Source organism: uncultured Oscillibacter sp., assembly GCF_900544955.1.
Lineage (GTDB): Bacteria > Bacillota > Clostridia > Oscillospirales > Oscillospiraceae > Oscillibacter.
In genome coordinates this window covers 56043-151357 of the sequence record NZ_UQXD01000001.1, presented here as the reverse complement: position 1 = coordinate 151357, position 95315 = coordinate 56043, and the positions used below count along the sequence as shown (strand labels likewise).

The window sequence follows — 95315 nt, the reverse complement described above, 5'->3', positions numbered from 1 at the left end:
GGCGGGGGTGCTGGGGGCCCAGGGCCGCCGGAGCAAAAAACGCCGCCGGTGAGCATTTGTGAAAAGTCACGAAATTCTTCGGACCGTCCCTGTTTCTTCTCCAAAGATCCCCTGGGGCGGGGGAGGCGGGAGGCCGGGCAGATATGGGGCGGCGCTTCCGCCGGGGCCACCAGATATGGCCCTTTTGCCCCGTGCCGCCCGGCCCCTGCCCACCCAGGTTTTAGTAGTTTACATAACTATGTTTACATAACATTTGGGCATAACTGACAAAAAACGTGATTTTCCCGCAAATTCCTTGATAAATCTGGAAAATTGCACTATATTAAAACGTACAAGGTTTACGTTAACTGTTTCGTATAAAGCCGGCGCCTCTCTCATAGGGTAGAGCGAGGTGAGTCGGTTTTGAATTGGAAGAGACGTAGGGACGGGGGACCGCCCTCCCCGCTGCCCCGGCTGCTGGCGCTGGCGCTGTTCTTTTTTTTCGGCATTCTTTTGGGACAGGTCGTGCTCTCCCGGGTGCCGGACGCCACCGGCGCAGAGCTGGAGCGCTACTTATCGGATTTTGTACGGGTGGACGGCGGGGACCGGCAGGGGGCGGGCGCGGTGCTCTCGGCCCTGGTGCTGTATCTGCGGTATCCGCTGCTGGCCTTTCTGCTGGGGTTTTCCTCCATCGGCGTGGCGCTGCTGCCCTGCACGGCGCTGGCCTTCGGCTTCTTCCTGTCCTTTTCCGTCTGCTGCTTTACGGCGGCCTTCGGCAGCGGCGGCGTGCTGCTGGCGCTGGCGGTGTCCGGCATCCGGTGCCTGGTGACGCTGCCCTGTTTTTTTCTGCTGGCGGTCCCCTCGCTGGAGACCTCCGCCGCCCTGGCCAGGGCGTCCTTTGGGAGAGGGCGGCGGCCGGTGGCGGCGGCGTACGGGCGGAGCTGCTGGCTCCGGCTGGGCGGCGCGATACTGGTGCTGCTGGCGGGCATGTGTGTGGATATGGCGGCGTCGCCCCGGCTGCTGGGGCTGGTTTTGCCGCGGATTGTGATTTGAACGAGAGAGGGGGAGATGGCCACGGACGATATCGGACGCTACGGCGCGTATCTGGCGGGGGAGAAGCACGCCTCCCAAAACACCATCAGCTCCTATCTCCGGGACGTGACCCAGTTTGCCGAGTACCTCCACACCGTCCAGGACTGCGGGCCCCGGGAGGCGGACGCCGGCATGGTGGAGGGCTACATGAGCTTCATGCTGGGCCACGGCAAGTCCGCCGCCTCCGTCACCCGGTTTCTGGCCTCGGTGAAGTCGTTTTACAACTTCCTCCTGGCGGAGGGGTCCGTGGGGACCAACCCCGCCCGGGGGGTGGCCGCCGCCAAGGTGGAGCGGAAGTACCCGGAGATTCTCACCAGCAAGGAAGTGGAACTGTTTTTGGAGCAGCCCCAGTGCGTGGACGCCAAGGGCTTCCGGGACCACGCCATGCTGGAGCTGCTGTACGCCACGGGCATCCGGGTCAGTGAGCTGATCTCCCTGGATTTAACGGATTTGAACCTGGCCGCCGGATTCGTCCGCTGCGTGAACCGGGGGAAGGAGCGGATCATCCCGCTGTACCACACCGCCGTAAAGGCCCTGTCCGACTATGTGAAGAACATCCGCCCCCAGCTGATCGCCGACGGGGACGAGGCCGCGCTGTTTGTGAACATGAGCGGCGAGCGGATGAGCCGCCAGGGCTTTTGGAAGATCATCAAGTACTACCAGGAGCGGGCGGGCATCGAGAAGGACATCACCCCCCACACCCTGCGCCACTCCTTCGCCGTCCACCTGCTGGAAAACGGGGCGGATCTGCGGTCCATCCAGGAGATGCTGGGCCACGCGGACATCTCCTCCACCCAGATCTACACCCACGTGGTGAAAAAGCAGCTCAAGGACGTGTACCAGAAGGCCCATCCCCGGGCCTGAGCGGCCCCGCCGCCTCCCGCGGAGGGGCTTTGCGGCGGGCCGCGGGGACGCCTCTGCCCCTTCCCTGAAACGGGAAGGGGAATCTTTTTGCGCCGGGGCAAACAAAACGCGCCGCCGGGCACTCTAATGGGTGAAGGAAAGGAGGGGGAGCGCCGATGGAACCGAGAGAGCCGCGCGGAGCGGCGGTGAGCCAGGAGGAGTTCGCCCGCCGGGCGGAGGCCGTCCGGGGGCGGCTGTACCGCACCGCGTACCTGTATCTTGGCAGCGAGGCCGACGCCCTGGAGGCGGTGGACGAGGCGGTGTACCAGGCGCTGCGGGCGCTGCGGTCCCTGCGGGAGGCGGCGGTGCTGGAGACCTGGCTCACCCGCATCCTCCTCAACGAGTGCCACCGGGAGCTGCGCCGCAGGCGGCGCTTCGCCCCCGGCGGGGAGGAGGCTCTGCCGGACACCGCCGGGCCGGACGCCTACGACGGCCTGCCCCTGCGGGAGGCGGTCCGCCGCCTGCCGGAGGAACTGCGGATGGTGGTGATCCTGCGATTTTTCGCCGGGTACACCCAGGCGGAGACCGCCGACGCGCTGGAACTGCCCCAGGGCACCGTGGCCACCCGGCAGCGCCGGGCCCTGGCGCTCTTGCGGCTGGAGCTGGGAGAGGAGGCTTGCTCATGAACCGGAACGAGGAGTACAGAGCCCTGCTGGCGGAGCCCCTTCCGCCCGGGCTGGAGGGCACCGCCGGCCGGGCCCTGGCCCGGTACCGGGCACGGCGGCGGCTGCGGCTGTGGAGCGTCCCGGCGGGGAGCCTGGCGGCCTGCTTTGTGGGCTTCATGTTGCTGGTGAACCTGTTCCCGCCCTTCGCCCGGGCCTGCGGCGGCGTGCCGCTGCTGCGGGAGCTGGCCAAGGCGGTGGCCTGGTCCCCCAGCCTCAGCGCCGCTGTGGAGCACGACTACGTACAGCCCATCGGCCAGAGCCAGACGGAGAACGGCGTCACCGCCACGGTGGAATACGTCATCGTGGACCAGCGGCAGCTGAACATCTACTACACCCTGGACACCCGCAGCCAGGGCCCCCTGGAGGCGGACTGCACGCTGGAACTGGAGGAGTGCGGCGGCGTCTCCAGCAGTTCCGGCTCCTTCGGCACCCCCAACGGCGAGCTTCGTTCCTTCCGGGTGGACTTCATTGACCGGGATATGCCGGACACCCTGGAGCTGCGGATGCAGATCTACCGGGGACACTCTAGTGAGGAGCCCGCCGCGCCGGAGGCCTCCGTGGAGGATTCCCTGTTTCTGCCGCCGGACCCAGTCCCGGGCTATCTGGCGGACTTCCGCTTCCGCCTGGAGTTCTCCCCCTACTTCACCGCCCAAGGGGAGCGGATCCCCATCGGCGCCGCCGTGGTGTTGGACGGACAGACCGTCACCGTGACTGAGGCGGAGGTCTATCCCACCCACATGCGGCTGAACCTCGCCATGGACCCGGCCAATACCGCCTGGCTGACGGGGCTGGACTTCTACCTGGAGACGGAGACGGGGGACACCTTCGTGCCCAGCACCAACGGCCTCCTCTCCACCGGCCTGGCCGGGGGCAGCAGCCAGGGCTCCCTCTGGCTGGACAGCCCCTATTTCAGCGGGGGCGAGCACCTGACCCTCCACATCACCGGCGCCCGGTGGCAGGACAAGGAGAACGCCCGGGTGCGGCTCAATCTGGCGGAGGGTACCGCGGAGAACCTGCCGGAGAACGTCCGCTTCCTGGGCGCGGAGCGGTATCCGGACGGCTGGCTGGTGTCCTTCGCCCTCCCTCGGGAGGCGGACGGCGGCATGTACAACCTCTTCTCCGGCTCCTTCTGGGACGAGGCGGGGGAGCCCCACGACATCTGGCAGAACAGTAGCACCTTCGGCTGGGTGGACCCGGAGACCGGGGAGCGGCGGGACGAGGAGACCTGGTTCACCGAGGAGTTCCCCCTGGCGGGCCTCCAGGGGAACACGGCCTACCTGGAACCCCACTTCAACCGCGAGACGGCCTTCGCCGCGCCGGTGTCCGTCCCCGTCAAATAGAGCCATCCCCTCCGGGGCGCCTGCGGCAGCGGGCGCCCCGGTTTTTGCCGTGGCAGGGAGGCGCCCATGGAAAACGCCCCGTCGGTTTTACTTGGCCTTGTGAAAAACGGGCCGATGTGATAGGATATCGAAAAGCGCGGGCCGCCTTCGGCGGAAAGGCCCTTCCTGCAAGAGGGCGCTTGGCGCCTGCCGGACCGCTATGGGGGGAATTCGATATGGAGACGGATCAATACCTGATTGACCATTACAGCCATTACGACGAGGACAGCCGACTGCTGCCAAGACACGGCTCGGTTGAGTTCCTGACCACGATGCGCTATATCGAGAAATACGGAAAGCCGGGGGACCGGGTGCTGGAAATCGGCGCCGGAACGGGCCGGTATTCCCATGCGCTGGCGCGAAAGGGCTACGCCGTTGATGCGGTGGAACTGGTGGCGCACAACATCGAGGTGTTCCGGCGAAACACCCGGCCCCAGGAGCCCGTCACCATTGTGCAGGGCAATGCCCAGGATCTGTCTGCGTTTCCAGACAATGGGTACGACATCACGCTGCTGCTGGGCCCCATGTATCACCTGTACACCAAAGCGGACAAGGAACAGGCACTGCGGGAGGCCATTCGTGTGACAAAACCGGGCGGCGTGGTGTTTGCCGCCTATGTGATCTCCGACGGCTGCCTCCTCGACGAGGGCTTCCAGCGGGGGAATATCTGTGTTTCCCAGTATATCGAACAGGGCTTGATCGACGCCCGGACCTTCGCCGCCAGGTCCGAGCCGAAGGACCTGTTTGAACTGGTCCGCAAGGAGGACATTGACGCGCTCCTGTCCGCCTTTCCCGTCACCCGGTTGCACTACGTGGCCGCAGACGGATGCGCCCTGCTCCTGCGGGAGGCGATCGACGCCATGGACAGCGACACGTTTGCGCTGTTTTTGCGCTACCACTTCGCAACCTGTGAGCGCAGCGACCTGCTGGGCATCACCAGCCATGCAATTGACATCTTTCGGAAATAAACGGCTGCGCCGCTGCGCGTGGATGGAGAATCCCTGCACCGAAACCGTGCAGGGATTCTGTTTGCCTGTTTCGGCGAAAGCGGGCTGCCGGGCCCGCGCGCACCCCGCTCCCGCAGCAAAGACCACCGGTTTTTGCTGTTGCGCTCTCCCGGTAAATTTGCTATACTGATACGGAATGCAGACCGGGAAGGGGAGGGCCATGCGCATTTTGGGCATCGACCCCGGCATCGCCACCATCGGCTTCGGCCTGGTGGAGGCGGAGCGGGCACAAGTGCATATGGTGACCTACGGCGCCATCACCACCCCGGCGGGGCTGCCCCTCAGCCGGCGGCTGTACCAGATCAGCCGGGATATGGAGGAGCTGATCGGCCGCCTGAATCCGGACGTCATCTCCATTGAGGAGCTGTTTTTCAACAACAACATCACCACCGGCATCGCCGTGGCCCACGGCCGGGGCGTCATTCTCTGCGCCGCCGAGGCCTGCGGCGTCCCCCTCTTCGAGTACACCCCCTCCCAGGTGAAGCTGGCGGTCACCGGCTACGGCAAGGCGGAGAAGCGCCAGGTCATGGACATGACCCGGCGGCTGCTGAAGCTGCGGGCCGTCCCCCGGCCCGACGACGCTGCGGACGCCCTGGCCCTGGCCCTGTGCCACGCAAGGAGTTTTACTTCACGCCTCCCGCGGACAGGGGACGTGAAGGAGACCATTTAAGGAGAGAGCGCATGTTTTACTATTTGGACGGCACCGTGGCGGAGCTGCTGCCCGGTCTGGCCGTGATGGACTGCGGCGGTGTGGGCTACGCCTGCATGACCACAAACAACACCCTGGCCGCCCTGAAAAAGGGCCAGCGGGGCAAGCTGTACACCTTTTTGAACGTGGCGGAAAACGCCTTCGGCCTCTACGGCTTTGCAAGCCAGAAGGAGCTGACCAGCTTCAAGCTGCTCATCGGCGTGTCCGGCGTGGGGCCCCGGGCGGCGTTGGCCATTCTGTCCGCCGCCACGCCGGAGGCCCTGGCCATGGCCGTGGTCACCGGGGACGAAAAGACCCTGACGGCGGCGCCGGGCATCGGCAAGAAGATCGCCCAGCGGATCATCCTGGAGCTGAAGGACAAACTGGCCCGGGAGAGCGCCGCGGGGCTGGACTTCTCCGGCGGAAAGGGCGCCCCGGCGGCGCCGTTGTTCTCCAACAAGGCCGCGGAGGCCGCCCAGGCCCTGGCGGTGCTGGGCTATTCCAGCCAGGAGGTGGGCATCGCCCTGAAGGGCGTGGACGTGGAGCAGTTGCCCCTGGAGGAGATCATCCGCCAGGGCCTGAAGAAGATGGTGAAGTAGCCCGTCCCACATGGCGGGCAGGGAACGGAGGGCGGTTTTATGGCGAAATACGAGCGGAGCATCCACGGCGACTTCGACCGGGTTTTGTGCAGACTTCACGACGGTATGCTCTCGGGCAGCGCCTCCGCCAGCTATGAGGACGGCAGCGACTATGCCTCCGGGGACCTGCGGTGTGCCGTGCGGGTTTATGAGCGGTACAGCTTTTCGGGCGGCAACCGGGTGAGCCTGAATCTGACGCTGGTGGGGCGCGGCCAGGAGCTGTTTCTCTCCGCCATCGCCTCCGGCGGCAGCCAGGCGATGTTCTTCAAGATCAACACCTTTGGGGAAGAGGGATTTTTGGACTGCCTGCGGGAACTCGTGGAAACGCTTTGACAGGAGGACGGCATTTTGAGCAGCAAGAAAAACGCCCGGGAGAAGGCCCAGGCCCGGAGAGAGGCGGAGACCCGAGCCCGGCACAAGCGCACCCGCAACAACTGGATCGCCGTGGGGATGCTGCTGGTGGGCCTCTGGGCGGGATTGACGGTGCGGGCGGCCTTCGGCGCGGACACCTGCGGCCCCGCCGCCGGGGATGCGGCGGACTGGCTGGCCCAGTCCCGGGGCCAGGCGGTGACGGTTCTCAAAACCGCCCGGGAGGGCCGGGTGCAGGCGGTTTTATATGAGGAGGACTCCGGGGCGCGGAGTATCGCCGTGTTTGAGCGCCGCCTGCTGGGCCTGCGCTGGGCCTACGAGGGCATGAACGACCTGCCGGACCGGGGCCTGGCCCTCACGGGCCGCTGGAACGCCGGGGGCTTTCTCAGCGGTTCGAAGTGCGACATCCAGGTGTACGGCGACAACCGCGACGCTTCGGTGGATGCCTATGCCGTGACGGACGGCGGCGTGGGCCGGGAGCATCTGGAGGCGGACTATATCCTGGACATCTATGTGCTGGACGGCATCGGCGCCCTGCCGAAGGAGCTGGAGCAGTCCGGCCCCGGGACACCGGAGGAATAGGAAGGGAACGCATGAGCATCGACTTTGGAAACGACATCTACGAAGAGCCTATTGTGGCCAAGACCTTCCTCCAGGAGGACGCCCAGGAGGGGTCTCTGCGGCCCAAGACGCTCCAGGAGTACATCGGCCAGGAGAAGGCCAAGGACAACCTGGCCATTTTCATCGAGGCCGCCCGCCGCCGGGAGGAGGCGCTGGACCACGTGCTGCTCCACGGCCCTCCGGGCCTGGGCAAGACCACCCTGGCCGGCATCATCGCCCAGGAGATGGGCGTCAACATCCGCATTACCTCCGGCCCCGCCATTGAAAAGCCCGGGGACCTGGCGGCCCTTTTGACCAACCTCAGCGAGGGGGATATCCTCTTTGTGGACGAAATCCACCGGCTGAACCGTTCCGTGGAGGAGATTCTCTATCCCGCCATGGAGGACTACGCCCTGGACATCATCGTGGGGAAGGGGCCCAGCGCCAACTCCATCCGGCTGGACCTGCCCCAGTTCACCCTCATCGGCGCCACCACCCGGGCGGGCCAGCTGTCCGCCCCCCTGCGGGACCGGTTCGGCGTGACGCTGCGGCTGGAGCTGTACACCCCGGAGGAGCTGGCGCGGATCGTCACCCGGTCCGCGGGGATTCTGCGCGTGGACATCGTGCCGGAGGGGGCCTACGAGATCGCCCGCCGCAGCCGGGGCACGCCCCGGATTGCCAACCGGATGCTGCGCCGGGTCCGGGACTTCGCCCAGGTGAAGGCCGACGGGGTCATCACCAAGGATGCGGCGGACCAGGCCCTCTGCGCCCTGGAGATCGACCACCTGGGCCTGGACACGGTGGACCGGCGGATGCTGGGGGCCATCATCGACAACTACAACGGCGGCCCCGTGGGTCTGGAGACCCTGGCGGCCACCATCGGGGAGGAGTCCGTCACCCTGGAGGACGTGTATGAGCCCTACCTCATGCAGTTGGGCTTCCTCACCCGGACGCCCCGGGGGCGGTGCGTCACCCAGCGGGCTTACCAGCATCTCCACCGGGCGATTCCCGGCGGGACTGCGGCGGAGAATCCCATGGAGCAGCTGACGCTGTAAGGGTGTTGAGCGGTCCGCGAAGAAGAAATCCGCGCCCCGTCCCCGCGCCGGACGCGCAAAACCTCCCCCGCAGGGCACCCCTGTAGATTTCGATCAATTCACCAGAAGGGAATATCAGGATATGGGTAAATTATTTGGAACCGACGGCATCCGCGGCGTAGTGGGGGAGAACCTCACCGCCGACATGGCCTTCCGCGTGGGCCAGGCGGTGGCCGCCGTGCTGATGGAGGAGAAGGGCGGCCGCCCCACCGTGGTCATCGGCAAGGACACCCGCATCTCCTCCGATATGCTGGAATCCGCTCTCATGGCGGGCATCTGCTCCGTGGGCGGCGACGTGAAGCCCGTGGGCACCATTCCCACTCCCGCCGTGGCCTACCTCAGCCGTCGGGAGCAGGCCGACGCGGGCATCGTCCTCTCCGCCAGCCACAACCCCTATGAGCACAACGGCATCAAGGTGTTCAGCGGCCAGGGCTATAAGCTCTCCGACGAGGTGGAGGGCCGCATTGAGGAGAAGATTCTCTCCGACCAGCCCATCCGGCTCCGTACCCGGGGGGAGATCGGCCGCCGCCACCACGGCATGCGCCAGTTGAAGCGGGAGTATATCGACTTTGTGGCCTCCACGGTGGAATCGGACCTGGCGGGCCTGAAGATTCTGGTGGACTGCGCCAACGGCGCCGCCAGCGCCACCGCGCCGGAGCTCTTCGGCCGCTTCAAGGCCCACACCGACTTCATCCACCGGGACCCCGACGGCGTGAACATCAACAGCCGCTGCGGCTCCACCCATCTGGAGGATCTGGCCGCCGCCGTGGTGCAGGGCGGGTACGGCGTGGGCGTGGCCTTCGACGGCGATGCGGACCGCTGCCTGCTGGTGGATGAGCTGGGACACCCCATCGACGGCGACAAGGTGATGGCGGTGTGCGCCCTGGATATGAAGCGCCGGGGCGAGCTCACCGGCAACACCATTGTGGCCACCGTCATGAGCAACCTGGGCCTCCACGAATTCTGCCGGAAAAACGGCATCGACCTGGTGTGTACCGGGGTGGGGGACCGGAACGTGCTGGAGGAGATGCTCCGCCACGGCTACTGCCTGGGAGGCGAGCAGTCCGGCCACACCATCTTCACCGGCCTGGAGACCACCGGGGACGGCGAGGTGACGGCCCTCCAGTTCCTCCAGGTCCTGGCCCGGTCCGGGGAGCGGGCCAGCGCCCTTTCCGCCGTCTGCGCCACCTATCCCCAGGTCCTCCTGAACGTGACGGTGCCCCACAGCGGCGGCGTGAAGGAACGGATCATGGACTCCGATGCGCTCCGCGGCGCCGTGGAGCGGGAGGCGGCGGCTCTGGCGGGGGAGGGCCGGATTCTGGTCCGGGCCTCCGGCACGGAGGCGCTGATCCGAGTGATGGTGGAGGCCAAGACCGCCGAAATCGCCGGAGACACGGCCCAGCGCCTGGCGGATTTTATAAAATCACTAAATTTTTAAGGACCAGCCGTATATTTTTTGAACATTTGCTTGACATTTCCATGGCTGAACAGGTATAATACAATATGTGTAAATCTTATGAGCACCCCGAGACTTGGACCGAACTCCCGGATGAAACACTCTGCCGCATGGCCGCCCAGGGCAGCCGGGCAGCGGAGGAGGTCCTGGTGACCCGCTACAACCGGCTGGTCCGTACCTGCGCTCGTCCCTTTTTCCTGGTGGGAGGCGACAGTGAGGACCTGACCCAGGAGGGGATGGTGGGGCTCATCAAAGCGGTGCGGGAATACGACGCGGACAAAGAGGCGTCCTTCCGGACATTCGCAGAAATTTGCATTCGCAACCGGCTGTATTCCGTTCTCCGCGCCGCAGTGCGCGACAAGCATTTGCCGCTCAATCAGTCGGTTCCTTTGGATACGCCCTACTTTGACAGTAATTCCTACACCTCTGGTACCAGTCATTTGGCGCAGCGCAATCCCGAAGATTTCCTGATCGACAGGGAGCACACGGCAGCCCTCTTAACCGGTGTCCGGAAACAGTTGTCCGAATTTGAAGCGAAGATTTTGGGGTACTATTTAGACGGTCTTTCATGCAGGGAAATTGCCGAGACGGTAGGCAAACCCCCAAAGTCCGTGGACAACGCCGTGCAGCGCATCCGGCGCAAGGTAGCGCGGCAACTTCTTTCCGGCGATCTCAGCGGAAGCTGAACGCAATATATTTTTCTTTTCAAAGAGAGGGTAACATCATGTACGAAGACAAGACTTTAGTGTGCAAAGAGTGCGGCCAGGAGTTCGTGTTCACCGCCGGTGAGCAGGAGTTCTATGCGGAGCGCGGCTTCCAGAATGAGCCCCAGCGCTGCAAGAGCTGCCGTGATTCTCGCAAGAACGCCGCCCGCGGCCCCCGCGAGTACTTCACTGCTGTTTGCGCCTCCTGCGGCGGCGAGGCCAAGGTTCCCTTCGAGCCCAAGTCTGACCGTCCCGTGTACTGCAGCGAGTGCTTCGCTAAGATGCGCGATCAGCAGAGATAACAAGCCGTCTTCGGTTTTTATAGTTGCGATCCGAGAGGAGACGCCCAGTTCCGTGGGCGTCTCCTCTTTTTTCCCGGGCGCGGCGCCATTTTTCAACAAAAAACCGCCATTCCGTGATTTTCTATTGAATTCCCGCGGAGAATAGGGTATAATACCACCGTTGAATTTTAGATTGGAGGAACCTTCCCATGATCAACATTACGAAAGACACCATCATCGGTGATATCCTGGATCTTGCCCCCCAGACCGCGCCCATCTTCCTCTCCATCGGGATGCACTGCCTGGGCTGCCCCTCTTCCCGCGGGGAGACCGTGGAGGAGGCCTGCATGGTCCACGGCGTGGACTGCGAGAAGCTGCTGGCCCTGGTGAACGAGGAAGCCAACAAGGCCCAGTAAAAACGATGGGACGCATACGGGGCCATCCCGTATGCGTCCTTCCACGGAGGAGGACCTTCCTTGAAACACCTGGAACTCACCCCCCGGCTGCAACTGCTGGCCGACTGGGTGCCCCCCGGCGCAAAGCTCGCTGATGTTGGCACGGACCACGCCTATCTGCCCGTGTGGCTGACGCTCCACGGCCGCGTGGCCTCTGCCATTGCCAGCGACCTGCGCCGGGGGCCTCTGGCCCGGGCCAGGGCCACCGGCGCGGCCTACGGCGCCGGCGGCATCGACTTCCGCCTGTGTGACGGCCTCTCGGCCATCGCCCCGGAGGAGGCGGATACCATCGTCATCGCGGGAATGGGGGGCGAGCACATCGCCGCCATTCTGTCCGCCGCCCCCTGGACGGCGGCCGGCCGCCACACCCTGCTCCTCCAGCCCATGACCCACGCCGAGGACCTGCGGGCCTTCCTGGCGGGAAACGGCTACGCCATCACCCGGGAGGCCCTGGTCCGGGACCGGGGCACACTGTATCCGGTGATGGAGGCCGGGGCGGGGGAGATGACGCTGACCCTGGGCCAGCGCTGGGGCGGCGCCAGGCTCCTCCAGGACCCGCTGGGGGAGCGGTACATCATCGAGAAGATCATCCGTTTGCAGGGGGCCGTGGCGGGGCTGAACCGCTCCACGGACCCCGGGGACCGGGAGAGGGCGGACGCGCTGCGGGACGTCCTCACCGCCCTGTTGAAGCTGAGAGAGGAGTGGCGTCATGCCCAAAGCCGGTGAGATCGAAGAGCGGCTGTTCCAGTTGGCCCCTGGGGAGGGCACCATGGACTGGGACAATGTGGGTCTGCTGCTGGGGGACCCGGAGCGGAGCGTGGAGCGGGTGCTGGTGGCCCTGGACATCACGGAGGCGGTGGCGGACGAGGCCATCGCCCGGGACTGCCAGATGATTGTGGCCCATCACCCCATCATGAACTGCCGATGGCTGCCGGTGCAGAGCATCCGGGAGGACACCCCGCAGGGCCATCTCCTGCGCAAGCTCCTGCGCCGGGAGATCTGCGCCGTCTGCATGCACACCAATCTGGACGTGGCCTGGGGCGGGGTGAACGACGCCCTGGCGGAGGCGCTGCGGCTGGAGGACCCTGGGCCGCTGTGCGAAAACGGCCTGGGCCGGGTGGGGACGCTGCCCCAGCCCATGGCCTTGGCGGACTTTGCCCGGTTCGTCTCCCGGGCCCTGGGCTGCAACGGCCTGCGGTACGCCGACGCCGGACGGCCCGTCTGCCGGGTGGGCGTGGGCGGCGGCGCCTGCGGCGACTTTGCGGACGATGCCATCGCCGCCGGGTGCGACACCTATGTGACCGCGGATCTGAGCTACCACCAGTTTCTGGACGCCCCGGGGAAGGGCGTCAACCTCATCGACGCGGGCCACTTTCCAACGGAAAACCCGGTCTGCGCCAAGCTCATCTCGTTTTTGACGGAGCAGTTCCCCGCGCTGTCCGTTTTCAAATCCGCTTCCCACCGGGAAGTGATTCAGTACTACGTTGAAGGAGAGTCATAACTATGTCTGGACATTCGAAATGGCATAACATCCAAAAGACCAAGGGCGCGGCCGACGCCAAGCGCTCCGCCGCGTTCACCAAGATCGCCCGGGAGATCATCGTGGCGGTGAAGGAGGGCGGCTCCGGCGACCCCAACAACAACTCCCGTCTGGCCACCGTCATTGCCAAGGCCAAGGCCGTCAACATGCCCAACGACAACATCAAGCGCACCATCGACAAGGCCCTGGGCTCCGGGAACGCCGACAACTACGAGGCCGTTACTTACGAGGGCTACGGCCCCGGCGGCGTGGCCGTCATCGTGGAGGCCCTGACGGACAACCGCCAGCGCACCGCGCCGGAGGTCCGCCACGCCTTCGACAAGTGCAACGGCAACATGGGCGCCCCCGGCTGCGTCAGCTGGTCCTTCGACAAGAAGGGCGTCATCGTCATCGACAACTCCGACGGGGAGCTGGAGGAGGACACGGTGATGATGGACGCGCTGGAGGCCGGCGCCGCCGACTTTGAGGCCGACGGCGACGCCCTGGAGATCACCACCGACCCCGACGCCTTCAACGACGTGGTGAAGGCCCTGGAGGGGAAGGGGTACAGCTTCGTCAACGCCGACATCGAGATGGTCCCCCAGAACTACATCGCCCTCTCCGATGAGGGGGATGTGAAGAACATGGAGAAGCTCATCGACATGCTGGAGGACAACGACGACGTCCAGAACGTCTGGCACAACTGGGACAACAACTGACTTGCACACCGGAGGAACGGCCCAAGGCCGTTCCTCTTTTTTTCTCCAAAATTGAACAAAAGTTAAGTTTTGTTTGATCTTTGGGACGTCTGCGCCCCCGGGGTGGACGTCTATCCCCACCGGGAGGCGGCGGCCGCCCTGGCGGAGGACTGAGAAAAAGCCCCTTCCGCGGATCACGCGGAAGGGGCCGTATCCTAACTGCGAGAAAAACTGTAAGCCGGGTTCTGTATTTGACAGTCATCTATCTAGGCGCCCTGTTGCCAGAGCGCTCAAGCCACCTCTGGGAAGCGGCCGGGCCGGCCTGATGCTTCCAAACCACGGTGTTGCTCCGGATAGAGTTTACAGCGGCGGACACTCTCGAGCCGCCGGGTGCGCTCTTACCGCACCTTTCCACCCTTACCTCCCCCTGCCGAGAGCAGGGTCCCTGACGGGACAGGAGGCGGTATATCTCTGTTGCACTTTTCCTGAAGTCGCCTTCGGCGGGCGTTACCCGTTATCCTTGCCCTGTGGAGCCCGGACTTTCCTCATGGACGGCCTTTCGGCCTGCCCACGCGACTGTCTGTTTTTCTCGCGGTGTTTATTTTACAGGAAACTCGCCCCGTTGTCAACGAGAGAAAATTCCCCGTTGTGGGCCGCCCTCCCATATGATAAGATGAAACCTGCAAGTGAAACCGACAGGGGGGCGTTTTCCCCCATAGAGGGGAGAACCATGTCTGTGAGATGAACCGTTGGCCTGTTGGCAGTCGCGGTGGCGCTGCTGCCGGTTGACTGGCACTGTATCAACCGCATTCTCAAGAGCATCACGCAAAAAAATGGACGGCAGGTGCTGCGGGATTGCAGCGCGTTCCTTGCGCTTTCTGCCGTTATTTGCATCTGCTTTTTCGTCTGCACCTTTGCCCACGCATGCAAGGGAAAGCAGCTGGAGGCTGACCAAGCCGCCGCAGATTCCGATTGAATGGGCGCGGGGAGGCCGCTGCCGCCTCTTGCAGGCGGCCCTCCGGCGAGGTGGCAAAATTTCGGCGCCGCGTTGTAATCCCGGGAGGTTTGCGGTATAATAATTAAGTATGCAAAAACGGGCGGCCCGCCTGGGGCCGCTCACATAAGGAGCGATTTCCGTGAAATTTGAGGAGTATCTGGCGTCGCTGCGGCACAAGACCGTGGCCGTCATCGGCATCGGCGTGTCCAACCGGCCGCTGATCCGTCTGCTGCTGGAGCGGGGTGTGGCGGTGACTGCCTGCGACAAAAAGTGCCGGGAGGACCTGGGCCCCCTGGCGGAGGAGCTGGAGGCCCTGGGCGCCAGGCTGCGGCTGGGGGAGGACTACCTGGAGGGGCTGGAGGAGGACGTGATCTTCCGCACCCCCGGCATGCGGCCGGACCTGCCCCAGCTGGCGGCCGCCGTTGCCCGGGGCGCCGTCCTCACCAGCGAGATGGAGGTCTTTTTCCAGGTGTGCCCCTGCCCGCTGCTGGCCGTCACCGGCAGCGACGGGAAAACCACCACCACTACCATCATCACAGAACTGCTGCGGCGGAGCGGCCGTACCGTCCACCTGGGGGGCAACATCGGCCACCCCCTGCTGGCGGAGGCCGGGGAGATGGGACCGGAGGACCTGGCGGTGCTGGAGCTGAGCTCCTTCCAGCTGATGACCATGGACCGCAGCCCTCACATCGCCGTCATGACCAACCTCGCCCCCAACCACCTGGACGTCCACCGGGACTATGCGGAGTATTGCTCTGCAAAGGAAAATATTTTTACACATCAGTCCGCACAGGATATTGCCGTGTTCAACGCCGACAATCCGGACACCCTGGCCCTCTCCGGAAAGGCCCCGGGCCGGGTGCGCCTCTTCTCCCGGCAGCGGGAGGTTCCGGACGGCGTGTTCCTCCGGGGCACCGCCGTGGTGGCCCGCTGCGGGGAAGCGGAGCGGGTGGTGATGGACACCGGCGACATCATGCTCCCCGGGGTCCACAACGTGGAGAACTACCTGGCGGCCATCGCCGCCGTGGACGGCCTGGTGCCCGACGCGTACATCCGGAACTTCGCCCGGAGCTTCGGCGGGGTGGAGCACCGGATCGAGCTGGTGCGGACCCTCCGGGGCGTCCGGTGGTACAACGACTCCATCGCCTCCAGCCCCAGCCGCACCATCGCCGGGCTGAACGCCTTCCAGGAGAAGGTGGTCCTCCTTGCCGGTGGCAAGGACAAGGGCGTGCCCTACGACAGCCTGGGCCCCGTGGTGAACGACCATGTGAAGCTGCTGATTCTCTGCGGCGCCACCGCCGGGGTGATCCGCCGGGCAGTGGAGCAGGCCCCCAACTACCGGGGGCTGGAGATCGTGGAGGTCGCCAGCTACCCGGAGGCGGTGGACCTGGCCCGGCGCCGGACCGGAGAGGGGGACGTGGTGCTGCTGTCCCCCGCCAGCACCTCCTTCGACCGCTTTGCCAACTTCATGGAGCGAGGAAAGGTCTTCAAGGACCTGGTAAACGCCCTGGAGTGAGCCAGCAGAGGGGCCGCCGGGCGGACCAAAAACGCTTCCGGCCATGTTGTATCAACTGGTATCAAGGGAAATGCCTTGCGTAGCCTTGCCGCCGGTCTTCCGGCGGGAGTTCCGCGCTGCCGGACGCACCGCCCGCCGGATTCCCTGGGAACCGGGCATACTAGGGCCATGCCCCCGCCGCATAGGATAGCGGGAAGGGGGCGGGGCCATGAGAAACGGTTTTTTCTACTACCGGCGGCAGTGGGACCGCCGTGCGGTGCTGCGGGCGCTGGCGTTTTTGACCGCGGTGCTGGCGCTGTGGGCGGTGTTCTTCGCCACGGCCCAGCTGCGACCCCTGCTGGAGAGCCTGGCCACCACCCGGGTGTCCAACACGGTGAACCGCATTGTCTCCGAGGCGGTGGCGGAGGCCATCGAGGACGGGGCCATTCGGTACGAGAGCCTGATCTCCTTTGAAAAGGACACCGAGGGCCGCGTCACGGCGGTCCACAGCAACATGGCCGCCTTCAACCGGCTGCAATCGTCGATTCTGGACATCATTTTGACCCGGGTGGACCAGGTCTCCGCCCGGGAGCTGTCCATCCCTATCGGCACCCTCAGCGGCACGGCGCTGCTGGCGGGCCGGGGGCCCCGCATCTCCGTGCGGATGGAGTCCGTGGGGTCCTCCTCGGCCCGGTTTGAGAACACCTTCTCCTCCGCGGGAATCAACCAGACCAAGCACCAGATCGTGCTGAACATTGATGTCTACGTCAGCATCCTGCTGCCGGGCTTTGCCACCGCCACCAAGGTCTCCAACACCTTCACCGTGGCGGAGACCATTATCGTGGGCTCCGTGCCGGAGACGTACACCTATTTCTCCACCACGCCGGGCACCTACGAAGAGGATATGAAGGATTACATTCTGAACAGATAACGAACGGGAGGACCCCAATGGATTACCGCAAGAGAATCCAGGAGCTGCGGGACGTGCTGAACGAAAACGGCTACCGCTACTACGTGCTGGATGACCCCACCATGAGCGATTACGAATACGACATGCTGAACCGGGAGCTGGAGGAGCTGGAGGCGGCCCATCCGGAGGAGATCACCCCGGATTCCCCCACCCAGCGCATCGGCGGCAAGACCTTGCAAGGATTTTCGCCTTACACCCATGAGGTGCCGCTGGAGAGCTTGCAGGACGTGTTCAGCCAAGAGGAGACGGTGGAGTTCTGCCAGCGGATGGAGGAGGCCCTGGGAGCGGAGGCGGCGTATTCCGTGGAGCCCAAGGTGGACGGATTGTCCGTGGCGCTGGAATACCGGGACGGCGCCTTCGTCCGGGGCGCCACCCGGGGAGACGGCCGGGTGGGGGAGGACGTGACGGAGAATCTGAAGACCGTCCGCTCCATCCCCATGACCCTGCCGGAGAAGCTGTCCCGGCTGATCGTCCGGGGGGAGGTCTACATGGCCCGGTCCGTGTTCGAGGAGCTGAACGCCCAGCGGGAGGTACAGGGCAAGCCCCTGATGGCAAATCCCCGGAATGCCGCCGCAGGCAGCCTGCGGCAGCTGGACCCCAAAATCTGCGCGGAGCGGCGGCTGGACATCCAGATTTTTAACCTGCAGCTGGCGGAGGGCCGGGATTTTCGCACCCACGCCGAGACGCTGGAGTACCTGGCCGATCAGCGGTTCAAGGTCATCCCCTACAAGACCCTCTCCGGGGCGGAGGCGCTCTGGGAGGAGATTCGCCGGATCAACGACGAGCGGCTGGACTACCCCTTTGACATCGACGGCGCGGTTGTAAAGGTCAACTCCCTGTCAGACCGCACCGCCCTGGGCAGCACCGCCAAGTTCCCCAAGTGGGCGGTGGCCTTCAAGTACCCGCCGGAGAAGAAGCCCTCCCAGGTGCTGGACATCGTGGTACAGGTGGGCCGCACCGGCGTGCTGACCCCCAAGGCGGTGTTGACCCCCGTCCGCCTGGCGGGCACCACCGTCACCAGCGCCACCCTCCACAACCAGGACTTCATCACGGAAAAGGACATCCGGGTGGGGGACACCGTGATTGTGCAGAAGGCTGGGGAGATCATTCCGGAGGTGGTGGAGGTGGTCCGGGACCGGCGGCCGGAGGGCACGGCGCCTTACACCCTGCCGGAGGCCTGCCCGGTGTGCGGCGCCCCGGTGGTCCGGGACGAGGACGGCGCCGCCCTGCGGTGCACCGGGGCGGAGTGCCCCGCCCAGCTGCTGCGCAACCTCACCCACTTCGCCAGCCGGGACGCCATGGACATCGACGGCTGCGGTCCCGCCGTGGTGCAGCAGCTGGTGGAGAATGGCCTGGTCCGCAATGCCGCAGACCTTTACAGCCTCCGGGCTGAGGAGATTTCCAAGCTGGACCGGATGGGGGAGAAGTCGGCGGAGAACCTGATCCGGGCCATCGAGAAGTCCAAGGGCAACGACCTCTCCCGGCTGCTCTACGGCCTGGGTATCCGGCAGGTGGGGGAGAAGGCGGCCAAGGTCCTCTCCAGCCATTTCAAGACCCTGGACGCCCTGGACGCCGCCACGGTGGAGGAGCTGACGGAGATCAACGACGTGGGGGCCGTCACCGCCCAGTGCATTGTGGACTACCTGGCCCAGCCCCAGTCTCGGGACCTGATCGCCCGGCTCCGGGCCGCCGGGGTGAATCTGGAGAGCACCGCCCAGCTGGTGGACGACCGTTTTGCCGGAATGACCTTTGTCCTCACCGGAACCCTGACCCGCTTTGACCGGAAGGCCGCCCAGGCCCTCATCGAGGAGCGGGGGGGCAAGGCTGCCGGGTCCGTCTCCAAGCGCACCACCTACGTGGTGGCGGGGGAGGCCGCCGGCAGCAAGCTGAAAAAGGCCCAGGAGCTGGAAATCCCCATTCTCACGGAGGACGACTTTGCCCGGATGCTGGAATAACGGAAAGCGGACAGCGGTGAAAACCGCTGTCCGTTTTTGATAGCGCTTGCCGCCGCGGGGAAGGGAGCTTCCAGGGGATTGGGACGCGACAAACGCGCCTTTTGCCTGTGAGCGCGGCCATTACACGCCGCTGGCATCGTTCAGTTCAAACAGGTTTCCTTCCGGATCTCTGAAATAGGTACAGCGCATCCCCCACGCCTCAATATGTTGGGGCTCGCCCAAAAACAGGACGCCCGCGTCTTTCAGACGCCGGTAGTCGCCATCCAAATCAAGGGTGGGAACGACTGCAACAACCGTGTCGGGCTGGGTGCTGCCAAGGGGCTGTGTATACCCTTGAAACATGGAAACGGCATCCCCCATAAAAATAGCAAAGCAGGGCGGGGCATCACTGCTTACGGCAAAAGACGTGTAAGGGCCGTTTCGGCCGCCCCAAACTGCCACCAGTCCCAATTTCTCCGTATAAAAATCAAAGCATTCTCCATAGTTCTTCCGCACCAGAATGCGGATCGTTGTTTCATTAAACTTCATGCCGCCCACTGTCCTCTTTTCCTTCGTTTTTCCAAAATGGCAGTTGCCCTTTCAGATTTCCTTGATTGCAGGTCTTATTATACGCTAAAATTTTGCAATCTCACTGTAAAAATCGGACATATTGCGTCGATATTCCTGGGGCGTCATGCCGCAGACAGATTGAAAATCGTGGATAAAGTGGGATATATCGTAAAAAGCTGTTTCATGGGAGGTGTAAGTAATGCTGCACTGCGGATTTTGCATAAGCCGGATTGCCTTGTTGATGCGGACCATGCGGGAGAACGTTTTGGCATTCATGCCCACATGGTTTTCGAACATGCGGTTGAGGTGCCGCTGGCTATAGTAGACGGCGGCAGACAGCTCTTTACAGGAGATGTTTCCCGCGCGTTCAATCATCAATGCCGTGGCCATTTGGAGTTCAGAAGGGGACGAGACAGCCAAATCCGCCAACAATCGCTGGTCCAGAAGGGCAATCAATCCATCCAAAGAGGCGGCACGTTCCAGTGCCTCTAGAATGAATCGGTTCAAACGCGGATTGATCAGCTCGAACGGGATGATCTGGTTGGCCAAGCTCTTTTGGCTGATGCCTGTATATGCAGACAAACCCGCCGGCTGAAACTCGATAATCAAAAGCATTTGGCATTGATTTGCCATACCACCGACCATGCAGGGCTTTGTGATTGGGCCGAATAGATTGCCGCGCACCCCCTTTTCATCCTGAGAGTACACCAGAGTTGCGCTCCCATGTGGGATCACGGTATAGTTGTCCGATATGATCTCTTTGTTGGGAAACGTAACCGTATAATTGGAAATTTGCCTCCGCAGCACCGGATGCGGCAAGATATAGGCAAAATCGCTTTCACGAAGCAAAATACGATAGGCATCCCGGAATGTCCGTAAGTCTTTTTTCGCGATCATCAGGTACTCTCCACATTCGGTCCGCCTTCTCCGCCGGAGGCGCCCTTTTTTGCATCCATCCTATCACACGGGACCCAACCTCACAAGAGGCCCCGCCGAAATCCCATGGCATTTCGCAGAGCCGGCAGCGGCTTCAGGAAAAGGGGATTGACAAAAGCAGGAAAGTCTGGTAGTCTTTCAACGGCGGACACACGGTCCGCCGCATCCGCCGCAGGCGGCTCAATTGAATCATTTCAAAGACTGTGAAGGGAAATCCGGCACGCCGTCCCCGCGAAGAGAGCCGCCGTCTGGTGCAAGCGCGGAGGGGGAGACGTGCCTGCGCCGTCCCGGAGTCGCGCACCCAACGGGGTTTCCAACCCCCAGTAGGCTGCGCTGGTCCCCGCCCATGACCGCGGGAGGGTCCGCCTGGACCCGCAGAGGCCGTCCCCGTGAGGGGAGGGCGAACTAAGGTGGTACCGCGAAAGCAGATCTGCTCTCGTCCTTATGACGCACGCCGTCAGGGACGGGATTTTTTGTCCCCGGAGGCGCTACTTGAAAGGGGAACTGCAACGATGATCCAGACCATCACGGAAGTGAACAAAACCCTCAACGACCTGGTGTGGGGCGTGCCCGCCATGGCCCTCATTCTGGGCGTGGGGCTGTATCTGACCCTGGGCTCCGGCTTCCTCCAGCTGCGCAAGTTCGGCTACGCCATGCGCCAGACCGTGGGCCGCATCTTCTCCCACGGCGAGGCGGGAGAGGGGGCGGTGACGCCCTTCCAGGCGGTGTGCACCGCCCTGGCCGCCACCGTGGGCACCGGCAACATCGCCGGCGTGGCGGGGGCCATCGCCGTGGGAGGCCCCGGCGCCGTGTTCTGGATGTGGATCTCCGCCTTCTTCGGCATGTGCACCAAGTTCTCCGAGGTCACCCTGGCCGTCCACTTCCGGGAGCGGAACCCGGCGGGGGACTGGGTGGGCGGCCCTATGTACTCCATCAAAAACGGCCTGGGCCGCCGGTGGATGCCCCTGGCCTGGATTTTCTCCGCCCTGGGGGTGCTGGCGGTCTTCGGCACCGGCTGCGCCACCCAGGTCAACACCATCGTCACCGCCATCAATTCCGCCCTGTACAACTTCGGCGCCGCCCCCCAGGAGGGCTTCCCCATGGTGAACCTGGCCATCGGCGTGGTGCTGGCCGCCGCCATCGGCGTAGTGCTCCTGGGCGGCGTGAAGCGAATCGGCCGGGTGACGGAGCGCCTGGTGCCCTTCATGGCCCTTTTGTATGTGGTGCTGGCCCTAGGCGTGGTGCTCCTCAACCTGGGCCGGGTGCCCGGCGTCTTCCGCGCCATCGTCCAGGGGGCCTTCACCCCGTCGGCCTTCACCGGCGGCGTCATTGGCTCTATGTTCGTGGCCATGCAGCGGGGCGTCTCCCGGGGCATCTTCTCCAACGAGGCGGGCCTGGGCACCGCCTCCATCGCCCACGCCTCCTCCGATATCGACGACCCCGTGCACCAGGGTCTCTTCGGCATCTTTGAGGTTTTTGCAGACACCTTCGTGATCTGCACCCTCACCGCCCTGGTGATTCTGGCCAGCGGCGTTCCCGTTCCGTACGGAGACGCCGCCGGGGCGGAGCTGACCATCAGCGGCTTCACCGCCTCCTACGGCGGCTGGGTGTCCCTGCTGACGGCGGTAGCCATGTGCTGCTTTGCCTTCTCCACCATCCTGGGCTGGGGGCTGTACGGCACCCGCTGCCTGGAGTTTTTGTGCGGCAGCCGCAGCCAGAAGCCCTTTCTGGCGGTGTACGCCCTGGTGGCCATCCTGGGCGCCACGGCGGACCTGGGGCTGCTGTGGAACATCGCGGACACCTGCAACGGCCTGATGGCCATTCCCAACCTGCTCTCCCTGGCGCTGCTCTCGCCGGTGGTGTTCCGGCTGGTCCGGGGGTACTTTGGGGAAAAAGGGATCTAAAAGGGGAGGGGGCGCTGCCGATGCAGCGCCCCCTTTTTGATGCCCTCACTTGTCGAAGGAGGGGTTCACGAAATAGACGTTTTTCTCGTTCATCTTGTCCTTGGCCAGCCGCAGACCTTCGCCGAAGCGCTGGAAGTGCACCACTTCCCGGGCCCGCAGGAACTTGATGACGTCGTTGACGTCGGGATCGTCACTCAGCCGCAGGATGTTGTCGTAGGTGACCCGGGCCTTCTGCTCGGCCGCCAGGTCCTCGGTGAGATCGGCGATCAGATCGCCCTTCACCGCCATACTGGCGGCGCTCCAGGGGAAGCCGGAGGCGGAGGTGGGATACACGCCTGCAGTACGGTCCACGAAATAGGTGTCGAAGCCCGCGGTTTTGATCTGGTCCTCGGTGAGGTTCCGGGTGAGTTGGTGGACGATGGTCCCCACCATCTCCAGGTGTCCCAGTTCCTCAGTGCCTGTTGTGGAAGCTCCATGCACCCACGAACGTGAAAGTCTTGTGGGACAAGCGGTGCGGGGTTCTAAAAACCCTGATTTTGCGACAGTGCAAATGACGGGATGGCTGTGCGGATTGGATTTGGAGTACCGCGTCCATGGCTGGGACAGGCGGTATCATGTGAATGTGCTGGCGGCGCTCCCGATGGGAGGTGAGGGGCTGTGAACGAGTTTGTACAGTACCTGCCGCCCGGTGTGCTGACGCCCTTTGAACAGCATCCGTTTCAAGTGCGGGAGGATGGGGCGTTCAAGGAACTGACGGAGAGCGTCCGCTCCTACGGCGTATTGTCGCCCCTGCTGGCTCGCCCGAACGGGGAGGGTACGAGTTGGTTAGCGGCCACCGGCGGCGTCTGGCGGCGCTGAAACTGGGATTGGAGACCGTTCCCGTGCTGGTGCGGGAAATGACGGATGATGAGGCGGTGGTGCTGATGGTGGACAGCAATTTGCAGCGGGAGAATCTACTGCCCAGCGAGAAAGCATTTGCGTATAAGATGAAGCTGAAGGCGCTGAAGCATCAGGGGAGGGCGACTTCTACCCAACTCTGGCAGAAGCTATCTGTCGAATTGGTTGGTGAGCAAGCAAATGAAAGCAGGTCACAAATTCAACATTATATTCGCCTCACCAACCTCGTCAAACCCCTGCTACAGATGGTGGACGATGGCCGTATCGCTTTCTCTCCGGCTGTAGAGTTATCTTACTTGATACATGCGGAACAGGCAGAGCTTTAGAGCCTTATTCAACAAGAGGATGCCACACCGTCCCTGTCGCAGGCCATCCGCATGAAGCAGCTTTCCCGGATGGTCAAGCTAACACCGGAGGTGCAGTTTGCCATCCTGACTGAGGAGAAGCCAAACCAGAAAACACAGGTGCGGTTGCAGACGGAGCGCCTGCAAAAGTATTTCCCGAGGAATTACTCCCCGCAACAGATGGAGCAGGCGATCTTAAAGCTGTTGGAGGAGCGCTACCGCAAAAAGCAACGGGAGCAGGGACGGTAATTTCGTATACTGGTGCTATACAGTCACCACCCTTACAATAGAGCAAAAGGAGGGAAGGGCTATGAATTATCAATTCATCCGCGAATTATACTACGGCAACCTCACGCCCAATGACCAAAATGTGCCTCATGATTCTGACATTGGTAAGGCTTGCAAAGCTTTCTGTAAAGCTGAGGCAGCTCTATTTGCGGCATTGCAGAATGAGTCGGAAAAGGACACACTGGAAATGCTTCTGCGTACCCATGGAGAAATTGTCAGAATCTCGAAACGGGATGGATTTTGCAGTGGCTTTCGCTTGGGCGCACTGGCAATTTTGGATATCCTGTGTGGATCAGAATAAAGGAGAACGCATCATGGAATCTTCTTACGAGCAAAACGGTATTTGCTACATTCTAATCGGCGATTATTAGTACCCAGATTTGCTGCCGGACCCGGATGAGGAGACCGAGGCGATCAATCGATTGGTCAGGCAGATGGCGGAGCGTTTGGGTGTCAACGAGGAGCTGAAAGCGCGATATCCGATACAATGGGCGCTTTGTCTTTTATCGAATTCCCAAAGGCCTAATCACAGATAAACATTTTGAACACTTAAAGTGTGAGGCGAAATTACTTAACGGTTTAATGCTGGACAGGATGGAACTTTCCCTTCAAAACAATTGGCTGGATGGGCAGAATCGGGTCTTCATTTACTATACCATTGAGAGCATTATGGAGGATTTGCACTGTGGGCACGGCTCTCGGAGTTGGAAGCTTATGGTTTGCTCCAGCGCGAGCGATAGGGGCAAGGGAGGCCGGATCCAGAGGCGATGAAGGGGCTAGGGCGTGCTGCGTATTTGCGAATGCTTCTGTTGGAATCGTGGCATCGCGAGGCGCTGGATGAGTCCAAAAGGCTGAAATGGAATTGATTTTTGCTTCGGCCCGGTGGAGAATATTCGGCACGGCCGAATGTTCTTGCAAGCATAGCATTTTGTCACTAAAACGCGCTTTTTAGGGAGTTCCCTAAGACCCCAAACACGAAAGTACCGAGGGCTATGAAGTCAGGGAAGCCCCGACAAAGGAGTGGGTGGAGCTGATCCACCTGCTCTCAGGCATGGCGAATAATCTGAACCAAATTGCGAGGATGTCATATATAAAAGGCGAGGTTCATGACTGGGAGGCGATTAGGGAGATAAGCCATTTTATTTTAGAATTGTTCAAAAGCGTAAAGACAGATAGTTTTGTACAGATTAAAACGGCTACATCATGGAACGATAACATAAAAGTGTAGAAGTCTGAGGACTTTTGGTAGTTCTAATGTAAATCAACAATTCTTGACTTTTACAGACTTAGGAGAGTGTCCCGACAAGTATGTAAATGGAATAATGCTTCAATTTATTGACAATGCTAAATATACTTTTACCTGTATGCTGGATAAGGCAATGCGGAGTGCGACCTGAGCGGCACGCGGGGTTTTGTGGGGCGGCGGATTTTTTAGGAATCCGCCGATCTTTTTTTGCCGCTCCGGAAAATAAAGGCGATAAACTCCAGGGGTGCAGGGGTAGAGCCCCTGGAAATCGACGTTGTTTTTTCCGGATTATTTCCCAAGCGACCTTACCCTGCAAGACTCAGCCGCTCATCAAAAAACGTCATTAGTTGCCCTATTATCATGCCCTAATCCCGAATGGGTATGCTTCATTTTTGGAGATTTCCTGAATGGACAAAAACACCGATTTCCGCACCGCATCATCAGTGGGATAGATGGTTTTGGTCTTGGTATATTTGCGCAGCATTCGGTGGAAGCTCTCTACTGCATTGGTGGTGTAAATCAGCGTCTGAACCTCCTGTGGGTACTTAAAATAGGTGGACAGCTCCGTCCAGTTAGCATTCCAGGACTTGAGAATTTGGGGATATTTCTTACCCAAGGTCTCCCAAAATTCCTCCAAGGTCAGGGCGCCATAGACCAACTTCAGGTCAGCCATGACCTCCTTAATATCCTTATAGGGCACATATTTGGTGAATAATGCAAAGCTGTTGCTCTGTTTTGGGGAAAACTGTCTCGATTGTCGTAGAAAAACCTCTTAAATTATCTAAATTGTCACGGCAGGCAATCAAAATATCCTGTACACCACGGTTGCGCAGTTCGTTGCAGACCGTCGTCCAGAAGCTGACACTTTCATTTTCCGACATCCACAGCCCCAGAATTTCTTTCCGTCCATCCATGTTAATGCCCAAAACCGAGTACAGGCACTTGTTCGTGACCCGTGCATCTTTACGCACCTTGAACACAATGCCGTCTAGAAACACGATAGGGTGCACCACATCCAGAGGGCGGCTCTGCCACTCCGCTACCGCGGGGAGAATCTTATCAGTAATTCGGCTGATGAGACTGGCCTAGGCCTCTGCACCGTAGATGTCCCGCAGATGATCTTCAATATCCCGGTTACTCATGCCCTTGGCGTACATGGTCAAGATCCTGTGCTCCAGATCGTCGCTGCGCGTCTGACGCTTCTCCAGAACCTGTGGCTCAAAGCTGCCGTTGCGATCTCGAGGAACGCAGATTTCCGTCTCACCCAGCTCCGCTTTTACCGTCTTTTTTCCGTATCCATTGAGACTGTTTCCAGCATTTGCTCCCTACTGGCGGGTCAGACGGATTAGAGACTTCGTACTATTCGTCATTAAATACGATGTATTTAACTTCTCCTGACATCACATAGGAAAACGTAGTTTTTCCATTGTTGATGCTGAAATTGTAAGCAGCCCCACCCTCACAATCACCCGGAGAATTACCTTCTTCAAAAGTGTTATGCTCCAGAGAAAGGCCCATGACCCACGACTTAAAATCTCCAATTTTGTCTTGCTCAAGTTTCCACTCTGTTACTTCAGCTGCGTACGCATAACTAATATCAACCTGCTCAATACCATCTGTTCGCTAACAATGGAAGTATCATCCTGCAATAATAAAGATGAACATTATGGATAGGAATAATACAATCCATCGGCTATTTTTCATTTTATGTGCCATCCTAGTAATTTTTAGATGCATATTAATAATAGACGAAAAAGCCCAGTAAAGTTTCATATACTTCCCAAATATTATATATTTTTATTCTATCATCCAAAACAGTTGTTTTCAATAATTATAAAGCAACATATTTATTTCACTTTATTGCAATACCAAATTAAAAGAGGATGCTCAAAAATTTAGTCCAAAGCATCCTTTTTCTATTTGGGCTTATTGGGTCTGGCTTTTGGTGAAATCGGCAAAGTTTTTTCTATCAACACTTATCTAATCTAAAAAAGAGACTCTCAGACTTAGTTCTTGATGAAAATGCAAACAGGTGCTATAATAAATAAAAATTCAACTTTCTAAATCTTGCAAGGAAGTTATAGCCATTCTTCTTAGCGTTAATAGTTTCAATTTACAGGTTGGAAAAATGGCTGGATGCCTGTCTTCAGTTGAATAGGCCGTTCAGCAGCGCCTGGATATCCTCCGTGCTACTGCATTCTTCCGATGGTAAGCTTACCAATTCCTTTGCTCGTTCTGTGTTCATCTTCTAAATCTCCTTTTACTTGTCGTGGAGATTATTCCCAGTTTACACAGTTTCGTAGACAGTCTCAGACTTAGTTCTTGATGAAAATGCAAACAGGTGCTATAATAAATAAAATTTCAACTTTTTAAATCTTGCAAGGAGGTTATAGCCATTCTTCTTAGCGTTATAGTTTCAATTTACAGGGTAGAAAAATGGCTGGATGCCTGTCTTCAGTCTCTGCTCAACTGCAATTTACAGGATTGCGAAATTTTGCTTTCTTTAAAAAACAGCCAGGATCCTTGTTATCCGATTTGTTTTGGCTATCAAACGCAGTATGACTGCGTCAGCCTTCTGTTTCAAAACGGAACCGGCTTGTCCAACGCCAGAAACTGCGGACTGCAGCAGGCAAAGGGCGACTATCTGCTTTTCGTGGACGGTGACGATTTTGTGGACAGTGGGCAGTTCTCTGTGCTTTTGGAACAGCTGCGGGATGGGACGCTGGATGGAGACGTCGTTGTAACGGATTTTTTCCGCTTTGTGTGTTCGTCCAGTACCGCAGAGCCTGTCTTTCAAATTGGGGAGCAGACAAAGCCGCAAAGGGGAATGGAGTTTTTCCCCACGATGCTGCGTCGCAGGCAGGCATTTTGGAATGTATGGCGCTGCCTGTACAAAAGGACTTTTCTTGAGGAACACCAGCTGTACTTTAAAGAGAATCTTCTCTGCGAAGACATCGAATTCACAACGCGGGTGCTCTTGAGCAATCCTGCTGTCATGTTTATCCATTGTCCCTATTATTACTATCGGATCGGGCGTGAAAATTCTCTGATGGCTCGCCCGTCCTTTGCCAGATTGCAGAACACCATCTGGGCATTGGAGCAGAGCATTGCGCGAATGCGGCAATCGGAATTTCCCTATGCCAACGCGGTAATTGCCCAATACCAGTATGAGTATCTCCTGAATACTGCGATGATTTTTGAAGTGGAGCGTGACGCTCGACCGCGGGCAGCCGCTCTTTTTTCCCAATATCGCCTTGTCATGGCAGACAGTCAGGATCCTCTGATCAATGGGATGCGAAAGGCGATTTCGATACTGGGAATCCATTGCATCGGCATGGCATTGCACACGGTAAAACAAGGGCGGAGAAAGCTTCGATAACAAGGAGAAAGAGACATGATTATCACAAGAACCCCTTTTCGCATCAGCTTTGCAGGTGGTGGTAGCGACCTCCCCGCGTTTTATCAGCGGCACGAGGGATGCGTCCTATCCACCTCCATCAATCAATATATGCACATCGTTATCCACCCCACCTTTCACCGCAATGAAACAGTGGTGAAATACAACAAGACAGAAATCGTCACGGATGTCCGTCAGATTCACCACCCCATTGCCCGCCAGCTGCTCCTTGACCATGGAATCAGTGGAGTGGAAATTGTCAGCACGGCGGATATCCCCTCGGGGACGGGGCTTTCCACGTCCAGCGCCTACACCGTGGGGCTGATCCATGCCCTCTATGCGTTCCAAGGGAAGTTTTGCGCTCAAGAGCGGATAGCCAAGGAGGCTTGCGAACTGGAAATTGATAAGTTGGGTGAGCCGATCGGCAAGCAGGATCAATATGGAACAGCGGTCGGCGGCTTAAAATTCATTCGCTTTAAGCCAGACGGAAGCGTTGAGGTGGAGCCTTTGACCATCTCTACAGAGGTCTCTCACCAGCTGGATGAGAGTCTGTTGCTGTTTTATACGGGGCTGACCCATTCTGCCGGCGAGATCCTGAAAGAACAGAATGCAAATACCGTGAGCGATGATGCAAAATTTCTAAATTTAGTCAGAATGACAGAGCTTGCTTACGAGATGCGTCAATCGCTGGCAACAGCGGATCTGGACGGGTTTGGACAAATCCTGAATGAGAACTGGCTTTTGAAACGTCAGCTGGCCAGTGGTATTTCCAATCCCACTGTGGAGCACTATTATCAGCTGGCCATGGACAGCGGCGCCTTGGGTGGAAAGCTATTGGGTGCAGGCGGCGGCGGCTTTTTGCTGTTTTACTGCCCTAAGCAAAAACAGGCGCGGCTTCGTAGTGTACTTAGCGATTTGGTCGAGCTGCCGTTCCATATGGAGGGCAGCGGCACCAAGGTGATTTATGTAGGCGAAAAAAACTGGGATTGAGAGGATAGGACATGAACGTGTTGGTAGCCGGCGGAGCCGGATTTATTGGCAGTAATTTGGTGGACGCCCTGTTGGCCGAGGGGCATGATGTGGCGTGCATTGATAACTATTTCATTGGTACCAAAGATAATATCGCGCACCTAAAGGGAAATTCCCACTTTCATATGTACGAGGAGGATTTGACGAATTTCTCTGCCATAGACGAAATTTTTGCCAAGGAAAAGATTGATTTTGTCTTCCATATGGCAGCCAACTCGGACATTCAGGCCAGCGCCAAAAGTCCCAAAGTGGAATACGACAACACCTATACTACTACTTTCAATGTGCTGGAGTGTATGCGGCTACATGGCGTGAAGCAGCTCTTTTTCTGTTCTACCAGCGCTGTTTACGGGGATGCGCTGGGAGCAGAGGTGGATGAGAATTATTCTCCCATGCGTCCTATCTCCTATTACGGCGGTTGCAAGCTGGGCTGTGAGGGGCTGATCAGTGCCTTTACTTACATGAACAATTTCCATACGCTGATGTTCCGTTTCCCCAATGTCATCGGCCAGCGATTGACCCATGGCGTCATTTATGATTTTGTCAGGAAGTTAAAAAACAACCCCCACGAATTAGAAATTCTGGGGGATGGAACCCAGAGCAAGCCCTACCTTCATGTCAATGACCTGGTTTCCTGCATTATGCGATTCAAGGATGCGCTGCCCGAGGGAATTACCCTGTTCAACGTGGGGGATGAAACTGCCAGCAGCGTCACGCGGATTGCGGAAATTGTGGTGGAGAAAATGGGTCTGAAGCAGGTTAAATTCTGTTATACCGGTGGCCGTGGCGGCTGGAAGGGCGATGTCCCTGTGTTCCACTACAATTTGGACAAAATTCATGCAACAGGCTGGAAAGCAAGCATGACCAGCGATGAAGCTGTGGCAAAAACGGTCGAGGCGGTGCTGTAATGCAGGCCGTGATTATGGCAGGGGGCAAGGGAACCAGACTTCTTGCCCTCACAAAGGATGAAATTCCAAAGCCGATGGCTCCCGTCAACGGGAAGCCGATCTTGCATTGGCAAATTGAGCAACTGAAAGAGCATGGCATGGATTCCATCATTCTTGTGGTGGGGCACCTTGGTCATAAAATTAAGGAATATTTTCAAGATGGCGCCGCCTTTGGCGTGAAGATTTCCTATGTAGAGGAGCAGGAGCCTTTGGGCACGGCGGGGGCACTGTCTCTGTTGCCCCCCTTACTGACGGGCGAAGACTTCTTCTTGATTTTCGGCGACGTCCTGTTTCAGATGGATTTACAGCGAATGAAAGCCTTCCATCAAGAGCATCAGTCCATTGCCACATTGGCTGTGCACCCAAACGGACATCCCTATGATTCCGATCTGGTGGTCTGTGAACGAGATGGCCGCATTACAGCTTTTGACTCCAAGCACAATGTGCGAAACGATTGGTACCGCAACTGTGTCAATGCCGGGCTGTATCTCCTGAATCGGAGCCTGTGCGAAAGCATTCCACCTCACCAGAAAACGGACTTGGAAAAAGAGGTGTTGTCGCCCCTGATTGCACAGGGCGGTGCAGTCTATGGCTATCCGACCTCGGAGTATATCAAGGATGTTGGGACGCCGGAGCGAATTGCACGAGCAGAGGAGGAACTGAGCTGCGGTTTTGCCGCACAGCGCTGCTTGACAAAACCGCAAAAGGCCATTTTCCTCGATCGGGACGGGACGGTCAATCGAAAGAACGGACTTGTCTATCAGCCGGAGCAGTTTGAACTGGAAGACGGGGCGGTTGATGCCATCCGCGCCATCAATCAATCGGGTTATCTTGCAATTTTAATTACCAACCAGCCGGTTGTGGCCCGGGGACTTTGCAGTGTGGAGGACGTGGAAAAGATCCATCAAAAGCTGGAAACGCTGCTGGGGCAGGAAGGGGTTTATCTGGACGGCATTTTCTTCTGCCCGCATCATCCAGACAAGGGCTATCCCGAGGAAAATCCCGCCTATAAAATTTCATGCCACTGCCGAAAGCCTGATATTGGCATGATTGAACAGGCAAAAGCGCAATTCCACATTGACCTTTCCCAATCCTGGATGGTGGGCGACTCCACGGTGGATCTTCAGACCGGGAAAAATGCCGGCGTGCATACGGCACTGGTTTTGACCGGAGACGCAGGCAATGACGGAAAATACGAACGAAGTTCTACACTTTGCGCTTCGAATCTGAAAGAGGCTGTGGAGGCCATTCTTGCAAAAACAGAAAGAGGGGAAACGAGTGAATTATCAGTCTGAAATCCAACAGTATTTGGAATTAGAAGCAGAAACGCTGCGCAAGCTGGATGTCAATGCCATTAACGAGGCTTTAAATCTGTTGCATACCACCATGGAACAGGGGAACACCGTCTATTGCTTTGGAAACGGCGGAAGCTCTGCAACTGCCTCCCATTTTCAAAATGACTTCAACAAAGGCGTCTCCGAACATACGGAAAAAAAGTTCAACTTTTGCTGCTTGAACGATAATATTGCTACCCTGATGGCCGTGGCCAACGATATCGGCTTTGAAGAGGTCTTTCGTTTCCAGCTGCAAGGGCATCTCAAGCCCGGCGATGTAATTTTGGCAATTTCCGGAAGCGGCAACTCGGCCAATGTTCTGCGGGCGGTGGAGTATGCCAAGGCGCAGGGCAACCAAATCATTGGGTTGACCGGTTTTGGCGGCGGCAAACTGAGGGAGCTGTCGGATGTATCCCTCCATGTTCCTATCCAAAGCATGCAGATAACCGAGGATGTGCATATGGTTTTTGATCATTTGATGATGAGCATTTTCTACAAAAGTCTCTGCGGAATTGACCACCTAAAGAGATAAGAAAAGATGGGAGAAAGTATACAAGGGACACCACGGACTTCCCGAATTGAATACATTGATATTGCGCGGGGATTGGCAATTCTACTGGTCGTTATTGGTCATAATTTAGAAAATAGCATGTTAGGCTTTAAGGTAATATATAGTTTTCACGTGCCTGCTTTTTTTTTCTTGTCCGGCATTGTATTCAGACCTGAAAAATACAAATCGGGCATCGAAATTATTAAGGATAAAGCTAAACGCCTTCTTCATCCGTATTTCTTGTTTGGATTTATAACGATGATGGTCTATTGTACATTTAGAGAAAGTAGCATCAATGCATTAAAATGTCTGCTTTTTGCAAATCGATACCAGATGATGGAGGTCCCATTTAATGTTCCAATGTGGTTTATCCCATGTTTATTTTTAGTATTGATAGAATTTTATTGGATTCAAAAATATATTCCACAAAAATTGAGTTTCGTAATATTTTTAGGTTGTTCTCTTCTGGGCTATCGTACAATCACGCAGCCGATCTTGCCATGGACATTGGATTCATCCTTATATTATCTGCTGTTTTTTTCACTTGGTCACTTTTCAAAAAAATATATTGACCTATGCAAACATAAATATTGCATTTTACTTTCATTCATAGTTTTTCTGTCGCAGTTCATTTTATATACAAATGTGCAAATTCCTTATTTGCTAAAATATTTAATAGAGACTGTCTGTGCAATGAGTGGAACAGTTTTATTAGTTGCCTTTTCACAGTATATCTTGTTCTCTAAAATATTTGCTGCAATTTTAAAAAGGCCATTAGAGTATTTAGGTAACAATTCCTTGTTAATTCTAATACTGCATACTCCTATAAGAGACTGGATTGTTGGAATTCTTATTTGGGGAATTAGCGGGCAGTTTTATTGTGGGTACGGAATCAGGAGCATCAATGTGATCCTGAGTCTTTTAATCTGCATTCCATTTATAGAAGCAATAAACAAGTTCTTTCCCAGTATGTTGGGAAAACAGCAAGTTGAGCAAAGAATGGATAAGGAGATCAAATGAAAGGGATTATTTTAGCAGGGGGAGCGGGAACGCGGCTCTATCCGTTGACGATGGTAACCAGCAAGCAGCTGTTGCCGGTATATGATAAACCTATGATTTATTATCCGCTATCCACGCTGATGATGGCAGGCATTCAGGATATCCTGATCATCTCCACACCTCAGGATTTGCCTAATTTCCAGCGTTTACTGGGGGAGGGGGACCAGTACGGCATTCATCTGAGCTATCAGGTGCAGCCCTCGCCCGACGGACTGGCGCAGGCATTTGTTTTGGGCGAGGAGTTTATCGGCGATGATTGCGCCGCAATGATTTTAGGGGACAATATCTTTTATGGCAACGGACTAGGCAAAGCGCTGAACTCTGCCAAGGAACGTGCCGAGGCCGGGCGTGCCACTATTTTCGGCTATTACGTCAATGACCCACAGCGCTTTGGTATTGTAGAATTTGACAAAAACGGAAAGGTTCTCTCTGTGGAGGAGAAACCTGAACACCCGAAAAGCAATTACTGCATTACCGGTCTCTATTTCTACCCAAGGGGCATTAGCGCCGTGGCAAAGCAAGTCAAACCCTCCGCCCGCGGAGAACTGGAAATTACATCTGTAAATGATTTGTACTTAAAGCAGGAATTGTTGGATGTAACGCTTCTGGGAAGAGGCTATGCGTGGCTGGATACCGGCACCATGGACTCTCTGGTAGAGGCTTCTGACTTTGTCCGCACCATTGAGACAAGACAGAGCAGCCAAATTTCCGCGCTGGAGGAAATCGCATACACCAAAGGCTGGATCGACCGAGATACCCTGTTGCTTTCTGCACAGCGATATGGAAAGTCCCCTTACGGACAGCATCTGAAAAATGTAGCAGAAGGGAAGATCATTTACTGATATGACAGTTGGAAACTTTACATTTACCCAAACAGAGATTCAAGATCTCTGGATGATTGAGCCGAAATGTTTCGGCGATTCCCGGGGTTATTTTATGGAGACTTATCAGCAGGAGGCCTTTGAAAAAGCGGGCTTGCAGTACCAGTTCGTGCAGGACAATCAGTCCAGTTCTCGCAAGGGCGTTTTGCGGGGACTGCATTTTCAAAAAACATATCCGCAGGCAAAGCTGGTTCGCGTTCTCAGCGGAGAGGTTTTTGATGTGGCTGTGGACCTGCGAAAGGGCAGTAGCACCTATGGAAAATGGGTCGGTGCACTTCTCTCGGGAGAAAATAAAAAACAGCTGATGATTCCCCGTGGGTTTGCCCACGGATTTTTGGTAGTCAGCGACTATGCGGAATTTGCCTATAAATGTGATGCGTTCTATCATCCCGAGGATGAGAGCGGGATCTTCTATCGCGATGAAGAGATTGGAGTTTGCTGGCCTGAGGTAGGTGCGCTGATCTTGAGTGAAAAAGATCAGCGGAATCCCACCTTCAGCCAGGCAAAGATTTCATTTTAAGGAGAAAAGCAATGACAGTATTGGTAACAGGCGGCGCCGGCTTTATTGGCTCTAACTTCATTTTTTATATGCAGGCCGCGCACCCGGAGGACAGAGTGGTCTGCGTGGACAAACTCACCTACGCCGGAAACTTAAGCACTCTGGTGCCTGTCATGAAGCAAGACAATTTCCGCTTTGTGAAGATGGATATTTGCGATGAAGCCGGGATTGACGCGCTTTTTGCAGAGGAATCTCCTGATGTGGTCATCAATTTTGCCGCGGAAAGTCATGTGGATCGCTCCATTGAAGCGCCCACCGTCTTTCTGCAGACCAATATTATGGGCACTGCGAACCTGCTCAATGCCAGCCGCAAGCACCACGTTCAACGCTTTCATCAGGTTTCCACCGATGAAGTTTACGGGGATTTGCCCTTAGACCGTCCGGATTTGCTGTTTACAGAGGAAACCCCTATCCACACCAGCAGTCCGTACAGCAGTTCTAAGGCGTCTGCAGATTTACTGGTGCTTGCCTATCACCGCACCTACGGAATGCCTGTCAGCATTTCCCGCTGTTCCAATAACTATGGGCCCTATCATTTCCCCGAAAAACTGATCCCGCTGATGATTGCCAACGCGCTCAACGATAAGCCGCTTCCCGTATATGGAAACGGCCTGAATGTGCGGGACTGGCTCTATGTGGAGGATCATTGCCGCGCAATTGACCTAATCGTCCGCAAGGGCAGAGAGGGCGAAGTGTATAATGTGGGTGGGCACAATGAAATGAGTAACATTGAAATTGTCCGCCTGATCTGCCATGCCTTGGACAAACCGGAAAGCCTCATCACCTATGTGGGCGACCGCAAGGGACATGATCTGCGCTATGCCATTGACGCTTCCAAGCTCGAGAAAGAGCTGGGCTGGAAGCCGGAGACCATGTTCACACAGGGGATTGAAAAGACCATCCAATGGTATTTGACTCATCGGGAGTGGTGGGAAACCATTTTGTCCGGCGAATATCAGAATTATTACGAAAGAATGTACTCCAACCGCTGAGGAAGGAGGCGGAGAAGACCATGGGGAAAGCAAGACAGGTGGCAAAGAATAGTTATCTTCAGCTTAGAAAATATGCTCCCGGATTGATGGACGGACTATGCGCCGTTTGGAAGAAGATCGAAGGCCCCCGAGAGAGTCTGGGGGATATGGAGGATTTTGTTCGTCAAGTTAGAGCAAATCATGCCGCCATTCAAGTGGCAGAAAGTTATGCTTCTGTGATGAATCGAAAACCGAGCAGGGAAGCCGACCTTTGCCATTTAGACATTGCGTTTCTGGTTCCCGAGCCAATTCGGGGCAGCGGCGGACATCGGAACATCTACCGTGCAGTCAGCCAGCTTCGTGCCTTTGGTCATCACCTCACCGTTTATTATATGCAGACGCAGCGGCCTGCTGCAAAGGTGAAACAGCAGGTGAGTGCGTGGTTTTACGACATGGGTGACATCCCCTTCCTCTGCTACGAGGGAGAGCTGGGTTATCACGATGTGGTCGTGGCCACTTGGTGGGAAACCGTATACCTCATTGAGGAAAACCGGGAAAAGGTGCGGTATCCCTTCTATTTCACTCAGGACTTTGAAGCGTATTTCTACCCCATGTCCACCGACTATATTTTGGCGGAAAACACCTACCGAATGGGCTATCCCTGCATTTGCTCCGGTCCGTGGATGTCCACCCTCATTCGGGAGAAATACCACGGCAACGCCGCGCATTTTCAATTTCCTGTGGATCGTTCCATTTACCACACCAAGGTGCCACGCACGAAGAAAAACTCCAATGTGGTTTTTTTCGCAAAGCCGGATATGCCCAGACGGTGCTACGCGCTGGGCATTCAGGCGCTTAAGGAATTTCATACTCTTAGACCCGAGGTCGAAATCATTCTCTTTGGTTCCGAACGGATAGAGGGGAAGAACCTGCCTTTTCCTGCTACGGTGAAAAAACTGCTCCCTACCTTAGATGATTTGGCGGATTTATACCGAAATGCAGATCTGGGTATGGTTTTTTCCACCACCAACCCCAGTTTGGTGCCTTATGAGATGCTCTCCTGCGACTGTCCGGTGGTTGATTTAGATTTGGAGTTTGCCGAAGCAAAGTATGGCAATTCCAGAGAAAATGTATTTCTGCTCTCGCCCATTCCCGAGCAGATGGGAAAGCAAATGGCAGCGCTTTTTGACACGCCGCAAGAATTAAGGGACTGCGCTGCCCGGGGCAAAGCGTGGGTTGCAGATGAATTCCCCAGCGAAGAGGAGATGGCACGCCGAGTCGAGGAACTAATCCTCAGAAATATAAAGGGGCAGGCAAAACAATGAAGGCACAGGAGGCACTGAAGGCGCTTCTGCGAGGAGTAGATGTCTGCCTGCAGACCGTTCTCCCCGCGAAGTGGTTCAGCACTCTGTTTCCCTGCGGCGGAGTGTACAATACGGTAAAGAAAAAATTTGTCCGCAGGCAAAGCCGCATTCTGATTCGCAGCCCGCTGTATGATTGCCCCCAACAGGCGCCCCGGTATCAGGTGGCGTATTTTAACGGCTGCCCCGATGGCGGTCGGTCAGAACGCTATCGCGTGTATGACCAGGTGGATTTTCTCACAAGGCAGGGCATTTTGGCAGATATTTATTCCTATGGAACCTTGAAAGAATTGCTGGCTGCCCCGTTTTACGATTTGCTGGTGGTCTTTCGCGCCAATAATGGGGTGGAGCCACAAATGAAGGCGCTGCTGGCTTCTTATAAAGAAAGAGCGATTCCCATTATCTATGATGTAGACGATAATTTGCTGGAACGATGCACCGATGAAGAACGGAAAATGGTTGCTACAACCATACAATGGTGTGATGCAATGACGGTTTCCACGTCCTATTTGGCAGAAATGTACCGCAAGGCGTTTGGAAAAAAATGCGATGTCATTCCCATCACCATTAGTAACGTGCAATATGAGGCCGCGCAAAGTCTGAGGGAAAAAAGGAAACTGCCCCGCCACAGGGAGACGGTTTGTATTTCCTATCTCAGCGGAAGTAATTCCCACGACGCGGATTTTCGTGAGGTCTCTCCCGCTCTGGAGCGGATCCTCTCGCGGCATCCCGAAGTACGCTTGATTGTGGTGGGGCCGTTGACGCTGCCCAGAGAATTAGAGCCGTATTCCAAGCAAATTGTTCGCAAAGACTATATGCCGCCGCTGGACTTATTGGCGCTTACTGCTGAAATGGACATCAATTTAGCTCCCTTGACACTGGATTCCTTTAATCAGGGAAAAGGGGAGACAAAAATCACCGAAGCGGCGCTGGTGGAAGTGGTCACCGTTGCCTCTCCCATTCAGTCCTATCGGGAATTGATTCACCATGGGGTCAACGGGTTTATCGCCTCTACAAGCCAAGAGTGGGGAGAAATTTTGGAACAGCTTGTAGTTGACGGTGCTTTGCGCCAAAAAACAGGGCAAAAAGCCTACGAGGATTTTGTCCCAAGCCATTATCTGGAGACAGTGGGACAAAGGTTAATTGTGCTGCATCAGAAACTGCAGAGGAACGAATTACGGGAGGAGCGCTGAAACATGCGAATCGTCGTAACCGGAGCAAATGGATATGTAGGCCCTTGGGTGACCAAGGCGCTGTTAGCGCAGGGGCATGCCGTCATTGGGATTGGCAGACATACGCCGCCCGTCCTTCCAAACGGATTAGAATGGAAAACCATAGATCTTCTGCACAGCACTCCGGAAGAATTGGCCTCACTGGGAACGCCGGATGCCGTCATTCATCTTGCCTGGCAGGACGGCTTTCGCCACAACGAGTCCTCGCATCTGGACAATCTGCCTGTGCATTACCATCTCCTTGAGGAGTTTGCCAAAATGGGTTGTTCCAACATCACCGCCATGGGAACCATGCATGAGATTGGCTATTATGAGGGGTGTGTGGACGAGAACACCCCTTGCCATCCCCATTCTTTGTACGGCGTAGCCAAGAATGCGCTGCGCGAGGCGTTTTTTCTTCTGGAACACCAATATTACTTTCAGGCGAAGTGGTTGCGTGCCTATTATATTTTAGGGGATGACGAGAAAAATCAATCCATTTTCACAAAGATTATGCAGTGGGAAAAAGAGGGCAAAGCCACATTTCCCTTTACCTCCGGAACCAACCAATATGATTTTATCTCTGTGGAGCAGCTGGGAAAGCAAATTGCGCAGGCCGCGCTGCAGAATGAAGTTACCGGTATCATCAATGTATGCAGCGGAAAGCCTGTGGCATTGAAAGATCAGGTCGCCGCATTTTTGGAAGAGCATCACTATTCCATTCGTCCGGAATATGGGAAATTCCCGGATCGCGCCTATGATTCTCCGGTCATTTGGGGAGACGCCACCAAAATCCATAAAATTATGATGATGTAAAGGACAGAGATAGACGATGAAACGGCTGGCAATTTATTTTTTCTATGACGGCGAGGGGATTGTGGACGACTACGTTCCCTATTTTCTAAGAGGGCTGCAAGAAGTGCAGATCGAGACTCTTTTTGTGGTGAACGGCAAACTGACTGAGGCGGGGCGAGAGAAAGTAACCCCCTATGTAACAGAGATTCTGATTCGTGAAAATATTGGTTTTGACGTATGGGCGTATAAAGAGGGCATGGAGCATCTGGGATACGATGCCATTCGCACCTATGATGAGATTGTTTTGCTCAATCATACCAATTTTGGCCCGATATTTCCCCTGTCCGAACTGTTCGGGGAGATGGAACAACGGAATCTGGACTTCTGGGGAATTACCAAATCATTAGGAAACGGGCAGGACATCCCACCTCACATTCAATCCCATTTTATCGCGGTCAGAGGAAAGATGCTACAAAGCAAGGAATTTGAGGTATACTGGAACAACTGCCCTCAAATCCGCACCTTTGAAGACGCCTTGTATCAGCACGAGTTCGTTTTTACCAAGCACTTTGAAAAATTGGGTTACCGCTGGGACGTCTATACGGATATTAGGGAATTTGAAGGTAATATTGCCAACCCGCTTTTGGTCTATCCCCTTTATTGCGTAAAAAACAAACGCTGCCCCATTATAAAGCGGAAAAGTTTCTTTTTGGAGGATAATTGGCTGTACCAGTCCTACCTGTACGGGAAAATGCCGCAGCTGATGGAGTACCTGCAGCAGGAAACCAACTATGACGTGGGGCTGATCTGGCAGAATATGCTTCGCACGCAGAGTATGCGCACACTGATGAAAACCCTGAGCTTGTATGCTGTCAATGCAGGCGCCCCAGCTTCCCATCATCAGAAGGTCGCCTTGGTAGTGGATGTGGTGGAGACCGATAATCTGAGCGCACTGCGTCCCTATCTGATGCTGCCTCAGGTTGCGCTCTTTTTCCGCTGCGGACAGGAGCGAGACAGGAAAGAGGTCCTGCGTGTATTTGGGTCAGAGAATCCCACCTTACTCTCCAAGCAAACGTCCCTCCCTGCCATTTGGCAGCAGCACGAGGCGCTGACCGATTACGATATAGTGGGCTATGTTGAAACCAGTCATTTGCCCGGTGATTTGTCCGATGCCTTTCGCCTGTATCGCATAGAGGACTTTGACAATATGCTGGAAAATTCCGCATATGTGAATGGTGCTTTCCAGACGTTTTCAAAACAGCCGCAATTGGGGATGCTGGTTTGTGGTGTCCAGCGGACAGATATTCACTTGGTCTATGCCTGGCACTATTTTTTCACCCAATTTCAGGAATTTTGCCAGGACGAAGGGGTGCGCGGTCCATCTGATCATCTCGAACTTCCTGCCTATTACAACACTGATTTTTGTTGGATCAGAGGATGTATGCTCCCTCATTTGTGGGCGCATACGGCACATTTGGAATCGCAGGGCTTTGGCCCGGAACTGATAAAGCTTTTTGCCGTTGAGGTTTTGCGCACAGCAGGCTGTTTTACTGAGCACCAGATATCTCAGTGCCAGCTCACATCTACATGGAATATCGATGACCAGAGGGAGATACAACGATTGGATCAAATCTTTCATATGCAGGGGTGTGAAGCGTTGACAGAAGACAAAAAATCTTTTCCACGCCGCATTCTCAATCGCTTCCCACGGCTGAAAGCGTTTTTAAAGCCAATTTATCATCGTCTGCGTGGGATTCATCCCGAGGCGGAGATTGCGGCGCAGCCGGCGGAGCACATCGCCTCTGTCAAAGCAGCCACAAAAGAGGCAACGACTGTCCAACAGCAGTCTTCCCAATTGGTTGCACTGAATGAGCAGTGGAATTCCGAGGTCTTTTCTGCCCAGCGCAGTGAAACGGTGGATGCCAATCATTTACATATTGCGTTTTTGGTGCCGAAGCCCATTAAGGGCGGTGGCGGCCACCGCAATATCTATCGTGCCGTTCGATTTCTGGCGGAGTACGGCCATCAAGTGGACGTCTATCATGCGGATTGTCAGGATGAGTTGGGTCCAGTGACCAAGCAGCGTATCAGCGAGTGGTTCTATCCCATGCAGGAAAACATTCGGTTTCTTTCTTATGAAGGAGAAATTGGAAACTGTGATGTGTGTATTGCATGCTGGTGGGAGCTGGCCTATGAGCTGAAGAAAAACCTGAGCAAGGTTCTTTTCCCGTTCTATTTGGTGCAGGACTATGAAGCTGCCTTCTATCCCATGAGTTCCAGTGCATTGATGGCAGAAAACTCTTATAAAATGGGATTTTCCCATATTTGCTCCGGCCGGTGGTGCAAGGAGTTTTTAGAGGCAAAGTATCATGCCGAGGCGGCCTATTTTACCTTTCCTGTGGATCATAAAATCTACAACACCAGCAAGCCGCGAACCAAAACCAATCAAAATATTATTTTCTTTGCTAAACCTGAAATGCCCCGCCGCTGCTATGAGTTGGGTATTCGTGCGTTGGCCATCGTCAAGGAACGCCGCCCGGACATTGAAATTATCCTTTACGGCTCCAATCAGATTAGTTGGATCCCTTGCGATGTGACAATGAAAGGCGTGCTCCCCACCATTGAGGACTTGGCGGATCTGTATCGAAATGCGGATCTGGGCGTGGTCTTCTCCACGACCAACCCCAGCCTGGTACCCTATGAGATGATGCTCTGCGGCTGTCCTGTGGTCGATGTGGAGATGGAGCAGGCCATTATGAAATACGGTAATGATGAGGGCAATGTCTTTTTGTTTGATACCCAACCGGATGTTATGGCAGATCAAATTCTGGGTATTATAGATGACAGCGAGCTACTGAAAAAGAAAGCGCTGGCTGGCAAAGCATGGGTAACGGAAACTTTCCCCACAGAGGAAGAAATGGGACATATTGTGGAAGGCTTTATCAAGAATAAAGTTTCTACTGGGAATATGACACCTGATTTTCCGCAAATCTGATACCCTGTTTTTTTAAGGAGAACACGCTTATGCAGGACAACGAAAACCAAAAGTCAACATCAATTGCCAGAAGGATTCTGCACTATCCTTATCAGGTCTATCGATCAATTCTTCTTGCCCTCTTTCGGCCATTGGTCAAGGAAAACGAGAAACTGCTTGAAAAGGCTGTTGTGGAAAGAGAGCGGTTTCAGACGTTTTGGCAGGCAAGCTTTTCAGAAATGAGCACTGCTTTCCAAATGGAGCAGCAGGAACTGGGGGAGAGTCTGTCGCAGCTGCAGTCAGCCCTTTCGGCAATGCGAAGTCAGAGCGGGCAGGAACATCAGGAAATGACGGAGGTCCTGTCGCAGCTGCAGTCAGCTCTTTCGGCAATGCGAAGCCAGAGCGGGCAGGAACAGCAGGAACTGACGGAGAGCCTGTCGCAGCTGCAGTCAGCCCTTTCGGCAATGCGAAGTCAGAGCGGGCAGGAACATCAGGAAATGACGGAGGTCCTGTCGCAGCTGCAGTCAGCTCTTTCGGCAATGCGAAGTCAGAGCAGGCAGGAACTGACGGAGAGCCTGTCGCAGCTGCAAAATACGCTCTCCACAGTGCAGGGCCAGATTCTCAAGGAAGTCGGCTGGAATCGGGATGCGGTTTACGAAGTGCGGGATGAAAACCGAATTCACGCAACTACCTTGCAAAAACAGCAAGAGCAGGATATTGCGCTCAATGAAGGTTATCGCAATGAAATCCACCGCCACATCGATTTTACTTACCGAGATCTGATGACGCTCTTGCGGGGAAAAGACGGGGTCTGGTCCAAGGAGGTTTCTTTGGAAACAGACTATCCCATTGCCTATGAGAGCAACGATACCATCAGTCCTCATGGGACCATTCGGGATAATACGCGCTATCCCCGCTTTGTGTTCCGCTGTGAGCAGATATTTGCCCAAAAGGAGCACCTGAATTTCTTGGATTTAGGCTGTTCCGGTGGCGGCATGGTGCTGGAGGCATTGCTGCGAGGGCACTACGCACTGGGACTTGAGGGCTGTGACGAATCCTTGCGTCAACAAAGAGCGGAATGGCGTCTTATTCCGGAGCACCTAAAGACCTGTGATATCTCAAAGCCGTTTTTCGTGAAGGAGAAGAATACCAACACACCGGTGCTCTTTGATGTGGTCACCGCATGGGAGGTTTTGGAACATATTGCGGAAACAGACTTGCCGCAATTGATTAAGAACATCTATCATGCCATGGAAATGGGTGGTATCTTTGTGGCAACCGTAGCAGCCAAAACAGACATCGACCCTGTCACCGGGCGAGACTGGCACCAAACGATTAAACCGTTTGTCTGGTGGAAAGACCTCTTTGAAGCCAACGGCTTTACGCTGGAAAACGAACAGTTTACGATTTATGACTTGGCTCGAGGCGTGTATAATCCACCTCATTGCTATGAACAGCCTTATGACGTAAGCAAAGCGAATTTCGAGGAGGATTTCTATCTGGTGGCTCGCAAAATAGGAGAAAATCCGGCTAAAGAGGATGGAGAATAAGGCACTATGTTGCAAAAGCTAAAACAAAATCAATTTCTATTTTCAGAACTGGTCAAACGTGATTTCACAAAGAAATATAAACGAACCATTTTGGGTATGGCATGGAGCATTCTGTCACCGCTGATGAACCTTCTTATCATGTGGCTGGTGTTTAGTAAGATGTTTGGAAACAATGTGGATCACTATGTGGTTTACCTGTTTGCCGGCCAGCTGGTTTTTGCGTATTTTACAGACTCCACAAACCTGAGTATGGGTGCTTTGGTGAATAACTCCGCGATTTTCTCCAAAATCAACATTCCAAAGTATTTATTTCTCTTCTCGCAAAGCGTGTCATCCCTAATTAACTTCGGGCTGACGCTGATTATTTTCTTCGCCTTTGTTGCTATAGATGGCATTCCCTTTTCATGGGATTTCCTTCTGTTGCTGTTTCCAATTGCATGCATGACGCTGTTCAATTTGGGACTGGGGCTTATCTTATCAGCACTGTTTATTTTCTTCCGGGATATGCAGTATTTGTGGGGAATTCTAACACAGCTGATCATGTGGATGTCTGCAATTTTCTATACGATCGATAGCTTCAGCTATACCGCCCAGTGCATGTTTCTTCTCAACCCGATCTATTTATACATTCGCTATTTTCGGAAAATTGTGATTGACGGGGTTATTCCCACCCCGCAATTTCATCTTTTGGCGTTGGCTTATGCATTGATTGCTTTTGGATTGGGCTCCTATATGTATAAAAAATACAACCACGAATTTCTGTATTATGTTTGAGGTGTCCCATGAAAACAGTGCTAACCGTAAATAATGTAAGCATCAGCTATAAGCTGGGCGATTTTAAGGATATCGGCCTGAAGGAATGGACTGTGCGTCACTTGAAGCATGAATATCATGTGGAGACATTTATGGCAGTGGAGGATGTCAGTTTCGATTTAAATAAGGGGGATATGCTCGGGATTATCGGCGCTAACGGCGCCGGAAAATCCACGTTGCTGAAAGCGGTAACCGGCGTCATGGAGCCCCGCAGCGGCTACATCCAGCGAAACGGACAGATTTCCGCCTTACTGGAATTGGCATCCGGCTTTGACGGCGACCTGACGATTAAGGAAAACGCTTATTTAAGAGGGGCTATGCTGGGGTATACCAGAGCATTTATGGATGAAATTTATCCTCAGATTTTGGAGTTTTCCGAGCTGCAGGAATTTGAATTTCGTCCCTTCAAGCAGCTCTCCAGCGGAATGCAGTCCCGGCTCGCATTTTCCATTGCGTCCATGGTGCAGCCGGAGATCCTGATTTTGGATGAAGTGCTGTCCGTGGGAGACGGTGCGTTTCAGGAAAAAAGTGCAGAAAAAATGAAGGAAATCATCCATGGCGGCGCTGCCACGATTTTGGTTTCCCACTCGTTGCCTCAGGTGCGTGCCCTGAGCAATAAGATTTTATGGCTCCACAAGGGAAAGCAGGTCGCCTGCGGTACCAATGTGGAGGAGATTTGCGATGAATATCAAGATTTTTTGAATGGCAAAACCACGCAAATAGCTGAGAGAGAAGAAAGGAGGAAAGACGGGCAATTATGATAAAAAAACAGGAGAAGAAGCGTATATGTTATTATTCTCATTTGTCTTCATTGCCTGAGCTTGGGCGGATACGCAGCTGAAGGTCCCCACTCCCACGCCATTAAATGCGCAAAGCGCTGCCGAAATGAGAAAGGCACAATATGCAAAACTATTCTGCGCTGAACTGGATATGTATCCTGTCCCAGATGCGCCTATGTGAATAAAAACAGGTAAAAATTGTAGAAGCGGAAGTATGCCATGATCATATCCATATGCTCATGGAAATACCACCCCAAATTGCGGTTTCGAGCTTTGTGGGGTACTCAAAGGGAAAAAGTTCGCTGATGATTTATGAACAGTATCCAAATCTAAAGTTCAAGTATAGAAACCGTGAATTTTGGTGTTGAGGATACTATGTAGATACCGTGGGAAAGAACGCCAAAAAGATAGAGGAGTACATTAAGAATCAGCTCCAAGAAGATAAGATGGGAGAACAACTGACGATGGGAAAATACTGAACCCGCTCGCGGGCTGCCAGTAACAGACTCCATGCAAATGTCAGACCGTACCAAAGCCGCATGAGGCGTGGCTAGTAACATAGAGAGGCTACGCCCACATAAGCCCCCCCTCCGGCTTAGCCGGGGGGGGGCTTATTAACGTTGGTTGGAGTTGCGCCAGATCTTTTGTTCCTCGGCGGCAGCAATCAGTCCTTCCCGGAAGGTAGGCAGTGTCAAGATTTATGCGCAAATTGGTTTGCAGTCTCTGAGCGAGTGAAGTTAACCGGCAGCGGAGGAGTCCTCACAGACGGCCTCCAGATGCTTCATATTCATGTATTTCTTGTTGCCCCACTGGGTGCCGGCCACATGCCGCAGCCGTGCGCAGACTAGCATAAGCGCTGAGTTCCCTTCAGGGAAGCAGCCCACCACGCGGGTGCGGCGACGAATTTCCCGGCTGAGCCGCTCAATGACGTTATTTGTGCGGATGCGTGTCCAATGCTCCGATGGAAAATCTGCGTAAGTCAGCGTCTCTTCCACTCCAGCCTCAATTTTTTGGGCGGCCTCCTTCAGCTTCATGGATTGCAGCTCCTCTACGACCGTCCTGGCCTTCTCATGAGCCGTTTTCTTGCTCTCCCGAGCGTGGATCGCCTTGAGCATCTTGAATACCAAGTTTCACCTTGGACTTCGACATGACGGAAAACACATTGCGGTATCATAAGATAAGTAAAGGCTTCTTGCAGTACGCCAGGCATGGGCATCCCAAAATGTTGCAAATGGGAATCCATTTTTCTCGAAATTGCGCAGAAGCACCTTTCCAAATTGAACTTCTGTTGACGGTCCTGATATTCATGATGCCTTTACCGCCATCCGCATTCTCGTGGGAATCGAAACAGATATGTCCATCAGTGATAAGTAACGCCATGCAGACCATGACAGTAGAAGATAGAAAAATTGTTTAGGAGTCATAAGTCAATTTTAAAGGCAGATGACTTGCCTCAGTCCGCCCGGTCTTTACAATTGGTATTTCCAAAATCTGCGTCAGTCCTTTCAAAGAAAGCTCCTCGTCCATATACCGCCTGACAGCCGACTCGGCGGCTTGCTTCCACGCTTAATACTCCGATCCTTATAAACCCCCAGTGCGCGGCTGATGCGCATGGCATAGGCTTTATTTCGCCGCTGATAGAGGGACAGGCTCTCATCGGCGGCGATTTTCTTTCGTATTTTTCCTTGGCCGCCAGCTCCTTACAGGATTTTTCGGTTTCGCCCACCAGCCGGTCGCAGTAGACTGTCCGACTTGAAAACGGATGAAAATAGCGGCCACAGTAGGCACACTTTTTAAGCCGAACGTTTTGCTGTGCTATTTCCTCCAACTCTGTCAGCAACACTGCCTGTAAATCATCGGAGCCGACAAATAGGCGGCTGGTGATGTTCTCCGGCGGCTCGATTTCCTTAGCAGGGGAGAGGATTGGCTCAAACAGATGCCCATCAATGTAGGTGCGCCGCTCCACGCACATGAACTTACTGAGCCCCGCCAGCTTGGCAGCAAGCGATTTATCCCGACTCTGGTGCATACAAAGCCGCTGCAAAGGACTTTCCTTGCGCTCATCCATCAGAAAAACATCATCTACTAACGTGCTCAAGTCCGAGTGAAGTTTTTGCATCTCCAGAACATGGTATCGCAGTCCAAGCATCTTTTTCTCCTCAAAAAACATAGGACGCAAATTGCTCTCTAAAAAAGGATGCAAGGGGCGAATCTTGGCAGCGACGGCCTCTGCCAGTTTTTCCCGATTTACCGGTTGGTTTAAATCATCGGGATGCAGGGCCAATTCAGCGAAAAAAGCGTCACAATCTGTGGAAAGAAAGGTCAGCAGCGCAGTGCCAAATTGATCCTCCACAAGCCGCTGTCCATCGTCAATTCATTTTTTTCCGTTAAAACTCATGCAAAACAAGGCTTTTATTGCATTTCCTCCGTGGTAAAGTCAGTCTCAACAGATGTGGTATATCAAACGTTTGCTATGCTCATTGTGCCGAATGAATCTATTGTTGATTCATTTGGCACAACTTAATGACCGTTCGGGCAGAATACTACTCCGGGGAAGTACGCCGAGACCCGCTGCGCATGCCATAGCGGTAGCGCGCCAAGGGGCTGCACACGGCGTCTTAGCAGAAGGGGTTGGAAACCGTGTCCGAGAGGAACGGCAACTTTCATGGCAAGTTCAGCTGTTGTTTCGCATAAAGCTGGGAGGAGGGGGATATGCAGAATGATCAAAAAAGCGAAGTATTTGGAGTGCCAAGGAGACGCATTAGCAAATTCGGAATATCTACTGAAGTATCAGAGGGCCATTCTGTGCGCCCTCCAAAAAAGAGAGATCCTGACCAGTCAACAAATGGAAGATTGCATATTACAATTGGAAAAACAGCAGCATTAAAGCAAGTTTACATTACATCTATTTTGAGCTGGCACATTAGTTAACCGCTTGGTTTTATCGTATGATTTGCAGAAAGGAGGCGATATTATGATTCGAGTGGCGGCTTACTGCCGTGTGTCTACCGACAAGGACGACCAGGCAAATTCCTTTGAGAGCCAGCAGAGCTATTTCCGCTCCTGCATCGAACGAAACCCGGACTGGGAGCTGCAGGAGATTTACGCAGACGAAGGCCTGTCCGGAACCAGCACCAAAAAGCGCAAGCGGTTTAACCAGATGATTGCAGCGGCGCGGGAGGGGAAAATCGACCTCATTATCACAAAGGAAGTCAGCCGGTTTGCCCGTAACACCGTGGACACGCTGGAATACACCCGGGAGCTGCGAAAACGCGGGGTGGGGATCTTCTTCCTGCTGGACAACATCAACACCCTGGACACGGACGGCGAGCTGCGGCTCACCATCATGTCCTCCATGGCCCAGGACGAGAGCCGCAAGACCTCGGAGCGGGTCAAGTGGGGGCAGACACAGCGGATGGAGCAGGGGGTTGTCTTTGGGCGGGAGCTGCTGGGCTATGACGTGAAAGATGGCTGCATGACGGTGAATCCCGAGGGGGCCGCCGTTGTGCGCTATATTTTTCACAAATACCTGGTAGAGCACAAAGGCTGTCCCACCATTGCCAAGGAGCTGCGGGAGGAAGGCATTTTGTCCAGCCGGGGCAATCTGAAGTGGTCCAGCGCAACGGTGCATAAGATTCTGAAAAATGAGAAATACTGCGGTGACCTGATTCAGAAAAAGACCTACACGCCAGATTTCCTCAGCCATCAAAAAAAGTACAACAGGGGACAGGAGGCACTTGTTGTTCTCCGGGACCACCATGAGGCGATCATCGACCGGGAGACTTGGGACGCGGTACAGCGGGAGCTGGCACGCCGCAGCCGCCACAATACGGCCACCGACAATGGGCATGGCAATCGCTATCCGCTCTCCGGCAAAATCAAGTGCGGAAGTTGCGGCAGCAGCTTCTTGTCCCGAAAAAAGAAGACCGGCTCCGGAAAAACCAAGAAGGTCTGGCGCTGCGGCAAGGCCACCATCGAGGGCAAGCTCCACACCGATGCCCAAGGCAACCCGATGGGCTGTGAGATTGGGCGGCAGATTCGGGAGGAGGTGGCCCTGGACATCGTACGCCGCGCCATTGAATCGGTTCCAATGGACAAAGAGGCCGTCATAGAGAACCTCACCCGCACCGTGGAAACGGTGCTGAAAGACACGCAGGAGGATGACAACGCCGAGATCCGGCGCATGGAGCGGGAGCTAGAGGAAACGCGTCAGAAAAAGCAAAAGACCCTGGAGGGATTTTTGAACCAATTCATCTCCAGGGAAGACTATCAATTTATGAACCAGCGCTATGACGTTACAATCGCAGCGTTAACGGAGAATCTGGAGGCCATCGAGCTGCGTCGGAAGCTGGATGCCAGCGCCAAGGATGCCTGCCAGGACATAAAATCAGCCATCCGCAAGATTGTCACCGAAGAAAAGCCGGACGATTTCTGCGGACAGCTCTTGGAGCGCATGACGGTTTACGCCGACGGCAGGGTGGAGGTCGCTCTGAAAAACTTGCCCGCCCGGTGGTATTTCCTGCTGGACGGCTCTGTGGAATCCCGCGCCCAGAAGGGGGTGCAGGAAACCTCCGATGCACCGATATCCGTCAGCAAGGCCTTCAGCTCCGGGTAGGGCATGGTATAGCGCTGGCTCAGATACCGCAGGGAGGCACCCAGCTCTCCGTCGGGGCCGCCGTACTGGGAGATGATGACCGACGCCAGCTTGGGGTTGGTGTTCTTGATCTTCACTGGGTACTGGAGCTTTTTCTCATATACAAACATCAGTCGTTCCCTCCTTCATCCCAGGGCCAGGGGTCCTTCAGCCAGGCGTAGCCGTCTTCGGGGGTCAGGTCCGTCTGCATGAGGGGGCCGTACATCTTCTGATATTTCTCCCGGCCCTCCCGGGCCAGCTTGATATAGGACCAATACAGCTGGAGCACCTCCTGGTCCTGGGCGTGGGTCACCAGGTACAGTCCCAGCTCGTCAATGGCAAAGTCCAGGGCCATCAGCTCCACCAGGGCGGTGTTGGCCATCTTGGTCTTTTGCTGAATGGCGGCCTTGAAGGGCAGGTCCAGTCCGGGGAAGAGGGTGCCGGTCTGCAGGGCCTCCATCCGGCTGTACCGGACGGGGTTGGGCTCCTGCATGGGAACAAACGGAAACGCCAGCGAAGCGCAGCAGCCGGGCAGGGAGCCCTTGTCGGAGCCGCAGGACGTGGCGGATGGATTCTGGTTCTCCATTCTCAATGGATTCCTCCTTTTGAAAAGGTGGCGCACGGAATGCCATGCGCTCAATCCACTATATGCGCCCAGGGGACGGGAGGAGCCTGCCCTTGATTTCCGGCGCCGGAGGCGCTATAATCTGGCATATGGAACCGCTGGGGCACATACCCTCCCAAGGGGGTGTTGCCTGTGATCGTCTGTATTCGAAGGATTCATCTGCGCCTGGCGGCGCTGCTGCTGGCGGTATTCGTGGGGCTGGGGGCCGTGCTGTGGTATGGCCACGCGCCCGCGGCGCCAGTGTTCGCCGTCCGGGAGGGGGTGCCCATCACCGTGGTGGTGGACCCGGGCCACGGCGGGGAGGACGGCGGTGCCGTCTCCTCCGGTGGGGTGGAGGAGAGCCGGCTCAACCTGGAGGTGGCCCTGCGGGTGAACGACCTGCTGCGGTTTTCCGGCTGGCAGACCCGCATGACCCGGCAGGAGGACGTGTCCATCCACAGCGAGGGCGCCGATTCCGCCCGGGAGAAGAAGGTCTCGGACCTGAAAAACCGGGTAAACCTGGTCAACGGCACGGAGAACGCCGTTTTGCTCAGCGTCCACCAGAACAGCCTGCCGTCCTCCACCGTCACCCACGGCGCCCAGGTCTTCTGGAACGGCCAGCCGGGGGCGGATGATCTGGCCGAAGCGGTGCAGGAGGCGCTGAACGAGGCCATCAACACGGAGCGGGCCAAGGCCGCCAAGCCCATCGGCCCCAGCATCTATCTGATGAAGAACGCGCTGGTCCCGGGCATTCTGGTGGAGTGCGGATTCCTCTCCAACCCTGGGGAGACCGAGCTGCTCCAGCAGGCAGACCATCAACGAAAGCTGGCCGCCGCCATCACCGCAGGATTCCTGCGAGGCATGGCCGGAGAGGGAGAGTCATGAAGGCAAAAACCATGTTTTACTGTACGGAGTGCGGCAACGAGACGCCGAAGTGGGCGGGGAAGTGCCCCGCCTGCGGCGCCTGGAATACCATCGTGGAGCAGCCGGAGGCCCCCAAGGCCCTGGCCAAGAGCGGCAGCCGGACCGTCCGGGCCGCCCAGTCCGTCCGCCGGGCCTGCCCGGTGACGGACCTCCAGGCGGACGAGGAGATCCGCTTTCCCACCGGCATGGGGGAGCTGGACCGGGTGCTGGGCGGCGGCGCGGTGAAGGGCTCCCTGGTGCTGGTGGGTGGCGCCCCCGGCATCGGGAAGTCCACGCTGATGCTGCAGATTTGCAGCAAGCTGTGCGAGTTTTCCAAGGTCCTGTATGTATCTGGAGAGGAGTCCGAGCACCAGCTGAAGCTGCGGGCCAAGCGGCTGCGGGTGGACAGCCCCAGTCTGTTCGTCATCTCCGAGACCAGCCTGGGGGACCTGCTGGAATCCGTGGCGGCGGAGAAGCCGGACGTTTTGATCGTGGACTCCATCCAGACGCTGTACAACGCCGCGCTGGAGTCCCCGGCGGGCAGTGTCAGCCAGGTGAAGGACTGCACCATGGCCCTGATGCAGCTGGCCAAGGGCCAGGAGGTGACGGTGTTCGTCATCGGCCACGTGAATAAGGAGGGCTCTATCGCGGGGCCCAAGGTGCTGGAGCACATGGTGGACTGCGTGCTGTACTTCGAGGGGGACCAGCACACCTCCTACCGCATTCTCCGGGCGGCGAAAAACCGCTTCGGCGCCACCAACGAGATCGGCGTCTTTGAGATGCGGGACGCGGGGCTGACGGAGGTGGAGAACCCCTCGGAAATGCTGCTCTCCGGCCGTCCGGAGGACGCTCCGGGCACCTGCGTCACCTGCGTGATGGAGGGGGTGCGGCCAGTGCTGGCGGAGATTCAGGCCCTGGTGGTAGGCTCTGCCGGCGGCAATCCCCGCCGCACCAGCAACGGCTTTGACTACAACCGGGCCGCCATGCTGCTGGCGGTGCTGGAAAAGCGGGGCGGACTAAAGGTGTCCGCCTGCGACGCCTATCTGAACATCATCGGCGGCCTCTCCTTGGACGAGCCCGCCGCAGACCTGGCGGCGGTGATCGCCCTGGCCTCCAGCTATCTGGACCGGCCGGTGCCCAGCGACCTGGTGGCCATCGGGGAGGTGGGGCTGACTGGGGAGCTGCGGACCGTCAGCCAGCTGGCCCAGCGGATTTCGGAGGTCCAGCGGCTGGGGTTCCGGAAGTGCGTCATTCCGTCTCACCGGGCGGTGGAGGCGTTTCCCGGATTGCAGCTGCTTCCGGTGCGCAATATCGGTGAGGCAATCCGAGCCGCGCTGCGTCCGACGGAATAAAATGGACGCAGGCGCCGCCCAGGGACGGCACGCCGGCGGCGGCCGCGCTGTCCAGGGTGCACACGCCGTCGGCCTGGTAGATACACGCGCTGGTACAGGGGATCAGACTCATGAACCATCATCCGTTCCTTTTTGATGGGACTAGCTTGGCCCGAACCGGGCCGTTTTATGAATGAGACTTGACGGGAAGGAGGCAAAGGGAGGATTGTAGCGATTGAACAAAATAAAAATTTTGTTCAATCTAGGGGAGGGCAAACCGGGCTTCTCCGCAAAGACCCGGCGCCGGAGCGCCGCGGCCGCGGGGCTGCACTTTTCCGGTTCGCCGCCGGGACAATACTTCCAATTGTACTATGGCAGATTACCGCACCGAGGCGCCGCAGATTCTGCGGGACTTTCTATCCTACCATGAGACCATCAAGGCCCATTCCAGGCGCACCGTGGACGAATACTTCCTGGACCTGCGGAATTTCTTCCGCTATCTCAAGCAGCTCCGGGACCCGGCGCTGGCGGGCAAAGCTCTGGACGAGATCGACATTCTGGACGTGGATCTGGAATTCGTGGCCTCCGTCACGCTGACGGACATCTACGGCTACATGACCTATCTCAGCCGGGACCGGGTCCGCAACCTGAACAGCCCCCGTTCGGACTACGGCCTGAACGCCGCCTCTCGGGCCCGGAAAATCGCCACCATCCGGTCCTTTTACAACTACCTCACCAACAAGATGCACCTACTTCGTGAAAATCCTGTCAAAGATATCGACTCGCCCAAGCTCCGCAAAACCCTGCCCAAATATCTGACCCTGGATGAGAGCCTCCAGCTGCTGGGGTCAGTGGATGGGAAAAACCAGGAGCGGGACTACTGCATCTTGACGCTGTTCCTCAACTGCGGGCTGCGGATCAGCGAGCTGGTGGGCTTGAACCTCCGGGACATTCAGGACGACGCCCTGCGGGTTTTGGGCAAGGGCAACAAGGTCCGCATCATCTACCTCAACGACGCCTGCCAGGACGCCCTCCAGCGGTATCTGGCGGTGCGGCGGCCCATCACAGGCCGGGACCAGGACGCCCTGTTCCTCTCCGCACAGAACGAGCGGATCAGCCGTTCCACGGTCCACGCCATGGTGAAAAAGCGGCTGGGCGCCGCCGGGCTGGACAGCAGCCAGTACTCCTCCCACAAGCTGCGCCACACCGCCGCCACACTGATGCTGCAAAACGGCGTGGACGTCCGGGCGGTTCAGGAGGTGCTGGGCCACGACCACCTGAACACCACGGAGATCTACACCCATATCGACAACGAATCCCTTCGAGTGGCTGCAAAGGCAAACCCCTTGTCACATGTGAAGAAACCGAAGAAAGACTAAAGGAGCCGCCCACCCGGGCGGCTCCTGTTTCGTTTTCTGTGGGTACTTCGGGGCGCCCTCAGGCGGTGCGGAGCAGGCTCTGCCAGCTCCAGCCGTCGTACATGGGCAGCGTCCCCAATCGCCAGAGAGAGACGCCGGTGACGCCCAGCAGCTTGGCGGACCGCAGGTTCACCAGGGGGTCCTCCAGCCACAGGAAGTACCGCTTTCCGTCCCCGGCGGTGAAGACGGCGTAGGCGCCGTTTCTGCCGGCGGTACCCTGCTGGATGTACTGGTAGGCGGCGTCATTGGCCAGGTACACCGGCTTTGCGGAGACCAGGCGGCCCTCCCCGTCCACCTCCCAGGCCACATTTTTGCTGCTGACCCCCAGCAGCACCTTCTCCGGGTCCCGGACGCCGGTGCGGCTGTCGGTGATGGCCAGAAGGGACCAGAACACCTGCCCGGCAGGGGCATTTTTCGTGGCCTCCGCAAAGCCCTGGCTGGAAGCCACGGCGGTGCCCAGATAGATAGCCGCGTCCCGGGCCTCGTAGTCGTAGGCCATGAGAATCACCTTATCCGCCAGGTCCCCGATGGCCCGGTAGTCGTAGCCGTCGTAGTAGGCCCCGCCGGTGAGCGCCGGCGACACGCAGACGTAGAGAGACTTGTCCAACTTGTCCACCGCCGCCGAGAGCTCCGTGAGGAAGGCGGTGAAATCCGCCCGCTGGGCGCTGCGCAGGCCCTCAAAGTCGATGGTGACGCCGCTGTAGGGGTTTTGACCGATGCCCTGGTAGGTCACTGTCAGCTCGTTTACAATCTGTTCCACCGCCTGGCTTCGGCCGTCGGCGGAGGCCAGCAGCTCCCGCAGGCCGCCCCCCGCCTCCATAAAGACGCTCAGGTGGAAGTCCACCTGGTGGTCCGACATGTAATCGGTTACCTCCTGGTATCCCGTGGGGACATAGTACTCGTTGCTGTTGGCGCCGGTGGTGGACAGCAGGGCCGTGGTCCCGTCCCAGGTCATCCGGCTCCACCCGGCGCTGACGGCGTCCATCTGCCCGGCGAGGTCCAATTGGCTGTACGAGGACAGGGCGTAGAACCCATGGACGAAGCCCGCCGCCTGGTGGATCTTCTCATAGATGCGCACCAGCATGGCCGCCGCCTGGGCCCGGGTGGCGGTGGCGTCGGGGGCGTAGGTGGTGGCGGAGGTGCCTTTGGTCATGCCCACCGCATAGGCCACGGCGATGTACCCCTTTCTCTGGGCCACGTCGGAAAACGGCAGATCGGACTCCTTTTCCGCAATGGCCGCGGCGGGCTTCAGTCCCAGGGCCCGCACCAGAATCTCCGCCATCTCCCCCCGGGTGACGGCCTCGCCGGGGCGGAAGGCCCGGTCGGTGTCCACCACGTCGTATTTGGCGGCGGCGCTGATGGCGTTCCAGTAGGTGACGGAGATATCCTGGGGCACCTGCATGGCGGAGGTGATGTGGGCCTCCGCCGTCTGGGCCCCCTCAAACCACCCCAGCATCCGTCCCACCACCGTGACGAACTGGGCCCGGGTCATGGAGTCCGTATAGCCGAAGGTGTTGGGGGCGTAGCCGTTCATCAAGCCGTAGTCCACGGCCTTCCAGACCTCCTCCGACAAGGCGCCTCCGGCGGGGATGTCGCTGTACGCCCCGGCCATGGGGACCGCCAGGACCGCCGTCAAAGCCAGCGCCGTCAGACAGGACAGGAGTTTTTTCATGGGAATCTCCCCCTTTTCTCTAGATATCCCCATGATAGCGATTTGTGCCGCCGGAATTGTGAACAGTCGGTTAAATTTTTCAGGGCCGCATGGTGCCGGTAATGTGGAGGAAGCGGCTCTTCCGGTACTCGTAGGTGGACAGCGGCCGGTTGTCCGCGTCATAGCTGTGGGCGGCGATCAGCACGTTTTCCGGCGTGATGGGCCAGCCCACGGACACCACCACCGGCGAGTGCTGAAATTCCTCCCCCTTGAAGCTCAGTTGGATCAAATCCCCGGGCCGCAGGTCCTCCAGGCCGCAGGGCTCCCCCACGGGGCCGATGGAGGGCCCCTTCCGGGTGAGAAAGTTCCACAGGTAGGGCACTCCCGTCCAGGCGGGGGCCTTCTGGTCGGCGTCGATGTAGTACCAGCCGAAGGTGGGCGTGAAATTCATGACGCCGCAGCCGGCGAAGATGCACTGGGACGCGAAATTGGTGCAGTCACCCCCCAGGTGCTCATAGTCGTAGAATTTGGGATTCCGGCCGTAGGCCCACTCATGGGCGTACAGCACGGCGGCGGTCCGGTCGTAATCCTGTACAAAGCGCATGGTCTCCCCTCCCCTTTTTTGTATCCTATGCGCGTCGGGGCGGAAGGATACAAAAAACGGACCCGCCGGAAAGGCGGGTCCGTTTGGAGGTCGGAAACTCAGAGGAAGGCCTTGCCGTCGCAGCCCAGCACGTCGATGAGCTTGTGCTTGACCAACTCCTTGATGTTGGTCCGGGCGGGCTTCAGGTACTCCCGGGGGTCAAACTTCTCGGGGTGCTGGTTGAAGAACTGGCGGATGGTGCCGGTCATGGCCAGGCGCAGGTCGGAGTCGATGTTGATCTTGCACACGGACATGGAGGCGGCCTTCCGGAGCTGATCCTCCGGTACGCCGATGGCGCCGGGCATGTTGCCGCCGTTCTCGTTGATCATTTTCACATACTCCTGGGGCACGGAGGAGGAGCCGTGGAGCACGATGGGGAAGCCGGGCAGGCGGCGGGACACGTCCTCCAGAATGTCGAAGCGCAGCTGGGGCTTGGTGCCGGGCTTGAACTTGAAGGCGCCGTGGCTGGTGCCGATGGCGATGGCCAGGGAGTCGCAGCCGGTCTTGGTGACGAACTCCTCCACCTCCTCGGGACGGGTGTAGGAGGAGTCCTCGGCAGAGACCTTCACCTCGTCCTCAATGCCGGCCAGGGCGCCCAGCTCGGCCTCCACCACCACGCCGCGGTCGTGGGCGTACGCCACCACCTGCTTGGTGATCTCGATGTTCTCTGCAAAGGGCTTGGAGGAGGCGTCGATCATGACGGAGGTGAATCCGCCGTCGATGCAGCTCTTGCAGGTTTCAAAGCTGTCGCCGTGGTCCAGGTGCAGGCAGATGGGAAGGCCGGTCTCGATCTCGGCGGCCTCCACCAGCTTGATGAGGTAGGTATGGTTGGCGTAGGCGCGGGCGCCCTTGGACACCTGGAGGATCAGCGGGGCGCTGACCTCTTTGGCGGCCTCGGTGATTCCCTGGACGATCTCCATGTTGTTGACGTTGAAGGCGCCGATGGCGTAGCCGCCGTCATAGGCCTTCTTGAACATTTCAGTTGTGGTAACCAGTGGCATATTCATCATCTCCCGAAATTTTTACCGTCCCGCCCCGGCGCGCACCGCTTTGTCAGAATTTCACGATTCACGGAGGCGAAAACGATTTCCTTCTATGATAATATCACAATGAAATTAAATTGCAAGTATTTACAATTCATTTTTTCAATGCTATGATAAAAGCAGTGGGCAGCGGGCCCTCCGCCGCCTGCGAGAGGAAGAAAATTCTTGAGGAGGATTTCCCATGAGTGAGTTAAAAGGCGCATGCATCATCGGCCAGTCCGGCGGCCCCACCTCCGTCATCAACGCCAGCGCGTACGGCGTGATCGACACCGCGTTGAAAAGCACCGGCATCACCCGCGTTCTGGGTGCGGAGCACGGCATTAAGGGCGTTTTGAACGACCGCTTGTTCGATATGGGCCAGGAGGACCCCGCCGAGCTGGCGCTTTTGAAATACACCCCCTCCTCCGCCCTGGGCTCCTGCCGCTACAAGATGAAGGACCCGGACGTGGACGACACGAACTACAAGCGCATTCTGGAAATCTTCAAGAAATATGACGTCCGCTATTTCTTTTACAACGGCGGCAACGACTCTATGGACACCTGCAACAAAATCTCCAAGTACATGCAGAAGGTGGGCTACGAGTGCCGGGTGATGGGCGTACCCAAGACCATCGACAACGACCTCTTCGGCACGGATCACTGCCCCGGCTACGCCTCCGCCGCCAAGTACATCGCCACCTCCTGCATGGAGGTCTACCAGGACGCCCGGGTGTACGACACCGGCATGGTCTGCGTGGTGGAGATCATGGGGCGCCACGCCGGCTGGCTGGCCGCCGCCGCCGCCCTGGCCACCGCCCACGGCGCGGGCCCGGACCTGGTGTATCTGCCGGAGGTGGACTTTGACATGGACAAGTTCCTCGCCGATGTGGACCGCATCTACAAGGAGAAGGGCAATTGCATGGTAGCGGTCAGCGAGGGCATCCACTACGCCGACGGCTCCTTTGTCTCCGAGGCCAAGGCCTCCGCAACCGACGGCTTCGGCCACGCCCAGCTGGGCGGCCTGGCCGCCATTCTGGCCGAGGCGGCCAAGCAGAAGACCGGCGCCAAGGTCCGGGGCATCGAGCTGAGCCTGCTCCAGCGCTGCGGCGCCCACCTGGCCTCTGAGACCGACATCGAGGAGAGCTACATGGCGGGCAAGGCCGCCGTAGAGAATGCGGTGAACGGCATCACGGACAAGATGGTGGGCTTCGAGCGCAGCTACGAGGACGGAAAGTACGTCTGCCGCACCAAGCTGCTGAGCCTGACGGATGTGGCCAACACGGAGAAGAAGGTGCCCCTGGAGTGGATCAACGCCACCCACGACGGCGTGGAGAAGGCCTTCATCGACTACGCCCTGCCCCTGATCCAGGGGGAGCCGGACCTGCCCAAGGAGGACTCCCTGCCCCGCTTTGCCAAGTTGAAGAAGGTTTTGGCGAAGTGACGTCCCCTGCATCGGATTTCATCAAAAAGGCCGCCTTTCGGCGGCCTTTTTTCTGTAAGGTGAAATGGCTTGTCAGTTCCTGCAAAGCGGCGTCTGCACTCAGATATTCTTCTGATAGATGGCCCAGAGGCCGTTCATCAGCAGGTATTTGTCGTAGACGATGGGGTTGCGGCAGTATTTCACGATCACCGGGGCGTTGCCGCCGGTGGCCACCACGCTGACCGTCTTCCCGGCGTACAGCTCCCGGATGCGGTCGATGATGCCGTCCAGCATCCCGGCGGTGCCGTAGACGATGCCGGAGCGCATGCAGTCCTCCGTGGTCTTGCCGATGAGGGTCTTGGGGTGCTGTAAGGAGATGTCCGGAAGCTGGGCCGCCCGGCGGCTCAGCGCCTCCAGGGACACGTTCACCCCCGGCAGCAGCATGCCCCCCTCGTAGCTGCGCCCCTGGTCGATCACGCCCACGGTGGTGGCGGTGCCCATGTCGATGGTGATGATGGGGGGCTGAAACCGCTCCAGGGCGGACACCGCGTCCGCCACGATGTCGGCCCCTACCTGGGTCTGCACCGCCAGGCGGATATTCAGCCCCGTCTTCACCCCCGGGCCCACCACCATGGGGGGCTTGCCCAGCAGACGGGTCAGGGCCTTTTCCATCATGAAGTTCAGCGGCGGCACCACGCTGCACAAAATGGCGCCGGTGACGTCCGTGTGGCGGTAGTGATACAGGGTGAACAGATTCAGCAGATCAATGCTGATCTGGTCCGCCGTCTTGCGGCTGTCCGTGTCCAGGGACGCCAGAAACCGGAGCTTCTTCTCCCTGTCGAACAGCCCCACGGAGGTATTGGAGTTGCCAACGTCGATGGCCAGCAGCATGGGGGTCTCCCCTTTCCTTGTTTTCTCCTATGGTATCACGACTTCCGCCCGCTTGCAATCGTACATCTGTTTGTGTATAATGAAAGCGACCACACAACATGGAAAAGGAGCCGGTTCTTATGACGTACTGCACCCCCCTTCCCTCCCCCCTGGGTCCGCTGTATCTGGCCTCCGACGGCCATTCCCTCACCGGCCTTTGGATAGAGGGCCAGAAGTACTTTGCCGCCACCCTGGAGGGCGAACCCCGGCTGACGCAGCCGGATGTCCCGGTATTCCGCCAGACGGAGGCCTGGCTGGCGGCCTATTTCGCCAAGGAGGCCCTCCCCGCCCCGCCGTCCCTGGCGCCCAAGGGCAGCCCCTTCCGCCAGGCGGTGTGGAAGCTGCTGCTGGAAATTCCCTGCGGGCAGACCACCACCTACGGCGCCCTGGCCCAGCGGCTGCGGGCCCAGGGCCTCTCTGCCGCGGCCCAGGCGGTGGGCGGCGCCGTGGGGCACAATCCCATCTCCATCCTGATCCCCTGCCACCGGGTGCTGGGGGGGGACGGCGGGCTGACGGGCTACGCCGGCGGTGTGGAGAACAAGCGATTTTTGCTGGAGCTGGAGGGGGTGCGGCTGGGGGATTGACCCGCCGCCCGGGGCACCGGACAGGAACAGAGCGCGCAGGCAGCGGAGGCTGCCTGCGCGCTCTCTATTGCTTTTCGGGGCCGGAAAGGCTGCTTACTTCTTGTAGCCGCACTTGGGGCAGACGCCGTTCTCGTTCAGCGCGATGCCGCACAGCGGGCAGCGGTCCACCGTCTTTTCCGGCGTGTAGGTCTCGGAGGCGGCGTTGACGCCGCTGCTGAAGGTGATCTTCGCAATGTTCAGCTTGTCCTTCAGCAGATCGTACACGATCTTGATCATGCCCTCCACGGTCATGGTCTCCTTCGTAACCACCAGGCGGCACTCCGGGTACGCCTTTGCCAGGGCCGTCTCGAAGGCGGGGCCCTTCATCTGGTTGTTGGGCGCGCCGTTTCGGATACCCTGGGCCTCGTAGACGCCGAGGATGGCGGGCAGCAGCGGGTCGTCCTCCCGGAGGATCAGGGCGTGGTCAAAGTTTTTCAGAACGTTCCAGGCGGTCTTCTGGATCTCGTTGCAGGGGAACACCATGTTCACGCCGGGCTCCACCGAGTCCTCGACTTCAATGGTCAAAATGCCCGTATGGCCATGGAGATACTGGGCCTCGCCCTTGAATCCATAAAACCGGTGCGCGTACTGCAGGTCCAATTTGGTGATGCTTCTCATAATAACACTCCTCTTTCTTTCTATATCGTGGACGGGAGATTACGTTCCTCCCGTGCGCGTCTCTGATAGGGATTTTCCGGGGGCATCCCCGCAGGAGGGGCAGATGCCCCGGAACAGCAGCTCATAGCCGGTAAAGCGGAAGCCCTGGGGATTCCGCACCCCCTGTTCCAGCGCCCCCAGGTACGGCATGTCCACATCGAACACGCGGCCGCAGGCCTCGCACCGGATATGGTGGTGGTCGTCACACCGGTGGTCGAACCGGTCGGGGCCGCCCGGGATTTCAATTTTGCGGATTTGCCCCAGCTGGGCCAGCCGGTTCAGGTTCCGGTACACGGTGCCCCGGCTGATATGGGGATGCCCGGCAGCCACCTCCCTGTACACCTCGTCCGCGGTCGCATGGCATTGCAGCCGGTTCACCGCGTCGTACACCAGGGAGCACTGGATGGTGTTTCTCTGTATCATGAAATCATTCCTTAATAGGATTTAATCTTAATTAGGAGTTTACCACGGGACGCTCCGCTTGTCAAGCAAACCCACGCAAGTTTACTGGACTTTCTTGCAGCGCCGCAGAAAAGCCGGGAGGGCGCGGCCCTTGGACCGTGCCCTCCCGGCAAGATGGCGGGTTTTCGCAAGACGGCACAGAGCGGAGGCGCCGTCTTATAAAATGATGCAGATCAGCCCGCCGCTGCCCTCATTGATGATGCGGGTCAGCGTCTCCTGGAGCTTCTTCCGGGCGTCCTCCGGCATCCGCTTCAGTTTGGTCTGGAGGTCTTCGTTCACCAGTTCGTGGAAGCTGCGGCCGAAGATGTTGGACTGCCAGATCTTGCTGGTGTCCCCCTCAAACTCCTGGAGGAGGTAGTTCACCATGTCCTCGGACTGCTTCTCGTTGCCCACGATGGGGCTGACGGCGGTCTCGATGTCCGCCCGGATCATGTGGATACTGGGGGCGCTGGCCTTCAGCCGCACGCCGTACCGTCCCCCCTGCTTCATGATCTCCGGCTCCTCCAGCTTCAGCTCGTCGATACCGGGCACCACGATGCCGTACCCCGTCTCCCGGACGTCCCGCAGGGCGCCGGCCACCTTGTCGTACTCGCTCTTCACCGCCGCCAGGCGGGTCAGCAGGCTCATCAGGTCCCCGTCGTCCGCCACGGAGAAGCCGGACTGCTCCGAGAGGGTGCGGTAGAACAGCTCCCGGGGCAGGTGCAGCGCCGCGGCGGCCACGCCGGTGCCCAGGTCGATGGCGGTGATTTTGGCTTCGCTGATGTCCTCGCAGGCCCCCAGGGCGGCGATGACGCCCTCCACCTCCCGGATGTGGCGGAGCTGGGAGGTGCCCTGGCGCACCGCGTCGTACAATCCCGCCTTGATGGGGTGGTTGGCGGGCAGGGCGTCCACCCAGGGGGGCAGGAACAGGTCCAACTCCTGCATGGGGAACTCGTAGAGCACCGCCTTCAAAATGGCCGCCACGGCCTCCTCGTCCAGCTCCAGGCAGTTCACCGGCACGCAGTTCACCTCGTACCGGGAGGAGATATCCCGGGCGATGGCGGCGGCCCGTTCGCTGCCGGGGTCGGAGGAGTTCAGCAGCACGATGAAGGGCTTCCCCAGCTCCTGGAGCTCCCGGATCACCCGCTCCTCCGCCTCCAGATAGTCCTCCCGGGGGATGTCGGCGATGGTGCCGTCGGTGGTGATGACCACGCCGATGGTGGAGTGCTCCGCGATGACCTTCCGGGTGCCGATCTCCGCCGCCTCCGTCATGGGGATTTCGTGGTCGTACCAGGGGGTGGTGACCATCCGGGGGGCGTCGTCCTCGTACTGGCCGATGGCGCCACGGACCATGTAGCCCACGCAGTCGATGAGCCGTACGGAGAAGGCCGCGCCGCCCTCCAGCTGGATCTGGGCCGCCTCCTCCGGCACGAATTTGGGCTCCGCCGTCATGATGGTCCGGCCGGACCCGCTCTGGGGCAGTTCGTCTCTGGCCCGCTCCTTGCGGTAGACGTTCTCGATGTTGGGGATCACCTGGGTCTCCATAAACCGCTTGATAAAGGTGGATTTGCCGGTGCGGACCGGCCCCACCACGCCAATGTAGATATCCCCCGCGGTGCGGGTGGCGATATTCTGATAGATCGTGGTATTCATAGCATCCCGTCCTTTTTCCGCTCCATAGTCTTGTTCCACTCTATGTCCGCCGGGGCCAAAGTATGACGGCCCGTCTGTTTTTGTGGAAGATGCATAAAAACGGCCCGCGGTTTTTTCACCTCTTAGGTGGAATCCTGTATTTACACCTTTGATTTAGCATGGTAAACTACTAATGAATTAAATGAGCGGAACGCCGCTCCGATTTGGAGGATGAGACGATGAAACAGATGAAAAAGGTATGGGCCCTGCTGCTGGCCCTGGCCATGACGGCCTCCCTGGCCGCCTGCGGCGCCAAGGAGGAGACCCCCGCCGCCCCGCAGACCGGGGACGACAGCCAGACGGAGCAGAGCGACCTTGCCTACATCCAGGAAAAAGGCACGCTGGTGGTGGGCATCACCGAGTTTGAGCCCATGGACTATCAGGACGAGAGCGGCAACTGGATCGGCTTTGACGCCGACATGGCCAAGGCCTTTGCCGAGAGCCTGGGCGTGAAGGCGGAATTCCAGATCATCGACTGGGACAACAAGGTGTTCGAGCTGGACGGCAAGACCATCGACGTGGTGTGGAACGGCATGACCCTCACCGACGAGGTGACCTCCGCCATGGAGTGCTCCAACGCCTATTGCAACAACGCCCAAGTGGTGATCGTCCCCGCCGCCGTGGCTGACCAGTATCAGGACGTGGACAGCGTGAAGGACCTGGCCTTCGCCGTGGAGTCCGGCTCCGCCGGCAAGGCGGAGGTGGAGGCCCTGGGCGCCTCCTTCACCGAGGTGGCCGACCAGGCCACCGCCCTGCTGGAGGTCTCCTCCGGCACCGCCGGCGCCGCCGTGATCGACTCCCTGATGGCCGCCGCCATGGTGGGCGAGGGCACCAGCTACGCCGACCTCACCTACACCGTGGGGCTGAACAGCGAGGAGTACGGCGTGGGCTTCCGGAAGGGCTCCGACCTGGCCGCCGCGCTGAACGACTTCTTCCGCTCCAGCTATGCCGACGGCACCATGCTGGAGATTGCCGAGACTTACGGCGTACAGGCCGCCGTCATTGAGCAGTGAGCCTCCCCCTGGAGGCGTCACCAGAAAGCAGAGGGCTGCGGCCCTCTGCTTTCAGCCGGTTTATCAAAGAAAGATAGGTGGAATCACGGCCATGTTTCTGACTGTTCTCGGCGCTTTGAACGTGGGCTTCCTGCAGACGCTGAAGCTGTTTGCGGTGACGCTCATCGGCGCGGTCCCCCTGGGACTGCTGGTTGCCTTCGGCTCCATGAGCCGCTTCTCGCCCCTGCGCTACCTGACCAAGCTGGTGGTCTGGGTCATCCGCGGCACACCGCTGATGCTTCAGCTCATCATCATCTACTACATACCCGGCCGGGTCATGGGAGCCAGTCCCTGGGGCAGCGGCGAGGGCGGCCGGTTTTTGGCCTCCGCCATCGCCTTCATCATCAACTACTCCTGCTACTTCTCCGAGATCTACCGGGGCGGCATCCAGGGCGTGCCCGTGGGCCAGCAGGAGGCGGGCCAGGTACTGGGCATGACCAAGGACCAGATCTTCTTCAAGATCACGCTGTTACAGATGGTCAAGCGCATCGTGCCCCCCATGTCCAATGAGATCATTACCCTGGTGAAGGACACCTCCATCGCCCGCATCATCTCCATGCAGGAGCTGATCTGGGCGGGCTACGCCTTCCTGAAGGGGTCCCACGGCTACTCCGGGCTGATCTGGCCCCTGTTCTTCACCGGCGTTTACTACCTGCTGTTCAACGGCGTCCTCACCCTGTTCTTCGGCTGGGTGGAGCGCAAGCTGGACTTTTTCCGATAAAGGAGGCGCGGACATGTCCATTCTGGAAGTCAATCACATCGAAAAGCGATTCGGCGCCACCCAGGTCCTCACCGACATCAGCTTCTCCCTGGAGGAGGGACAGGCCCTGTCCATCATCGGCTCCTCCGGCAGCGGGAAGACCACGCTCCTGCGGTGCCTGAACTTTTTGGAAAAGCCCGACAGCGGCGTGATCTCCGTCCGGGGCGAGACGCTGTTTGACGCGGCGGAGCCCAAGACCCAGCTGGAGAATGAAATCCGCAAAAAGCGGCTTCACTTCGGCTTGGTGTTCCAAAACTTCAACCTCTTCCCCCAGTACACCGCCCTGCAAAACGTCACTCTGGCCCGGGAGCTCCAGGCCAAGGAGCGGGGCGGCGAGAGCCGGGCGGACATCGCCGCCGCCGGAAGGGAACTGCTGGCCCAGATGGGCCTGGCGGACCGGGCGGACCACTACCCCCATCAGCTCTCCGGCGGCCAGCAGCAGCGGGTGGCCATCGCCCGGGCCCTGGCCCTGCACCCGGACATCCTCTGCTTTGACGAGCCCACCTCCGCCCTGGACCCGGAGCTCACCGGGGAGGTGCTGCGGGTGATCCGCAACCTGGCGGAGCAAAAAACCACCATGATCATCGTCACCCATGAGATGGCCTTCGCCCGGGATGTGGCGGACCAGCTGATCTTCATGGACGGCGGCCTCATCGTGGAACAGGGCGACCCCCGCCAGGTCATCGACCACCCCCGGGAGGAGCGGACCCGGCAGTTCCTCTCCCGCTACGCGGAGAACTGAGGCGGCGCCTGCACATAAAGAGCATTTCCATCCAGGGAACGCCGCAGAGGTTTCTTCTGCGGCGTTCCCTTTTCCGGTTGCCGCGGGGCAGGGAATGTGATATCCTATCAATAGATGAAGATTTTTCACCGAATTACAGGTTACAGAGGGAACGACGTATGAAAAAACATCGCGGGTGGTTACTCCTTGCGTTTGTCGCCGCGTTCTGCGCGGGGGCGGTTTGGCTGACATGGCAGGTCACAGCGGAATATCCTTCCCTGGGGGAACCCGTCTCTTACGCAGTGAATCAGGTAGAGGGGTTCGATTTGACGATTGAGGAACCGACCTGGTCGCCTTTCAAGGGGTACACCGTTCGGTGGTGCGTTGAAATGGATTCGGGGGAGGTCTATCGCTTTGCAAAAGAGGCGGACGCCCCCGAGCCGGTCTATCTCGAACGCTGCGTAGATGGCCAGTGGTTTCGCCTGGGATATTCGCAAGACGCCTTTTCCTTCAACACCATTTCCTTTGCCTTGGGCGGAGAGGAAAGCCACCGCTTCGAGGGCAGTCTTGTCCAGAAGTATCAGGCGTATGGGACGCGCTTGGAATCCGGGCAATACCGGGTCGTATTGGAACTGAACGCAGCGGATGGAACCCCTTGCTACCTGGCGGCGGAGTTTCCGATTGCGTAAATCACCCGTCCGAAAGCGCCCGGTCCGGCTGTCCCGGGAAGCGGCCCACATCCCGCCGGAGACGGCGGCACCTTGTTCCGGGCCGGCACAGGCATGGCAAAGAGGCTCCATCCGGTTGTGGATGGAGCCTCTTTTGCGGCTCTGAACGGCACAGCCGCCCGTCTCTTTCTCTACGCCCGTTTCCGGGGGATCAGCAGCAGCTTTTCCCGGGGAATGTCGCCCTCCCCCTCCAGCTGGTTGGCGGCCAGGATGGAGCCGATGGTGGTGTTGTAGGTCTTGGCCAGGTCCCAGGCGGTCTCCTGCTTTCCCAGGCACCGCAGCACCAGGGAGGGCGTCCCCGTCAGGTCTTTGGGGGCCTCCGTATCCAGCCGGGCGGCGGAGATGCACACCTTCTTCACCCGGGAGGCCGCCTCCACCCGGAAGTCCACCGGGAAGCGCACTTCGATGCCCCGGTCCCCCAGGCTGGCCTGGACCTCCTCGGTGCAGGCGGCGCGGGCGGTGACCCGGCACCCCTCCGGCAGCTCCAACTGGCAGCCGGCTTCAATGCACCGCTCCGCCACCAGGGGCACGCCCCCCTCGTCCAGATACAACGCCCGGACGGTGACGCCGGTGCGGAGGGTCACGCTGTCCCCCTCCCTGCTCACCTGGACGCCGCCGCAGGACGCCTCCACCGTCAAAATGGAGTCCGCCACCACGCCGATCTCCAGCACCTCCCGGAGGGTCTGCCGCCGGGTCAGCTTCTCCCGGAAGCTGGTGAGGCTCACCGGCTGGGCGTCGTAGGTCATGTCGTAGGCCGTGGAGTAGAGGTCGCTCAAAAGGGTCAGCTCCTGCTCCTCCCGCAGCAGCGCCGTGGCGTGGAAGTACAGCGTCACCGCGATCTGCCGCCCCTCGGCGTCGTCGCCGTCGATTTGGAGGTCCGTTCCCGTCAGTTGCAGCTCCAAGTCCGCGGCGGCGTTCTCCGGCGCCCCCTCCACCTCCATGATCTGGGAGAAGGGCAGCTCCGCCGAGGCGGCGCAGCACTGCCCCTGGTGGGTGCGGTAGAGGAGGGTGACGGCGAACAGCCCCTTGAAGATCAGCTTGCTGCCCACGATCTTGGTCTCCGTCACCGTGCCGCAGACCCGGCTGCTCAGCAGCTCCGCCGCCCCCTCCCGGCCCGGGGAGAGATTCATCTCCTCGGAGAAGGTGAAGTCCTTCTCCGCGATATGGGTGAGTAAAATGGCATGCTGCTGCTCCTGGCGCTTCTCCACGCACAGAGCGGGCTCCGCCTCCGTGTCGGCGCAGAAGGCCATGGCGCAGCGCTGGTAGCCTGTGACAGTAGTGACCAGCTTGCAGTGAGTGAAGACCTTTCTGGGGTTGAGCATCCGGGTCTCCAGAAACTCCGTCTCCGTCTCTGCGGACAGGTACTGGCACCCCGGCAGGGCGCGGCTGTCGCTCTCCACGGTGAAGGGGACGGCGAATTCCAGGGTGCGGATGCCCCCCTCCCCGTCCGGGGTGTACAGCACCGTCACCCGCACCGTCCCGGAGATCTCCGCCTTCCCGTCCCGCAGCTCCCGGCTGTGGAGGAAGACCTTCCCCTCCGTCTCGATGATCCGCGCGATATCGGGGCAGTAGTCCGGCACGATGGTCTCCGCCGTCTCCTCCTGGGTCAAAGTCAGCTCACCGCCTGTCTCATAGGCGTCCAGGCTTGTTTTTTTCAATTCCAGTTCCATCACGAGGCCCTTCCTTTCCCGGCTGTATCGTCCATGCCATACTCTATGCCGGCGTCCGGGCCGTTATGACCGGGTTTCGGGTCAGACGGCGGGTTTGATGCCAAACAGCCGCCGCAAAATACCCCGCAGAGCCTTCGGTGATTTCCAGACCACGATGTTCATAAGAAATACTCCTTTCTAACGCCTACAGCAGGCGCAGCCGCACCCGATCAGCAAAAACGCCACCAGAAACAGCAGAGCGCCCACCGGAAAGATCGCCGCGATCAAGATGCCCGATCCCAGCGCCACGCCGCAGACACCCAGAATCCAGCAGCCTCCTCCGCCTCGAAACATGGGCCAACGCCTCCTTTCCTCTGCCTCAGTATATACGCCGCCGCCTGTCCCGGGTGCCAAAAAAAAGACCGCCGGGCGCAATGCGTCCGGCGGCGGTCTCATTTCTTGCCCTCCTGCCAGTCCCTGAGGGGCTTTAGCTCCTCGTGGAGCCGCAGGTAGCTCTCGTGGCGGCTCTTCTGGATGTCCCCCCGGCGGAGGGCCTCCAGCACGGCGCAGCCCTTCTCCCGGGTGTGGCTGCACCCCACGAAGCGGCAGTCCCCCAGGTAGGGGGCGAACTCCCGAAAGGTCTCCGGCAGGCGGTGCTTCAGCTCCAGATTCAGCTCCTCCGTCTCGAAGGAGGAAAAGCCCGGGGAGTCCATCACCTCCGCCCCGCAGGAGAGGCGGTAGAGCTCCACGTGGCGGGTGGTGTGCCGCCCCCGGCCCAGGGCGTCGCTGACCGTCCCCACCTGTAGGTGGAAGTCCGGGTCCAGGGCATTCAAAATGCTGGATTTCCCCACGCCCGAATTCCCTGTAAAGGCGGATAGCTTTCCAGAGATCAGGGGGATCAGGGCCTCCATTCCCTCCCCGGTCTCCGCGCTGATGCGGAGGGTGGGGAAGCCGGCGGCGCGGTAGATTGTATAGAGATCATCGGCGCTGTCCAGATCGCACTTGTTCAGCAGCACCACCACCTCGCACCCCTTCAGGGCCGCGATGGCCGCCACCCGGTCGATGAGGAAGGGGTCCGTCCGGGGCACGGCGGCGGAGGCGATGACCACCAATTGGTCGATGTTGGCCACGGCGGGCCGGAGGAAGGCGTTGCGCCGGGGGAGAATCCGCTCCACGAAGCCCTCTCCGTTCCCCAGCTCCCGGACCTCTACCCGGTCCCCCACCAGGGGGGAGATCCCCTCCTTCCGGAACCGGCCTCTGGCCCGGCAGGTGAGGACCTCCTCCCCGGTATTCACATAGTAAAAGCCGCTGAGGGCCTTTTGAATCCGTCCTTCCGCCATGGCTCCTCCCCTATTCAAACAGCGTCTCGCCGCCCTGGCCCTGGTCCAGCGCCCCGTCGAAGTACACCCGGATGTTCTTGGTGCCGCTTCCGGTGAGGGATACCCGCACCTGCCCGTCGGCGCTGCGCACCGTCTCGTCGTACTGGGGCTCCGTCTCGTTGCCCACGTACACCTGCACGTGGATGGTCTCCCGCCCGTCCTGGGGCAGGTCGAAGTACTGGACGATGTTCACGCTGGCCAGGCCGGAGCTGACCTGGAACTTGATGGTGTCGCCCTCCTGGTACATTTCGTTGACCGGAATACTCTGCCAGATGATCTGGCCGCCGGGCTTATCGCTGTCCGCCATGGTGACGTCGGTGGCGGCGTCGCATTTCAAGCCGATGCCCGCCAACTGGGAGAGGGCGGTCTCCAAGGTCATGCCCACAAACTGAGGCGCCGGGTACTCTTTGATCTCCGGCCCCTTACTCACCACCATGCGGATGGTGTCCCCCTTTTTCAGCGGCTCTCCCGCGGCGGGAGAGGTGGAGATGATGAAATTCGCAGTCACCTCGTCGCTGTAGACGTACTCCTCCTCCGTCGGCCTCTCGATACTCAGGTCATACTGCTCTTTGAGGGTACGAAGCGCCACTTCGGCCTGGGCCACCGTCTGATTGGTGACGTCGATCATCTCGCCCACGTCCTCTCCGGCGCTGATCCACACCTGGATCACGGTGTTCTCGCCCTTGCGGTACTCCCCGGCAGCAGGCTCCTGCCGGGCGATGGTGTTCTCCGGGTGGTCGCTGAACACAGTGCCCATCTCTTTGATCTCAAAGATGCCGGAGACCTCCGGCATGGCCAGGGCCTCCTCCACGGTCTTGTCCAGCACGCTGGGCACCACGTACTGCTCCTGCACGGGGCTGCCGAAGGAGCCCAGGATGCTGCGGAACAGTACCGCCACCAGCGCCAGCGCCAGCACCACCGCGGCGCCGATCAGCACGGTTCTGCCCCGGCCGCCCGGGCGGGCGGGCTCGTCATAACCGTCGTAGTCCCGCCGGTGCTCCCGGGGCGGGGCGGGCCGAGAGCCGCCCTGGCCGCCGGTGTGGGCCGCCGCGGTCCGCAGCAGCTGGGTGGGCTCGTCGGTCTCCTCCGGCCGCAGGTCGGAGAGCTCGAACTCCAGGTTCACGCCGGGGTTTTTCCGGAAGGCCTCCAGGTCGGCGATCATGGCGTCGGCGGAGGGATACCGCCGCTCCAGGTCCGGCGCCATAGCCTTCATGCAGATCAGCTCCAGCTGCTCCGGAATCTCCGAATTGATCTCCCGGGGCGCCAGAGGGATGGAGCTCAGGTGCTGGATGGCCACGGACACGGCGGAGTCCCCCTCGAAGGGCAGCCGCCCCGCCAGCATCTCGTAGAGCACCACGCCGGCGGAGTAGATGTCGCTGCGGGCGTCGGTGCGGTCCCCCCGGGCCTGCTCCGGCGAGATATAGTGGACGGAGCCCAGGGCCTCCTGGGTCAGGGTCTGGGAGGCGTTTTCCAGGCAGGCGATGCCGAAGTCGGCCACCTTCACGCTGCCGTCCCGCAGCACCATGATGTTCTGGGGCTTGATGTCCCGGTGGACGATGCCCCGGCTGTGGGCGTGGGACAGCCCCCGCATGATCTGGGTGATGAAGTGCAGGGACTCCCGCCAGTTCAGCTGGCCCCGCTTCTCCATGTACTGCTTCAGGGTGATGCCGTCGATCAGCTCCATGACGATATACTCCGTGTCGCCGCCCCGGGACACGTCGTACACCGACACGATGTTGGGGTGGGAGAGCTGGGCGACGGCCTGGGACTCCGCGTTGAAGCGGCGGCGGAAGTCCTCGTCCTGTGCCAAATCCGCCTTCAGGATTTTCACCGCCACCAGGCGGTTGAGACGATGGCACTTCGCCTTGTAGACCACCGCCATGCCGCCGGTGCCGATGCGCTCCAGAATCTCATAGCGGTTGTCCAGCATTTTTCCGATATAGTTGTCCATCCGTCTCCCCCCTTTACAGCTTCTTCAGCAGGACCGCCGTCACGTTGTCCGGTGCCCCGCGGCTTTTGGAAATGGCCAGCAGGCGGTTCAGGCAGGTCTCCGCCCCCTCGCCGTGGATGACTTCAAAGAGCATTTCCTGGTCCGTCACGGTGTCGATGAGGCCGTCCGTGCACAGCAGCAAAAACTCCCCCGCCGCCAGGTGGCACAAATAGCCGTCGCATTCCACCGCCTCGTCGGGGCCCAGGGCCCGGGTGATGAGGTTGCGGTTGGGGTGGCGGCGGGCCTCCTCGGCGGTGATGTCCCCCCGGTCCACCATACTCTCCACCAGGGAGTGGTCCTTGGTAATGCGGGTGATGCCCGCCTCCGTGATGTGATAGGCCCGGCTGTCTCCCACGTTGAGGACGGCGGCGCCGTCGCCGTAGGTGACGGCAGAGACCAGGGTGGTTCCCATGTTGGCATAGGCCTCCGACTCCATGGCAGCCTCCCGGATGGCGCTGTTGGCCAAGGATGCAGCGTAGGAGGAGGCCTGGCGGAGCTGCTCCGGGCTCATGTCCGGCGTCAGCACCTTTTCCATCTCCGAGAGGAAGGTATCCACCGCGATGCGGCTGGCCATCTTCCCCCCGGCGGGGCCGCCCATGCCGTCGCACACCACGCAGATGGTGTGCCCGGAGGCGGTGTGCTCCCGGACGGCGTAGGCGTCCTGATTCTCCTTCCGGCAAAGACCCACGTCGGTCATGCCCCATACTTGTATCATTGGGAATCCTCCCCTTTCTGTGCCTCTTCCATGGCCTTGCGCCGCAGCTGTCCGCAGGAGGCGTCGATGTCGCCGCCCAGGCTCCGGCGGACGGTAGCGGTGACGCCTCGGGACTCCAGCCGCCGCTGGAACGCCGCCACCCGGCGGGAGGGCTTGAAGGGGCTCTCCACCACGTCGTTCAGCGGAATCAAATTCACATGGCCCGGCATCCCCCGGAGCTTTGAAGCGATCAGGTCCGCCTGGGCGTCGCTGTCGTTCACGCCGTCGATCATGGCGTATTCAAAGGAGATGCGCCTTCCGGTTTTGCGGAAATAGTCGTGGCAGGCGGCGAACAGCGCCTCCACGTCGTAGGCCCGGTTCACCGGCATGAGCCGGGAGCGGGTCTCGCTGTCCGGCGCGTGGAGGGACACGGACAGCGTCAGCTGCAAGCCCAGCTCCGCCAGGCGGCGGATGCCGGGGACCAGCCCGCAGGTGGACAGGGAGATGTGGCGCATCCCGATGTGCATCCCGTCCGGGTGGTTCACCAGCTCCAAAAACCGCAGCACGTTGTCCAGATTGTCCAGCGGCTCACCGATGCCCATCAGCACGATGTTGGAGACCTCCAGCCCGGCGTCCAGCTGGGTGAACAGCACCTGATCCAGCATTTCAGCAGGTGTCAAGTCCCGCACCTTGCCAGCCACGGTGGAGGCGCAGAAGGCGCAGCCCATCCGGCAGCCCACCTGAGAGGAGATGCACACCGTGTTGCCGTGGTGGTAGCGCATCAGCACGGACTCGATGCAGTTGCCGTCCGCCAGCTCCCAGAGGTATTTGATGGTGCCGTCCTGACGGGAGACCTGCTTCCGGGCCACGGTGGGCACCGTCAGGACGCAGGTTGCGCGCAGCTTCTCCCGCAGGGGCTTGGAGAGGTTGCTCATCTCGTCGAAGCTCCGGGCCCCCTTGTGCAGCCAGGTGAACACCTGTTTGCCCCGGAAGGCCGGCTCCCCCAAATCCCCCATCCAGTCCGTCAGCTCCGAAAGGGTCATGGATTTCAAATCATACATACGGGTCCTCTCATGGATGCCGCACCATGCGGCAGATGTAAAAACCGTCGGTGGCGTGGCGCTGGGGCCACAGCGTCACCGCGCCGTCCGTCTTCCCCACCGGCTCCGGCAGGGTGAAGGGGTCCTTGGAAAAATCCGGGTGCTCCGCCAGAAAGGCCGCCGTCACCTGCTCGTTCTCCTCCGGCAGGATGGTGCAGGTGGAGTACACCAGCACGCCGCCGGGCCGCACGCAGGTGGCGGCGCTGTCCAGAATGGCCGTCTGCACCACCGGCAGCGCCAGCAGGTCGTCGGGCCGCTTGTAGCGGGCGTCCGGCTTCTTGCGGATGATGCCCAGCCCCGAGCAGGGGGCGTCCACCAGCACGGTGTCGAAGGCCTCCCGCCAGGCGGGGCGGGCCTCCCGGCCGTCCGCCGCCTCCGTTTGGACGGAGGTGAGGCCCAGCCGAGCCGCCCCCTCCCGGATACGCACCAGCTTGTTCTCGTGGAGGTCGCAGGCCAGCACCTCTCCCCGGTCCTCCACGGCGAAGGCGGCGGAGAAGGACTTGCCCCCCGGGGCAGCGCACACGTCCAGCACCCGCTGGCCCGGGCGGATGCCGGCGGCCAGGGACACCAGCCGGGCGGCGGGGTCCTGCACCAGGAACAGCCCCTCCCGGAAGGCGGGCAGCGCCGCCAGGTCCCCCGTGCCGGACAGCTCCAGGCACCCGGGCACCCAAGCGTGCGCCCGGACGCTCACGCCCTCCTCCGCCAGCCGGGCGGCCAGGGCCTCCGGCGTGGTTTTCAGAGGGTTCGCCTGGACCGTCAGGGGGGCCACCCCGTTGTCCAGAGCCAGGAAGGCCTCCGCCTCCTTCCGGCCCAGCAGGGCCAGCAGCCGCTTCACCAGCCACTTGGGATGGCTGTAGCGGATGGAGAGCGCCTTCTCCGCGTCCCCTTCCGGGACGGGGGGCAGCGTCTGCTTGTTCCGGGAGAGCTTGCGGAGCACGGCGTTGACCAGTCCCGCGGCCTGCCCCCGTTTGCACTGCTTGGCTAGCTCCACGGACTCGTTCACCGCGGCGCTGTCCGGCACCTTGTCCAAAAACAGAATCTGATAGGCTCCCAGGCGCAGAATGTCCAGCAGCGGCGGCTGCAAATGGTCCGGCCGCTGGGAGCAGTAGGCGCCGATGTAGTGGTCCAGCAGCATCCGGTTTTGCAGGACGCCGTAGACCATGCGGCTGCACAGCGCCGCGTCGGCGCCGGAGAGGCCGTCCCGGCCCAGCTGGGCCTTCAGGGCGGCATCCGCCCAGGCCCCGTGGGTCCGGCAGCTCACCAGCACCCGCAGGGCGGTCATCCGGGCAGGACTGCTCATTCCCGGCCACCTCCCCGGCGGCCGTTGCGGCCCAGGAAGATCAGCACGAAGCGCAGCAGCTGGAGGGCGGACATCAGCAGCGCCGCCACGTAGGTCATGGCCGCCGCCCGCAGCACCTTCCTGGCCCCGACGGTCTCCTCCTCGTCCAGCAGCCCTCCGCCCTGAATGGTCTCAATGGCCCGGGCCGAGGCGTTGAACTCCACCGGCAGCGTCACCAGCTGGAAGACCGTGGTGAGGGAGAACAGCACAATGCCCACCAGAAACAGCATCTGGCTGTAGAGCAGCATCCCGGCCAGCAGCAGGATAAAGGAGAACTTGGACCCGATCTGGGTGGCGGGGATGATGGCGCTGCGCAGGCGGACGGGGCCGTAGTTCTCGGCGTACTGCACGGCGTGGCCCGCCTCGTGGGCCGCCACGCCCACCGCCGCAATGGTGGGGGCGCCGTACACGTCCTCCGAGAGATAGATGGTGTTGTCCCGGGGGTCGTAGTGGTCCGACAGGTGCCCCCGGCAGGGGCGGATGGGCACATCGTACACCCCGTGGGCCCGCAGCACCGCCTCCGCCGCCTGGGCGCCGGTGAGGCGGCGGCGGTTCGTCACGCCGCTGTAGCGCCGGAAGTTGCCGCTGACCTGGGCCTGGGCCCAGAGGGAGAGCAGCAGCACCGGAATCAGCAGCAGCACGTAGAGATTGTTGGCCAGAAAGTCGCCGTAGCCATAGGCATAATAAGGCATGTGATCTCCTCGATTCAAACTGGAATGGGGTGGCCCAGCAGATAGGCGGCGGCGCTCATCCGCCGGCCCCCCTGGGCCTGGAGCTCCAGCACCCGCAGCACCTTGCCGTCGCCGCAGGCGATGTCGATTCCCGGCTTCCCCGCCGCCAGGATGGTCCCGGGCCGGGCGGCGGTGTCCGCTCCCGTCTCCCGGACGGCGTAGAGCTTGACGGTCTCGCCGCCGATGACGCCGGTGGTGGCGCAGGGCCAGGGGATCAGCCCCCGGACCTGGCAGGCCACGGCGTGGGCGCTCCGCGTCCAGTCCACGGGGGACATCTCCCGGGAGAGCATGGAGGCGTAGGTCGCCTGGGCCCCGTCCTGGGGGGTCCGGGCGGCGGTGCCCGCCGCCAGCGATGCCACCGTCTCCGACAGGGCCTCCGCCCCCAGGGCCGCCAGGCGCTCCGTCAGGGACTGGGCGTCCTCCTCCGGCCCGATGGGGGTGGTCTTCTGCAAAATCACGTCGCCGGCGTCCAGCTCCTTCGCCATATACATGATGGAGACGCCGGTCTCCGCCTCCCCCTCCAGGACGGCCCAGTTGATGGGGGCGGCCCCCCGGTACTTGGGCAGCAGCGAGGAGTGGACGTTAATGGAGCCGTAGGGCGGGGCGCTCAAAATGTCCTCCGGCAGAATCCGGCCGTAGGCCGCCACCACGATCAGCTCCGGCGCCAGCGTCTCCACGATGCCCAGGGCCTCCCCGTCCCGCACCTTCAGGGGTTGGTAAACCGGGATATTTTGTGACAACGCATATTCCTTTACAGGGGAGAAAGCAAGCTTGTGTCCCCGGTTTTTGGGCTTGTCCGGCTGGGTGAAGACGCCGCAGAGGGTGTGGCCGTCCTCCACCAGGCGGCGCAGGGACGCCACGGCGAAGTCCGGGGTCCCCATAAACAGGATGCGCATGGGCTTACTCCCCTTCCCCCTCTTCCTGCTCCAGGTACTCCCGCAGCTCCTCCTCGGAGAGGAAGTGGTCGATATGTTCCGTGTACAGGTGGCCGTCCAGATGTTCGATCTCGTGGCAGAAGGCCCGGGCCGTCAGGTCCTCCCCCTCCGCCTCAAACCAGTCGCCGTTGCGGTCCTGAGCCCGGACCCGGACATGGCTGGGCCGGGTGACGATGCCCCACTTGCCGGGGACGCTGAGGCAGCCCTCCAGCCCGGTCTGCTCGCCGCTCTGCTCCACGATCTTCGGGTTCACCAGCTCTATATAGGTTCCGGCGTCCTCGTCCAGCACCAGGCACACCCGGCGCAGCACCCCCACCTGGGGGGCCGCCAGACCGGCACCGTTGGCCTCCGAAAGCGTCTCCTGCATGTCGTCCAGCAGCTCATGGAGCCGCTTGTTAAAGTCCGTCACCGGGCGGCAGACCTTTGTCAGGCACTCGTCTCCCTGTTCCACGATTTTGCGCAATGCCATTGTTTGACCTCCTCCGCTGCCTCACTCCATGGTGTTGCAGTCCACAAAAATATTCAATCCGCGGTTGACGCGGTCGTTTGCAAATTCCTTCAGCAGCAGGCTCACCCGCTCCCGGGCGGACCGGTCGTTCCGCCCCACCAGCACGCAGCGGTAGCGGTAGCGGTTGTTCACCTTCACCACCGGCGCCGGAGCGGGACCCAGCACCTCCGGCGGGTCGGCGCCCTCCTCCGGAAAGAGCTGGCGCAGCCGCTGGCGCACTCCCGCCGCCCCCCGCAGCACGTGCCCCTCCTCCCCGCCGGAGACGGTGAAGGTGAAGAGGTCCGCGAAGGGGGGATACCGCCGCAGCTGCCGCAGGCGGATCTCACTGTCGTAAAAGCCCTGGTAGTCCTGCCGGGCGGCGCACTGGATGACGTCGCTGCCCGGGGTGTAGGTCTGGATGACGGCCCGGCCCGTCTTCTCTCCCCGTCCCGCCCGGCCCACCACCTGAGTCAGCAGACTGAAAGTCCGCTCGGCGGCCCGGTAGTTGTCCAGGTACAAGGAGAGATCGGCGGAGAGGACCCCCACCAACGTCACGTTTTCAAAATCCAGCCCCTTGGCCACCATCTGGGTGCCCAGGAGGATGGGGATGCGCTCCTGCTCAAACCGGGCGAGCAGGGCCTCGTGACCGCCGGAGGCGGTGTCCGCGTCCATCCGGAGGATGCCCGTCTCGGGAAACAGCTCCCGCAGCTCCTCCTCCACCCGCTGGGTGCCGGCGCCCACGTGCTTCATGATGCCGCCGCAAACCGGACACCGCTCCCAGGCCCGCTGGGAGTGGCCGCAGTAGTGGCACATCAGCCGCCCGTTGGCGGAGTGGTAGGTCAGCGCCACGCTGCACCGGGGGCACTCCGGCACATGGCCGCACTCGCCGCACAGCAGCATCCGGCTGCTGCCCCGGCGATTCAAAAACAGAATGCTCTGCTCCCCCCGCCGGAGGTTCTCCTCCAGCTCCTGGCGGAGGACGGCGCCCACCAGCCCCGGGTTTCCCGCCCGGATTTCCTGGCGCAGGTCCGCCACCAGCACCCGGGGCATGGCCTGGGCATTGTAGCGCCGCCGCAGCAGCGCCCGGTGGTAGATGCCCTGCTCCGCCGCCCAGGCGGTCTCCACCGCGGGGGTGGCGGAGCCCAGGACCAGCGTGGCCTTGTCCCGGGCGCAGAGGTACTTGGCGATGTCCCGGGTGTGGTAGCGGGGCGGGTTTTCCGACTGGTAGCTGCTCTCCTGCTCCTCGTCCAGAATCACCAGTCCAAGCCGATCCAGCGGGGCGAACACGGCGGAGCGGGTGCCCAGTACCACCTGGACCTCTCCCCGGCGGATGCGCTTCCACTGGTCGTAGCGCTCCGTCAGCCGCAGGCCGCTGTGAAGCATGGCCGCCCGGCTGCCGAAATAAGAGGAAAACAGCCGCATCATCTGCGGCGTCAGCACGATCTCCGGCACCAGGACCATGGCCTGCTTCCCCTGGTTCAGTATTTCCTGAACCAGCCGAAGATAGACCTGGGTCTTTCCACTGCCGGTGACTCCCTGGAGCAATACCGCCTCCGGCGTGGGCCGCCGGGTGAGGTCCAGGATCTGCCCAAAGGCCGCCTGCTGCTCCTCATTCAGGAGAATCGGCGGCCCCGGCTCCACCGGCTTGGGCGGAGGCAGCCGCAGCGCCTCCTCCTCAGAAAAGGACACGAGTCCCCGCTTCTCCATGGCCCGCAGGGTCTGCATGGAGGCCCCGGTGAAATAGCACACCTCCGCCGCGGAGAGCCGCCCGGCGGAGGAGAGCAGCCGCACCACCTCGTAGCGCTGGGGGGCGGAGCGGCGCTTCGCCTCCGTCAGGGCCAGGGCCTCCTCGGCGTCCATGGCCAGCTCCGCCATGCGGCGCTTCTTGTCCGTCAGTTTCCGCTTGGCGGCGGTGTCCTCCCGGACCAGGCCCGCCTGCCGCATGGCCTTCAAAACGCCCTCTGTCTCCGGTCCGCAGGCGGCGCGGAGGGCCTCCAGCCCGGCGGTGCCCCCCGCCGCCCGCAGCGCCTCCGCCACCGCCCCGGCGCCCCGGACGGCGGCAAGGCGGTCCTCGTCCGCATCCGGCGCCAGGGTCCAGAGGGTTTGGAAGCGGTACCACAGCCCCGCGGGCAGGATGGTCTTCACCGCCTCGAAGAGGGTGCAGAAATACCGCTGGCGCATCCACAGGGCCAGGGCGATGCCCCGGCCGTCCAGCACCGGCTCCTCGTCCAGCACGGCGCACAGGGGCTTGAGCCCCGGCAGCTGGTCGCCGTCCCCGGCGGCCAGGACCATGCCCTCCGAGAGCCGGTTGCCCCGGCCAAAGGGCACCGTCACCCGCACGCCGGGCACCGCCGCCGCACGCAGCGCCGGGGGCACCAGATAGTCGTAGGGCTTATCAATGGAATAGGGCGCGGCGCTGACCGCGACTTTTACAATCCAAGCGGTCTCCATGCCTCGCCCCTCCTTCAGCGGTCCTTACTCGTTGATCTCCTCGACGGTCAAATCCATGGTCCGGGCGTCCAGCTTGCCCTCCGCCACCTCGTGGATGGCCAGGGTCACGGGTTTTTCATCCAGGTGGAACTCCTCCATCTCGGCGGTCTCGGCGATCTGGCGGGCCCGGCGGGCCACCACGTTCACCAGCATATAACGGTTGGGGACATAGCTTGTCAGCTTGTTCATCGCGGGATACAGCATCATAATAATCAACTTCCTATCCGCCGTCTTCGGCTCAATCTTGATGGACCGGCGCTTCACCGGCCGCTGATGATCTCCATGCGCTCCTTGGGCTTGCAGTGCTCCGCCGTCATGATGGCGTCCAGCTCCCGCACCGCGTTCTCCACGGTGTCGTTGATGACGAAGTAATCGTAGGTGTGGGCGGTCTGAAATTCCACCTTGGCCCGGAGGAGGCGCTTTTGAATCTTCTCCTGGCTGTCGGTGCCCCGCTCCGTCAGCCGCCGCTCCAGCTCCGCCCAGCTGGGGGGGGCGATGAAGATGCGCACCACGTCGGGCCGCTTGCCGGTGACCTGAATGGCCCCCTGCACCTCGATGTCCAAAATCACGTCCTTGCCTTGGTTCATGGCGGTGTCCACATACTTTTTGGGGGTGCCGTAGAAGTTGCCCACATACTCCGCGTACTCCAGGAACTCGTCGTTGACGATCCACTTGCGGAAGGTGTCCACATCCAGGAAATGGTAGTGGACGCCGTTCTCCTCCCCGGGACGGGGATCCCGGGTGGTGGCGGAGACGGAGAAATAGACGTTGCCCCGCTTTTCCAGCAGGGCGCTGAGCACCGTGCTCTTTCCGACCCCGGAGGGGCCGGAGATGATGAAGGTCTTCCCTCTTCTCATGGCTGTTCGCTCTCCTCTGTACGTTCATGGGCCGCCCGCCCGCCGAACTTCTCCGGCGGCAGGGCCGACAGGATGACATGGTCGCTGTCCATGATGAAGATGGACGCGGTCTTGCGGCCATAGGTGGCGTCAATCAGCATGCCCCGCTCCCGGGTCTCCTGAATCATGCGCTTGATGGGGGCGGAATCCGGGCTGACGATGGCCACCAGCCGCTCCTGGCTGACCAGATTTCCAAAACCGATATTGATGAGATTCATGGCTCACTCCACATTCTGGACCTGCTCCCGCATCTTCTCCACCTCGGCCTTCAGCCCCACCACCACCTGGGCGATGGAGACGTCGCTGCACTTGGAGCCGATGGTGTTGGACTCCCGGTTGACCTCCTGGATGAGGAAGTCCATCTTCCGCCCCATGGGCGCGTCGGAGCGCAGCATGGCGCGCAGCTGGGAGACGTGGCTGCGCAGGCGGACGGTCTCCTCGTCCACGGCCACCTTGTCGGCGTAGACGGCGGCCTCCATCAGGATGCGCTGGGGGTCGATGGCGGTGCTCTGCAGCACCTCCTGCATCCGGGCCGTCAGCTTCTTGCGGTACTCCGCCACCGTCTCCGGGGACCGGGCCTCCACCTGAGCGGTGTAGTCCTCGATGGCGGTGAGGCGGCCTGCGATGTCCTCCGCCAGCTTCTCCCCCTCCACGGCCCGCATGGCGTTATAGGCCGCCAGGGCCTCGTCCAGCACAGCGCAGAGGTCCGCGGTGACGGTCTCCAAATCCTCCTCCGCCTTGGTGACGGTGAGGACGTCCGGGAAGCGGGCCAGGACCTCCGGCGTCAGCCGGTAGGCGGCGGGGCCGCAGAACTCCGCCAGCTCATTCAGGGCGGCGGCGTACTGGGCCGCCAGCTCCCGGTTGACGCGGACCTGCTCCACGTCGGCGGCGGTGGCGTCCACCGTGATATAGACGTCCACCTTTCCCCGGGAGATGGCCGCCTGGACCCGCTGCTTCACCGCATCCTCGGCGAAGACGTACATCCGGGGCATTTTCACGGTGCAGTCCAGGTAGCGGTTGTTGACGGAGCGGACCTCCACGGTGATGTCCCGCTGGCCCCGCAGCTCCCTCGCCCGGCCGTAGCCGGTCATGCTCTTAATCATGGCATTCCCTCTCCTTCCGTCCCCGCTCCGCCGGGAAATCCCGGCCCCGCAGGGACGTTTGACCTTCCAACTCTTTCAAAAAACGGCGGACGGTACCCCGCCGCCCCCTCAGCAGCAGAGGAAATACCCGCCGCCGTTGCACAGGGAGTACAGACAGCACAGCGTCAGGCAGGGGTTGCCCCCGCACAGATCCGTGCCGAAGGCCCCGCCGCCGGGGCGGTAGGCCGTCTGGGTGCCCCGCTCCATGAACTCCAGGGCCTGGCGGTACTCCCCGTTGCCCGGGTCCATCTGGCAGGCCGTCTGGTAGTAGCGCTTGGCCTCGTCTAGCCAGCCCCGGCGGTAGCACACCGCCCCCCGCAGGAAGTTCCACTCCGCGTTGTGGTCGCTGTAGTTGGCCAGCAGCGCCTCCGCCCGGCTGAGGTCGCCGGAGTTGATGGCGATGCGGACCTGCTGGAGCACGGAGGACCCGGAGGCGCCGCCGTAGGAGCGGTACTGGCCGTAGGGCCGGTACGCGCCGCCGCCCGGATAGGCGGAGCCGGAGGCGCCGCCCTGGCCGCCGCCGCTGCGGGCCTTGGTGATCTGCTCGTAGGCGGCGTTGATCTCCTTCATCTTCTCCTGGGCGAGGTCGGCCAGGGGGTTGTCATGGTAGTTGTCGGGATGGTACTTCCTGGCAAGCTCCCGGTAAGCCCGTTTCACTTCTTCGTCTGTTGCGGTCTCCGGTACGCCCAGGACCTGATAGGGATCGTTCATGCGGTTTCCTCACTCTTGTGTTTCTTTCTCTCCCCAGCCCGCTGGAGGGAATGGAAGGTCCCGTCCAGCACCGCCCTGCCCACGTGGAAGAGGCCGGTGTAGAAGGTCGCCTCCAGGATCGGCGTCCAGACGCCGAAGTCCCAGAGCTCGTAGGCGGTGGCCATCATGTGGATGGAGTGGTCCAGCGTGGCGGTGAAGGCCAGGCGGCTCTCCGCCGTCCACGCCCCATCCGTCAGGCCGAAGCGCAGCGCCACAGGGTTGTAAGCGCCGGAGACGGCGTCCTCCCGCAGATCGTCCGCCGCGTCCACCAGATACACCCACCGGCCCAGGTGGTAGAGAAGCTGCTCCAGCACCCGCCGCCGCACCGGGTCCCCGATCTCCCCGGCGGCGGCCCCCAGCAGCGACGCAAAGGCGTCCGCCGCCCGGTCCATGGACGGGCACCGCTCCGCCTCCAGCTCCGCCAGCAGCCGCAGCTGGCGCCGGGTGCCCTCGTCAAAGGCGGGCCGGGCCGCCGCGGCCTTCCGGTAGGCGGACTCCAGCACGGCGGAGAGGCCCCGGTATTTCAATCCGTGGAGCCAGTCGTGGTCCGCAACCCCGTCCCGCAGCTGCCAATAGGCCAAAATCACGCTCTCGTCCGCCGCCAGGGCCAGGGCCTCGTCCGTTTCCAGATAGTCTCGCCGCCGCAGGGGACTTGCAAAGCACCGCTCGCGCCGGAGGGCGCCCTCCTCCCTGCCGGTGAGGAGAATGGCCAGATACGTGAAATCGTAATTCAGGATGAACCGGGCCGCGGCGCCGTACCGCCGGCCCAGGGTGTGGCACAGCCCGCAGTACATCCGGCGGAACCGCTCCGTCTCCGCTTCCGCCAAAGCGCCCATGGGGGGCCGCACATACCCGTACATCCGCCCCTCAGAACAGCCGGACGATGGTGAAGGACAGCCCGCCCCGGGCCCGCAGCCGCCGGTCATAGGCCACCGCCGCGGCGATGCCGGCCGCAAAGCCGGCCACCGCCACGAAGTACTGTACCCCCACGCGGGCGGTGAGCAGGGCCGTCACCAGATAGCCCAGCAAAAACAGCACCACCGGCGTCAGATACACCAGCGCCACAATGCGCAGCATCTTCTTGGTATCGCTCTCCACCACCACCTTCTGACCCGGGCGGGCGTCGATGGGGTTGGCGGCCTTGGCGTGCACCGCCGCGCCGGTGACGCCGCAGCCGGCGCACTCCTCGCAGTCGTGGCCGCAGGCGGACTTCCGGGGGACGGAGATCTCCGCATACCGGGCGTCTAAAATTCGTTCAACCGTTGCAATCTGGGTCATGTTTTCTCTCCTGTGTCATTCCGCCGGAACGTCTCCCGGCTCTGCGGTCCCCGGGTCCGGGGGCTCCGGCTCCCCGGAGTCCCGAATGGTGACCTGAATCTCATACGTGCCGGAAATCCCCACGTCCCCGCCAAAGGTGCTCTCAATGACGGCGGGCACGGTGTAGGTGCCGAGGGCGGCGCCGTAGCCGCTCAAATCCGCCACCACGGTCAAGTCCGCGCCGGTGACGGCGGACACGTCCGCTGTGGTGCCGAAGAGGCTGACGGTCATCTCCGATGTGAGGATGTCCACCGCCCGGCCCTCCGGCAAATTCTCATACCGGAAGCGGTCCGTGACCACCTGTCCGGCGGCCATGTCCCGGAAGGAAATCTGCAGCGTGGCCCGGGTGACGCCGCTGAGGTTTTGGCAGCCCTCGGGGACGGTGATGGGATAGAAATAGGTGCCGGTGCCCTTCTTTTGCAGCGCCAGCAGGTCGAAGCTGTCCAGCGTGATGCTCTCCACGTCCCGGAGCTGCTTGGCGTCGCCGGAGACGGTGATGGTCTCGGGGCTGATGGTGTAGCTCACGTTCCGCTCCCGGGCGCCGGGGGCGTCGGCGAAGTCCATCCGCAGCCGCAGCTCCTTGGTGACGAACACCGGGAGGGTGGCCTGGATGGTGTCCGTCTCCGGACGGATGCCGGCGGAGGGCAGCTCGTTGTCCTGCTCGTCGTAGAACCGGATGGGCAGGTCCTGGACCACGGTCTCCTCGGCGTCGGTGCCGATGTCGAAGATGACCTTGGCGTAGCTCACGGGGTCGATGTCCTCCATCTGTCCCTCGATGTCCAGTTCGGTCCTGGACAATTGGACCTGACCGGCGGAGAAGCCCTCGGCCACGTTGCCCGAGAGCTCGCAGCGCACCTCCACGGTGCGGCTGTACAGCTCGCTGACGTTCACCGTGGCGCTGTAGATGCTGGCGTCCTTCCGGGTGATGGCGTCGTTCATAAATTTTCGGTCCAGATAGGTCACCTTGTAGCCCACGCTCTGGACCCCCGCGGCCTCCACGTTGTTCAAATCCACATAGACCCGGATATCGGACCGGTCCAGATTGGAGATCAGCCACCGGGTGCCCTCCAGGGTCAGGTCGATGGTGGCGTCGGTGCCCTCCTCCAGCAGCATCAGCCCCCGGTCCGTCAGGCTGCTCTCGCCGGTGTACTCAATGGGGATGTCCGTGATGGTGCGCTCCACCAGGCGGGGGGTGCCGTTGTTGCTGGTCATGTCCACAAAGAGCCAGATGGCGCAGGCCACCAGAACGGACAGCGCGATATAAAACGCCTTCCGCCGGCCCATCTTCTCACCGTTCATCGTCCGCACCTCCGCTCTTCTTGGTGCGCAGCAGATTCAGCAGCGGGAATCTCTGCTTGTCCTCCCCGTCCTCTTCCTGGGGCAGCAGCTCGTTGCGCAGCAGGTTCTCCAGGGTCTCCGGCTTCAAATGGCGCTTGAGCATGCCGCCGATGGCCACAGAGATGGAGCCGGTCTCCTCGGAGACGATGACCACCACCGCGTCGGAGTTCTCGCTCATGCCGATGCCCGCCCGGTGGCGCATCCCCAGGTCCCGGGAGAGGTTCACGTTCTTGCTCAAAGGCAGCATGCACCCGGCGCCCAGCACCCGCCCCCGGCGGATGATGACGGCGCCGTCGTGCATGGGGGCCTTCACAAAGAAGATGTTCTTCAAAAGCTCGCTGGAGACGGCGGCGTCCAGCACCGTGCCGCTGCGCACCATGTCGTCCAGCAGAATCTCCCGCTCGAAGACGATGAGGGCGCCGGTGCGGGTCTGGGACATCTCCGTGCAGGCCAGCACCGTCTGGCCGATGGTCTGCTCCAGCGGGTTGGCCGTCTCCGCGTGGGTGAAAAAGGCGATGAAGCGGCGGCTGCCCATCTGCTCCAGTACCCGCCGGATTTCCGGCTGGAACAGGATGATGAGGGCCAGCACGCCCCACTCCACCATTTTGCTCATAATATAGTTGATGCCGTTCAGGTGGAACGCGGAGGACAGCACCAGCGCCGCCAAAAAGACGAACAGGCCCTTGAGGAGGCTGGCGGCCTTTGTGCTCTGCACCAGGATGAACACCTTGTACATGACAAAGGCCAGAATGGCGATGTCCAACACGTCCGTCACCTGGATGGTCAGCAGATACCGGCCGAGGACGGCGGGCAGTTCCGCGATGACGGCGGTCAGCTCCGCAATGTTCAGTTTCATTTCGACGTCATCATCCCTTTCAGGCCATGAATAAATAGATTATATAAAATCTGCCAGTAGATTGCAAGGTTATCCGGGGGAAAATTCACGGACTGTTCAGAAACACAGGGATGATCAGCGGATCAGGTCCTCCACGGCGGCCAGAAGGCCCTGGACCTCCTCCGAGGTGTTGAAGTCGGAAAAGCTGAGGCGGACGGTGCCGGTGTCCAGGGTTCCGGCGCTGCGGTGGGCCAGGGGCGCGCAGTGGAGCCCCGCCCGCACGGCGATGTCCCGCTCCGCCAGGGCAGCGGCCACCGCCTCCACGTCCATGCCCTCTGCGGTGAAGGACACCACCCCCGCCTGGGACCGCAGCCCCGGCATGGCGTACACCCGCAGGCCCGGCATGCTCCGCAGGCCGTCCGCCGCCAGCAGGGCCAGCTCCCGCTCGCCCCGGCAGATGGCGGCCTCTCCCCGGCTGCGGACGTACCGCACCCCCGCCAGGAGTCCGGCGATGCCGGGCATGTTGTGGGTGCCCGCCTCCAGCCGGTCCGGCAGAAAGTCCGGCATCTCCTGGCGGATGGAGAGGCTGCCGGTGCCCCCCTCCAGCAGCGTTTTGGGCCGGACGCCCTCCCCGCACAGCAGCACGCCGGTGCCCTGGGGGCCGTAGAGCCCCTTGTGCCCCGGCATGGCAATATAGGCCGCCCCCAGGGCGGTCATGTTCAGCGGCAGCGTCCCCGCGGACTGGGAGGCGTCCACAATCAGGGGCACGCCCCGCTTCCGGCACAGCGCCGCGATCTCCTCCACCGGCTGGACGAAGCCGAAGACGTTGGACACGTGGCTGCAAATCACCGCGTCGGTGCCGGGGACGATGTGGCGGTCAAAGGCCGCAGCGGAGGCCTGGGGCTGAAACAGCGGCGCCTCCGCCACGACGGTCTCCGCCCCCAGGGCCGCCAGGGGCCGGGTGACGGCGTTGTGCTCATAGCCGGAGACCACCGCCCGTCCCCCCGGTGGCACCAGGGATTTGACAGCGATGTTCAGCGCGTGGGTGGCGTTGAGGGTGAACACCACCTGCTCCGGGTTACTCAGGCCGAACAGCTCCGCCAGCTCTCCCCGGCAGGCGAAGGCCGTGTCCGCCGCCCGCATGGCGGCATGGTGGCCGCCCCGGCCGGGGGAGCTCATGGTGGCCAGGGCCTCCGCCATGGCGGCCGCCACGGCGGGGGGCTTTTGGAAGGTGGTGGCGGCGCAGTCCAGGTAGATCATAGCCCCACCTCCCGATACGTCCCGCGTTGGTACAAAAATATCTGAACAGGGTCCAGGGCCGCCCTGTGAAGAGCCGTCAGCGCCGGCGTCAGGTCCGCCGCCGCCAGCCGCACGGCGTAGGCGCAGCCCAGGTCCGTCAGGTCCCGGGGCGCCCGAAAAATCTGGCAGCGGATGCCCGCCCGGTCCAGCGCTTTCTGCATCCGCTGGGCAAAGGTGACGGAGCGGGCAAGGATCAAATAGTGCTCCACAAACACTCCTCCTTTCTACCCATCCTATGGAGGCGTGCGGGAAAGGTGCGAAAAAACGAGACGCGCAGATGCGCGTCCCGTTCAGTGTTCCCGCTCCAGCAGCACCACCGCGTGGGCCGCCATGCCGGAGCCGTCCCCGGTGAAGCCCAAGCCCTCCTCCGTGGTGGCCTTCACATTCACCTGCTCCGCCCCGATGCCCAGGGCGGCGGCCAGGTTCTCCCCCATCCGCGTCCGGTAGGGCCCCACCTTGGGCGCCTGGGCCAGGAGCGTGGCGTCGATGTTCACCACGGTGAAGCCCCGCTCCCGGAGGAGCCGCCCCACCTCCTGCAAAAGGGTCAGGCTGGAGATGCCGGCGTAGCGGGGGTCCGTGTCCGGGAAGAGGGCCCCGATGTCCCCCAGCCGGGCCGCCCCGGCCAGGGCGTCCATCACGGCATGGGTCAGCACGTCGGCGTCGGAGTGGCCCAGAAGGCCCCGGTCCCAGGGGATGTCCACGCCCCCCAGAACCAGCCGCCGCCCCTCCGCCAGGCGGTGGACGTCGTAGCCGTGGCCGATGCGCAGCGCCGTCATGCCCGCACCTCCCGGCCCTGCAAAATTGCCTCCGCCGCCACCAGGTCCATGGGGGTGGTGATCTTCAGGTTCTCCTCGTCCCCCTCCACCAGAAACACCACCTTCCCCAGCCGCTCCACGGCGGAGCAGTCGTCGGTGACGGGCAGGTTCTTTTCCAGCGCGTCCTGGAGGGCGGCCTTCAGCAGACTGGCCTCAAAGACCTGGGGGGTCTGGACCGCCCGCAGGGCGGCCCGGTCCAGGGTCTCTGCCACGGCGCCGTCCTCCCGGACGGCCTTGATGGTGTCCTTCACCGGCACGGCGGGGGCCGCCGCGCCGCAGTTGGCGGCGGCGGAGATGGTGCGGTCGATGAGTTCCGGCGTCACCAGGGGGCGGGCGCCGTCCTGCACCGCCAACAGCTCCGTCTCCGGCGGCGCCTCCAGCGCCGCCAGCAGCACCGAGTGGACCCGGCTCTCCCCTCCCCGGACCACCTTCGTGCACTTGGTGATGCCGTACTCCTGGCACAGCCGGGAGATCTCCACCAGATCCTCCTCCCGGCAGGCCACGATGATCTCATCCACCAGCCGGGCCTCCTCCAGCGCCGTCAGCGTCCGCACCAGGACGGGCACCCCGTCCAAGAGCTCCATCAGCTTGTTCACGCCGCCCATGCGGCTGGAGCTGCCCGCGGCCGCCACCAGAGCGGCGCAGTAGGGCCGCTGGGACGAGCGCAGTTTCTTAAACCATGAAAACATCTCTCACTCTCCCTCACGATACGGGCAACTGCATCATGGCCCGATCCACCCGGGCCTCCACCTCGCCGTATTCCGCGTGTTCCGTCAATACAATCTCGGATATTAAAATCTGCTTGGCGTTGTGGAGCATCTTCCGCTCCCCGGTGGACAGCCCCCGGTGGTGCTCCCGGTGCATCAGGGCCTTGATGACCCGGGCCACCTCATAGAGGTTGCCGCTCTTCAGCCGCAGCATATTCTCCTGATACCGCTTGTTCCAATTGGTGTTGACTTCCACCGTCAGCTCCGGAATGGAGGAGAGCAGCGCCTCCGCCTCCTCCGGGGAGATGATGTCCCGCACGCCGATGGCGCTGCTGCTGGCCACCGGAATCTTCAAGAGCAGGCCTCCTGCGGGCACCTTAAAGACATAGTACTCCTGGGTGGCTCCCGCCACCCGCTCCTGAACGATGCTGTCAATGACGCCGGCGCCGTGCATGGGATGCACGACAAGATCGCCGATCCTGAACATGGCAAGCCCTTTTCCTTTCCGGTCCGTGCGGTGACTGGTCCCCGCCTCACACTGGTATCACACAAATACACATTTGTACAATTATCATTATAGGCGGTCATCCAGAGATTTACAAGCGGTTTTTCGGAAAATTTGGAACCTTTTTTCCTAAAATACCGGAAAAAATGGCGGACAGCACCCGCTGTCCGCCAAAATTGCGAGAGGTAAGACCTTATCTCTTGTTGGAACGGCGCCAAATGCCCATCTTCTCCGCCGCGGCGATCAGCTCCTCCCGGAACTGGGGATGGGCCAGGGAGATCAGGCCCTCCGCCCGCTCCCAGGAGGACTTGCCCTTGGCGTTGAACTTGCCGTACTCCGTCACCAGCCAGTGGAGGTTGGTGCGGGTGGCGGTGACCACACTGCCCTCCAGCAGGGTGGGGCGGATGCGGGAGTGGAGCTGGCCGGTCTTCTTGTCCTTCACCGTGGCGGAGCAGCAGATGAAGCTCTTGCCCCCCTTGGCCAGGTACGCACCCAGCACGAAGTCCTGCTGGCCGCCGGCGCCGGAGATGTGGTGGGTACCGGAGGACTCGGAGGACACCTGACCATAGAGGTCGATGTCCACCGCGCCGTTGATGGAGACGAAGTTCTCAATCTGGGACACCCGGGCGATGTCGTTGACATAGCTCACCGGCGCCGCCATGCAGGCCGGGTTGTTGTTCAGGAAGTCGTAGAGCTTCTGGGACCCCGCCGCGAAGGCGTAGGTCTGGCGGTAGCGGTCGAAGGGCTTGCAGGCGCCGGTGATCTTCCCGGCGGCGGACATGTCCACGAAGGCGTCCACGTACATCTCCGTGTGAACGCCCAGGTCCTTCAGATCGCTCTCGGCGATCATCTTGCCGATGGTGTTGGGCATGGAGCCGATACCCAGCTGCAAGCAGGCGCCGTTGGGAATCTCCGGCACCACCAGGTTGGCCACCGCCAAATCCACCTCGGAGGGCTCGCCGGAGCCGCCCAGGGTCTCCATGGGGGGATTCTCCCCCTCCACCACCATGGCCACGTCGCTGATGTGGACGCAGTTCTCAAAGCCGCCCAGGCACACGGGCATGTTCCGGTTGACCTCTACGATGACGGTCTTGGCGCACTCGCACACCGCCTTGAGGTGGGAACCGCCGGGGCCGAAGTTGAAATAGCCGTGCTCGTCCATGGGGGCCACCTGGAACATGGCCACGTCCAAGGTCTTGATGCAGTTGCGGTAGTAGCCGGGCAGCTCGGAGTAGCGCAGGGGGATGTAGTAGGCGATGCCCTCGCCGATGGCCTTGCGCTCAATGCCGCTCATATGCCAGGAGTTCCAGGTGAAGTGGTCCGCGGCGTTGGGAATGTCGAAAATAGCGGGCCGGCGGGTCAGGATGCCGCCCCGGATGTTCACGTCCGTCAGCTCTTCCCCCCGCTTGGCCAGGGCGCGGTCCAGGGCGTTGGCCGTGCAGACGCTCCAGCCGTAGTCCAGCCACATGCCGGAGCGGACGGCCTTCACCGCCTCGTCGGCGGAGGTCAGTTTCTGCTGGTATTCTTCCCGATAGCTCATATTGCTTCCTCCCATAGTCGTTTTCTATTGTCTGATGTCTCGGCCGCCGTCATACTTCTTGCGGTCAGTATAGCAGGTCCGCCGGGGAAATGCAATCGAAAGCGTGAAAAAAATCACAAGAAATCTCTCAAAAAGAGGCAGACCGCAGGGGCCTGCCTCTTTTCAAACTCGGAAGGGGGATTACTCCTCGTCGCCGTACTCCCCATCGCCGTAGCCCTCGTCGCCGGAGACCAGCAACGCACGGATGGACAGGGAGATCTTCTTCTTCTCCTCGTCGACGGCGGTGATCTTGGCGTCCACCACCTGGCCCTCGGACAGGACGTCCTCCGGCTTCTCGATGCGGCGGTCCGCGATCTGGGAGATGTGGATCAGGCCGTCCACGCCGGGCACCACCTCGGCAAAGGCGCCGAAGCTCATCAGCTTCACCACCCGCACGGAGGCCACGTCGCCCACGCCGTACTTGTCCATGAACACATCCCAGGGATCGATGCTGCGGTCCTTCACGCCCAGGGAGATCTTGTGCTTCTCGGGATCAAAGCCGATGACATAGACCTCCAGGGTGTCGCCCACCTTGCAGACCTCGGAGGGGGTCTTGATGCGGCTCCAGCTCAGCTCGGAGATATGTACCATGCCGTCCACGCCGCCGATGTCCACAAACACGCCGTAGGAGGTCATGGACTTCACGGTGCCGGTGTAGTGCTTGCCCACCTCGATGGAGGACCAGACCTGCTCCTGGGCGGCCTTGCGGGCCTCGTCGCTGACGGAGCGGATGGAGCCCACCACCCGGCGGCGGGCGCGGTTCACCTCGGTAATGCGCAGCTGGACCTTCTGCTTGACCATGGCGGAGAGATCGGCGCCCCGGGGCTGGCCGCTCTGAGACGCGGGGACGAACACCCGCACGCCCTTGACGGACACCACGATGCCGCCCTTGTTCTCCTCGGTGACGACACCCTCCAGCACAGTCTTATCCTCCACGGCCTGCTCGATGTTCTCCCAGACCTTGATGGAATCCAGACGCTTCTTGGACAGCTCGGCGTAGCCCTCCACGTCGTTGACGCGGACCACCACCGTCTCAATCTCGTCGTTCACATGAACCAGATCTTCGGCCTTCACGCTGGGGTCGTCGGTCAGCTCGCTGAGCTTGATATAAGCGGCCTGCTTGGCGCCCACGTCTACCTGGACCTCAGTGGGGGTGATGGCGGTGACAATGCCGGTCACCCGTTCTCCATTATTTAAAGTTTTGAAAGACTGATTCAGTAATTCCTCAAAGGATTCTTCCTGGCTCTCGGCCGCCTTGATTTCTTCGCTCATCGTTGCATATACCTCCTTAATGATGCCCGCAGGAGTGGAGGCGCCGGCCGTAAGACCCGCAACAGAGCAACCATCGAAAAAATCCGGCGAGAGCTCGTCCGCGCCTTCAATCTGAAACACGCGTGGGCATCTCTTCAAGCAAATTTCCGTCAAATGTTTGGTGTTGGCGCTTTTACGGTCTCCCACCACAACCATCACGTCCACGTTGGCGGCGATTTCTGCCGCCTCCGCCTGGCGTTTATGCGTAGCATTGCATATTGTATCAAATATTTCTACGTTTGTACACTCTTTTTTTAGGATTTTCCAAGATGTTTCAAAAAGTTCACGAATGCAGGTGGTCTGCGCCACCACCGTCAGCGGCGTCTCCCAGTCCGTATCCCCCCTGTCCAGCCACTGCCGGACCGCCTCCGGCCCCTCAAACACCAGGGGATGGGCGCACCAGCTGGCCACGCCCACCACCTCCGGGTGGTTGGGCTCGCCGATGATGACGCTCCGGCGCCCCGCCCGCTCCGCCTGGGCCACCAGCTTTTGAATCCGGCAGACGTTGGGGCAGGTGGCGTTGACGCAGCGGACGCCCTTCCCCTCCAACTCCTCCAGCACGCTCTTCAGCTCTCCGTGGGACCGGATCACCACCGTATCCCCCCGGCCCAGGACCTCGGGCCCGGCGGCCTTCTCCACGCCCCGCTCTTCCAGCGAGCGGACCACGTGGGCGTTGTGGATCAGGTCCCCCAGCATCCAGCAGCGGCCCTGCTCTGCGGCGGTCCGCTCCGCCGTCTCCACCGCCCGGCGGACGCCGTAGCAAAACCCGGCGCTCTCCGCCAGAATCACTCTTCCCGGCACAGCGGCGTCCCCCCCACGGCCTGGCCCCCCAGGGCGTAGGCGGCCTCCAGAATGTCGTCCGCGATCTTCTGCATCTCCTCCGCCGTGCCGTGGCGGCCGGTGTACACCGGCTGGTAGGGCTTGCCGAAGATGATGCGGGTCCGGTGGAAGAGCCTCTTCTCCCCGTCCACGAACACCGGCACCATGATGGCCCCGGTCCGGACGCCGATCATGGCCACGCCGCCCTTGGCGTGGGCGGGTAGGCCGTCTACGCAGCCCACGCCGTTGCGGACCACCGTCCCCTCGGGGAAGACCAGCAGGTTATCCCCCGCCTTGATGGACTGGATGGCGGTTTTCACGGACTGGATGTCGTTGCTGCCCCGGCTGACGGGGAAGGCGCCCACCCGGTGGAGCAACCATCCCAGCAGCGGATAGCGGAACAGCTCCTCCTTCGCCATAATGTGGAGCCGGTAGTTCACCGGCAGCCGCAGGGCCACCAGGATGGGGTCCCAGTTGCTGGCGTGGTTGGGGCACAGCAGCACGCCGCTGCGGGGCAGGTCCTCCATGCCCTCCACCGTGGTGGGGTGGAGGATGGCGGAGACGAAGCCCACCAGATAGTAGATGAAGACAAACAGTGGATTGAAGGGTCTCATGGCTCAATTCTCTCCTTGATGATGCGCAGAAGAGCCTCCTCGCTCTCCTGGAAATTCAGGTCCGTGGTGTCCAGCAGCACGGCGTCCTCCGCCTGGCGCAGGGGGGCCGCCGCCCGGTGGGTGTCGTTCCAGTCCCGCTCCTGGATGTCCCGCAGGATGGTCTCGCAGGGCTGGGGCGTCCCCCGCTCCTCCAGCTCCCGGCAGCGGCGCCGGGCCCGCTCCTCCGGCGAGGCGGTGAGGAACACCTTCACGTCCGCCTCCGGCAGCACCACGGTGCCGATGTCCCGTCCGTCCATCACCACGCTGTTCGCCGCGGCCAGCCGCCGCTGCATCTCCAGGAGGTATGCCCGAACGCCGGGGTAGGCCGACACGGCGGAGGCGCAGCGGGACACCTCCGGCAGCCGGATCTCCGCCGTCACGTCCCGGCCGTTGAGGTGCATGTGCTGCAAACCGTCCCCGCCGTAGCTCAGCTCCACCCGGAGTGCCGGCAGCGACGCCAGCACCGCCGCCTCGTCCTGGGGGTCGATGCCCTGCTCCCGGACGTGGAGGCCGATGGTGCGGTAGATGGCGCCGGTATCCACATAGAGATAGCCGAGCTTGGCGGCCGCGCTCCGGGCCAGAGTGCTCTTTCCGGCCCCGGAGGGGCCGTCGATGGCAATGCTGATGGGCTTCATAGGGTCTCTCTCTCCTTCTCCGCCGCCTCCGCCGCGGCCTGCCCCGCCGCCCGGCCCGTGGCCCAGGCGATCTGGAGGTTGAAGCCGCCGGTGTAGGCGTCCGTGTCGATGATTTCGCCCGCAAAGTATAATCCCTTTACAAGCTTGGATTCCATAGTGGTTGGGTTGATCTCCCCAATGCGCACGCCCCCGGAGGTCACAATGGCGTCCGTCACCGGCCGCGGCCCCGCCACCGGGATGGGAAAGTGCTTCAAAAGCCGCAGCAGCTCCCGCCGCTGCTCCCGGGTGAGGGCGTGGACCTTCTGGTGGGGCGGGATGGCCGACAGCTCCACCAGCACCGGGATCAGCTTCTGGGGCAGCAGGTCGTCCAGGGCGTTGCAGAAGTCGTGGTTGGCGTACTTCTCAAAGTCGGACAGCAGCCGCCGGTCCAGGGCCGTCTCCTCCATGGCGGGCTTGAGGTCGATCTCCAGCCGGTAGGTCTTTTTGTCGAAGTGGCGCATATGGGCGGAGGCGGACAGCACCAGCGGGCCGCTAACGCCGAAATGGGTGAACAGCAGCTCCCCGAAGTCCGTGTAAATCCGCTTCTCATTTTCAAACACCGTCAGCGCCACGTTCCGCAGGCTCAGCCCCTGCATCCGGGCGCACAGGTTTCCCCGCTCCCGCAGGGGCACCAGGGAGCCCTGGAGGGGCGTCACCGTGTGGCCCAGGGATGCCGCCATGCGGTGGCCCTCGCCGGTGGAGCCGGTGGCGGGATAGCTGACGCCGCCGGTGGCCAGAATCACGGCCGCGGCGGGATAGCGCCCCCGCTCCCCCGCCACGGCCCGGACGGCGCCCTCCGCCGTCTCCACCTCCGCCGCCCGGTCCCGGACCAGCCGCACCCGCAGCGCCTTCAGCCGCCGCTCCAGGGCGGCGCTGATGTCGAAGGAGCGGTCGCTGACGGGAAAGACCCGGCTGCCCCGCTCCGTCTTCAGCGGGACCCCCAGGGCTTCAAAAAACGCCATGGCGTCCCGCCCGTCAAACCGGGAGAAGGCGCTGTACAAAAACTTGCCGTTGCGGGGGACGTTGGCAAGCAGCGTCTCCCGGTCGGCGTTGTTGGTCACGTTGCAGCGGCCCTTGCCGGTGATGTTCAGCTTTTTGCCCAGCCGCTCATTGGGCTCCAGCAGCGTGACGGCGGCGCTCCGCTCGGCGGCGGCGATGGCGGCCATCATGCCGGCGGCCCCGCCGCCGATTACAACGATTTCGTTACTCATCATCCATCTTTCCGAACACGCCGTACTCGTTCCAGATGTCCTCCAGCTCCGCGAAGGTGGAGGACACGTCCGTGCCCATCCGGGCGGCCAGGGCCACCAGCAGCGCGTTCATCAGCGACAGCG

Annotated in this window: 97 protein-coding genes, 1 other RNA gene and 4 pseudogenes (1 of these 102 only partly in view); 55 read left to right on the top strand and 47 right to left on the bottom strand. The window is 60.3% G+C overall.

The features are described from left to right. The first annotated feature begins 402 nt into the window (after nt 1-402). From QZS21_RS00785 to QZS21_RS00705, 17 genes are all read left to right on the top strand, one after another. On the top strand, nt 403-1032 hold the full coding sequence (locus QZS21_RS00785) for a stage II sporulation protein M (RefSeq protein ID WP_295579043.1): 630 nt from the start codon (nt 403-405) through the stop codon (nt 1030-1032). A gap of 15 nt (nt 1033-1047) precedes the next feature. Beyond that, entirely contained in the window at nt 1048-1935 is an 888-nt protein-coding gene (xerD, locus tag QZS21_RS00780) for a site-specific tyrosine recombinase XerD (RefSeq protein WP_295579041.1), read from the top strand. A 155-nt stretch (nt 1936-2090) separates the two neighbouring features. Next, the gene (locus QZS21_RS00775) at nt 2091-2600 is read left to right on the top strand and encodes a sigma-70 family RNA polymerase sigma factor (RefSeq protein WP_295579038.1); all 510 of its coding nucleotides are present in this window, start codon (nt 2091-2093) and stop codon (nt 2598-2600) included. Then, nucleotides 2597-3979, top strand: a complete 1383-nt coding sequence (locus tag QZS21_RS00770) for a DUF4179 domain-containing protein (RefSeq protein ID WP_295579036.1) — start codon at nt 2597-2599, stop codon at nt 3977-3979. The genes QZS21_RS00775 and QZS21_RS00770 overlap by 4 nt, the downstream gene beginning before the upstream one ends. Nucleotides 3980-4194: 215 nt before the next feature. Continuing rightward, on the top strand, nt 4195-4986 hold the full coding sequence (locus QZS21_RS00765) for a bifunctional 2-polyprenyl-6-hydroxyphenol methylase/3-demethylubiquinol 3-O-methyltransferase UbiG (protein ID WP_295579034.1): 792 nt from the start codon (nt 4195-4197) through the stop codon (nt 4984-4986). A 199-nt stretch (nt 4987-5185) separates the two neighbouring features. Next, complete coding sequence (gene ruvC, locus QZS21_RS00760; RefSeq protein ID WP_295579032.1) at nt 5186-5695, top strand: crossover junction endodeoxyribonuclease RuvC; 510 nt, start codon at nt 5186-5188, stop codon at nt 5693-5695. Nucleotides 5696-5706: 11 nt separating this feature from the next. After that, complete coding sequence (gene ruvA / locus QZS21_RS00755) at nt 5707-6312, top strand: Holliday junction branch migration protein RuvA (RefSeq protein ID WP_295579030.1); 606 nt, start codon at nt 5707-5709, stop codon at nt 6310-6312. 39 nt (nt 6313-6351) lie between these two features. Continuing rightward, nucleotides 6352-6684 carry a DUF6054 family protein gene (locus tag QZS21_RS00750; protein ID WP_295579027.1) on the top strand — a complete coding sequence of 111 codons (333 nt, stop codon included), beginning with the start codon at nt 6352-6354 and terminating at the stop codon, nt 6682-6684. A 15-nt stretch (nt 6685-6699) separates the two neighbouring features. Further along, entirely contained in the window at nt 6700-7302 is a 603-nt protein-coding gene (locus QZS21_RS00745) for a hypothetical protein (protein ID WP_295579024.1), read from the top strand. 11 nt (nt 7303-7313) lie between these two features. Continuing rightward, nucleotides 7314-8375, top strand: a complete 1062-nt coding sequence (gene ruvB, locus QZS21_RS00740) for a Holliday junction branch migration DNA helicase RuvB (RefSeq protein WP_295579021.1) — start codon at nt 7314-7316, stop codon at nt 8373-8375. Between the two features lie 121 nt (nt 8376-8496). Further along, the gene (gene glmM / locus QZS21_RS00735; RefSeq protein WP_295579018.1) at nt 8497-9852 is read left to right on the top strand and encodes a phosphoglucosamine mutase; all 1356 of its coding nucleotides are present in this window, start codon (nt 8497-8499) and stop codon (nt 9850-9852) included. Between the two features lie 65 nt (nt 9853-9917). Beyond that, nucleotides 9918-10556, top strand: a complete 639-nt coding sequence (locus tag QZS21_RS00730) for a sigma-70 family RNA polymerase sigma factor (protein ID WP_295579015.1) — start codon at nt 9918-9920, stop codon at nt 10554-10556. A 38-nt stretch (nt 10557-10594) separates the two neighbouring features. Beyond that, nucleotides 10595-10876 (top strand): zinc-ribbon domain containing protein, encoded by a 282-nt coding sequence (locus tag QZS21_RS00725; RefSeq protein ID WP_295579012.1) that lies wholly within the window; start codon nt 10595-10597, stop codon nt 10874-10876. A gap of 188 nt (nt 10877-11064) precedes the next feature. After that, nucleotides 11065-11271 carry a DUF1858 domain-containing protein gene (locus tag QZS21_RS00720; RefSeq protein WP_295579010.1) on the top strand — a complete coding sequence of 69 codons (207 nt, stop codon included), beginning with the start codon at nt 11065-11067 and terminating at the stop codon, nt 11269-11271. 60 nt (nt 11272-11331) lie between these two features. Beyond that, complete coding sequence (locus QZS21_RS00715) at nt 11332-12036, top strand: class I SAM-dependent methyltransferase (RefSeq protein WP_295579008.1); 705 nt, start codon at nt 11332-11334, stop codon at nt 12034-12036. Next, the gene (locus QZS21_RS00710) at nt 12020-12811 is read left to right on the top strand and encodes a Nif3-like dinuclear metal center hexameric protein (RefSeq protein WP_295579004.1); all 792 of its coding nucleotides are present in this window, start codon (nt 12020-12022) and stop codon (nt 12809-12811) included. The genes QZS21_RS00715 and QZS21_RS00710 overlap by 17 nt, the downstream gene beginning before the upstream one ends. Nucleotides 12812-12813: 2 nt before the next feature. Beyond that, entirely contained in the window at nt 12814-13548 is a 735-nt protein-coding gene (locus QZS21_RS00705) for a YebC/PmpR family DNA-binding transcriptional regulator (RefSeq protein WP_295579002.1), read from the top strand. A gap of 197 nt (nt 13549-13745) precedes the next feature. Here the strand turns inward: QZS21_RS00705 and rnpB are convergent. Next, an RNA gene (gene rnpB / locus QZS21_RS00700) (RNase P RNA component class A) lies at nt 13746-14119 on the bottom strand. Nucleotides 14120-14284: 165 nt separating this feature from the next. Here rnpB and QZS21_RS00695 point away from each other — a divergent pair. The 4 genes from QZS21_RS00695 (at nt 14285) to ligA (ending at nt 18944) form a co-directional block, all read left to right on the top strand. Further along, a complete protein-coding gene (locus QZS21_RS00695; protein WP_295579000.1) occupies nt 14285-14503 on the top strand; it encodes a hypothetical protein in 219 nt (72 codons plus the stop codon). Nucleotides 14504-14663: 160 nt separating this feature from the next. Continuing rightward, a complete protein-coding gene (gene murD / locus QZS21_RS00690; RefSeq protein ID WP_295578998.1) occupies nt 14664-16040 on the top strand; it encodes a UDP-N-acetylmuramoyl-L-alanine--D-glutamate ligase in 1377 nt (458 codons plus the stop codon). Between the two features lie 208 nt (nt 16041-16248). Continuing rightward, complete coding sequence (gene yunB / locus QZS21_RS00685) at nt 16249-16950, top strand: sporulation protein YunB (RefSeq protein ID WP_295578996.1); 702 nt, start codon at nt 16249-16251, stop codon at nt 16948-16950. Nucleotides 16951-16967: 17 nt separating this feature from the next. Further along, a complete protein-coding gene (gene ligA / locus QZS21_RS00680) occupies nt 16968-18944 on the top strand; it encodes an NAD-dependent DNA ligase LigA (RefSeq protein WP_295578993.1) in 1977 nt (658 codons plus the stop codon). 120 nt (nt 18945-19064) lie between these two features. Here ligA and QZS21_RS00675 read toward each other — a convergent pair whose 3' ends face one another. Both QZS21_RS00675 and QZS21_RS00670 read right to left on the bottom strand, forming a co-directional pair. Beyond that, nucleotides 19065-19472: a VOC family protein gene (locus QZS21_RS00675; protein WP_295578991.1), complete on the bottom strand. Its 408-nt coding sequence runs from the start codon at nt 19470-19472 to the stop codon at nt 19065-19067. 84 nt (nt 19473-19556) lie between these two features. Next, nucleotides 19557-20390 carry an AraC family transcriptional regulator gene (locus tag QZS21_RS00670; protein WP_295578989.1) on the bottom strand — a complete coding sequence of 278 codons (834 nt, stop codon included), beginning with the start codon at nt 20388-20390 and terminating at the stop codon, nt 19557-19559. A 551-nt stretch (nt 20391-20941) separates the two neighbouring features. On the opposite strand from QZS21_RS00670, the gene QZS21_RS00665 reads away from it, so the two are divergent. Continuing rightward, nucleotides 20942-22333: a sodium:alanine symporter family protein gene (locus QZS21_RS00665; protein ID WP_295578987.1), complete on the top strand. Its 1392-nt coding sequence runs from the start codon at nt 20942-20944 to the stop codon at nt 22331-22333. Nucleotides 22334-22378: 45 nt separating this feature from the next. On the opposite strand, the gene QZS21_RS00660 is transcribed toward QZS21_RS00665, so the two are convergent. Beyond that, entirely contained in the window at nt 22379-22813 is a 435-nt protein-coding gene (locus QZS21_RS00660; protein ID WP_295578985.1) for a manganese catalase family protein, read from the bottom strand. A 177-nt stretch (nt 22814-22990) separates the two neighbouring features. Here QZS21_RS00660 and QZS21_RS00655 point away from each other — a divergent pair, with 177 nt between their 5' ends. The 5 genes from QZS21_RS00655 to QZS21_RS11630 all read left to right on the top strand — a co-directional run bounded on the left by QZS21_RS00655 (nt 22991) and on the right by QZS21_RS11630 (nt 24633). After that, nucleotides 22991-23191, top strand: a complete 201-nt coding sequence (locus QZS21_RS00655) for a hypothetical protein (RefSeq protein ID WP_295578983.1) — start codon at nt 22991-22993, stop codon at nt 23189-23191. Next, the gene (locus QZS21_RS00650; protein ID WP_295578981.1) at nt 23155-23556 is read left to right on the top strand and encodes a ParB N-terminal domain-containing protein; all 402 of its coding nucleotides are present in this window, start codon (nt 23155-23157) and stop codon (nt 23554-23556) included. The genes QZS21_RS00655 and QZS21_RS00650 overlap by 37 nt, the downstream gene beginning before the upstream one ends. A gap of 51 nt (nt 23557-23607) precedes the next feature. Continuing rightward, nucleotides 23608-23823, top strand: coding sequence for a hypothetical protein (locus QZS21_RS00645; protein ID WP_295578979.1), 216 nt, complete (start codon nt 23608-23610; stop codon nt 23821-23823). Between the two features lie 61 nt (nt 23824-23884). Continuing rightward, on the top strand, nt 23885-24163 hold the full coding sequence (locus QZS21_RS00640; protein ID WP_295578977.1) for a DUF6809 family protein: 279 nt from the start codon (nt 23885-23887) through the stop codon (nt 24161-24163). A 176-nt stretch (nt 24164-24339) separates the two neighbouring features. Beyond that, on the top strand, nt 24340-24633 hold the full coding sequence (locus QZS21_RS11630; protein WP_366557562.1) for a replication initiator protein A: 294 nt from the start codon (nt 24340-24342) through the stop codon (nt 24631-24633). A gap of 840 nt (nt 24634-25473) precedes the next feature. On the opposite strand, the pseudogene QZS21_RS00635 reads toward QZS21_RS11630, so the two are convergent. Next, a pseudogene (locus tag QZS21_RS00635) lies at nt 25474-26433 on the bottom strand (IS256 family transposase); the annotation flags it as partial. Between the two features lie 1028 nt (nt 26434-27461). Here QZS21_RS00635 and QZS21_RS00630 point away from each other — a divergent pair. The 17 genes and pseudogenes from QZS21_RS00630 to tnpA form a co-directional block, all read left to right on the top strand. Continuing rightward, nucleotides 27462-28487, top strand: coding sequence for a glycosyltransferase (locus tag QZS21_RS00630; protein ID WP_308588630.1), 1026 nt, complete (start codon nt 27462-27464; stop codon nt 28485-28487). 15 nt (nt 28488-28502) lie between these two features. Next, nucleotides 28503-29495, top strand: a complete 993-nt coding sequence (locus QZS21_RS00625) for a GHMP kinase (RefSeq protein WP_295578975.1) — start codon at nt 28503-28505, stop codon at nt 29493-29495. An 11-nt stretch (nt 29496-29506) separates the two neighbouring features. Then, a complete protein-coding gene (locus tag QZS21_RS00620) occupies nt 29507-30442 on the top strand; it encodes an NAD-dependent epimerase/dehydratase family protein (RefSeq protein ID WP_295578973.1) in 936 nt (311 codons plus the stop codon). Next, complete coding sequence (locus tag QZS21_RS00615) at nt 30442-31776, top strand: HAD-IIIA family hydrolase (protein ID WP_295578971.1); 1335 nt, start codon at nt 30442-30444, stop codon at nt 31774-31776. The genes QZS21_RS00620 and QZS21_RS00615 overlap by 1 nt, the downstream gene beginning before the upstream one ends. Further along, a complete protein-coding gene (locus tag QZS21_RS00610; RefSeq protein WP_295578969.1) occupies nt 31760-32347 on the top strand; it encodes an SIS domain-containing protein in 588 nt (195 codons plus the stop codon). The genes QZS21_RS00615 and QZS21_RS00610 overlap by 17 nt, the downstream gene beginning before the upstream one ends. A gap of 6 nt (nt 32348-32353) precedes the next feature. After that, entirely contained in the window at nt 32354-33385 is a 1032-nt protein-coding gene (locus tag QZS21_RS00605) for an acyltransferase family protein (RefSeq protein WP_295578966.1), read from the top strand. Continuing rightward, entirely contained in the window at nt 33382-34266 is an 885-nt protein-coding gene (gene rfbA, locus QZS21_RS00600) for a glucose-1-phosphate thymidylyltransferase RfbA (RefSeq protein ID WP_295578963.1), read from the top strand. Before QZS21_RS00605 ends, rfbA begins: the two co-directional genes overlap by 4 nt. A gap of 1 nt (nt 34267) precedes the next feature. Continuing rightward, nucleotides 34268-34825, top strand: a complete 558-nt coding sequence (gene rfbC / locus QZS21_RS00595) for a dTDP-4-dehydrorhamnose 3,5-epimerase (protein ID WP_295578961.1) — start codon at nt 34268-34270, stop codon at nt 34823-34825. Nucleotides 34826-34836: 11 nt separating this feature from the next. Continuing rightward, nucleotides 34837-35856 carry a dTDP-glucose 4,6-dehydratase gene (gene rfbB / locus QZS21_RS00590; RefSeq protein WP_295578959.1) on the top strand — a complete coding sequence of 340 codons (1020 nt, stop codon included), beginning with the start codon at nt 34837-34839 and terminating at the stop codon, nt 35854-35856. A 20-nt stretch (nt 35857-35876) separates the two neighbouring features. Continuing rightward, a complete protein-coding gene (locus tag QZS21_RS00585; protein WP_295578957.1) occupies nt 35877-37160 on the top strand; it encodes a hypothetical protein in 1284 nt (427 codons plus the stop codon). Then, nucleotides 37157-38389, top strand: a complete 1233-nt coding sequence (locus QZS21_RS00580) for a glycosyltransferase family 4 protein (protein ID WP_295578955.1) — start codon at nt 37157-37159, stop codon at nt 38387-38389. Before QZS21_RS00585 ends, QZS21_RS00580 begins: the two co-directional genes overlap by 4 nt. Before the next feature lie 3 nt (nt 38390-38392). Further along, nucleotides 38393-39223, top strand: coding sequence for an NAD(P)-dependent oxidoreductase (locus QZS21_RS00575; RefSeq protein ID WP_295578952.1), 831 nt, complete (start codon nt 38393-38395; stop codon nt 39221-39223). 16 nt (nt 39224-39239) lie between these two features. Further along, the gene (locus tag QZS21_RS00570; protein WP_295578950.1) at nt 39240-42197 is read left to right on the top strand and encodes a rhamnan synthesis F family protein; all 2958 of its coding nucleotides are present in this window, start codon (nt 39240-39242) and stop codon (nt 42195-42197) included. A 29-nt stretch (nt 42198-42226) separates the two neighbouring features. Continuing rightward, on the top strand, nt 42227-43726 hold the full coding sequence (locus QZS21_RS00565; RefSeq protein WP_295578948.1) for a methyltransferase domain-containing protein: 1500 nt from the start codon (nt 42227-42229) through the stop codon (nt 43724-43726). 6 nt (nt 43727-43732) lie between these two features. Next, nucleotides 43733-44500 (top strand): ABC transporter permease, encoded by a 768-nt coding sequence (locus QZS21_RS00560; RefSeq protein ID WP_295578946.1) that lies wholly within the window; start codon nt 43733-43735, stop codon nt 44498-44500. Between the two features lie 8 nt (nt 44501-44508). Then, nucleotides 44509-45300 (top strand): ABC transporter ATP-binding protein, encoded by a 792-nt coding sequence (locus tag QZS21_RS00555; RefSeq protein WP_295578944.1) that lies wholly within the window; start codon nt 44509-44511, stop codon nt 45298-45300. Nucleotides 45301-45473: 173 nt separating this feature from the next. Continuing rightward, nucleotides 45474-45861, top strand: a pseudogene (tnpA, locus tag QZS21_RS00550) (IS200/IS605 family transposase); the annotation flags it as partial. 194 nt (nt 45862-46055) lie between these two features. On the opposite strand, the pseudogene QZS21_RS00545 reads toward tnpA, so the two are convergent. Both QZS21_RS00545 and QZS21_RS00540 read right to left on the bottom strand, forming a co-directional pair. Next, nucleotides 46056-46488 (bottom strand): annotated as a pseudogene (locus QZS21_RS00545) (transposase); the annotation flags it as partial. A gap of 283 nt (nt 46489-46771) precedes the next feature. Next, nucleotides 46772-47671 carry a DUF6076 domain-containing protein gene (locus QZS21_RS00540; RefSeq protein WP_295578942.1) on the bottom strand — a complete coding sequence of 300 codons (900 nt, stop codon included), beginning with the start codon at nt 47669-47671 and terminating at the stop codon, nt 46772-46774. Nucleotides 47672-48030: 359 nt separating this feature from the next. Between QZS21_RS00540 and QZS21_RS00535 the strand changes: the two genes are divergently transcribed. Both QZS21_RS00535 and QZS21_RS00530 read left to right on the top strand, forming a co-directional pair. Then, nucleotides 48031-48249: a hypothetical protein gene (locus tag QZS21_RS00535; protein ID WP_295578940.1), complete on the top strand. Its 219-nt coding sequence runs from the start codon at nt 48031-48033 to the stop codon at nt 48247-48249. Nucleotides 48250-48292: 43 nt separating this feature from the next. Beyond that, complete coding sequence (locus tag QZS21_RS00530) at nt 48293-49933, top strand: recombinase family protein (protein ID WP_295578937.1); 1641 nt, start codon at nt 48293-48295, stop codon at nt 49931-49933. Here the strand turns inward: QZS21_RS00530 and QZS21_RS00525 are convergent. Together QZS21_RS00525 and QZS21_RS00520 are read right to left on the bottom strand one after the other, a co-directional pair. After that, a pseudogene (locus QZS21_RS00525) lies at nt 49882-50082 on the bottom strand (manganese catalase family protein); the annotation flags it as partial. The gene QZS21_RS00530 and the pseudogene QZS21_RS00525 overlap by 52 nt on opposite strands. Next, complete coding sequence (locus QZS21_RS00520; protein WP_295579056.1) at nt 50082-50537, bottom strand: spore coat protein CotJB; 456 nt, start codon at nt 50535-50537, stop codon at nt 50082-50084. The gene QZS21_RS00520 and the pseudogene QZS21_RS00525, both read right to left, overlap by 1 nt. Nucleotides 50538-50708: 171 nt before the next feature. Between QZS21_RS00520 and QZS21_RS00515 the strand changes: the two genes are divergently transcribed. The 3 genes from QZS21_RS00515 to QZS21_RS00505 all read left to right on the top strand — a co-directional run bounded on the left by QZS21_RS00515 (nt 50709) and on the right by QZS21_RS00505 (nt 54168). Then, complete coding sequence (locus tag QZS21_RS00515) at nt 50709-51440, top strand: N-acetylmuramoyl-L-alanine amidase (RefSeq protein WP_295578934.1); 732 nt, start codon at nt 50709-50711, stop codon at nt 51438-51440. After that, entirely contained in the window at nt 51437-52810 is a 1374-nt protein-coding gene (gene radA, locus QZS21_RS00510; RefSeq protein WP_295578931.1) for a DNA repair protein RadA, read from the top strand. The genes QZS21_RS00515 and radA overlap by 4 nt, the downstream gene beginning before the upstream one ends. 350 nt (nt 52811-53160) lie before the next feature. Beyond that, nucleotides 53161-54168: a tyrosine recombinase XerC gene (locus QZS21_RS00505; RefSeq protein WP_295578929.1), complete on the top strand. Its 1008-nt coding sequence runs from the start codon at nt 53161-53163 to the stop codon at nt 54166-54168. Nucleotides 54169-54226: 58 nt separating this feature from the next. On the opposite strand, the gene QZS21_RS00500 is transcribed toward QZS21_RS00505, so the two are convergent. The 3 genes from QZS21_RS00500 to fba form a co-directional block, all read right to left on the bottom strand. Continuing rightward, nucleotides 54227-55879: an S-layer homology domain-containing protein gene (locus tag QZS21_RS00500; protein WP_295578927.1), complete on the bottom strand. Its 1653-nt coding sequence runs from the start codon at nt 55877-55879 to the stop codon at nt 54227-54229. A 79-nt stretch (nt 55880-55958) separates the two neighbouring features. Next, nucleotides 55959-56462 (bottom strand): amidase domain-containing protein, encoded by a 504-nt coding sequence (locus QZS21_RS00495; protein ID WP_295578923.1) that lies wholly within the window; start codon nt 56460-56462, stop codon nt 55959-55961. Nucleotides 56463-56560: 98 nt separating this feature from the next. Continuing rightward, a complete protein-coding gene (gene fba, locus QZS21_RS00490; RefSeq protein ID WP_295578921.1) occupies nt 56561-57502 on the bottom strand; it encodes a class II fructose-1,6-bisphosphate aldolase in 942 nt (313 codons plus the stop codon). A gap of 223 nt (nt 57503-57725) precedes the next feature. On the opposite strand from fba, the gene QZS21_RS00485 reads away from it, so the two are divergent. Beyond that, entirely contained in the window at nt 57726-58964 is a 1239-nt protein-coding gene (locus tag QZS21_RS00485) for a 6-phosphofructokinase (protein ID WP_295578919.1), read from the top strand. 99 nt (nt 58965-59063) lie between these two features. On the opposite strand, the gene QZS21_RS00480 is transcribed toward QZS21_RS00485, so the two are convergent. Next, entirely contained in the window at nt 59064-59834 is a 771-nt protein-coding gene (locus QZS21_RS00480; protein ID WP_295578917.1) for a type III pantothenate kinase, read from the bottom strand. Between the two features lie 119 nt (nt 59835-59953). Here QZS21_RS00480 and QZS21_RS00475 point away from each other — a divergent pair, with 119 nt between their 5' ends. Beyond that, nucleotides 59954-60457 (top strand): methylated-DNA--[protein]-cysteine S-methyltransferase, encoded by a 504-nt coding sequence (locus QZS21_RS00475; RefSeq protein ID WP_295578914.1) that lies wholly within the window; start codon nt 59954-59956, stop codon nt 60455-60457. 93 nt (nt 60458-60550) lie between these two features. Here the strand turns inward: QZS21_RS00475 and QZS21_RS00470 are convergent, their stop codons facing one another. The 3 genes from QZS21_RS00470 to spoIVA form a co-directional block, all read right to left on the bottom strand. Continuing rightward, on the bottom strand, nt 60551-61114 hold the full coding sequence (locus QZS21_RS00470; RefSeq protein ID WP_295578911.1) for a 6-carboxytetrahydropterin synthase: 564 nt from the start codon (nt 61112-61114) through the stop codon (nt 60551-60553). Nucleotides 61115-61153: 39 nt separating this feature from the next. Beyond that, on the bottom strand, nt 61154-61576 hold the full coding sequence (locus QZS21_RS00465; RefSeq protein WP_295578909.1) for a Fur family transcriptional regulator: 423 nt from the start codon (nt 61574-61576) through the stop codon (nt 61154-61156). 195 nt (nt 61577-61771) lie between these two features. After that, the gene (gene spoIVA, locus QZS21_RS00460; RefSeq protein WP_295578907.1) at nt 61772-63247 is read right to left on the bottom strand and encodes a stage IV sporulation protein A; all 1476 of its coding nucleotides are present in this window, start codon (nt 63245-63247) and stop codon (nt 61772-61774) included. 218 nt (nt 63248-63465) lie between these two features. On the opposite strand from spoIVA, the gene QZS21_RS00455 reads away from it, so the two are divergent. The 4 genes from QZS21_RS00455 (at nt 63466) to QZS21_RS00440 (ending at nt 66508) form a co-directional block, all read left to right on the top strand. Beyond that, the gene (locus tag QZS21_RS00455; RefSeq protein WP_366557561.1) at nt 63466-64299 is read left to right on the top strand and encodes a transporter substrate-binding domain-containing protein; all 834 of its coding nucleotides are present in this window, start codon (nt 63466-63468) and stop codon (nt 64297-64299) included. Between the two features lie 91 nt (nt 64300-64390). Then, nucleotides 64391-65059, top strand: a complete 669-nt coding sequence (locus QZS21_RS00450) for an amino acid ABC transporter permease (protein ID WP_295578904.1) — start codon at nt 64391-64393, stop codon at nt 65057-65059. 13 nt (nt 65060-65072) lie between these two features. Continuing rightward, entirely contained in the window at nt 65073-65840 is a 768-nt protein-coding gene (locus QZS21_RS00445; RefSeq protein WP_295578902.1) for an amino acid ABC transporter ATP-binding protein, read from the top strand. Nucleotides 65841-65998: 158 nt separating this feature from the next. Then, a complete protein-coding gene (locus QZS21_RS00440; protein ID WP_295578900.1) occupies nt 65999-66508 on the top strand; it encodes a hypothetical protein in 510 nt (169 codons plus the stop codon). 170 nt (nt 66509-66678) lie between these two features. On the opposite strand, the gene QZS21_RS00435 is transcribed toward QZS21_RS00440, so the two are convergent. The 31 genes from QZS21_RS00435 to QZS21_RS00285 all read right to left on the bottom strand — a co-directional run. After that, nucleotides 66679-68217 (bottom strand): DUF3794 domain-containing protein, encoded by a 1539-nt coding sequence (locus QZS21_RS00435; RefSeq protein ID WP_295578897.1) that lies wholly within the window; start codon nt 68215-68217, stop codon nt 66679-66681. 177 nt (nt 68218-68394) lie between these two features. Then, nucleotides 68395-68550: a hypothetical protein gene (locus QZS21_RS00430; protein WP_295578895.1), complete on the bottom strand. Its 156-nt coding sequence runs from the start codon at nt 68548-68550 to the stop codon at nt 68395-68397. Between the two features lie 98 nt (nt 68551-68648). Then, nucleotides 68649-69536 carry a ribosome small subunit-dependent GTPase A gene (gene rsgA / locus QZS21_RS00425; protein ID WP_295578893.1) on the bottom strand — a complete coding sequence of 296 codons (888 nt, stop codon included), beginning with the start codon at nt 69534-69536 and terminating at the stop codon, nt 68649-68651. A gap of 10 nt (nt 69537-69546) precedes the next feature. Further along, nucleotides 69547-71526, bottom strand: coding sequence for a Stk1 family PASTA domain-containing Ser/Thr kinase (gene pknB / locus QZS21_RS00420; protein ID WP_295578891.1), 1980 nt, complete (start codon nt 71524-71526; stop codon nt 69547-69549). A gap of 13 nt (nt 71527-71539) precedes the next feature. Next, entirely contained in the window at nt 71540-72280 is a 741-nt protein-coding gene (locus QZS21_RS00415) for a Stp1/IreP family PP2C-type Ser/Thr phosphatase (RefSeq protein ID WP_295578889.1), read from the bottom strand. Further along, on the bottom strand, nt 72277-73320 hold the full coding sequence (gene rlmN, locus QZS21_RS00410; protein WP_295578887.1) for a 23S rRNA (adenine(2503)-C(2))-methyltransferase RlmN: 1044 nt from the start codon (nt 73318-73320) through the stop codon (nt 72277-72279). Before rlmN ends, QZS21_RS00415 begins: the two co-directional genes overlap by 4 nt. Before the next feature lie 10 nt (nt 73321-73330). Beyond that, complete coding sequence (gene rsmB / locus QZS21_RS00405) at nt 73331-74659, bottom strand: 16S rRNA (cytosine(967)-C(5))-methyltransferase RsmB (protein WP_295578885.1); 1329 nt, start codon at nt 74657-74659, stop codon at nt 73331-73333. Beyond that, nucleotides 74656-75390 (bottom strand): zinc metallopeptidase, encoded by a 735-nt coding sequence (locus QZS21_RS00400; protein WP_295578882.1) that lies wholly within the window; start codon nt 75388-75390, stop codon nt 74656-74658. Before QZS21_RS00400 ends, rsmB begins: the two co-directional genes overlap by 4 nt. A 14-nt stretch (nt 75391-75404) precedes the next feature. Continuing rightward, a complete protein-coding gene (gene fmt / locus QZS21_RS00395) occupies nt 75405-76325 on the bottom strand; it encodes a methionyl-tRNA formyltransferase (protein WP_295578880.1) in 921 nt (306 codons plus the stop codon). Between the two features lie 4 nt (nt 76326-76329). Continuing rightward, the gene (def, locus tag QZS21_RS00390) at nt 76330-76833 is read right to left on the bottom strand and encodes a peptide deformylase (RefSeq protein WP_295578878.1); all 504 of its coding nucleotides are present in this window, start codon (nt 76831-76833) and stop codon (nt 76330-76332) included. Between the two features lie 21 nt (nt 76834-76854). Continuing rightward, the gene (gene priA, locus QZS21_RS00385) at nt 76855-79302 is read right to left on the bottom strand and encodes a primosomal protein N' (RefSeq protein WP_295578876.1); all 2448 of its coding nucleotides are present in this window, start codon (nt 79300-79302) and stop codon (nt 76855-76857) included. A gap of 24 nt (nt 79303-79326) precedes the next feature. Beyond that, entirely contained in the window at nt 79327-79548 is a 222-nt protein-coding gene (rpoZ, locus tag QZS21_RS00380; protein ID WP_295578874.1) for a DNA-directed RNA polymerase subunit omega, read from the bottom strand. 53 nt (nt 79549-79601) lie between these two features. Further along, nucleotides 79602-80198, bottom strand: coding sequence for a guanylate kinase (gene gmk, locus QZS21_RS00375; protein WP_295578872.1), 597 nt, complete (start codon nt 80196-80198; stop codon nt 79602-79604). After that, nucleotides 80195-80455 (bottom strand): DUF370 domain-containing protein, encoded by a 261-nt coding sequence (locus QZS21_RS00370; protein WP_295578869.1) that lies wholly within the window; start codon nt 80453-80455, stop codon nt 80195-80197. Before QZS21_RS00370 ends, gmk begins: the two co-directional genes overlap by 4 nt. A 3-nt stretch (nt 80456-80458) precedes the next feature. Continuing rightward, nucleotides 80459-81340, bottom strand: coding sequence for a YicC/YloC family endoribonuclease (locus QZS21_RS00365; RefSeq protein ID WP_295578867.1), 882 nt, complete (start codon nt 81338-81340; stop codon nt 80459-80461). A 108-nt stretch (nt 81341-81448) separates the two neighbouring features. Continuing rightward, a complete protein-coding gene (locus QZS21_RS00360; RefSeq protein WP_295578865.1) occupies nt 81449-82090 on the bottom strand; it encodes a DnaJ domain-containing protein in 642 nt (213 codons plus the stop codon). Continuing rightward, entirely contained in the window at nt 82087-82989 is a 903-nt protein-coding gene (locus QZS21_RS00355; protein WP_295578864.1) for a DUF5685 family protein, read from the bottom strand. Before QZS21_RS00355 ends, QZS21_RS00360 begins: the two co-directional genes overlap by 4 nt. Nucleotides 82990-82996: 7 nt before the next feature. Beyond that, the gene (locus QZS21_RS00350; protein WP_295578861.1) at nt 82997-83407 is read right to left on the bottom strand and encodes a SoxR reducing system RseC family protein; all 411 of its coding nucleotides are present in this window, start codon (nt 83405-83407) and stop codon (nt 82997-82999) included. A 15-nt stretch (nt 83408-83422) separates the two neighbouring features. Then, the gene (locus QZS21_RS00345) at nt 83423-84745 is read right to left on the bottom strand and encodes a YbbR-like domain-containing protein (protein ID WP_295578859.1); all 1323 of its coding nucleotides are present in this window, start codon (nt 84743-84745) and stop codon (nt 83423-83425) included. Next, nucleotides 84735-85640, bottom strand: coding sequence for a diadenylate cyclase CdaA (cdaA, locus tag QZS21_RS00340; RefSeq protein WP_295578856.1), 906 nt, complete (start codon nt 85638-85640; stop codon nt 84735-84737). Before cdaA ends, QZS21_RS00345 begins: the two co-directional genes overlap by 11 nt. A gap of 114 nt (nt 85641-85754) precedes the next feature. Then, a complete protein-coding gene (locus QZS21_RS00335; RefSeq protein WP_295578854.1) occupies nt 85755-86879 on the bottom strand; it encodes an aminotransferase class V-fold PLP-dependent enzyme in 1125 nt (374 codons plus the stop codon). Next, entirely contained in the window at nt 86876-87127 is a 252-nt protein-coding gene (locus tag QZS21_RS00330) for a DUF3343 domain-containing protein (RefSeq protein ID WP_295578851.1), read from the bottom strand. The genes QZS21_RS00335 and QZS21_RS00330 overlap by 4 nt, the downstream gene beginning before the upstream one ends. 81 nt (nt 87128-87208) lie before the next feature. Continuing rightward, nucleotides 87209-87694 carry a 2-C-methyl-D-erythritol 2,4-cyclodiphosphate synthase gene (gene ispF, locus QZS21_RS00325; RefSeq protein ID WP_295578849.1) on the bottom strand — a complete coding sequence of 162 codons (486 nt, stop codon included), beginning with the start codon at nt 87692-87694 and terminating at the stop codon, nt 87209-87211. After that, on the bottom strand, nt 87691-88422 hold the full coding sequence (gene ispD / locus QZS21_RS00320; protein WP_295578846.1) for a 2-C-methyl-D-erythritol 4-phosphate cytidylyltransferase: 732 nt from the start codon (nt 88420-88422) through the stop codon (nt 87691-87693). Before ispD ends, ispF begins: the two co-directional genes overlap by 4 nt. A gap of 13 nt (nt 88423-88435) precedes the next feature. Then, a complete protein-coding gene (locus QZS21_RS00315; RefSeq protein ID WP_295578843.1) occupies nt 88436-88927 on the bottom strand; it encodes a CarD family transcriptional regulator in 492 nt (163 codons plus the stop codon). A 211-nt stretch (nt 88928-89138) separates the two neighbouring features. Next, entirely contained in the window at nt 89139-90485 is a 1347-nt protein-coding gene (locus QZS21_RS00310; protein ID WP_295578841.1) for a butyryl-CoA:acetate CoA-transferase, read from the bottom strand. Between the two features lie 180 nt (nt 90486-90665). After that, entirely contained in the window at nt 90666-92636 is a 1971-nt protein-coding gene (locus tag QZS21_RS00305) for a bifunctional 4-hydroxy-3-methylbut-2-enyl diphosphate reductase/30S ribosomal protein S1 (protein ID WP_295578839.1), read from the bottom strand. After that, nucleotides 92621-93268 (bottom strand): 1-acyl-sn-glycerol-3-phosphate acyltransferase, encoded by a 648-nt coding sequence (locus tag QZS21_RS00300; protein ID WP_295578837.1) that lies wholly within the window; start codon nt 93266-93268, stop codon nt 92621-92623. Before QZS21_RS00300 ends, QZS21_RS00305 begins: the two co-directional genes overlap by 16 nt. Then, nucleotides 93265-93942: a (d)CMP kinase gene (gene cmk, locus QZS21_RS00295; RefSeq protein ID WP_295578835.1), complete on the bottom strand. Its 678-nt coding sequence runs from the start codon at nt 93940-93942 to the stop codon at nt 93265-93267. The genes QZS21_RS00300 and cmk overlap by 4 nt, the downstream gene beginning before the upstream one ends. Then, nucleotides 93939-95192 (bottom strand): NAD(P)/FAD-dependent oxidoreductase, encoded by a 1254-nt coding sequence (locus QZS21_RS00290; RefSeq protein WP_295579051.1) that lies wholly within the window; start codon nt 95190-95192, stop codon nt 93939-93941. The genes cmk and QZS21_RS00290 overlap by 4 nt, the downstream gene beginning before the upstream one ends. Further along, a protein-coding gene (locus QZS21_RS00285; RefSeq protein WP_295578833.1) for a MurR/RpiR family transcriptional regulator crosses the window boundary here: on the bottom strand, nt 95185-95315 show its 3' portion. The gene runs 736 nt beyond the window's last position; 131 of the gene's 867 nt are visible here — the last part of the coding sequence; the start codon falls outside the window, past its right edge; its stop codon occupies nt 95185-95187. The genes QZS21_RS00290 and QZS21_RS00285 overlap by 8 nt, the downstream gene beginning before the upstream one ends.

Excerpts from the sequence above, each read along its gene's own strand:
- QZS21_RS00605 (WP_295578966.1), top strand. The coding sequence starts at position 32,354 with ATGGGAGAAAGTATACAAGGGACACCACGGACTTCCCGAATTGAATAC.
- fba (WP_295578921.1), bottom strand. The coding sequence starts at position 57,502 with ATGCCACTGGTTACCACAACTGAAATGTTCAAGAAGGCCTATGACGGC.
- radA (WP_295578931.1), top strand. The coding sequence starts at position 51,437 with ATGAAGGCAAAAACCATGTTTTACTGTACGGAGTGCGGCAACGAGACG.
- ispD (WP_295578846.1), bottom strand. The coding sequence starts at position 88,422 with ATGTTTTCATGGTTTAAGAAACTGCGCTCGTCCCAGCGGCCCTACTGC.
- QZS21_RS00730 (WP_295579015.1), top strand. The coding sequence starts at position 9,918 with ATGTGTAAATCTTATGAGCACCCCGAGACTTGGACCGAACTCCCGGAT.
- def (WP_295578878.1), bottom strand. The coding sequence starts at position 76,833 with ATGGCATTGCGCAAAATCGTGGAACAGGGAGACGAGTGCCTGACAAAG.
- rpoZ (WP_295578874.1), bottom strand. The coding sequence starts at position 79,548 with ATGATGCTGTATCCCGCGATGAACAAGCTGACAAGCTATGTCCCCAAC.
- QZS21_RS00445 (WP_295578902.1), top strand. The coding sequence starts at position 65,073 with ATGTCCATTCTGGAAGTCAATCACATCGAAAAGCGATTCGGCGCCACC.
- QZS21_RS00625 (WP_295578975.1), top strand. The coding sequence starts at position 28,503 with ATGATTATCACAAGAACCCCTTTTCGCATCAGCTTTGCAGGTGGTGGT.
- QZS21_RS00580 (WP_295578955.1), top strand. The coding sequence starts at position 37,157 with ATGAAGGCACAGGAGGCACTGAAGGCGCTTCTGCGAGGAGTAGATGTC.
- QZS21_RS00345 (WP_295578859.1), bottom strand. The coding sequence starts at position 84,745 with ATGAACGGTGAGAAGATGGGCCGGCGGAAGGCGTTTTATATCGCGCTG.
- QZS21_RS00355 (WP_295578864.1), bottom strand. The coding sequence starts at position 82,989 with ATGTACGGGTATGTGCGGCCCCCCATGGGCGCTTTGGCGGAAGCGGAG.
- QZS21_RS00530 (WP_295578937.1), top strand. The coding sequence starts at position 48,293 with ATGATTCGAGTGGCGGCTTACTGCCGTGTGTCTACCGACAAGGACGAC.
- QZS21_RS00430 (WP_295578895.1), bottom strand. The coding sequence starts at position 68,550 with ATGTTTCGAGGCGGAGGAGGCTGCTGGATTCTGGGTGTCTGCGGCGTG.
- rfbA (WP_295578963.1), top strand. The coding sequence starts at position 33,382 with ATGAAAGGGATTATTTTAGCAGGGGGAGCGGGAACGCGGCTCTATCCG.
- QZS21_RS00555 (WP_295578944.1), top strand. The coding sequence starts at position 44,509 with ATGAAAACAGTGCTAACCGTAAATAATGTAAGCATCAGCTATAAGCTG.
- QZS21_RS00495 (WP_295578923.1), bottom strand. The coding sequence starts at position 56,462 with ATGCGCTTTGTACAGGATTACGACCGGACCGCCGCCGTGCTGTACGCC.
- rsgA (WP_295578893.1), bottom strand. The coding sequence starts at position 69,536 with ATGGCGGAAGGACGGATTCAAAAGGCCCTCAGCGGCTTTTACTATGTG.
- QZS21_RS00520 (WP_295579056.1), bottom strand. The coding sequence starts at position 50,537 with ATGGAGAACCAGAATCCATCCGCCACGTCCTGCGGCTCCGACAAGGGC.
- QZS21_RS00335 (WP_295578854.1), bottom strand. The coding sequence starts at position 86,879 with ATGATCTACCTGGACTGCGCCGCCACCACCTTCCAAAAGCCCCCCGCC.
- glmM (WP_295579018.1), top strand. The coding sequence starts at position 8,497 with ATGGGTAAATTATTTGGAACCGACGGCATCCGCGGCGTAGTGGGGGAG.
- QZS21_RS00665 (WP_295578987.1), top strand. The coding sequence starts at position 20,942 with ATGATCCAGACCATCACGGAAGTGAACAAAACCCTCAACGACCTGGTG.
- QZS21_RS00470 (WP_295578911.1), bottom strand. The coding sequence starts at position 61,114 with ATGAGAAGCATCACCAAATTGGACCTGCAGTACGCGCACCGGTTTTAT.
- QZS21_RS00310 (WP_295578841.1), bottom strand. The coding sequence starts at position 90,485 with ATGAGCTATCGGGAAGAATACCAGCAGAAACTGACCTCCGCCGACGAG.
- QZS21_RS00450 (WP_295578904.1), top strand. The coding sequence starts at position 64,391 with ATGTTTCTGACTGTTCTCGGCGCTTTGAACGTGGGCTTCCTGCAGACG.
- QZS21_RS00500 (WP_295578927.1), bottom strand. The coding sequence starts at position 55,879 with ATGAAAAAACTCCTGTCCTGTCTGACGGCGCTGGCTTTGACGGCGGTC.
- rlmN (WP_295578887.1), bottom strand. The coding sequence starts at position 73,320 with ATGTATGATTTGAAATCCATGACCCTTTCGGAGCTGACGGACTGGATG.
- QZS21_RS00415 (WP_295578889.1), bottom strand. The coding sequence starts at position 72,280 with ATGATACAAGTATGGGGCATGACCGACGTGGGTCTTTGCCGGAAGGAG.
- QZS21_RS00360 (WP_295578865.1), bottom strand. The coding sequence starts at position 82,090 with ATGAACGATCCCTATCAGGTCCTGGGCGTACCGGAGACCGCAACAGAC.
- QZS21_RS00350 (WP_295578861.1), bottom strand. The coding sequence starts at position 83,407 with ATGACCCAGATTGCAACGGTTGAACGAATTTTAGACGCCCGGTATGCG.
- rsmB (WP_295578885.1), bottom strand. The coding sequence starts at position 74,659 with ATGAGCAGTCCTGCCCGGATGACCGCCCTGCGGGTGCTGGTGAGCTGC.
- QZS21_RS00300 (WP_295578837.1), bottom strand. The coding sequence starts at position 93,268 with ATGAGACCCTTCAATCCACTGTTTGTCTTCATCTACTATCTGGTGGGC.
- QZS21_RS00475 (WP_295578914.1), top strand. The coding sequence starts at position 59,954 with ATGACGTACTGCACCCCCCTTCCCTCCCCCCTGGGTCCGCTGTATCTG.
- QZS21_RS00775 (WP_295579038.1), top strand. The coding sequence starts at position 2,091 with ATGGAACCGAGAGAGCCGCGCGGAGCGGCGGTGAGCCAGGAGGAGTTC.
- QZS21_RS00485 (WP_295578919.1), top strand. The coding sequence starts at position 57,726 with ATGAGTGAGTTAAAAGGCGCATGCATCATCGGCCAGTCCGGCGGCCCC.
- cmk (WP_295578835.1), bottom strand. The coding sequence starts at position 93,942 with ATGAAGCCCATCAGCATTGCCATCGACGGCCCCTCCGGGGCCGGAAAG.
- rfbC (WP_295578961.1), top strand. The coding sequence starts at position 34,268 with ATGACAGTTGGAAACTTTACATTTACCCAAACAGAGATTCAAGATCTC.
- QZS21_RS00585 (WP_295578957.1), top strand. The coding sequence starts at position 35,877 with ATGGGGAAAGCAAGACAGGTGGCAAAGAATAGTTATCTTCAGCTTAGA.
- cdaA (WP_295578856.1), bottom strand. The coding sequence starts at position 85,640 with ATGAAACTGAACATTGCGGAGCTGACCGCCGTCATCGCGGAACTGCCC.
- QZS21_RS00565 (WP_295578948.1), top strand. The coding sequence starts at position 42,227 with ATGCAGGACAACGAAAACCAAAAGTCAACATCAATTGCCAGAAGGATT.
- ruvC (WP_295579032.1), top strand. The coding sequence starts at position 5,186 with ATGCGCATTTTGGGCATCGACCCCGGCATCGCCACCATCGGCTTCGGC.
- ruvB (WP_295579021.1), top strand. The coding sequence starts at position 7,314 with ATGAGCATCGACTTTGGAAACGACATCTACGAAGAGCCTATTGTGGCC.
- QZS21_RS00615 (WP_295578971.1), top strand. The coding sequence starts at position 30,442 with ATGCAGGCCGTGATTATGGCAGGGGGCAAGGGAACCAGACTTCTTGCC.
- QZS21_RS00505 (WP_295578929.1), top strand. The coding sequence starts at position 53,161 with ATGGCAGATTACCGCACCGAGGCGCCGCAGATTCTGCGGGACTTTCTA.
- QZS21_RS00465 (WP_295578909.1), bottom strand. The coding sequence starts at position 61,576 with ATGATACAGAGAAACACCATCCAGTGCTCCCTGGTGTACGACGCGGTG.
- QZS21_RS00570 (WP_295578950.1), top strand. The coding sequence starts at position 39,240 with ATGAAACGGCTGGCAATTTATTTTTTCTATGACGGCGAGGGGATTGTG.
- QZS21_RS00290 (WP_295579051.1), bottom strand. The coding sequence starts at position 95,192 with ATGAGTAACGAAATCGTTGTAATCGGCGGCGGGGCCGCCGGCATGATG.
- spoIVA (WP_295578907.1), bottom strand. The coding sequence starts at position 63,247 with ATGAATACCACGATCTATCAGAATATCGCCACCCGCACCGCGGGGGAT.
- QZS21_RS00575 (WP_295578952.1), top strand. The coding sequence starts at position 38,393 with ATGCGAATCGTCGTAACCGGAGCAAATGGATATGTAGGCCCTTGGGTG.
- pknB (WP_295578891.1), bottom strand. The coding sequence starts at position 71,526 with ATGGACAACTATATCGGAAAAATGCTGGACAACCGCTATGAGATTCTG.
- QZS21_RS00370 (WP_295578869.1), bottom strand. The coding sequence starts at position 80,455 with ATGAATCTCATCAATATCGGTTTTGGAAATCTGGTCAGCCAGGAGCGG.
- xerD (WP_295579041.1), top strand. The coding sequence starts at position 1,048 with ATGGCCACGGACGATATCGGACGCTACGGCGCGTATCTGGCGGGGGAG.
- QZS21_RS00400 (WP_295578882.1), bottom strand. The coding sequence starts at position 75,390 with ATGCCTTATTATGCCTATGGCTACGGCGACTTTCTGGCCAACAATCTC.
- QZS21_RS00675 (WP_295578991.1), bottom strand. The coding sequence starts at position 19,472 with ATGAAGTTTAATGAAACAACGATCCGCATTCTGGTGCGGAAGAACTAT.
- priA (WP_295578876.1), bottom strand. The coding sequence starts at position 79,302 with ATGGAGACCGCTTGGATTGTAAAAGTCGCGGTCAGCGCCGCGCCCTAT.
- QZS21_RS00770 (WP_295579036.1), top strand. The coding sequence starts at position 2,597 with ATGAACCGGAACGAGGAGTACAGAGCCCTGCTGGCGGAGCCCCTTCCG.
- QZS21_RS00670 (WP_295578989.1), bottom strand. The coding sequence starts at position 20,390 with ATGATCGCGAAAAAAGACTTACGGACATTCCGGGATGCCTATCGTATT.
- ispF (WP_295578849.1), bottom strand. The coding sequence starts at position 87,694 with ATGACGGCGCTGCGCATCGGCCACGGCTACGACGTCCACCGCCTGGCG.
- ligA (WP_295578993.1), top strand. The coding sequence starts at position 16,968 with ATGGATTACCGCAAGAGAATCCAGGAGCTGCGGGACGTGCTGAACGAA.
- QZS21_RS00535 (WP_295578940.1), top strand. The coding sequence starts at position 48,031 with ATGCAGAATGATCAAAAAAGCGAAGTATTTGGAGTGCCAAGGAGACGC.
- QZS21_RS00645 (WP_295578979.1), top strand. The coding sequence starts at position 23,608 with ATGAAGCAGCTTTCCCGGATGGTCAAGCTAACACCGGAGGTGCAGTTT.
- QZS21_RS00720 (WP_295579010.1), top strand. The coding sequence starts at position 11,065 with ATGATCAACATTACGAAAGACACCATCATCGGTGATATCCTGGATCTT.
- rfbB (WP_295578959.1), top strand. The coding sequence starts at position 34,837 with ATGACAGTATTGGTAACAGGCGGCGCCGGCTTTATTGGCTCTAACTTC.
- QZS21_RS00560 (WP_295578946.1), top strand. The coding sequence starts at position 43,733 with ATGTTGCAAAAGCTAAAACAAAATCAATTTCTATTTTCAGAACTGGTC.
- fmt (WP_295578880.1), bottom strand. The coding sequence starts at position 76,325 with ATGCGCATCCTGTTTATGGGGACCCCGGACTTCGCCGTGGCGTCCCTG.
- QZS21_RS00710 (WP_295579004.1), top strand. The coding sequence starts at position 12,020 with ATGCCCAAAGCCGGTGAGATCGAAGAGCGGCTGTTCCAGTTGGCCCCT.
- QZS21_RS00435 (WP_295578897.1), bottom strand. The coding sequence starts at position 68,217 with ATGGAACTGGAATTGAAAAAAACAAGCCTGGACGCCTATGAGACAGGC.
- QZS21_RS00315 (WP_295578843.1), bottom strand. The coding sequence starts at position 88,927 with ATGTTCAGGATCGGCGATCTTGTCGTGCATCCCATGCACGGCGCCGGC.
- QZS21_RS00480 (WP_295578917.1), bottom strand. The coding sequence starts at position 59,834 with ATGCTGCTGGCCATCGACGTTGGCAACTCCAATACCTCCGTGGGGCTG.
- ruvA (WP_295579030.1), top strand. The coding sequence starts at position 5,707 with ATGTTTTACTATTTGGACGGCACCGTGGCGGAGCTGCTGCCCGGTCTG.
- gmk (WP_295578872.1), bottom strand. The coding sequence starts at position 80,198 with ATGAGAAGAGGGAAGACCTTCATCATCTCCGGCCCCTCCGGGGTCGGA.
- QZS21_RS00440 (WP_295578900.1), top strand. The coding sequence starts at position 65,999 with ATGAAAAAACATCGCGGGTGGTTACTCCTTGCGTTTGTCGCCGCGTTC.
- QZS21_RS00750 (WP_295579027.1), top strand. The coding sequence starts at position 6,352 with ATGGCGAAATACGAGCGGAGCATCCACGGCGACTTCGACCGGGTTTTG.
- QZS21_RS00725 (WP_295579012.1), top strand. The coding sequence starts at position 10,595 with ATGTACGAAGACAAGACTTTAGTGTGCAAAGAGTGCGGCCAGGAGTTC.
- yunB (WP_295578996.1), top strand. The coding sequence starts at position 16,249 with ATGAGAAACGGTTTTTTCTACTACCGGCGGCAGTGGGACCGCCGTGCG.
- QZS21_RS00455 (WP_366557561.1), top strand. The coding sequence starts at position 63,466 with ATGAAACAGATGAAAAAGGTATGGGCCCTGCTGCTGGCCCTGGCCATG.
- QZS21_RS00705 (WP_295579002.1), top strand. The coding sequence starts at position 12,814 with ATGTCTGGACATTCGAAATGGCATAACATCCAAAAGACCAAGGGCGCG.
- QZS21_RS00365 (WP_295578867.1), bottom strand. The coding sequence starts at position 81,340 with ATGATTAAGAGCATGACCGGCTACGGCCGGGCGAGGGAGCTGCGGGGC.
- QZS21_RS00640 (WP_295578977.1), top strand. The coding sequence starts at position 23,885 with ATGAATTATCAATTCATCCGCGAATTATACTACGGCAACCTCACGCCC.
- QZS21_RS00620 (WP_295578973.1), top strand. The coding sequence starts at position 29,507 with ATGAACGTGTTGGTAGCCGGCGGAGCCGGATTTATTGGCAGTAATTTG.
- QZS21_RS00765 (WP_295579034.1), top strand. The coding sequence starts at position 4,195 with ATGGAGACGGATCAATACCTGATTGACCATTACAGCCATTACGACGAG.